104 protein-coding genes and 2 pseudogenes (1 of these 106 running past the window's edge) are annotated in these 107,812 nt (G+C 70.5%); 69 read left to right on the top strand and 37 right to left on the bottom strand.

Annotated elements, in window-relative coordinates:
• The 8 genes and pseudogenes from ACIQU4_RS28440 to ACIQU4_RS28405 form a co-directional block, all read left to right on the top strand.
• Positions 1-560: pseudogene (locus ACIQU4_RS28440) on the top strand (hypothetical protein); the annotation flags it as partial.
• 363 nt (positions 561-923) lie between these two features.
• A complete protein-coding gene (locus tag ACIQU4_RS28435) occupies positions 924-1,373 on the top strand; it encodes a hypothetical protein (protein WP_403736431.1) in 450 nt (149 codons plus the stop codon).
• 510 nt (positions 1,374-1,883) lie between these two features.
• On the top strand, positions 1,884-4,310 hold the full coding sequence (locus ACIQU4_RS28430) for a hypothetical protein (RefSeq protein ID WP_403736427.1): 2,427 nt from the start codon (positions 1,884-1,886) through the stop codon (positions 4,308-4,310).
• Complete coding sequence (locus ACIQU4_RS28425) at positions 4,307-5,644, top strand: hypothetical protein (RefSeq protein ID WP_403736424.1); 1,338 nt, start codon at positions 4,307-4,309, stop codon at positions 5,642-5,644. Before ACIQU4_RS28430 ends, ACIQU4_RS28425 begins: the two co-directional genes overlap by 4 nt.
• A 131-nt stretch (positions 5,645-5,775) precedes the next feature.
• Positions 5,776-6,888 carry a bifunctional DNA primase/polymerase gene (locus ACIQU4_RS28420; protein WP_403736421.1) on the top strand — a complete coding sequence of 371 codons (1,113 nt, stop codon included), beginning with the start codon at positions 5,776-5,778 and terminating at the stop codon, positions 6,886-6,888.
• Positions 6,885-8,414, top strand: a complete 1,530-nt coding sequence (locus ACIQU4_RS28415; RefSeq protein ID WP_403736419.1) for a phage/plasmid primase, P4 family — start codon at positions 6,885-6,887, stop codon at positions 8,412-8,414. Before ACIQU4_RS28420 ends, ACIQU4_RS28415 begins: the two co-directional genes overlap by 4 nt.
• Before the next feature lie 59 nt (positions 8,415-8,473).
• Entirely contained in the window at positions 8,474-9,079 is a 606-nt protein-coding gene (locus ACIQU4_RS28410; protein WP_403736416.1) for a DUF6009 family protein, read from the top strand.
• 352 nt (positions 9,080-9,431) lie between these two features.
• Positions 9,432-9,827 (top strand): hypothetical protein, encoded by a 396-nt coding sequence (locus ACIQU4_RS28405; protein ID WP_403736414.1) that lies wholly within the window; start codon positions 9,432-9,434, stop codon positions 9,825-9,827.
• Positions 9,828-9,898: 71 nt separating this feature from the next.
• Here ACIQU4_RS28405 and ACIQU4_RS28400 read toward each other — a convergent pair whose 3' ends face one another.
• Entirely contained in the window at positions 9,899-10,888 is a 990-nt protein-coding gene (locus ACIQU4_RS28400; protein WP_403736412.1) for an ATP-dependent DNA ligase, read from the bottom strand.
• 427 nt (positions 10,889-11,315) lie between these two features.
• Between ACIQU4_RS28400 and ACIQU4_RS28395 the strand changes: the two genes are divergently transcribed.
• Positions 11,316-11,861, top strand: a complete 546-nt coding sequence (locus ACIQU4_RS28395; RefSeq protein ID WP_403736409.1) for a hypothetical protein — start codon at positions 11,316-11,318, stop codon at positions 11,859-11,861.
• An 87-nt stretch (positions 11,862-11,948) separates the two neighbouring features.
• Here ACIQU4_RS28395 and ACIQU4_RS28390 read toward each other — a convergent pair whose 3' ends face one another.
• Together ACIQU4_RS28390 and ACIQU4_RS28385 are read right to left on the bottom strand one after the other, a co-directional pair.
• Positions 11,949-13,217, bottom strand: coding sequence for a hypothetical protein (locus ACIQU4_RS28390; RefSeq protein ID WP_403736407.1), 1,269 nt, complete (start codon positions 13,215-13,217; stop codon positions 11,949-11,951).
• 66 nt (positions 13,218-13,283) lie between these two features.
• On the bottom strand, positions 13,284-13,634 hold the full coding sequence (locus ACIQU4_RS28385) for a hypothetical protein (RefSeq protein ID WP_403736405.1): 351 nt from the start codon (positions 13,632-13,634) through the stop codon (positions 13,284-13,286).
• 105 nt (positions 13,635-13,739) lie between these two features.
• Between ACIQU4_RS28385 and ACIQU4_RS28380 the strand changes: the two genes are divergently transcribed.
• Positions 13,740-14,510: a hypothetical protein gene (locus ACIQU4_RS28380; protein ID WP_403736403.1), complete on the top strand. Its 771-nt coding sequence runs from the start codon at positions 13,740-13,742 to the stop codon at positions 14,508-14,510.
• A gap of 164 nt (positions 14,511-14,674) precedes the next feature.
• Positions 14,675-15,094 (top strand): type I-E CRISPR-associated protein Cse2/CasB, encoded by a 420-nt coding sequence (locus ACIQU4_RS28375; protein ID WP_403736400.1) that lies wholly within the window; start codon positions 14,675-14,677, stop codon positions 15,092-15,094.
• Between the two features lie 263 nt (positions 15,095-15,357).
• Here ACIQU4_RS28375 and ACIQU4_RS28370 read toward each other — a convergent pair whose 3' ends face one another.
• Entirely contained in the window at positions 15,358-16,134 is a 777-nt protein-coding gene (locus ACIQU4_RS28370) for a hypothetical protein (protein WP_403736397.1), read from the bottom strand.
• Between the two features lie 131 nt (positions 16,135-16,265).
• Here ACIQU4_RS28370 and ACIQU4_RS28365 point away from each other — a divergent pair, with 131 nt between their 5' ends.
• A complete protein-coding gene (locus tag ACIQU4_RS28365; protein WP_403736586.1) occupies positions 16,266-17,540 on the top strand; it encodes a DUF2637 domain-containing protein in 1,275 nt (424 codons plus the stop codon).
• A gap of 227 nt (positions 17,541-17,767) precedes the next feature.
• A complete protein-coding gene (locus ACIQU4_RS28360; protein WP_403736394.1) occupies positions 17,768-19,087 on the top strand; it encodes an ADP-ribosyltransferase in 1,320 nt (439 codons plus the stop codon).
• Positions 19,088-19,179: 92 nt separating this feature from the next.
• On the opposite strand, the gene ACIQU4_RS28355 is transcribed toward ACIQU4_RS28360, so the two are convergent.
• Positions 19,180-19,752, bottom strand: a complete 573-nt coding sequence (locus ACIQU4_RS28355; protein ID WP_403736391.1) for an AAA family ATPase — start codon at positions 19,750-19,752, stop codon at positions 19,180-19,182.
• Between the two features lie 281 nt (positions 19,753-20,033).
• Here ACIQU4_RS28355 and ACIQU4_RS28350 point away from each other — a divergent pair, with 281 nt between their 5' ends.
• From ACIQU4_RS28350 to ACIQU4_RS28290, 13 genes are all read left to right on the top strand, one after another.
• Entirely contained in the window at positions 20,034-21,950 is a 1,917-nt protein-coding gene (locus ACIQU4_RS28350; protein WP_403736388.1) for a hypothetical protein, read from the top strand.
• 229 nt (positions 21,951-22,179) lie between these two features.
• Positions 22,180-23,223 (top strand): conjugal transfer protein, encoded by a 1,044-nt coding sequence (locus ACIQU4_RS28345; RefSeq protein WP_403736386.1) that lies wholly within the window; start codon positions 22,180-22,182, stop codon positions 23,221-23,223.
• A gap of 95 nt (positions 23,224-23,318) precedes the next feature.
• Positions 23,319-23,546 carry a hypothetical protein gene (locus ACIQU4_RS28340; RefSeq protein ID WP_403736383.1) on the top strand — a complete coding sequence of 76 codons (228 nt, stop codon included), beginning with the start codon at positions 23,319-23,321 and terminating at the stop codon, positions 23,544-23,546.
• Positions 23,547-23,560: 14 nt separating this feature from the next.
• Complete coding sequence (locus tag ACIQU4_RS28335) at positions 23,561-24,142, top strand: hypothetical protein (protein WP_403736381.1); 582 nt, start codon at positions 23,561-23,563, stop codon at positions 24,140-24,142.
• Positions 24,139-24,954 carry a cell division protein FtsK gene (locus ACIQU4_RS28330; RefSeq protein WP_403736379.1) on the top strand — a complete coding sequence of 272 codons (816 nt, stop codon included), beginning with the start codon at positions 24,139-24,141 and terminating at the stop codon, positions 24,952-24,954. Before ACIQU4_RS28335 ends, ACIQU4_RS28330 begins: the two co-directional genes overlap by 4 nt.
• Positions 24,951-25,811, top strand: a complete 861-nt coding sequence (locus ACIQU4_RS28325; RefSeq protein WP_403736376.1) for a hypothetical protein — start codon at positions 24,951-24,953, stop codon at positions 25,809-25,811. The genes ACIQU4_RS28330 and ACIQU4_RS28325 overlap by 4 nt, the downstream gene beginning before the upstream one ends.
• Positions 25,808-28,438: an ATP-binding protein gene (locus ACIQU4_RS28320; RefSeq protein ID WP_403736373.1), complete on the top strand. Its 2,631-nt coding sequence runs from the start codon at positions 25,808-25,810 to the stop codon at positions 28,436-28,438. The genes ACIQU4_RS28325 and ACIQU4_RS28320 overlap by 4 nt, the downstream gene beginning before the upstream one ends.
• Positions 28,435-28,629 carry a hypothetical protein gene (locus ACIQU4_RS28315; protein ID WP_403736371.1) on the top strand — a complete coding sequence of 65 codons (195 nt, stop codon included), beginning with the start codon at positions 28,435-28,437 and terminating at the stop codon, positions 28,627-28,629. Before ACIQU4_RS28320 ends, ACIQU4_RS28315 begins: the two co-directional genes overlap by 4 nt.
• Positions 28,626-30,740, top strand: a complete 2,115-nt coding sequence (locus ACIQU4_RS28310) for a hypothetical protein (RefSeq protein ID WP_403736369.1) — start codon at positions 28,626-28,628, stop codon at positions 30,738-30,740. The genes ACIQU4_RS28315 and ACIQU4_RS28310 overlap by 4 nt, the downstream gene beginning before the upstream one ends.
• A 127-nt stretch (positions 30,741-30,867) precedes the next feature.
• Positions 30,868-31,704 carry a hypothetical protein gene (locus tag ACIQU4_RS28305; protein ID WP_403736366.1) on the top strand — a complete coding sequence of 279 codons (837 nt, stop codon included), beginning with the start codon at positions 30,868-30,870 and terminating at the stop codon, positions 31,702-31,704.
• Positions 31,705-31,707: 3 nt separating this feature from the next.
• Complete coding sequence (locus ACIQU4_RS28300) at positions 31,708-32,898, top strand: peptidase M23 (RefSeq protein WP_403736363.1); 1,191 nt, start codon at positions 31,708-31,710, stop codon at positions 32,896-32,898.
• A gap of 117 nt (positions 32,899-33,015) precedes the next feature.
• On the top strand, positions 33,016-34,299 hold the full coding sequence (locus ACIQU4_RS28295) for an MFS transporter (RefSeq protein ID WP_403736360.1): 1,284 nt from the start codon (positions 33,016-33,018) through the stop codon (positions 34,297-34,299).
• Positions 34,300-34,359: 60 nt separating this feature from the next.
• A complete protein-coding gene (locus ACIQU4_RS28290; protein ID WP_403736357.1) occupies positions 34,360-35,610 on the top strand; it encodes an MFS transporter in 1,251 nt (416 codons plus the stop codon).
• Between the two features lie 71 nt (positions 35,611-35,681).
• Here the strand turns inward: ACIQU4_RS28290 and ACIQU4_RS28285 are convergent, their stop codons facing one another.
• On the bottom strand, positions 35,682-36,257 hold the full coding sequence (locus tag ACIQU4_RS28285; protein ID WP_403736354.1) for a DUF6624 domain-containing protein: 576 nt from the start codon (positions 36,255-36,257) through the stop codon (positions 35,682-35,684).
• Positions 36,258-37,263: 1,006 nt separating this feature from the next.
• Here ACIQU4_RS28285 and ACIQU4_RS28280 point away from each other — a divergent pair.
• From ACIQU4_RS28280 to ACIQU4_RS28260, 5 genes and pseudogenes are all read left to right on the top strand, one after another.
• Positions 37,264-38,160: a hypothetical protein gene (locus ACIQU4_RS28280; protein ID WP_403736351.1), complete on the top strand. Its 897-nt coding sequence runs from the start codon at positions 37,264-37,266 to the stop codon at positions 38,158-38,160.
• A gap of 233 nt (positions 38,161-38,393) precedes the next feature.
• On the top strand, positions 38,394-38,591 hold the full coding sequence (locus ACIQU4_RS28275) for an SH3 domain-containing protein (RefSeq protein ID WP_403736583.1): 198 nt from the start codon (positions 38,394-38,396) through the stop codon (positions 38,589-38,591).
• Between the two features lie 213 nt (positions 38,592-38,804).
• Positions 38,805-39,521 (top strand): annotated as a pseudogene (gene trpA, locus ACIQU4_RS28270) (tryptophan synthase subunit alpha); the annotation flags it as partial.
• A 160-nt stretch (positions 39,522-39,681) separates the two neighbouring features.
• On the top strand, positions 39,682-40,410 hold the full coding sequence (locus ACIQU4_RS28265; protein WP_403736349.1) for an HNH endonuclease family protein: 729 nt from the start codon (positions 39,682-39,684) through the stop codon (positions 40,408-40,410).
• 13 nt (positions 40,411-40,423) lie between these two features.
• The gene (locus tag ACIQU4_RS28260; RefSeq protein WP_403736346.1) at positions 40,424-40,621 is read left to right on the top strand and encodes a hypothetical protein; all 198 of its coding nucleotides are present in this window, start codon (positions 40,424-40,426) and stop codon (positions 40,619-40,621) included.
• Between the two features lie 147 nt (positions 40,622-40,768).
• Here ACIQU4_RS28260 and ACIQU4_RS28255 read toward each other — a convergent pair whose 3' ends face one another.
• The 13 genes from ACIQU4_RS28255 to ACIQU4_RS28195 form a co-directional block, all read right to left on the bottom strand.
• Positions 40,769-41,680, bottom strand: coding sequence for a hypothetical protein (locus tag ACIQU4_RS28255; protein WP_403736344.1), 912 nt, complete (start codon positions 41,678-41,680; stop codon positions 40,769-40,771).
• Positions 41,681-41,735: 55 nt separating this feature from the next.
• On the bottom strand, positions 41,736-42,167 hold the full coding sequence (locus ACIQU4_RS28250) for a hypothetical protein (RefSeq protein ID WP_403736341.1): 432 nt from the start codon (positions 42,165-42,167) through the stop codon (positions 41,736-41,738).
• A 140-nt stretch (positions 42,168-42,307) separates the two neighbouring features.
• Positions 42,308-42,856 (bottom strand): hypothetical protein, encoded by a 549-nt coding sequence (locus ACIQU4_RS28245; protein WP_403736339.1) that lies wholly within the window; start codon positions 42,854-42,856, stop codon positions 42,308-42,310.
• Positions 42,856-43,782 (bottom strand): hypothetical protein, encoded by a 927-nt coding sequence (locus ACIQU4_RS28240; RefSeq protein ID WP_403736337.1) that lies wholly within the window; start codon positions 43,780-43,782, stop codon positions 42,856-42,858. Before ACIQU4_RS28240 ends, ACIQU4_RS28245 begins: the two co-directional genes overlap by 1 nt.
• 410 nt (positions 43,783-44,192) lie before the next feature.
• The gene (locus ACIQU4_RS28235) at positions 44,193-44,795 is read right to left on the bottom strand and encodes a helix-turn-helix domain-containing protein (RefSeq protein WP_403736334.1); all 603 of its coding nucleotides are present in this window, start codon (positions 44,793-44,795) and stop codon (positions 44,193-44,195) included.
• Positions 44,792-45,649 carry a GntR family transcriptional regulator gene (locus tag ACIQU4_RS28230; protein ID WP_403736331.1) on the bottom strand — a complete coding sequence of 286 codons (858 nt, stop codon included), beginning with the start codon at positions 45,647-45,649 and terminating at the stop codon, positions 44,792-44,794. The genes ACIQU4_RS28235 and ACIQU4_RS28230 overlap by 4 nt, the downstream gene beginning before the upstream one ends.
• A gap of 14 nt (positions 45,650-45,663) precedes the next feature.
• Positions 45,664-46,059 carry a hypothetical protein gene (locus ACIQU4_RS28225; protein ID WP_403736327.1) on the bottom strand — a complete coding sequence of 132 codons (396 nt, stop codon included), beginning with the start codon at positions 46,057-46,059 and terminating at the stop codon, positions 45,664-45,666.
• 54 nt (positions 46,060-46,113) lie between these two features.
• Positions 46,114-46,881 carry a VWA domain-containing protein gene (locus ACIQU4_RS28220; RefSeq protein WP_403736324.1) on the bottom strand — a complete coding sequence of 256 codons (768 nt, stop codon included), beginning with the start codon at positions 46,879-46,881 and terminating at the stop codon, positions 46,114-46,116.
• Between the two features lie 71 nt (positions 46,882-46,952).
• Positions 46,953-48,041, bottom strand: a complete 1,089-nt coding sequence (locus ACIQU4_RS28215) for a DUF6884 domain-containing protein (protein WP_403736322.1) — start codon at positions 48,039-48,041, stop codon at positions 46,953-46,955.
• A 138-nt stretch (positions 48,042-48,179) separates the two neighbouring features.
• On the bottom strand, positions 48,180-48,677 hold the full coding sequence (locus tag ACIQU4_RS28210; protein WP_403736319.1) for a hypothetical protein: 498 nt from the start codon (positions 48,675-48,677) through the stop codon (positions 48,180-48,182).
• Positions 48,678-48,708: 31 nt separating this feature from the next.
• Positions 48,709-49,215 (bottom strand): hypothetical protein, encoded by a 507-nt coding sequence (locus ACIQU4_RS28205; protein WP_403736317.1) that lies wholly within the window; start codon positions 49,213-49,215, stop codon positions 48,709-48,711.
• Positions 49,216-49,846: 631 nt separating this feature from the next.
• A complete protein-coding gene (locus ACIQU4_RS28200; protein WP_403736315.1) occupies positions 49,847-50,164 on the bottom strand; it encodes a hypothetical protein in 318 nt (105 codons plus the stop codon).
• A gap of 249 nt (positions 50,165-50,413) precedes the next feature.
• On the bottom strand, positions 50,414-50,629 hold the full coding sequence (locus ACIQU4_RS28195) for a hypothetical protein (protein WP_403736313.1): 216 nt from the start codon (positions 50,627-50,629) through the stop codon (positions 50,414-50,416).
• Positions 50,630-50,909: 280 nt separating this feature from the next.
• On the opposite strand from ACIQU4_RS28195, the gene ACIQU4_RS28190 reads away from it, so the two are divergent.
• From ACIQU4_RS28190 to ACIQU4_RS28175, 4 genes are all read left to right on the top strand, one after another.
• Complete coding sequence (locus ACIQU4_RS28190; RefSeq protein ID WP_403736311.1) at positions 50,910-51,230, top strand: hypothetical protein; 321 nt, start codon at positions 50,910-50,912, stop codon at positions 51,228-51,230.
• A 313-nt stretch (positions 51,231-51,543) separates the two neighbouring features.
• A complete protein-coding gene (locus ACIQU4_RS28185) occupies positions 51,544-51,939 on the top strand; it encodes a hypothetical protein (RefSeq protein ID WP_403736309.1) in 396 nt (131 codons plus the stop codon).
• Positions 51,940-52,101: 162 nt separating this feature from the next.
• Positions 52,102-52,995, top strand: a complete 894-nt coding sequence (locus ACIQU4_RS28180; protein WP_403736307.1) for a TcpD family membrane protein — start codon at positions 52,102-52,104, stop codon at positions 52,993-52,995.
• Positions 52,992-53,807 (top strand): hypothetical protein, encoded by an 816-nt coding sequence (locus ACIQU4_RS28175; RefSeq protein ID WP_403736304.1) that lies wholly within the window; start codon positions 52,992-52,994, stop codon positions 53,805-53,807. Before ACIQU4_RS28180 ends, ACIQU4_RS28175 begins: the two co-directional genes overlap by 4 nt.
• 259 nt (positions 53,808-54,066) lie before the next feature.
• Here ACIQU4_RS28175 and ACIQU4_RS28170 read toward each other — a convergent pair whose 3' ends face one another.
• The 12 genes from ACIQU4_RS28170 to ACIQU4_RS28115 all read right to left on the bottom strand — a co-directional run bounded on the left by ACIQU4_RS28170 (position 54,067) and on the right by ACIQU4_RS28115 (position 65,262).
• Positions 54,067-54,627 carry a hypothetical protein gene (locus tag ACIQU4_RS28170; RefSeq protein WP_403736301.1) on the bottom strand — a complete coding sequence of 187 codons (561 nt, stop codon included), beginning with the start codon at positions 54,625-54,627 and terminating at the stop codon, positions 54,067-54,069.
• A 90-nt stretch (positions 54,628-54,717) separates the two neighbouring features.
• On the bottom strand, positions 54,718-55,365 hold the full coding sequence (locus ACIQU4_RS28165) for a hypothetical protein (protein WP_403736298.1): 648 nt from the start codon (positions 55,363-55,365) through the stop codon (positions 54,718-54,720).
• 175 nt (positions 55,366-55,540) lie between these two features.
• Positions 55,541-56,158 (bottom strand): hypothetical protein, encoded by a 618-nt coding sequence (locus ACIQU4_RS28160; RefSeq protein ID WP_403736295.1) that lies wholly within the window; start codon positions 56,156-56,158, stop codon positions 55,541-55,543.
• A gap of 78 nt (positions 56,159-56,236) precedes the next feature.
• Entirely contained in the window at positions 56,237-56,545 is a 309-nt protein-coding gene (locus tag ACIQU4_RS28155) for a hypothetical protein (RefSeq protein WP_403736292.1), read from the bottom strand.
• Position 56,546: 1 nt separating this feature from the next.
• Positions 56,547-58,943 (bottom strand): DNA translocase FtsK, encoded by a 2,397-nt coding sequence (locus tag ACIQU4_RS28150; protein WP_403736289.1) that lies wholly within the window; start codon positions 58,941-58,943, stop codon positions 56,547-56,549.
• A gap of 88 nt (positions 58,944-59,031) precedes the next feature.
• Entirely contained in the window at positions 59,032-60,150 is a 1,119-nt protein-coding gene (locus tag ACIQU4_RS28145) for a hypothetical protein (RefSeq protein ID WP_403736285.1), read from the bottom strand.
• Between the two features lie 1,211 nt (positions 60,151-61,361).
• Positions 61,362-63,086, bottom strand: coding sequence for a DUF2637 domain-containing protein (locus tag ACIQU4_RS28140; protein WP_403736281.1), 1,725 nt, complete (start codon positions 63,084-63,086; stop codon positions 61,362-61,364).
• Positions 63,083-63,349 carry a hypothetical protein gene (locus tag ACIQU4_RS28135; RefSeq protein WP_403736278.1) on the bottom strand — a complete coding sequence of 89 codons (267 nt, stop codon included), beginning with the start codon at positions 63,347-63,349 and terminating at the stop codon, positions 63,083-63,085. Before ACIQU4_RS28135 ends, ACIQU4_RS28140 begins: the two co-directional genes overlap by 4 nt.
• A gap of 203 nt (positions 63,350-63,552) precedes the next feature.
• Entirely contained in the window at positions 63,553-63,753 is a 201-nt protein-coding gene (locus ACIQU4_RS28130) for a hypothetical protein (protein WP_403736275.1), read from the bottom strand.
• Positions 63,754-63,828: 75 nt separating this feature from the next.
• On the bottom strand, positions 63,829-64,200 hold the full coding sequence (locus ACIQU4_RS28125) for an ATP-binding protein (RefSeq protein ID WP_403736273.1): 372 nt from the start codon (positions 64,198-64,200) through the stop codon (positions 63,829-63,831).
• A 104-nt stretch (positions 64,201-64,304) separates the two neighbouring features.
• Positions 64,305-64,430, bottom strand: a complete 126-nt coding sequence (locus ACIQU4_RS28120) for a hypothetical protein (RefSeq protein WP_403736271.1) — start codon at positions 64,428-64,430, stop codon at positions 64,305-64,307.
• Positions 64,431-65,004: 574 nt separating this feature from the next.
• Positions 65,005-65,262 (bottom strand): WhiB family transcriptional regulator, encoded by a 258-nt coding sequence (locus tag ACIQU4_RS28115; protein WP_403736581.1) that lies wholly within the window; start codon positions 65,260-65,262, stop codon positions 65,005-65,007.
• Between the two features lie 366 nt (positions 65,263-65,628).
• Between ACIQU4_RS28115 and ACIQU4_RS28110 the strand changes: the two genes are divergently transcribed.
• Positions 65,629-66,384, top strand: a complete 756-nt coding sequence (locus ACIQU4_RS28110) for a GntR family transcriptional regulator (protein WP_403736268.1) — start codon at positions 65,629-65,631, stop codon at positions 66,382-66,384.
• 140 nt (positions 66,385-66,524) lie between these two features.
• Here the strand turns inward: ACIQU4_RS28110 and ACIQU4_RS28105 are convergent, their stop codons facing one another.
• The 4 genes from ACIQU4_RS28105 to ACIQU4_RS28090 all read right to left on the bottom strand — a co-directional run bounded on the left by ACIQU4_RS28105 (position 66,525) and on the right by ACIQU4_RS28090 (position 70,837).
• A complete protein-coding gene (locus ACIQU4_RS28105) occupies positions 66,525-67,430 on the bottom strand; it encodes a phosphotransferase (protein ID WP_403736265.1) in 906 nt (301 codons plus the stop codon).
• A 32-nt stretch (positions 67,431-67,462) separates the two neighbouring features.
• Entirely contained in the window at positions 67,463-68,863 is a 1,401-nt protein-coding gene (locus tag ACIQU4_RS28100) for a helix-turn-helix domain-containing protein (RefSeq protein ID WP_403736262.1), read from the bottom strand.
• Positions 68,864-69,211: 348 nt separating this feature from the next.
• A complete protein-coding gene (locus ACIQU4_RS28095) occupies positions 69,212-70,390 on the bottom strand; it encodes a helix-turn-helix domain-containing protein (protein WP_403736259.1) in 1,179 nt (392 codons plus the stop codon).
• A 6-nt stretch (positions 70,391-70,396) separates the two neighbouring features.
• Positions 70,397-70,837 (bottom strand): NUDIX domain-containing protein, encoded by a 441-nt coding sequence (locus ACIQU4_RS28090; RefSeq protein WP_403736256.1) that lies wholly within the window; start codon positions 70,835-70,837, stop codon positions 70,397-70,399.
• A gap of 170 nt (positions 70,838-71,007) precedes the next feature.
• Between ACIQU4_RS28090 and ACIQU4_RS28085 the strand changes: the two genes are divergently transcribed.
• From ACIQU4_RS28085 to ACIQU4_RS28065, 5 genes are all read left to right on the top strand, one after another.
• A complete protein-coding gene (locus ACIQU4_RS28085) occupies positions 71,008-71,865 on the top strand; it encodes a TauD/TfdA family dioxygenase (protein ID WP_403736253.1) in 858 nt (285 codons plus the stop codon).
• Entirely contained in the window at positions 71,862-72,374 is a 513-nt protein-coding gene (locus ACIQU4_RS28080) for a hypothetical protein (protein WP_403736251.1), read from the top strand. The genes ACIQU4_RS28085 and ACIQU4_RS28080 overlap by 4 nt, the downstream gene beginning before the upstream one ends.
• Positions 72,375-72,615: 241 nt before the next feature.
• The gene (locus ACIQU4_RS28075) at positions 72,616-73,275 is read left to right on the top strand and encodes a DUF6624 domain-containing protein (RefSeq protein ID WP_403736249.1); all 660 of its coding nucleotides are present in this window, start codon (positions 72,616-72,618) and stop codon (positions 73,273-73,275) included.
• A 581-nt stretch (positions 73,276-73,856) separates the two neighbouring features.
• Positions 73,857-75,062: an ATP-binding protein gene (locus ACIQU4_RS28070; protein ID WP_403736247.1), complete on the top strand. Its 1,206-nt coding sequence runs from the start codon at positions 73,857-73,859 to the stop codon at positions 75,060-75,062.
• Between the two features lie 20 nt (positions 75,063-75,082).
• Positions 75,083-75,568, top strand: coding sequence for a hypothetical protein (locus ACIQU4_RS28065; protein ID WP_403736245.1), 486 nt, complete (start codon positions 75,083-75,085; stop codon positions 75,566-75,568).
• A 53-nt stretch (positions 75,569-75,621) separates the two neighbouring features.
• Here ACIQU4_RS28065 and ACIQU4_RS28060 read toward each other — a convergent pair whose 3' ends face one another.
• The gene (locus tag ACIQU4_RS28060) at positions 75,622-76,485 is read right to left on the bottom strand and encodes a DUF1932 domain-containing protein (RefSeq protein ID WP_403736243.1); all 864 of its coding nucleotides are present in this window, start codon (positions 76,483-76,485) and stop codon (positions 75,622-75,624) included.
• Positions 76,482-77,843, bottom strand: a complete 1,362-nt coding sequence (locus tag ACIQU4_RS28055) for a hypothetical protein (protein ID WP_403736240.1) — start codon at positions 77,841-77,843, stop codon at positions 76,482-76,484. The genes ACIQU4_RS28060 and ACIQU4_RS28055 overlap by 4 nt, the downstream gene beginning before the upstream one ends.
• A 404-nt stretch (positions 77,844-78,247) precedes the next feature.
• On the opposite strand from ACIQU4_RS28055, the gene ACIQU4_RS28050 reads away from it, so the two are divergent.
• The 28 genes from ACIQU4_RS28050 to ACIQU4_RS27915 all read left to right on the top strand — a co-directional run.
• Positions 78,248-79,039: a hypothetical protein gene (locus ACIQU4_RS28050; protein WP_403736236.1), complete on the top strand. Its 792-nt coding sequence runs from the start codon at positions 78,248-78,250 to the stop codon at positions 79,037-79,039.
• A gap of 145 nt (positions 79,040-79,184) precedes the next feature.
• Entirely contained in the window at positions 79,185-79,781 is a 597-nt protein-coding gene (locus ACIQU4_RS28045) for a hypothetical protein (RefSeq protein ID WP_403736233.1), read from the top strand.
• 277 nt (positions 79,782-80,058) lie between these two features.
• Positions 80,059-81,267, top strand: a complete 1,209-nt coding sequence (locus ACIQU4_RS28040; protein WP_403736230.1) for a cytochrome P450 — start codon at positions 80,059-80,061, stop codon at positions 81,265-81,267.
• The gene (locus ACIQU4_RS28035) at positions 81,264-82,394 is read left to right on the top strand and encodes an HAD family hydrolase (RefSeq protein ID WP_403736227.1); all 1,131 of its coding nucleotides are present in this window, start codon (positions 81,264-81,266) and stop codon (positions 82,392-82,394) included. The genes ACIQU4_RS28040 and ACIQU4_RS28035 overlap by 4 nt, the downstream gene beginning before the upstream one ends.
• Positions 82,395-82,650: 256 nt before the next feature.
• The gene (locus tag ACIQU4_RS28030; RefSeq protein WP_403736224.1) at positions 82,651-84,471 is read left to right on the top strand and encodes a glycoside hydrolase family 15 protein; all 1,821 of its coding nucleotides are present in this window, start codon (positions 82,651-82,653) and stop codon (positions 84,469-84,471) included.
• Positions 84,471-84,662: a hypothetical protein gene (locus ACIQU4_RS28025; RefSeq protein WP_403736221.1), complete on the top strand. Its 192-nt coding sequence runs from the start codon at positions 84,471-84,473 to the stop codon at positions 84,660-84,662. Before ACIQU4_RS28030 ends, ACIQU4_RS28025 begins: the two co-directional genes overlap by 1 nt.
• Positions 84,659-85,120: a recombinase family protein gene (locus ACIQU4_RS28020; protein WP_403736219.1), complete on the top strand. Its 462-nt coding sequence runs from the start codon at positions 84,659-84,661 to the stop codon at positions 85,118-85,120. The genes ACIQU4_RS28025 and ACIQU4_RS28020 overlap by 4 nt, the downstream gene beginning before the upstream one ends.
• Positions 85,121-85,133: 13 nt before the next feature.
• Positions 85,134-85,436 carry a helix-turn-helix domain-containing protein gene (locus ACIQU4_RS28015; RefSeq protein ID WP_403736216.1) on the top strand — a complete coding sequence of 101 codons (303 nt, stop codon included), beginning with the start codon at positions 85,134-85,136 and terminating at the stop codon, positions 85,434-85,436.
• 14 nt (positions 85,437-85,450) lie between these two features.
• Entirely contained in the window at positions 85,451-86,776 is a 1,326-nt protein-coding gene (locus ACIQU4_RS28010) for an MFS transporter (protein WP_403736213.1), read from the top strand.
• A 62-nt stretch (positions 86,777-86,838) separates the two neighbouring features.
• Positions 86,839-88,086: a hypothetical protein gene (locus ACIQU4_RS28005; RefSeq protein ID WP_403736210.1), complete on the top strand. Its 1,248-nt coding sequence runs from the start codon at positions 86,839-86,841 to the stop codon at positions 88,084-88,086.
• A 96-nt stretch (positions 88,087-88,182) separates the two neighbouring features.
• Complete coding sequence (locus ACIQU4_RS28000; RefSeq protein WP_403736207.1) at positions 88,183-88,863, top strand: HAD family hydrolase; 681 nt, start codon at positions 88,183-88,185, stop codon at positions 88,861-88,863.
• Positions 88,864-89,161: 298 nt separating this feature from the next.
• Entirely contained in the window at positions 89,162-89,761 is a 600-nt protein-coding gene (locus ACIQU4_RS27995) for an HAD family hydrolase (RefSeq protein ID WP_403736205.1), read from the top strand.
• Positions 89,758-90,744, top strand: a complete 987-nt coding sequence (locus ACIQU4_RS27990; protein ID WP_403736202.1) for a glycosyltransferase family 2 protein — start codon at positions 89,758-89,760, stop codon at positions 90,742-90,744. Before ACIQU4_RS27995 ends, ACIQU4_RS27990 begins: the two co-directional genes overlap by 4 nt.
• Positions 90,635-91,972: a hypothetical protein gene (locus ACIQU4_RS27985; RefSeq protein ID WP_403736199.1), complete on the top strand. Its 1,338-nt coding sequence runs from the start codon at positions 90,635-90,637 to the stop codon at positions 91,970-91,972. Before ACIQU4_RS27990 ends, ACIQU4_RS27985 begins: the two co-directional genes overlap by 110 nt.
• Positions 91,973-91,994: 22 nt before the next feature.
• Positions 91,995-92,993, top strand: a complete 999-nt coding sequence (locus tag ACIQU4_RS27980; protein ID WP_403736197.1) for a phosphotransferase enzyme family protein — start codon at positions 91,995-91,997, stop codon at positions 92,991-92,993.
• A 118-nt stretch (positions 92,994-93,111) separates the two neighbouring features.
• Positions 93,112-94,104: a Gfo/Idh/MocA family protein gene (locus ACIQU4_RS27975; protein WP_403736193.1), complete on the top strand. Its 993-nt coding sequence runs from the start codon at positions 93,112-93,114 to the stop codon at positions 94,102-94,104.
• Positions 94,092-95,165, top strand: coding sequence for an aminotransferase class I/II-fold pyridoxal phosphate-dependent enzyme (locus ACIQU4_RS27970; RefSeq protein ID WP_403736190.1), 1,074 nt, complete (start codon positions 94,092-94,094; stop codon positions 95,163-95,165). Before ACIQU4_RS27975 ends, ACIQU4_RS27970 begins: the two co-directional genes overlap by 13 nt.
• A 1-nt stretch (position 95,166) precedes the next feature.
• A complete protein-coding gene (locus ACIQU4_RS27965; protein ID WP_403736188.1) occupies positions 95,167-95,949 on the top strand; it encodes a hypothetical protein in 783 nt (260 codons plus the stop codon).
• A gap of 58 nt (positions 95,950-96,007) precedes the next feature.
• On the top strand, positions 96,008-97,912 hold the full coding sequence (locus ACIQU4_RS27960; protein WP_403736185.1) for a polysaccharide deacetylase family protein: 1,905 nt from the start codon (positions 96,008-96,010) through the stop codon (positions 97,910-97,912).
• 14 nt (positions 97,913-97,926) lie between these two features.
• On the top strand, positions 97,927-99,447 hold the full coding sequence (locus ACIQU4_RS27955) for an AMP-binding protein (RefSeq protein WP_403736182.1): 1,521 nt from the start codon (positions 97,927-97,929) through the stop codon (positions 99,445-99,447).
• Positions 99,444-100,601, top strand: a complete 1,158-nt coding sequence (locus ACIQU4_RS27950) for an aminotransferase class I/II-fold pyridoxal phosphate-dependent enzyme (protein ID WP_403736179.1) — start codon at positions 99,444-99,446, stop codon at positions 100,599-100,601. The genes ACIQU4_RS27955 and ACIQU4_RS27950 overlap by 4 nt, the downstream gene beginning before the upstream one ends.
• Positions 100,594-101,859 carry an asparagine synthase-related protein gene (locus tag ACIQU4_RS27945; RefSeq protein ID WP_403736177.1) on the top strand — a complete coding sequence of 422 codons (1,266 nt, stop codon included), beginning with the start codon at positions 100,594-100,596 and terminating at the stop codon, positions 101,857-101,859. The genes ACIQU4_RS27950 and ACIQU4_RS27945 overlap by 8 nt, the downstream gene beginning before the upstream one ends.
• Positions 101,856-102,122, top strand: a complete 267-nt coding sequence (locus tag ACIQU4_RS27940) for an acyl carrier protein (RefSeq protein WP_403736175.1) — start codon at positions 101,856-101,858, stop codon at positions 102,120-102,122. Before ACIQU4_RS27945 ends, ACIQU4_RS27940 begins: the two co-directional genes overlap by 4 nt.
• A 384-nt stretch (positions 102,123-102,506) precedes the next feature.
• A complete protein-coding gene (locus ACIQU4_RS27935) occupies positions 102,507-103,937 on the top strand; it encodes an NUDIX hydrolase (RefSeq protein ID WP_403736172.1) in 1,431 nt (476 codons plus the stop codon).
• Between the two features lie 114 nt (positions 103,938-104,051).
• Positions 104,052-106,424 carry a methyltransferase, FxLD system gene (gene fxlM, locus ACIQU4_RS27930; RefSeq protein ID WP_403736169.1) on the top strand — a complete coding sequence of 791 codons (2,373 nt, stop codon included), beginning with the start codon at positions 104,052-104,054 and terminating at the stop codon, positions 106,422-106,424.
• Positions 106,421-106,723 carry a hypothetical protein gene (locus ACIQU4_RS27925; protein ID WP_403736166.1) on the top strand — a complete coding sequence of 101 codons (303 nt, stop codon included), beginning with the start codon at positions 106,421-106,423 and terminating at the stop codon, positions 106,721-106,723. The genes fxlM and ACIQU4_RS27925 overlap by 4 nt, the downstream gene beginning before the upstream one ends.
• Before the next feature lie 42 nt (positions 106,724-106,765).
• Positions 106,766-107,287, top strand: a complete 522-nt coding sequence (locus ACIQU4_RS27920; protein ID WP_403736163.1) for a hypothetical protein — start codon at positions 106,766-106,768, stop codon at positions 107,285-107,287.
• A 20-nt stretch (positions 107,288-107,307) separates the two neighbouring features.
• Positions 107,308-107,812, top strand: partial view of a PIG-L deacetylase family protein gene (locus ACIQU4_RS27915; RefSeq protein ID WP_403736579.1) — the 5' portion only. 275 nt of this gene lie beyond the right edge of the window; 505 of the gene's 780 nt are visible here — the first part of the coding sequence; the start codon lies at positions 107,308-107,310; its stop codon lies off the right edge, out of view.

Genomic DNA, 107,812 nt, shown 5'->3' with positions numbered 1-107,812 from the left:
CCCAGCCCCAGCCCGAGGTATCCAGCGAGGTCGAAGGTCAGGAGACCGGGAGCAGCTCCCCGGAAGACCTGCGGTCTCGACGGCAGCGTCCCAAGGCGTGGGCGCACAATGCCGTCAGAGACAGCTACGCAGAGGCCAAGCTCCGTGGTTCGACGTGGAACGGTTGGGGTTTCCGGATTGCCCCGCATGTCAAGTCGCGTCTCATGGAGCGCATCAAGGCAGACCGTAGGTCGCTGGGGCGTGGCGACCTCGCCATTGGGCACTACGTGGACGCAGCACTGCGCCACATCCCTGTCGACGTGGACGACCAAGTCGCGATGGCCGAGGCATTTGGTCTTGAACAGCTCTGGAATCCAGACAAGGACCGCTCCAAGCCGTCAACCTACCGTGTCGGACCCGAAGCCTATGAGCTCATGTCAAACCTGAACATGGTTCTCCAAGAAGCAGATAAGGGGCGACGCGGCGTCCTCGTTGTTTCTGCAGGGCTGGAGAGGCTGCTGGATGCGCTGGAGGCAGAGGGGGCGTTGACTCTCCCCAAGCCGAGGAAACCCGCTCGTTGACACCACGAAGAGGGGCTGGCCACGAACGTGGCCAGCCCCTCTCGCCTTTCCCGAACCCTCCATCAGTTCGACTGACTAGTTGCAACGATGCCTACAACCCGCACTGCAACGCCAGCACCAACGACCCAACCAACGCTGCAACATGCGGTCGCCGGTTCGGACGGCCCTTCAAGCCGAGCGACACTAGAGCCTAGGCTGGCGACGCCAGGCCCCTCAAGCGGCGGAGGGCTTTCAAAACCAGGACATTGCGCCCCAGTTGCGGTGAGACCGACACGCCATCTCTCTAGTGACGCCAGAATCTGCGCCGGGGATTGCGCTATCGTGTGCTCACGATCTTTTGGCGTCAGGGGTGTCGAAGTGGATGTGGCTCAGCACCAGCTCAAACTCAGCGCTGTGGCGGCTATTGCCGGCCTAAGCGAGTCATGGGCTTGGAAGGCCCGGGACCAGGGCGTGCTTCACGAGCCCTACTCGCCGGAGGACGTTGTCGCGTTGCGCGTGTATGCGTTCGTCTCCCAGATTGTTTGGCCGGGTGTGAGGCGACCTCGAAGCGAACGCCAGTCGCTCGAGTTGTGGCAGGAGGCCGCGGTCGAGAAGGCCCGCGAAGCCTTTAGCGACGCAGACACCACACCCGACACTGCGCTCTGGGTTCTCGAGGACAAGGTGGAGTTGGTGACGACCCCCTGGGAGCGAGCGGCTGTCGACCTCAGGCTCCTGGACGGGAAGGCTGCCTTTCGCATCCCAGTCGGACTGTGGATCGCCGAAGTACCCGACGCTCTCGATCGTCGGCGTCGGAGTTCCAAGCAAGCCGCCTGATCGCTGTGGCTCGCACGGTGATCATCCACAGGCTGTCTCGCCCAAAGTGGCGAGGTGCGACCTGGCCCGGGATCTGCGGTCCCGGGCCATCCGCGTTGTCGAGGAGGGGGTGAGGGCTACCCGCATCAATAGCTGAATACGTCGCGTCCGGCTGTCTCTGCTTCCCCAAGCGGGCCGGGTGGCGATACCGGTTTCCCTTTTTCTCCTCGACAGGAGCAGATCATAGCTACCCGTACGAGGGCTGGTTCAGTCATGCCTGAAGCAGGACCAGGGCGTGGCACGGGGTCGGCTCGTTCCAAGCGTTCCGCGGCTGATGCGGCACGCCGGTCGCCCCGCCGAGCTGGCGGGCGGAAGCGCTCTTCTGGTGAGCCTGTGCAGGCTGGCCCGGTCCCGGCGTCTGGCCCGGGTCACCCTCTCGTGCTGAACCGTGGGATGCGCACGAGGTTGTTCGCGGCGGTCCGGACTCTGTTGGCGGATTCGCGGGTCAAGGGTTGCCGGGATGCTGTCCGGTTGGCGGCAATCGTGGTGTTGGCGAAGGCGCCGGCCGCGTCTCTTCGTGTGCCGTTCCGTACGCGGGAGTTGGCGCGGTGGCTGGGGTGCACGGAGTCCTACGTCGCCCACACCGTGCTGCCCGAGCTGCGCGCGCGCGGGATCCTGACCTCCCAGGTGGAGACCGCCGATTCCGGTGAGGTGACCGGCCTGGCCCTGCGCCTGGAGCCGTTGCGTGAAGCGCGAGCCGACGGCGGTGGACACCCGTTGGCACTGACCCGCCAGGATTTGGCGACGCTGCTGCGGTTGTGTGAGGCCGTGGTCGGGCCGGGCTGGGAGCCGAAAGACGGGCCGGTGACGCCGCCGGGGCTGCTGGCGGAGCAGACGGGGAAGGGCGCGGCCACGGATCGGCTGGCGCTGCTGATGCTCGTCCTGCAGTCACGTCCGGACGGCCGTGCGCGACTGGTCGGCGGGAGCGTGGCCGCGGGCCGTGGGCGTGCTGATGCGACGGTGGCGAAGTTGCTGGGCTGCTCGGTGTCGGGGGGCGGCAAGGTCGTGGACCGGCTCGGCGCCCTGGGGCTTGTTGAAGTCCCGCGGGTTGCGGCGAGGTCGGGGTGCTTCGGGCGCAGCCAGCTGGTAGTGCCTGACGTCCGCGCTGCTTGGGCGGGCAACGAGGGTGCTGCGGCTGGCGCTGCGCCGGTCGAGGCCCCGGTCGACACGGCGTGTTCGCAGTGCTCGGCGCTGGCGGATGGCGGTGAGGGTGAGGGTGCGCTCCCTTTGTCCGGGGACGGCTGGGAGCAGACGTCCTTCGACGCCCTGTGGGACGAGGCAGACGACGCGGGGGAGGGGTCCGGCGGCCAGCGCCCCGGTACTGAAGTCGGCGATCTTGATCCGGGTGAGGTGGCTGAATCCCGTGTGATTCCTGGGGCTCAGGGACTTTCGCGGGCTGCGGAGACCGGTGTTGTGGACCGCCCTGCTGCTGCAGACCTCCACACCACCCACACGCCGGTGGTTGAGGTATCAGGTTCTTCTGCTGGTGACTTGTTGGGCTTTTCCGGCTCTGCCGCCGGTGGTGACCACCGTCTTCCGGAGCGCGCACACAGGCGTGAGGACGAGCGGGACGACCAGGCGGTCGGGGCCGCTTCGGCCGGTGGGCGGCTGGGCGGCCCGCTGCGCGGGGAACAGCGGATTTCTGGTTCGGGGACACGGCTCGGCAGGAGCGGTCGGGACTCGGTGTTCGTTCACGGAGCCGGGCTCCCGCAGGACCTGGCTGACGTGTTGGGCCCGGTGGCCTGGCTGTGGCCGGGGGTCGGGCGGACGAGTACCAGCCGGTGGCTGGCGGGCGCGGTGCGCACTGAGTTGGCGCGGCTGCGCGGCCTGATGGGGGAGGAGGACGCTCGGCGCGCGGTGGCGGAGCGGCTGGAGCGCAGGGTGCGGGATCAGGCGGGCCGGCCGGTGCAGGATCTGGTCGGCTGGGTGCTGACCCGGGGGTTGCCGCAGCGGCCGGGGTGCTGGTCGGCAGTGTGCGACGACCGCGTGCGGATGGACACCGGCGGGCCTTGCGCGAGTTGCGACACCGTGCTAGGCGACCGGCGGGCGGTGCGGCAGGCGGTGGCGGCCGAGATCGCTGCGGAGCTGCCGCGGCTGTCCGGGGATGTGCGGCGCGGGGAGGTCGAGCGGCGGCTGAACCACCGCGTGCAGGTGCAGGCGGCGACCGACAGCGTGCGTCGCGAGCGGGAGTTGGCCGAGCGGGCCGAGCGGGAGGCGGCCTGGGAGCGACGGCGGGAGGAGCTCGCGGCCCAGGAGGCTGCGCGGGCCCAGGTCGCGTGCGTGGACTGCGGGGTGCCGCGGGCCTCGGGGCTGTGCCCGACGTGCACCTTCCGGGGCCGGGTCGAGGTGCTGGTGGGCGAGGCGGTCGACCTGGTGGTGGCGCTGCACGGTGAGGTGACCTCGAGCCAGCAGGCTCGGGAGCTGTCAGAACGGGTGGAGGCCGACACCCGCGCGCTGATCGAACGGGGCTGCACCGGGGCGGAGTCGGGCGAGCCGGCCGTGCTGGCGTTCACCGCCGCGACGGTGGCCCAACAGATCGCGGACGGACGACGCCGGTCGGTGCTGGCGAGGCTGGAGCGGTGCGAGGAGGCCGATGCGGAGGCGGAACGCGCCTTCGAGGCGACGATGCGTCGCCGACAACGGTTCCTGACCGTGGCGGTGGCCCGGGAGGCAGCCGAGGAGGCCGCGGCTACCGCGCGGCAGCGGGCGGCCCAGTCGCTGCTGGCGGAGTTCCTCGACCGCCTGCAGCAGGTGCGCGGCGCGGCCGGTGGGGGAGAGGCTCGGGCCGGCTGGCGGAGCCGGTGTGCGGACCTCGCGGGCCGGGCGCTGCCGGGGGAGACCCAGGACCTGCCGGTGCTGCGGCAGCTGGAGGCGGCGGGGGCGGTGAGCGCGGCATGACGGGTACGGTGCGCGCCACGGGATTCGGCCGGGCGGTCGCGGTCTGGGAGCGGCGGGGGCTGTCGGGGCGGATGCGGCGGCTGCTGCTGGAGGGCGATGTCGAGGGCCGGTACGCCGGGCACAACGAGTCCGACGCCGGGTTCCGGATGACCATGGCGCTGGCGGTGGGGTGTTCGCAGCCCGGCCGGGCGTGGTCGCCGGCCGACTTCTTCGAGGCGCTGATCTACACGCCGACGCCCGGCGGGGTGTGGGCGCGGCGGTTGCGGGAGCGCAAGGGCTCCTCGTACGCCGAGGCGAAGTTGACCGCAATGCTGGAGAAGGCCCGGGACGTGGTCGCAGGGTCGCCTCGGATCCGCTGCCGCGAGGATGCGCTGGAGGCGGTGGGTGCCGTGCGCCGGCGGGTGGAGTCGGTGTGCTGGCGGGCCCGCGGTGGTGGGGACACCGACTGCAAGAACCTCGTGGCACGCCTGGAGCTGTGCGAGCGGGAGGGCGGGCTGGACCACACGGTCTCGGTGCGGCGGCTGGCGGAGTTGATGGGCTGTGCGAAGGCCACTGCCGAGGCCAGCAACGCGCGGCTGCTGAAGGCCGGATGGCTGGTGGTGCGAGTGTCCGGGTCGGGCAAGGAGCACGGCACACGGTGGCTTCTGAAGGTCCCCGACGACCTCGGTGACGGGTGGAGGAGTGGAGGTGCGCGCCCGGGACAGTGGCCAGCTTCGGGTGGGCGGGGGGAAGATACTGTCCCGGACGCGCACACCTCCGGCTCGGCGTGTACGGACAGCCGGGACCTGGCGGCGGTGATGGGCCACGACGCCTTCCACCGCTTCGGCCACGGCACCAGCGGGGCCCGGCTGCTGGCCTGCCTCGATCCGGTCGACGGCACGAGTGCCGTGCAACTGCGCGCCGCGACCGGCCTGCACCGCACCACGGTGAGCCGGCGGATGAACGCGCTGGTCGCCGACGGCCTCGTCGTCGAGCTCGACGGCCTGTACTACCTGGCCACGGCCCTCGCCGTCCCTGGCCGGCTCCACCCCGACCCGGAAGTCCTCGCGCACAGCGCCGAGCAGCGCGGCACCGGCGGGCTGGCCGCCCGTCGGCGCGAGCGGCATGCCCGCGACCGGACCAACTACCGGCGCTGGCTCCAGGAACACACCGGGCAACGGCAGCCTGCAAGGCCGCGGCTCGCGCTCGTCCCCGAAGGCGTCGTCGACCCCACTACCGGGGAACTCCTCGATCCCCGGTGGGCGGGATGGAACGTCACCGACCGGCACCGACCCGTCTGGTTCGACGACCCGCCCCCGTCCGCCGCGCAGGAGGGGGGTGCCGCATGCGCGTGAAAGCAACGCCACCCAGGTGCGCCGCGGGGCGTGGGCACGACCGCGGGGCGGTCGTTGTACCGGTAGCCAGCAGCAGGACAGCCGCAGGACGCAGACGGACACGAGAACGGACAGGACCGGAGGGCGCACCGATGACCACACCGCGCCTGGATCCCGTGCACGTGGCCCGCTGGTGCGCGGCCCAGGGCTGGCCGGTCTTCCCGCTCGCCCCCGGTGGCAAGGTCCCCATGCCTGGATGCCAGCGCTGTCGGCACAGCAGCAGCGCCCACGAAGCCCACCCCGCCGTCGGCTGCCCGTGCCTAGAGGCGGGCCGGTGGTGCCACGGCTTCTACGCCGCCACCCTCGACGCCGCGCTCATCACCCGCTGGTGGGCCGACCGGCGGCGCGGCGTCGGCGTGTCCACGGGGCCAGCGCGCCTGGTGGTCATCGACGCCGACCGGCACACCACCACGCCCCCCGCCCACACCCTGCTCCTGCCCGGCGTCGCCCTCTCGCTCCAGGAGACGGGCTCGGTACGCGACGGCGTCGACGTACTGCGGCTGCTCGCCCGGCGCAGCGGACAACCAGACCCGGCCACCGGCGCGTTGACGCTGACCGTGGCCACCCCCTCGGGCGGGTTGCACCTGTGGTTCCGGGCCCCGGCCCGCACCCGCTGGTGCTCCTCCAACGGCGGCGACCACCGCGGCCGGCGCCTGGGCTGGCAGCTCGACGTCCGCGCCACCGGCGGCCTCGTCGTCGCGCCCGGCACCACGACCGCGGCCGGCGCCTACCGGATTGTCGGGCCCGCGCGCAGCCCGGCGCTGCTGCCGACCTGGCTGGCCGGCCAGCTCACCGCCACCGGCCACCTCCTCGACGAACGGGCACCCGACGCTGGCGAGACGAAGGTACCCAACCGCGCACGGGCCGCCGCAGCCCGCGCCGCCGGCCACCACCAAGCCGGCCGGGGAGGGGGCGGTGGCGGTCAGCGGTGGGCGCAGCAGACCGCCGAGACCGTGCTGGCGGCGGTCGTCGACTGCGGCTGGCTGCCCGAGGGCGCGGGCTGGTCGGCCGCGGTCAACCGGGCCGCGTACACGCTCGGGGGACTCATCGCCGGCGGCCACATAACCGAACCGGCAGCGTACGCCGCGCTGCTGGAGGCCGCCCTGACCGCCCGCCCCGCCAAACGAGCCGCGGCGCTGGGCATCATCCGATCCGGCTTGGCCGCAGGAGCGCGGCGGGCCTTGCACCCGAGAGACCAACGATGACCACCACCAACGCGGCCGCCACCACCACAGCGGGCGGCGTCCCGGCCAGCCGCGGGCCCGCCCTCGACACCCAGGCCGCACCCTGCGCCCCACCGGAATCAGCTCCCGCACCGCAGGCGACCGAGCCTGAGCACGAGCCGCTGGTCCCGAAGTCGTTGACCGACCGAGGCAATGCCGTCCTCTTCCAGCGCCTGTACGGCGAGGACTTCCGATACGTGCCCGGCATCGGCTGGTACCGGTGGGCCGGCTCCCGCTGGGCGATCGACCTGGAGGCCCGCGCCGTCTCCGAGGCGGCCTTCGAGCTCGGCGAGGCCCTGGCCCCCCGCGACCCCCGGCAGCGGTTCACCAGTGCCCAGCTGCGCCGGCACATCGACCGCACCCTCAACGACCAGGGAAACCAGGCCCTGATCCGGGTCGCCCGGAAAATGCCCGCCTTCCACCTGCCGGCCGACAGACTCGACGCCGACCCCTACGCCCTGTGCACCCCCGACGGCGTCGTCGACCTGCGCACCGGCGCCCTGCGCCCGCCCCACCCCAGCCAGTTCCACACCCGCTCCGCACTGTGCGCACCGCAGCCGATGCCCACCCCGCTGTGGGACCAGTACCTCTTCGACACATTCGGCGGCGGTCCTCAGGGCGCGGCGCTGACCGCCTACATGCAGCGCGTCATGGGCTACACCGCCTCCGGTTTGACCAGCGCCCAGATCGTGCCGTTCCTCTTCGGCCAGGGCGGCAACGGCAAGAGCGTCCTGGCTGGCGTGCTCCAGCGGCTCCTCGGCGACTACGCCGACACCGCCCCGCACGACTTCCTGATGGCCAAGCCCTACTCCGACCACCCCACCGAGCTGGCTGACCTCCAGGGCCGGCGTTTCATCGTGTGCAGCGAGCTCAACCCCGGCGCCCGCTTCGACCAGGCCCGCATGACCCTGCTCTCCGGCAGCGACCGCATCAAGGCCCGCAAGGTCCGCCAGGACTTCTTCAGCTTCTGGCCCACCCACACCATGTGGCTGATCGGCAACCACCGCCCCGCCGTACCCGCCGGCGGCCGCGGGTTCTGGAGGCGCCTGCGCCTGATCCCCTTCGAGCGCACCGTCAGCCGCGTCATCACCGACCTCGACGTCCACCTCGTCGAAGCCGAAGGCCCCGGCATCCTCCACTGGGTCATCGAAGGCGCCCTGAACTACCTCAACGGCGACGACCCGCACCTGAAGAACTCCCAGGCCGTCGAAGCCGCGACCCGCGACTACGCCCAGGCCGAGGACACCTTCGGCCGCTTCCTCACCGACTGCTGCAAGCTCGGCGACCCCGAAGCACTTCGCTGCGAGCAGACCCTGCTGCGCCTGGCGTACGAGGCATGGTGCGCGGAAGAGGGCCTCGACCCGATCAAGCCCCGCCACCTGGGGGAGAAGGTCCGCCTGGTCATCAAGCACCCGCCCGGCACGAACCTGCCCAAGCTCAACGGCCGCAAGTACTACATGGGCATCGAGCTCACGAACCCGCCCGCCGGCCTCCAGGGACCCACGTGATGGGACCCACCGACCCCGCCCAGAACAGTCCCCGCAACCGAAAGACCAGGTCACAGCCCATGAACCCGCCCGTCCAGGGACCGCCAGGGACCGAAAACCGCAACGTATCGCCGACGCACAACGACCTCACCGCTGCAGCACCACACACTTCCGGAGAACAGTCCCTGACTGTCCCTGGCCCCTGCCCCACGACCCGGCTGACCTGGGAAGACACGTCCGGGACCGATGCGGGGACCGACCAGGGACCGAACGTCGTCCCCGGCGCCGCCAGCAGCGCCCGCCTGCGCCCCGAGCAGCTGACGGCCGAGACCGAGATCGTCTGGCTGGTCCCCACCGACGGTCTCGACTACGTCCGCGAGAGCCTGGACATCACCAAGCGCCGCTCCGGCCAACCGCCGTACCACAGCCGCGGCCGCCTGGTCGGGTACGCCGACCTCGGCCCCCGGACCACCGCCACCCGGGACTCCGGCCGCTACGACCGGCGCACCTTCTGGCTCCTGCCGACCGACCGCAGCGAATCCAACGACTCCCCCTACACCGCCTACGCCCCCCTGGAGGCGGTCGATCCGCGCACCGTCGCCCCCGGCCGTCCCGGTCGGCTCACCGAGCGGGCCTGGGGCAGTCCCCTGCCTCCCGCAGGTCAGCACCCCGCCCCGCCGCAGTAACGAAGCTCCCGCCCGCACCTCCGCTGGGATGCCGCTGCCGCTACGTGCTGGGACGAACTGGTATGCAGCGTCAGGTACTTGCGAAACTCAGTCCCTGCCAGTCCCTGCCCGGCAGGTGGCACCGGCCGTGAGCTGCGGGAACGGCGGCCGGACCGGCAGTGGCGCGGCCGGTCCATGCCCGCGGCGAACTACCGCTCGCCGCAGGTCCCGGCAAGGAAAGCATCAGCACGCCTGCCTGTCCGCTCCGGCCGACCACCCGCTGATCCGCCCGGGGGTATCCGGACCTCCAACGGGCTAACCTGCAAACCAGGACGTGCTGGCCTTGTCAGACTCCGGTGCCACAGTGAAGGGCATGGCCACCACCTCAACGGTCCTGGTGACGGGCTCCGCAGCCGACCTGGCGGCGGAGCTGCGCATTCCCGTGTGGAACGCGCTCGCCGCACGGGCCGAAACCCTGCGCCGAGTCCTTCCAGCACGCCCGGAGTCCGGCCTCGGCCGCTACCAGTGGCTGCGCTCTCTGACCCCGGAGCAAGCCCGCAACGCTGCACTGCTGGACCGTCTCGAGGCGCTGCGCGGTCACCTCACCGGCGGCCCCGCGCCGGGCTTCGCGGCCGACGACCCGCTGCCGGAAGCCGCATTGCAGGAGGCAGACGGCTTCACCACCGCCGAAGTTGCCGAGCTCATCGCCGCGCTCCGGGCCGTGCGCTGCCGTGGCGACATCGACTGCAGCCGTCCGCCAGGCTCCTGAACTGCCAGCGCGGGCCGGACCGGTGACCCGCGGCCGCCCGCGGACGGTGCCGGGCAACGCGGTGGGATGGCCTAGTCCTCCGCCGGATCCGGTCCGCCGGCGAAGAGGGGGACGTCGTCGACGGTGGCGTCCAGGCGGAAACGAACGAAGCGGACCGGGTGACGCCAGGATCCCCGTTCGAAGGCGGTGTCCGCACTGAACTCGGCCACAACGTCGGGGACCACGGTCTGGGCATCCAGGGTCTCCGGGCTGCTCCACGCAGAGGAGAACCGCAGACCCGACCAAGGGTGCCCGGCGCCAGCGGGCCGCAGGTGCGCGGACAGGTCTCCGGCGGCTTCGGGGCGCAGCGGAGTGGTGCGGCCGACCAGCCGGAGGCGACCGTCGTGGTCGAAGCGGCCCAGGAGCAGGACCTGCGGCCGGGACAGAGAGCCGGTCACGGCACCGATGACGGCCTCGGCGGTGTTGCGCCGTTTCACCTTGAACCACCCGCGAGCGCCGCCGGTGTAGCGCTGGCCCAAGCCTTTGATCATCACACCTTCGATGCCGCGGATCTCGGTCCACTCCTCCAGCCACTGCTGCGCGACGGCGGGGTCGGTCGTCATCGGGCACAGGGTCCAGGGCGGGCTCAAGGAGTGCTCGGCGAACAGCGTTTCGAGGATCGTGCGGCGCCGTGCGTACGGCTCGCGCACCAGCTCCTGGCCGTCCTTCTGCAGGACATCGAAGGCGATGAAGTGGGCCGGCATCGTCCGTGCGAGAGCGTGGGCGGTGCGGACGCCCGATGCGGCCCGTCGCTGCAACGCCTCGAACGACAGGCGCTCCTCGTGCCAGACGACGACCTCGCCGTCGAGGACCAGGGCCTCGGGAAGCTGCGCCGCCCCGGCGACCAGGTCGGGGAAGTGCCGCTGGATCAGGGACCCACGCCGAGTCTGGAGCAGCACCGCGCCGCCAGCCTCCGACGGCGTGAACAGCAACGCCCGATACCCATCGAACTTGGGTTCTAGGGCGAGTCCGCCGGGCAGCGCGCCGGGGGAGGGGATGCCTTCGCGGGCCTGAGCGAGCATCGGATCGACGGGAGGGCGCAGCATCAACGCCCCGCAGCCCCGCCGTGCAGTGACGCCGTCACGCTGCCGCAGGCCCGCCCAGCGGGACAGCCCTCGGCGGGACAGCGCGCCCGATACCCCTCGCGTCCCTCCATGGACTTCTCCCGCCGACGGTGCTGGGAAGCCGCGCCCGCCCGAGGGCCCGCAGCTCCCGATGGAAAGGGGCGCAGCCGTCTGTCCGTCCTGTCATCGGACCGGGACTGCGCGTCCTGTCTATGCCCCCAAACGGTGATCCGCGAGCCGGACGGCTCCATCCGGCGGCGGCCGGCGCACACGAATCCCCCCGGAAGACGGCGCGCTGCCTCGCGCAGGTGGACGGCTGGACGCCCCCGGCGACGGGGGGCCGTCATACCGGCATGGCAGGCTCTGCAGGACGGAAGGGAAGAGCATGACGACGCAGACCCAAGACCGCAGGACCGCGACCGGCCTTGTGGGCGGTGCCGCGGTGTGCACGGTCCTGACCCTGGCCACCGGCACCCTCCTCCCCGCGGTCACGGCCGGCGGGCTGCTCGTCTGCGCGCTGATGACCTACCGCCGCACTCTCGAGCCGCGTCCTTACTGGTACTGGCCCGCGTGGCTGGTCGGAGCGGCAGTGGCTCTCCTCCTTGCCACGGCTGCAGGCGACGCGGCCCGCCTCACGCTCGTGCCGCTGGCGCTCGCCGAGAGCATCGTCGGCGTCGCCCTCTTCGGGCTGTGGCATCGCCGGCGGCACGGCCGCGGCGACTGGATCGTCTGGATCCCGGACACCGGTGTCGTGCTGCGCCGTGAGTGGAGCCGCCAGGCCGCGGTCCACTGGGCGACGACGGAGCGGCACGGCACGCGATGTGTGATCAGCCCCCTCGACGAGTTCCCCGAGGCCGCCGACGCCGTGCCCGTGTACCCGTTCCGGGACCGGCCGGGCATCGCAGGCCCCCGTCCTGCCGATCAGGGCTAGGGCGTTCACTCGGATCATCCGATCGGCCCCTGCACGGCGACCGGACGTCGAGGGAGCGGACGTGTCGAGGCTCTGCTGGCCCGGCTGCTACCCCCGCCCAACGGCGGGGCGGATGTGGCGCCGGTACGCCGCGCGGGCGGCTTGGGGGTGCCAGTGGGTTGTGACCTCCTGCGTCGTCCACTCGGTCACGGCGGAGGTCACCTCGTCCTCATGGGCCAGGAGGTGCAGGCGGACCCCGGAAGCGAGGTTTCGGCCGGCGAGGAGGTTGACCTTGTCCTCCACCAGCGGCAGGCCGTGTCCTCGCGCCTTCTCCAGGGCGCGCCAGAACCGAGTGTCGGCTTGCTCGTCCCGGCGCTGCTCGGCGGTCGTTGTCGGCCGTGGGGTTGTGGAGGAACGGGCGTGACCGCGGTAGACGTCGCGCGCGGTGCGGAGGTCGGGGTGGGTCGTTACCTGCTCCGTAGTCCACCGGACGGTCGTCGTGCCGTCGGCCAGCGTATCCACGTGCTCCAGGAGGTGAAGCCGAACCCTGGAAGCGAGACGCCGGCTGGCAAGCCGGACAGTGACGCGCTCGACCACAGCGAGGTCCTGGACCCGAGCCCTCTCCGCCGCGTGCCAAAACTCCGCGTACGCCTCCTCGGTCCGCCTTCGCTCGCACGCTTCCCGCTTGATCCGCTCCGCTGCCGCGGTCCGCTCCTCAGCCTTCCGCGCGGTGGCGGCCTTCCGCGCGGTGGCCGCCGCGGCCCGTTCCGCGGCCCTCTCCTGGGCAGCGGCCTGCCGTTTGGCTGCCGCCAGGCGCCGCCGGTTGTTCTCCGCGAGCCACCTGTTGCTGGCCTTCAGCTCGCTGTGCAACCGTCGTTGGTTCTTCCGCCTCGCTGATTCTGCGGACTTCTGGCGGGCGATTCGCGCCCGCTCGACGCGGCGGTCGTTGGCTTCGCGTGCAGCTACGCGGTCCCTCTCAGCGCGCTCGGGGTTCCTGGCGTTTCGCTCCTCCTGCGCTCGCAGCAGCGTCGTGAGCCGGGTGATGGCTCTGGAGGGAAGCCAGGCGGACTGGTAGGCACGTGACCAGATCTCGACCAGCCCACGGGTTCGGGCCTTCAAGATGCGCACGGTCGCAGACTCCACAAACCGTCCGGCGCCCAGGCGTAGGCCCCCGGCGCGTTCGAGGACCGTCTTGTCGACGGCCAGCACGAGGGTGCCCAGGGGGACGGTCATGCGCTCACCGGGCCGGGCAATGGGGCCTTGGACGGCATAGCCGCCGCGCTGCGCGGGGTCGATGCCGGTCACCAGCCGGCGCCAGTGTCCCTTCGAGCTGGTGTCGGGCGGGAAGGCGGGGATGGTGATGGTGACGACTGACACGCTCGACTGCTCCAGCCTGACGGACGGAAGGAAGGGGAGACATGCTGTGCCGTGCTGACGCGGGAGTCAGTGCACCGACTCCCGCAGGAGCGACGTCAACTCCTCGACAGCGCCGAAGAGATCGTCCTCACCATGGGGAACGTGGTCCCACCGGTCCTGGCCGTGGAGGTAGGTCCAGACGGCGCGGTCGATGATCGCCATGCCGGGGAAGTCCGCGACGACCCGCCTGATCTTGTGGATCTGGCGCCGGGTGAGCGGCTGTCGGCCAACCGCGATCGTGATCGTTTCCGGGTCGGCGAGCCCTTGCGGGTGCCAGTCCAGCCGACTCTTGCAGGTGCCCGGAAACAGGGACAAGGCGATGCGCCAGTCGCCGCCGCCGTACGGGCTGGTGACGGAGGCGTCCACGACAACGTGCACGGCAGTTCGCTCCTCGCGTTGGGGGAGGGGTGGGAGCCAGCAAATAGAAACTATCACTTGTTTCAAACAGATGATGTCATCTCTTCTGTTGGGTAGGGTGGGGCTATGCAGAAAGACGACCCGGCCCCGGTCTTCACCGGTCCCGACGACGCACTCGACCGGCTGGCGGAATGGGGAAGACAGAGCCGCCGGCTCGCGCGGCAGCGCGACCCCCTGGTCAAGGCCGCTCTGCTTGGGCCGCTCGCCCACCACGGGGGTCTGCTCAAGGGACAGGAGACAACTGGGCTGACCGCACAGACCATGCGACGCATCAAGGGCCGCGAGGACATTCCCGTCGCGCCCGTCGACACCAGTGCCGAGGTCGACTGGGACGGATATGCGGACTACCTGGCCACCGAGTCCGCCATGATCCGGGAAGCCCTGGGCGCCCTGCCCTCCACCGCCGACAGGTCACCTACTCCCGACGACCTGCGCGCCCGCCTCCTCGAGGACCTCTCCGAGCGCGTCCGGAACACCGAGATCAGCGACGTGGGCTACTGGCAGCTCACCATGGAGCTGCGGGGCGAGGCGCAGGACGCCCAGACACCCACGCTCGTGCTGCAGGACGACTGGGACGAGACGCCGGAGTCGGAGCAAGCCCGGGCGCAGTACGCCCGGATCCTCAACGAGGTCGCCGACCAGATCACGGGTTTCCGCACGCAGGGCGAGGCCGCCTTCCAGAACCTGAACCCCGCCGTCCTCGAGCGCGCCCGTGCCGAACTCGCACCGCCGTCGTCCACGTACCTGCTGGACCAAGAAGCCGCAGAGCAGCCGACGCCTGACACCGAGTCCCACGGCGACGGCAGGTCAGACCAGAACCGGAGGGACCGGCGTTGACACCGGAAGCAGGTACCGAAGGGGAGAATGCATCCCCCGCACAGGCGGCCGCGGCGCAGGCCCTTGTGAACTGGCTCGCCCTGAGCGTCCGCGACCGCCACACCAACATCACGGCACCTCTGCGTCGCAGTGGGCGAGGCCGGCCACCCCAGGCGCTGCCGGGCATGCCCACCGGCGTCCCGCCGGAAATCGCGATCCGCGTCGCCCGGATGTTCGCCCGCTACCACCTTCCCGGCGACTTCCTGCACTCCCTCCGCTTGACCGGCCAGGGCGACATCGGCCAGGCCCTGCGACGGCTCTCCCGCACCGACCCGCCAGGACACCCCTGGCGAGAAACCGCGAGCCGGTCCATGGAGAACCTCCTGCGCCCCAGGCATCAACTTCCTCTTCGGGAGCTGGAACACGCTCTCGACACCATGCACCGGGCACGCCTGACCCCGCCGTCCTGGCCACTCCTGATCGACGACCTCACGAACTGGAACGTGCGCAGCGACAGTCATCCCCGCAGCCCCAGGGAACGGTGGGGGTGGTCCTTCTACGGCAGCCCCTCGGCTCCCACACCAGGGCCGCGTTTCCACTCATGAGTAGCAAGGTGCCCGAAAGTAGACTCCCGGCCGCGGCCCGTTGGCCGGTTTGAGGGTTCAGTCAGCCCGCAGCGCCTGTCCGTCATACCCTCGCAGCAGAGCCGTCCCGGTGGTCCCCCCGTGCCGCCGGGGCGGCACTCGACAGCCCCGGCGTGCTGCAGCCGAGCCGACAGCTGGGCAACCGTCCACCGCCGCGGCTCGTTCACCAACCGTGAGCATGGCCCCTTCACGACGCGAAGCCCCGTTGACGAACGACGCGGTGCTCAGCCCTGCTGAGCCGACCGCCAGTTCGCGCTGAGCTCGCGAGTCGCCTTACGCAGGGCGTACTGCTTGGTCTCGGGGTCGGCCCAAGAGGTCGCGAAGATCATGTAGGGAGTGTCGCCGTAGGGGACGAATCCGAGCGTCGCCCACATCTCGCGGAGCCGATCACGGCCGCGGGCCCACTCGTCCTGACTCATCCCCGTTGAGTCGATGGGGGCTGGGTGCACCATCACCGCGCAGCAGCCAGGCGCGAGGCGGCGGAACGCGTCCGCGGCGATCATCGGCCCCAGCCCGAAGCCCCGCCACGCTTCGACGACCTCGGCCTTGTCGAGCACAAGCACGTCGCTGCCGCCCCAGTCGGCGAGCTCCTCGAACTCTTCGGTGAAGCCGGTGTGTTCTTCGTTGAAGATGGCCTCGGCGATCTCGGCGAGGTTCTGGGACTCCTCTTCCATCGCCCAGTAGGGGTTCTGTGAGCCGCCCCAGCGGATCTTGACCAGATCGAGTACGCCGACGTGGAGGCGATGCAGGCATTCCTCGTCCTCGTCGACGAACCCGCCTTCCTCCTCGAGCCGGTTCCATCGTGCGGCGCACTGGTCACACGGCGGGAGGTTGTCCAGGCCGAAGCCTTCGCCCAGGTGCGCTACCACCTGCCACTTCTCCAGGGTGTCCTCGTGGTCGTGGTTGCCCAGTGACGCATCCAGCTCGTAGGCCAACTGGATGCGGGACGGGTCGCTGGGCATCTCGCTGAACGGGCGCTTGAGGGCTGCGGCTGAAGTCACCGGGCCAGCGTAGCGACGCCCGCATGCCGTCGAGGCCGGACTCTGTCCACAGGCTCCGCTCCCCACACTCCAGCCACGGAGTGATCAAAGGAGTAGTCGCCGTGGTGACCAGCAAGAACCGCAGCTTCAGCATGACCAGAACGCAGGGTGCCCTGATCACGGTGGTGGTGCTCGGCGCGGTCGTCATCGCCAGCATCGGGTTCGCCGGCTCCTACACCGCCGTACGTGAGCTGGCCGAGAAGAAAGGATTCGGGGAGTTCTCTCGGTACTTCCCGATCGGTGTGGACGCGGGCATCGGTGTACTCCTCGCTCTCGACCTGCTGCTGACGTGGCTGCGCATACCACTGCCGATGCTGCGCCAGAGTGCCTGGCTGCTGACCGCCGCCACCATCGCCTTCAACGCTGCCGCAGCGTGGCCCGACCCCATTGGGGTGGGCATGCACGCCGTCATCCCGATTCTGTTCGTCGTCACCGTCGAGGCAGCCCGTCACGCCATCGGTAAGCTCGCCGAGATCACCGAGGACCGGCACATAGAGGGTGTCCGACTCGCCCGCTGGATCCTCGCACCCCTGGCCACCTTCCTGCTGTGGCGCAAGATGCGCCTCTGGGAGCTCACCCGCTACCTCGACGCCGTCCGCGCAGAGCAAGGCCGTCTCGTCTACCAGGCCAAGCTCCGCGCACGCTACGGCCGGAACTGGCGGCGCAAGGCCACGGTCGAGGAACTGCTGCCCCTACGGCTCGCCCGCTATGGCGTACCCCTGCCTGCCGGTCCTATGCCTCACCTCGACGCGCTGGCGTTCGCGGTGGCCCCCGCCAGCGACGGAGTCCCTGACCAGGACGTCGTCCTCAGCACCACAATCTCCGGCCTGCCGTCGTCCGCAGGACCGGAACAGCCCGCGTGTGACCGGGTACCCGCCACAACCGTTCCGCCGGAGCAGCCGGAGCAGCCGGAGCAGCCGGAGCAGCCGGAGCAGCCGGAGCAGCCGGAGCAGCCGGAGCAGCCGGAGCAGCCGGAGCAGCCGGAGCAGCCCGAGCAGCCCGAGCAGCCCGAGGGTGGAAAGAAGCCGCAGGGATCCGATACGGCGGCGAACGGCGAGGGGTTGCCGGCGGCTGTGGGGGCGGATGGTTCCGGAGCGCCGCAGCCCCCGTCGCCCGGTGATCCGGACGAGGCGGAGACGGAAGACGTCCTCGTCGACCCGGCTCACCAGGAGGCGGTGGCCGCGGCGAAGACCAACGCGGATGCCATCCGGTACGCGCTCAAGACCAACGGCGCAGCCGAGGACAGCGAGATCGTCACCTGGCTCAAGCAGTTCGGGCGCGAGGTCAACCGCGGCCAGGTCTACCGGGTCAAGCAGCAGCGCGACAGGAAACGCCAGGCAGCTGCTGCAGCCCAGGCAGGCGCATAGCCCAACCCCGTCCGCAACCACCCACGTTGGCCAGCTCACTCGGATCGCCCGATAGCCGCAGTCCAGCGCCTCCGGCGCGATCCGAATCGGGGCCGGGGCGGACTGTATCCACAGGCTCCACTTCCCATGATCACAACTCGTCCGAAAGTGATCATGAAGGAGAGGGGGCCACGGTGTGCAGGTCCATAGCCAAGGGCGGCCGAAGGTGTACCTCGTCGCACCCGGCCATGCGGTCGGCACGGCGCGCGGCATCACCCCAGCTGGGGCAACGGGTCGCGGAGGCGCACGACGCGGATGCCCAGGCGGCGTACGCGAACGCGCAGGCGTGGGCGGCGCGCACGAAGGAGGCGGTCGAGGCCGGCGACGACGCCAAGGCGCGGATGTACGCGGACAACGCCAAACAGTGCGCGGCCGCCGCCCGCGCCTACGCGCGGGGCAGGAAGCCCGAGGGCCCGTACCCTGACGCGACCGATCCGGCCGCGCTGAACGCAACGCCGCCCCCGCCGCCTCCCGAGGAGGCCCGCACGGCCGCAGCGCTGGCGGGGGCCGCGGGCATCGGCGCCCGCGCGCGGGTGATGCCGCCGCGCGCCGACGGCGGGCAGACGGCCGCGTGGAACGACAAGGACTTCGGCGGCGCGGCCACGGTGTACCCGGGGACCGGTGACGAGCCGCCGCACGCCCGGGTGGCCTTCACCCGTCTCGACCGCGACCGCTACCAGGCGCTCGCCGACTCGCCCTGGCCCTACCGGGTCGAGAACGGGACGGTCATCTACGACCGGGTGCCGGTCGATCACGCCGAACAGATCATCCACGCGGCTGCATCCCGCCGTGCGGCCCGCCCGTGGGAGCGGCACGGGCTCACCGACGCCGACCACCGCGACCGGCTCGACAGCCAGGCAGCAGGACAGCTGCACGCCGAGTCCCGGGCCTGGGCGGAGAACCTCAACGGCGGCCAGCGCAAATGGGTCAAGAAGTACTCCGGGTCCAGCTACGCGACGATCAACCGGCACCTGTACCAAGGCGGCAGCATGGACGAGCCCGCTCCCGGGCTCAAGGTCAAGATGCGCACCGTCACCAAGAACCTGGACACCGCCATCGCGGCCGCCGGCACCGCCGAAACCGCACACCGCACCTATCGCGGGTTCACCCCGCCGATGGACGTCCGCAGCGACAACCGGGTGTCGTCATGGGTACGGGAGAACTTCGCCGTGGGCAGCCGGTACCGGGACGACTCCTACATGTCGGTGTCGCACTGTCCCTCGGTCGCCGCCGGGTTCACCGACACGTCCTGGAAGCAGACGGCGACGTCCGCGCAGAGCAGCTACGTGAAGCACGGGCACGCGGACTACGGCGTGGTCTTCGAGACGGTCAGCCGCCGCGGTGCGGCGCTGGCAGACATCTCCATCTTCGGCAACGCCGAGCGGGAGAGGCTGATGCCCCGCGGCGCCGAATGGGTCGTCGTCGGCATTCAGGAGGGTGTGACCATCAACGGCCGTAAGCACATGGTCGTCCAGATGTGCGACGCCAAGGACAGCCACCGATACTGACGTATCGCGAAGCGAGGCCGGCACGCAGCCGCCCCATACGGCACCAGGCTCAAGCTGTGCCGTTCGTGGGGGCTGCGTGCCTATGCGTCCCTTCAGGCCCTGCGCACACGCTCGGTTTTCCGGATGAAGGCGGCGATCTGCGGCGTCCCGGGCCTGTAGCCGTCAGCGGTGTCGACGACCAGGGTGGGCGCGTCGAGGGAGATGCCGACGAACCCCTCGGGGCTGTAGGCCCCGGTGGCGATGTCGGCCAGGAGCTCGCGGTCGCCGTGGGCGGCGCGGTGCGGGTCCGAGTCAGCGCGTGCGGTCATGCGCTCGATGATGGTCGGCGCCGGAGTCGTGCAGCGGATGATCCGCAGGTCGGCGATTTTCGTGAGGGGTTCGAGGCCGGGGCGCCAGAGCCGGTCCTGGTAGGCGGCCTCGGCGACGAGGGTGACGCCGGCCTGGAGGAGCACGCTCAGGGTGTCGAAGAAGGCGTGCATGGCGGGGATGTTGAGGGGGTCGTCGCCGCCGGGCTGGTGGGCTGCGGCGCTCATGACCATGCCCTGCTTGATCTCGTCACGGATGATCGCGGGGCAGCCGAGTTCGTGGGCGAGGCTGTGCGCGAGGGTGGTCTTGCCGGTAGCGGGCGGTCCGCTGACCACCCCGAGGATCGGCCGTGCTGGCATTCGCTGAGCTCCCGAGGGGTGCGCTGGTAGGCCGGCGCCTGGTCAGGCGCGAGACCGGGCCGGGCTCTTGACGAGCTGGAGGGCTACGTATCCGGGTACCGACTCAGTTTCTCGTACGCGGCCGGTGCATCGTGCGGCCCGCTGAGCCAACCGCGCGGCCGCCGTCATGCATCCCTTGTGGCTTTGGGAGTGGCCGGACTCTGTCCACAGGCCCGCGTCCTTAGCGTCCCCGTGTCCTCCCGCAGGTAGGAGGGCGTACACGACGCACTGGAGGCACGGGGATGGCGCAGAGCCAGCTGGACAAGCAGATCGAGGAGGGAGTGGAGACCGCCGTGATGGTCGTCGGACGGTTCCTGAGCGGGGCGCCGCTGACGGACCAGCCCCGGGCGCCGGGTGGACTGCCGCGGTGGCAGCACGTGCTGCTGCGGCTCGTGCTGCTGGCGTGGGCCGGCTGGGCCGCGTGGATGTGGTGGGGTGTCGGCCACCACGACAAGGTGATCTGGGTGTCGGCCGGCGCCGCCGGAGTGCTGATACCGGTCATGATCGTCCTGCACATCCGCGGCGGGGCGCGCCGGCGGCACATGCAGACCCTGGTCGTGCCGATGTCGCTCGCGCTGAAGGAGGTGATCCCGGCGTGGGACGACGCCCAGCGGCTGAAGGCGGTGACCGTTCCGCTCGACCGGTCCTTCGTGAAGATCGCGCTTCCGGACGGATGGCACGGCCAGGACGGCCACAAGGAGATGCTGCGCGACCTGGTCGCCGCTCGGCTGGGCGGCCGGTGGCAGGGGGAGTGGAACCTCAAGCGGTACCCCTTCCACGTGCTGTTCCAGCCAGCCAAGGAGAAGGTGGTTCTCGAAGTCCCCGACAAGGTGGACTTCTTCGCTCCCGAGGTGCAGGAGGCCATCGCCCGGTGCGTGCCTGGTGAGTTGGTTCTCGGCTTCGACGAGCGAAAGCAGGCCCTGACCAAGCACATGACCGGCGAGACGCCGATGTGGGGTCTGTCGGTGGGATCCGGTGGTGGTAAGTCGTCGTTCCTCCAGATGATCATCACGCAGCTCGTGGCGCAGGGCGCGACGGTCGTCGGCATCGACGTGAAGCAGTCCTCGATCAGCTGCTTCGAGGGCGTGCAGGGCGTCCACCTCTACACCGACCCGGGCAACATCGGGGACATGCGCGCGGCCATCGCCTGGGTCGCCCGTGAGGTCGAGGCCCGCAACTACATGAAGAAGAAGGACCCCACCAAGGAGTTCGACCGGCTCACCCTCGTCCTGGAGGAGGGAAACGAGTTCGGCGACGCCTCGAAGGAATGGTGGAACGAGAACAAGGAAAAGGGAGAACCGGCCGCCGACCCCATGTGGGGCGATATTGCGTCCATCATGCGCATGGGCCGCCATGTCAATGCGACGATCATCGGTGTATTCCAGGACCTTCGCGAATCCGCAGTCGGAAACCGTGGCCTTCGAAACATGTTCCGCCTTATCCTGCTGGGAAATTTCAACGCGAACCAGTGGAAAATGATCGTGAACACCTCACCGGTTCCGGAATCCGTCGACAAGCCCGGCCGGATGCTCGTCATCGAAGGAAACCGTCGCGTGTGGATCCAGGTCCCCTACGCCTCACCGGAGGCGTTCCGCGACCACGCCATGAAGCTGCGCCGTGAACGCGGCTACACCACCAGGGACCTCTACGGCGGCGCGCCGTCCAAGAGCAAGGAGCGTCTGCCGTCCCTGCTGCAGGTCTCCACTCCGCTGTTCACCAAGGACCCCGCGCCCGTGGAGGGTCAGGCGCGCCCGGCGCTGGAGAGCGCGGCCGACGACGCCGACGGCGTCGAGCAGGAACGTTTCACCATCGGGGCCGGCGCGCACGAAGACAGCGGAGCCGCCGCCGACAGCGGGCCCGCGACGCTGCAGGAGAAGAACGTCGAGCCCGCCGCGCCGGCGGAGGAACTGCTCACGCTGGCGGAGATCGCCCGGCGCTTCCAGGAAGAGGGCGTGGAGATGAACGCCAACACCCTGCGCTCCCACAAGTCGCGCAAGGAGGACTTCCCCGTCGGGCAGATGCAGGACGACGGCAAGGAGCGGTTCACCATGGCCGCCATCGCCGCCTACTACGACATCCCCCTGGACGAGGAGAAGGCCGAGCCGGATCCGGAGCCCGCGCGCGGCGCCGAGGACCAGGCGGAGGAGACCGCCGCCTAAGGCGGTCCTGGAAAGAATGCGCGCGAGGTGGCCGCGACGGGATATTCCCGTCGCGGCCACCGGCATGTCCGGGACCGTGCGAGGAAGCCGCAGATCCGCCGGACTTTATCCACAGGCTCGCGCTTTTAGGTTCCTCATGTGAGCTTCCCGCCACACAAAACGGGGCGTCATCTCGACAACCCCGAACGGGCTGGGAGCGCTTTATCTGGAATGGGCCGAGGAGCAATTCATGAGCGCACTGCGGAAGATGCTGAATCTTCCCGAGAAAGAACCCAAGGGTGGTGAGCAGGATCCCGCCGCAGCGGAGGAGCACGCCCCCTCCCCGTCGCCGAAGGGCGGCCCGGACCGCGCAGGGGCGGACTGGAACGCGGTGGGGTGGGCCGAGGAGAACGAGTCCTCGGGCGCGTCCTTCGCCCGCCGTGCCGGCCGAGTCACCATCTGGGCGGTGATCGGGCTCGCCGCGTTCACCGGGATCAAAACCTGGGTGTTCCCGCCGAAACCGCAGGCCCCGCCGCAGCAGGTGGACCAGCAGGCCGAGGCCCGCAAACACGACGTCCCCGTCGAGGAAGCCCAGCAGGTCGCCGCCCGCTTCGCCCGCGCGTACATGTCCTGGGACTCCCGGGCACCGGAACTGCGAGCCCGGGATCTGAAGATGGACCTCGCCCGAGACGCCGACACGAAGATGGGCTGGGACGGGCAGGGCCTCCAACTGGTCTCACAGACCATCCCCGGCAAGGTCACCCAGGGTGAAGGCAAACGGGCCCGGGTCCTGGTCGACGTCCGGGTCAGCTACACCGTCAAGACCAAGGTCAACGGCAAGGACGAGGACGAAACGGTCTCGCGGTGGCGGGGCCTGGAAGTGCCCGTCGCCGAGGAAGGCGGCCGCGTCCTGGTGACCGGGCAGCCGGCCCTGGTCGGCCTGCCCACCGCGGTCGACTACAAGCTCCCCGAACGGCCGACCGCCGACACGGCGCTGTCCGCCTCCACCACCCAGACGGTCAAGGACTTCCTGACCGCGTGGGCCGCGGGCAGCGAGGACCAGGCCGCCGCCCCCGGATCGACCATCCCGCCGCTGGGCGTGGGCATGCACCTGGACTCCCTCGACGGCTGGTCCGTCGACGCCGGCAGCGGCGACAAGCGCGTAGGCACCGCCACCGTGCGGTGGCGACTGGCCGGCGGCCAGCTCCAGCAGACCTACCGCATCACCCTCTCCCAGGTCTCCTCCTCCGGCGGCAGCCGCTGGCAGGTCGCCCAGGCGACCGCCGCCTCCTGACGGCGCACACCCTCCCGCCCGCCCCGCACGAGGCCGGCAGCGCCCTGTTCCCCCCTTCGCACTTCGTTTTCCGTCTCCACCAAGGGAGTTGCTCGATGGGTCAGAACCCCCTCGTCTCCTGGATCCTGACGATCGTCGGGTCCTTGTTCGTCGCCGTCCTCGCGGTGCGCGCCTTCGGCCACTGGGCCAAAAAAGAGTGGGGCGCGCTGATCACCCACACCATCGGCGGCGCCGTCGTCGCCTTCTTCGTCTTCAACTCCGACAAGGCCGTCCAGATCCTGAAGATGGTGGGCGAGAAGATCGCCTCCGTCTTCACCGCCTGAGGCCGGGCCGGACGATGCGTACGTCGCACACGTACTCCCGGCACTGGGACATCGAAACCCGCCAGCACGAGCTGCTCGGGCTCGACCTCGGCGAGGGCTTGCCGCGCACCACCCTGCGCTACGGCGCGGTGATCTTCCCCGTCTACTGGGGCCTGTGGCTGGCCCTGTTCGGGCTCCCGCCGCAGCCGGCCGCGCCGCTGTTCCTGCTGCCCCCGCTGTTCCTCACCTACTTCGGGGCGAAACGTTCCCTCTCCTACTGGCGGCGGACCAACCTCAAGCTCTGGGCGATCCGCCTGAACTACCTCCACACCGGGGTGCGGCCGGTCCTTGGCCGCGGCCGCATCCCCGCCCCCAAGCCGGGGCTGCGGCTGCGCGCCCGCCGCTTCGGAGAGCGGGTCCCCCAGCTCGCCGAACACCCCGCCTTCTCCACCCTGATGGCCGCGGACAACGACGCCGAGCACGCCGACCGGGCCGAGTCCTACGGACGCCCCGCCCGGATCCGGCCCCGGCTGCGGGCCTACGGCCCCGACGCCGTCGCCAAGGCCCGCGCCAAGTCCCGCAAGAAGCAGCGAACCGCCAAGGGCGCTGAGAAATGAGCCAGTTCCCCATGCACCGCACCCCCCTGCGCGACTCCGTCCGCCTCCACACCGCCCTGCCCACCGCCGGGCCCGACCCGCTGATCGGTCTTGCTGTCGACGACCGGCCCCTCACCCTCGATCCGGACCAGGGACACCTCTTGGTCGCCACCGGCGCCGGCGGCGGCACGACCACCGTGCTGCGCTCCCTGGCCGCACAGGCCCTCGCCCGCGGCGCCCGCGCCGACTTCCTCGACCTGCGGCACGCCGAGCACGCCTGGGCCCACGGCCTGCCCGACAGCCGTCACCTGACGAACGTCGCCGCGATCCACGACCACCTGCTGCTGACCGCGAACGCGCTGCGCGAGCAGACCCCCGTCCTCGGCGCCGGATGGGCAAGCCGACACGTCCTGGTCATCGAGGAACTCTCCACGCTGGTCGCCGAGCTGCGCCAGTACTGGACGCGCACCCGGCCCGAGACCCAGCTCGAAGAGGCACCCGGCGTCGAAGCACTGGAGCTGCTGCTGCAGGCCGGCCGCGCCTACGGCGTCACCGTCCTGGCCGGCGACGCGGGCGGCACCATCCCCGGCAGCGGCGCCCACGGCCCCGCCGCCTTCGCCACCCGCATCCTCGGCCACGTCAGCTGGACGACCTGGCGCCGGGCCGCCGCTGACGCCCCGGCCCCGCCCTACTCGGAAATCCCCGGCCGCCTCCACCTGGTCACCCGGGACACCAAGCCCACCAGCTTCCAGGCCCTGCACCTCACCTCCGGTGAGGCCCGAGCCCTGGCGGCACCGGAATCGGCCGGCCGTGCGCGCCGGGAATGCGCATGAGCCGGACCCGCATACCGGCCGGCCGAGTGGACCTGACCACCCTCGCGCCGGCCACCCTCGAAGAGGCGCCGGGCCCGGTGATCGGACTCACCGACACCGGCACCGCAGCCTCCCTCGGTCCCGGCCGCGGCCACACCCTGATGGTGGCCTGGCCGGGCCTGGGCACCACCACCACGCTGCGGACGCTGGCGGCCCAGTACGCCCGGCGCGGCACCCACGTCGACCTGATGGACGTCTCCGGCCAGCACGCCTGGGCCCGCGGGCAAGAACGCGTCCACCTCCACGAGGACTCAGGCTCCATCCACCGCCGCCTGCACCAGCTGGCGGACCAGGTGCGCGCCGAACGCAAAGGCCAGCCGCGGGCGCTCCTGGTCGAGAGCGACCAGACCATCAACACCCTGCTGCGCTTTCGCCACCACCCCGTCCCCGGCGGGACCGGGCTGGACGCGTTGACGACCGTCCTTGCCGGCGGCCTGCTGTGCGGGATCCGCGTGGTGATGGCCTGCCGGGCCGTCCCCGTCCCGATCGCCCACGTCGCCCGGGACCTGTTCGCCACCCGGTTGCTGGCCGCGCCCACCCCCCGCACCTGGCACCTGGTGGGCGCCCAGGGCGCCCCGGTTCCGGACGAGCCCTACCGCGCCGGCCGGATGCACCTGGTCCACGGCGGCGGCAACCAGCGGATCCAGCTGCTGCAGCTGACCGGGCTCCAGGCCGCCCACCTGGCCACCACCTGCGGCCCGACGGCCCAGCCGACCCGGCGGCGGCGCCCGCGGCTGCGTGCCTGCGCCCTGCCGCAGGTCACCGCGCCGGCCGCCTCCACCTTCCAAATCCCCCGCATGCAAGGAGACTTCCGTTGAGCACCACCACCAAGGCCGCCAAGAAGGGCGTCTCCCGCTTCGGCCGGATGCTCGGCCTCGGTGCCGAGCGGATGATGCGCGAACCGCAGCTGGTCGCGCTCGCCGACGGCCTCGTCGTTACCGACACCGCCGCGGAAGCCTGGTACGTCCTGTCTGCCTCCAACACCGACCTCATGCCCGAGGAGCGCCAGGACGCCGAGCACGACGCCGCCGCGCTCGCCCTCGCCAAGGTCCTGCCGGGCTACGACTGCCACCTGAAGATCATCTGGGCCAAGCTCGAGGGCGACCTGTACCGCGAGGAGGCGAAAAGGATCTTCACCGCTGGCGACGTCGACGCCGTCGCCGACATGTGGGCCCAGCGCCTGGACACCCTCGACCTGCCCCAGCGCTACATCCTCCTCGGCGTACGCCTCGCCGAGCGGGACTCCGCCACCAACGCCACCGTCAAGAACGCGACCACCGCAGCCCTCGGCATCGGCCACAAGGGCATCGACGACGCCGAGCTCGCCCAGCTCGACGCGCTCGCCCGTCGCCTGGAGCGCCGCCTGGAGGCCACCCCCTGGCGCGCGCGGATCGCGCCGGTCGAACTGCTGGCCTGGGCCGTCAGCCGGGAGTCCTACCGGCCCCAGCCCGCCCCGCCGCGCCTGCCCACCGTCACCGGCGCCTCCCTGGTCCGCCTCACGCAGAGCAAGGCGATCCCGCACGCCGACCACATGCGCCTGCTCGACGCCCGCGGCGAGACCTGCGCCTGGGTGTCGGTCCTGGCCATGCCGGAATTCCCCGAGCAGCTCATCACCCCCGGCGAACAGGAGTGGCTGCGCTGCCTGTCGGAGATCACCTACACCCGCCCCGACAACGGCTTCGACGCCCTGGTCTGCCCCGAAGCCAGCGTGCGCTTCAACGTGTGGAGCCGCGGCAAGGCCATCAAGGCCGTCGACAAGGTCCGCCAGTCCGCCAAGGAACAGCGCCGCTCGGCAGCCGAGTCCAGCGCGGGCGAGACCTTCATCGAAACCGAGGAAACCGAGATGGTCATGGAGGGCCTGCGCAAGGGCATGGCCCGCGACAGCCGCACCCTCCTGGAAGACCACCCCCGGCTGATCGTGGTCTCCACCGAGTCGCTCGAGGACCTGCGCGCCCGCACCGACGCGGTCATCGGCCACTACGCCGGCCTGTCCATAGACGTGGTCGTCGCTTCCGAGGAGCAGCGCGAGCTGTGGCTGGAGTCGCAGATCGGCGACATGCTCCGCGTCGACGACCTCGGCCACATCCGCTCCACCGACGCCCTCGCCGCCTCGATGTTCTGGGGCGGGTCGGAAGCTGGCGACGACGAGGGGCCGATCATGGGCTTGCTCACCGGAACCACCCCCGGCGTGTGCCGGATCGACATCACCGCGGGCTCCGCGCGTGGTGACGCGACGACCACGGCGTTCGTCGGCCGCTCGGGCCGTGGCAAAACCACGTCGATGATGCTCGCCACCCTGATCGCCGCCCTCAAGGGCAGCTTCGCGTTGATGCTCGGATTCAAGGGCGACGAGGGAGGGCTGATCAAGGCTGGCGAGTACCTCGGCCTGGACTCCCACCACGTCACCTGCGGCCTGGAAACCCCGGCCGTCGCCGACCTGTTCCGGCTGCTGAACAAGGGCGACGCAGTCCTGCAGGTCGTCTCCCAGCTGCTGATCATCCTCCCCGACCGGATGCGCGAATCCGGCGTGGAGACCCACCTGCTGCGGGCCTGCAACGAGATCGCCGGCCACGAGGACCCGGCGACCTGGCGCGTAGTCGAGCTGCTGAAGAACAGCGACGACGCCCTCGCGATCGAGGCCGGCGAGGCCCTCGAAGAGCTCTCCCGCACCCAGCTCGGCGCCCCGCTGCTTGGCAAGCCCAAGGCCGGCGCCTCCCCGCTGCGTCCCGAGCCGGGCCTGTGGCTGGTCCAGGTCCCGGGTCTGACGATGCCTCAAATGGGCACCGCACCTCGGGACATGACGATGACCGAGCGCGCCTCGCTGGCCCTGATGCGCGGTCTGATCGCGTACGCCCTCAACACCTCCGCCCGCCCTGACCTGCGCGACCTGCCGAAGGTGATCTCGATCCCCGAGGTCCACGTGCTGACCGGCACGGACGACGGCAGGCGCTTCATCGACTACATCGCCCGGACCGGCCGAGCCCTCGACACCTCCCTGGCGATCGATACCCAGGACCCCAAGAGCCTCCTCGGCCTCGACGGCGTCCTGGAGGCGATCACCACGGTGTTCGCTTTCGAGCAGTCCACCCGGGTCCAGCAGGACGCCATGGCCGAGCTGCTGCGCCTGCCGGTTGGCGAGTCCTCCCGCGCCCTGATCCACGGCGTCGGCAAGACCGCCCACGGCGAAATCCGGCACGGCCACTGCATCGTGCGCGACCGCCGGGACCGGGTCGCCACCATGCAGGTCGACTCGCCCAGCGCAGAGCTCCTGCGCGCGCTGTCCACCAACCCGAAGGACCAGGTCCAGGACCGGGAGGCCGCCAAGGGCAAGGACGCGGGAGACATTGCCGACCCGTTGCACGAGGAGACGGATCCGGAGCAGGACGGCGCCGAGAGCGCGGGCTCTGTCCACAGGCCCTCGCCCGCAGCATCGGAAGCCGCATGACACCGCAGCCCCGCACCCAGGAGGCAGCCTCCATGACGCTCCACCACCGCGGCTGTGCCGCGGCCGCCCTCGCGGCGGCCGCGGCCCCGCGGGCCCGCACCCCGGCGGCCGACGGCGCACCGCGCCGTCCCGGCCCCAACCCGACACGTCCCGCCGCACCGTACGCGGCCCCACTCCAGGAAAGGGGGTGACCACCGTGCTGAAACGATTCCGCGCCGTGCTTCTGCGCCTGTGGGTACACCTGCCGCGGTTGCGTGCGCTGCTCACGCCGACCGCCGCCATCGCGGCAACTTGCGCGGTGTTCGCCCCCGCCGCGGTCGCCGACGGCCCCGACGACTACAAGCCCGGCGGCATCGGCGACATGATGCCCTCGCCCGCGCGGCCGGAGGGCCAGGGAACGCTCTACGAGAGCTACTCGCCCGACGTCTATCAGCTCGACAAGCAGCTGAGCGACGACCTCACGGGCGGCGACCTGATCGACGGCTGGCTCCATGGTCTCGGCAATATCCTGCTGACGGTCTTGACGATGATTGGCCGGGCCGCTGTCGTGGTGACCGGCTGGTGTTTCAACGTGGTCTCGTTGCCCGAGGTCGAAGGCGCCATCGCCGGCGCGATCGGGGCTGCGGCCGGCCCGATGATGACGGTCTTCATGCCCACCGCTGTCGCCGTCGGAATGTTCATCGCCTGGGCCCGCCGCGCGGACAACTCCATGTTCGGCCAGATGGCCTGGGTGTTCGCCTCGGCTGCCATCGCCACCACCTTCCTGGTTGCCCCGCAGACCTGGGTCAAGGGAGTTGACAACGGCCGCCAGCTCGGCGCCGACGTCGCGATGACCACGATCGGCTCCGCCCTGGGCAGTCAGGGAGAGGCGGCGATGCCGTTCAAGACACCCGAACCGGCCTGGACGGCGGGCGCGAACGGGAACAAGGACAACACCGTTCGCCGCGCGCAGGACGCTGTTTGGCGCACCTACGTTGCCGTGCCCTGGTGCGTTGCAGATCTTGGTTCGATCAATGCGTGCAAGCGGTGGGGCCCCGAAGTCGTCAAGCGCGGCACCGACATGAAGGAGCGGGAAAGCTACCTCTCCAGCAACATGAACGACGAGAAGGCCGGCAAGGAGGCCGTCCAGTGGCGCCAGGGACACACCCCCGGTCCCCGGATCGGCGTGCTGATCGCCGGCATCGTCTCCGCCGTCATCTTCGCCGGCCTGGTGATCACGCTGGCGTTCGCGACCCTGGCCTCGCTGCTCGGTGCATTGATGCTGCTGGTGTGTGGCGTGGCATTCGCGACGCTGTGGTGCATTCCCGGCAAACCCAGGCAATGGGGGGTGCAATGGTTTGAAATGCTGATCGGCCTGGTGGTCGTGTCGTTCACGGCAACGATGCTGCTGGGCACCGTCATGGTCGTCTCCGTGGCGCTGATGACCCTACTGCCCACCTACGGCTGGCTGATGACCTCGGCGCTGAACATCGTCTGCGCAGTGATGGCATTCCGCGTCAAGGGCCGCCTCGACGGCATCGTCAATGCCGGCGGCGCGCAGATGGCCGGCCGCGGCATCCTCAGCACCGTCGGCCGCATGGCCCAGATGCGCAAGATGGGCAAGATGCTCGGCGGCAAGCGCGAGCGCGGCGGCATGGGTGACATGGACCGCCACCCCCCGACGAGCACCCGCGGCCCTGACCGGCCCGTGGGCGACGGTGACGGGTCCTCCATCGGAAACGCCGGCTCCGCCACCCGCACGCACCAGACCCGCAACTTCCCGCCGCCGCCCAGCCGTCCCGGCGCCGGAGGCGACTACGCGGCCGAGCGGGGCACCATCGAACGCCTCGACTGGCAGGGCCCCGGGCCGCAGATCGACAGGCCCGAACTGCCCGGCTCCGGCCACGACCCCACGGCAGCGCGACGGGCGAAGGCCGAGATCGCCGGCCGCAAGGCCGGCAGCACCGGACCCGCCGCGATCAGCGGACCACGCACCGGCGGCCCCGCAGGACCCGGTGGGTCTGGCGGTCCGGGTCCGGGCCGTCCCGGCGCAGGCAACGGCCAGAGCGGCGGGTACGCGGTAAGGCCGGGGGCTCCGCGCCGCACCGGGATCCCGGACCAGCAGCCGCAGTCCAGTAGCCGTGTCATCCAAGGCACGGTCGTCAAGAAGGGCGAGGCCCCGGCCAACCCGGTCGGCGCCAAGTTCCGCCAGTACCCGCCCCCGTCGTCCACGCCGGCAACCTCCGCCCGCACCAACACGCCGAGGTCGCTGCCACCCGGCAACTCCGCCAGCTCCGGCAAGTCCGGAAGCACGGGTACCTAACCCAATTCCGGCCGCTCCGGCGGCCACCCCCTCCTGTCCGCGACGACCCCGCGGTCCGGCCCCCCGGCGGCCGGACCGCCCCGGGGCCCCCTCGCCATGCCCTCATGCCCTCATACGGAGCCCTGCTGTGACGCACGACCAGCACGACGACCAATACGACGACAAGCCAACCACTGCCAGCAAACCCCACGGCCGCCGCCCGGCCGCCACTCCCACGTCAGCGGACGAGTGGCGCGAGCTGCTGCGCAAGGAGGACCTGCCCGACGACATCGCCGAACTTCCGCGCCGCAAGCGCCGCCGCGCAGCCAAGCACTGGCGCTCGGCCCGCCGCCTGGAACGTGAGCAGGCCGTACGGGCAGCCCGCGGGAAGGCACCGGTCACCCTGGCCGTGCCCGCCCTCGCACTCCTACTCGCCGGCGCGGTCGCCGCGGGCACCTGGCTATGGCCCGACCACGAAGAGCGAAAGCCCCACGCCGCGCCGCCGCCGACGGCGAGCGCAGCGGCTCCGGGCGCACCCGAAACCACCACACCGCCGTCGCCCGCCGCCAGCGCCAGCGCCAACATCACCGACCCCGACAAGGCGGCGGAAGGCTTCGCCACCGCGTACAGCACCCGGCTGCTGATGCAGGACGCCACGCACGCTGCAGCCGTCCAGCGCGCAGCCCCGTACGCCTCGGACGCACTGGTCGCCAACCTCAAGAACCACGACGACCGCGACTGGAACAAGCTCGTCGCCGCGCAGGCCCGCGAGGCCAAACCCACCAAGACGGTCATCGCCAAACCCACCGACAAGCAGCGGCCAGCACCCGACACCGACATCCGCATCTGGAGGCAGGCCACCGTCACCGTCGCGGTCACCGGCACCGACGGCTACTCGTACACGCGCGAAATGACCATCGAGGTCTCGCGCGCCGACATCGGCACGCCGTGGATGGTCACTCGTGTCCTGGGCCTCGAGGAGTAGGCCGTGGACGAGAGGGACATCGCGCGCGCCGCACTCCAGGCAACTGGCATCGTCAAGAAGGGTGCCCAGGCGAAGTTTGCCGTCATCGCCATCATCGTCTTCGTCATCGCGCTCCTGGCGATGGGCCTGTTGTTCCCCGCGGGCAAAGCCGGCGCGAACACCTGCGTGGACACCGGCCCCGGTACCGGCGACTCCTCCGTGAATGGAACCGACACCAACCAGACCTCCGGTACGGTCCGCCAGCGCCAGATCGGCTACGCCAAGACCATCGACTCCGTCGCCGAGAAACTCGGCCTGCCAGGCCGGGCCACCCTCATCGCCCTGATGGTCGCGATGCAGGAATCCGGCGTGGACAACTTGGATCATGGCGATCGCGACTCGGTCGGCCTTTTCCAGCAGCGGCCCTCCGCCGACTGGGGCACCGTCGCGCAGATCCGGACTCCCGCGTTCGCTGCCGAGTCCTTCTTCGTAGGCCGCGGTACCAATCCGGGCCTGGTCGATATGAAGGGCTGGGAAAGCAAGCCCATGGGCGAGGTCGCCGCCGATATTCAAAAGCCCGACGAGCGCTACCGCCACCTGTACGCCGGCCACGAGACCGCGATGCGCAACCTCGCCAAGGACGCGGGCATCAACCTCGAACGCGGCGGGAGCGCCACCGGCAACCGCGGCACCGCCTCACCGTCTACGGACGCACCCATCGACACCCGGAACAGCAACTGTGGAAACGGCACGGGCAACGGCGGTGGCAAGGGCAGCGGCGGAGGCACGTTCAGCGACGGCAAGCAGACCTGGACCCTGAACAACCCACGCTCGGTTGCCGAGGCGATCCAGTGGGCTAAGGACCACGCAGGCTCCCGCTCCACCAACGAGTGGTACCAGCGCTGTCTGGCCTACACCTCCATCGTCTACGGCTGGTCGTTCTCCGGCGTCGACTACGCCATCGACCATTACAGCGTCGTGCCCAAGAACATGCAGCACGACGGCGACCGCAACCCGCCGCCGGGTGCCCTCCTGTACTGGGACACCGGACACCGAGCCGGCCACATCGCGGTCTACCTCGGCAACAACCAGGTCGCCTCGAACGACATTTTACGCAAGGGCTACATCGACATCGTCCCCGCAGAGATGTTCGAGACCAAGTGGGGTGCCAAGTACATCGGCTGGACCCCGCCGGTCTTCCCCAAGGCCGGATAACGCGGCGCGTCTGCCCGGCCGCCCGCACCGCGGCCGGGCACCAGTCGCTCTTCACCCCCACCCCCACCCCTCACCGCCGTTGCCGTGCAGCGGCACGTACCGAAGCAAGGACCGGCCATGACCACCAGCGCCGCCCCGGCCACCCGCACCCCGGACACCAGAACCACCACCTACGGCGACGTCCTGCGCACGGCGTACGTGCTCCGGCTCTTGACCGGCGCCGTCGTCGGCCACCTCCCGGTCGCCATGGCCCCCCTGGCCATCCTGCTCGCCGTCCGGGCGGCCGGCGGCACGATGCACCAAGCTGGTCTCCTGGCCGCCGCGTACGGCCTGACCGCGGCCATCGGCCAGCCCCTGTGGGGCCGGATGCTCGACCGCCGCGGCCACGTCCTGACCCTCACCCTCACCGCCACCGTCTCCACGGCCGCCTTCTCCGCGCTGTCCGGCATGAACCCGGTGACCTCCTCGGCTGCCGTTGCCGCCATCACCGCGCTGGCCGGCCTGTTCACCCCGCCGCTGGAAGCCGCCCTGCGCGTGCTGTGGCCAGCCGTCGTCCCTCGGCCCGGGCAGCAGCGCGCCGCCCTTGCCCTCGACGCCTGCGCGCAAGAGGTGGTCTTCATCGCTGGACCGCTGCTGGTTCTCGCCCTCGACGCCGCCGGCGGATCCGGACTCGTCCTGGGCGCCACGACGTTCCTCGGCCTGTTCGGAACCCTGTTGTTCGCCACCGCCCGCCCCTCCCGGGAGCACCAGCCCGCACCCACCACGCGCCCCGACTGGCTCGGGCCGCTGCGCGCCCCCGGGCCGCGCATCCTGGCCGCCGCGCTCCTGGGCGCCGGCGTCGCCCTCGGTGCCCTCAACGTCACGGCCCTGGCCCTGGCCGAACGACACCACACCCCCGCGCTGTCCACCCTCATCCCCGCCGCGCTCGCCGTCGGCAGCCTCACCGGCGGCCTCCTCTACGGCCGCCGCGCCTGGCCCGGCTCCCCTGCCGGCCAGCTTCTCGGTGCCGCCACGGGCCTGTTCATCGGACTGCTGCCCACCCTCACCGTTTCCGGCCCGATCGGCGCCGTGACCAGCGCGCTGCTGCCCGGGGTGTTCCTGGCCCCGCTGCTCGTCGCCTGCTTCGCCAGCCTCGACCACCTCGCCCCCCGAGGCACCCTCGGTGAAGCCTCCGCATGGCTGATCGCCTGTCTCGGCCTCGGACAGGCCGCCGGAACCGCGCTGGCCGGAGCCGCCGGAGATGACGGCCCGCTGGGCCCGGCCGCCGTCGCAGTAACCGGCGCCGCGTTCGCGGCCCTCGTCCTTGCCGCCACCCGCCGCCGCCTCGCCCAGCACGCCCACACCCCCGCCCTGGCCACCACCGCCGAGGACACCGACCGGGAGTGCGTGCGTGCCCGCTGATCGCAGTCCCGCCCGTCCCGACGTACAGCCCCTCACCGAAAGACCGAGCACGAGGTGACCGTGACCGACCGCACCCCCACGACCTACAGCGACGTCCTGGGCACCCGACACGTCGCCCGCCTTCTGATCGGCACCCTCGTGGGCCGACTCCCCAACGCCATGGCCCCGATCGCCATCGTGCTCCTCGTCACCACCGCAGCGCACGGGTCTCTGGCCTTCGCCGGAGCCCTGAGCGCGCTGTACGTCCTGAACTCGGCGCTCTCCCAGCCGGTCAAGGCCAGCCTTCTGGCCCGCTACGGCCAAACCCGCATCTCCAGCCCCGCCGCCTGCATCAACGCCGCCTGCCTGCTCGCCCTAGCCGCCACCGGCTCCGGCGCGCACCCCGCCCTCGTGACGGCCCTCGTCGCCGTGGCCGGACTGTGCACCCCGCCGCTCGAAGCCGGCCTGCGCGCCCTATGGCCAGCCATCTTGCGCACCCCCGACCAGCGGCGAGCAGCCCTCGCCCTCGACACCGGCGCCCAGGGCAGCCTCTTCGTCACCGGCCCGCTGATCGCCGCATGCCTCGCCAGCGCGTACGGACCGCCCACCGCCCTCATAGCCACCGCAGCCCTGGGACTCGCCGGCTCGGCGGTCGTCCTGACCGCTGCCCCCTCCCGCACCTGGCGGGCAGAGCCGCCGAACGGGACCTCCGGCACCCGCAGCCCTCTGCGCAACGGGGGCCTGCGCCTGCTCTTCCTCGGCTTGGCCGGCATCGGCTTCGGCGTGGGCGCCATGAACGTGTGGGCCGTCACGATGGCCGACACCCACCACATGGATCTGCTCACCGGCTTGATCCCCGGCGCCTTCTTCGCCGGCTCCTTCCTCGGCGGGCTCGCCTACGGGCGCCGCACCTGGCCCGGCTCAACTACAGCCCAACTCCTCGCCGGAGCCGCCGCCTTCACCACCGCATGGCTGCCGATCCTGACGCTGCCCGGGCCATACGCGGCGAGCGCCCTGGCCGTGCTGCCCGGCCTGTTCCTCCCCGTTGTCATCGCCTCGTCCTACCTGACCGCGGACACCCTCGTCCCGGCCGGCGCCCGCCCGGGCACCTACGCCTGGCTCATCCTCAGCTACGGCGTAGGGACCTCCGCCGGTACCGCGACCGCGGGACTTCTCGCCGGCCAGCCCCTTGCCGGGGCTGCACTGCCCGCCATCGCATCGGCAGCCGCAGTCGTGGTCCTGGCCGCCGCACGATCGCGCCTCCGCCCCGGCGCACCGGCCATCCACGGGCAAACGACGTCGCGGTACGGCCCCGTGCCCAGCGAGCGATGACCACACCCGGCGGGCGCGGTCCGACTGCGCAGGGCCCGTCATGCAGGAGCGTGTGGCGGGGACAACCCGCGTTACGGCAGCCGGGCGAGCCGCTCGGCGTAGTCCTCCAGGGAGTCCAGTCCCACCCAGGAGCGGAACTCGTCGACCCGGGCCAGCTCCTGCAACGGGGCCGACTCGAGGGCGCCGCCAGGCTGGCGGTGGAACTGGGAGCCGAACCACTGCGGCTGGCCCGCGGCGCACGCGAGCTGGTCCTCCAGCAGGGCCAGGTGCTGAGGGTCGGCTTCGCCAGCCGTGACCGCCCGTCCCAGCAGGTCAGCACACCGCGCCTGAAGCTCTCGGTCATGGTCGGCGTGCTGGACCAGCAACCACAGAGCCTGGACGCCGTCCGCGCCGGTCAAAGACCGACCGGGGAAGCCACGGCCGTCTGCCAGGAGATCCTTCACCCACGCGGTGTTGGCCGCGTCGATAGCCCGCCACTGCGCACGGTGCTCGGGTGTAACCCGCACGTCCGCAGCAACCGTCCGCACGGCCTGGTCCCGCTCCATCCGTTCCAGCAACGCGAGGCGAAGTCCGGGCTCACCCGCCCGGGCAGGCTGGAAGGCCGTCGCGAGCTCCGGTACGAGGGAGAAGAGGTAGGCGGCCAACACCTGCGTGTCCCTTGGCAGGTCCAGGCCCGTGAGGTCGTCCCGGGTGACCCACCGGAAGGGGGTTCGGGTGGAGTGCGGACCTGGAACGGCCGCAGGGCAAACCCGACATACAGGTGGTTGGAGTGCACATGGTTCCGCGCACCGGCCATCGGACGAAGCCGGGAGTGACACGGCCCACCACGGAGCTGGCCCGTCACCAGAAGCAGGGATCTCCGGATGCGGGTAGTCCGGCGGCAGGATCGCCTGCGGAAGGCGGGACACCAGATGACCGGACCGTCCCGACCCCGCGGCGACCTCGCGCAACGCCGCCTCGGCGACATTCTCACCCCGCTCGACATGCCCGCCGAGGACCACGTGTCCTTCCAGACGCGGATGAGCGATCACACTCAGCCGCCAGCCGTCGGCGAACCGCGCGTACATGTACGTACTGGACGTGTTGTGTGCCCTCGCGGTCTCAACTCCTGTTCTGTAAAGGGGATCTGGGCCTCTGAGTGCCGATGTTCCCGTGCGGAAGGAGCCGACCGCCAGGGCGCCCGCAGCCGCAGGAGCCCGATGGGCGGTGCTGGCACCCCTGATCCCCGGCGGATTTGTGCTGTGGGATCGCCGCCGAGCGACGAGGCCGAGCAGGCAGTCGGCGAGTGTGACCAGGCCGTGTAGTTGGCACCGCTGCACGATCCTGACCAGCGGCAATGCCAACTGGATCGCCGAGCCGGAGCTCCGAATAAGCAGTCTTGTTGGCACTTACGTACATATCCCGGTCCGCCCGTAGGGGCCTCAGGCGCTTGACCTGGGCCTTGGCCGGATGTCCGTGACCTTGATGCCAACAAGCCTGCCCATGTGCCAGCAAGAACGTCTTGTCGCAACGAGGCGCTGGAGGGGCGCCGTGAGTCGGCGGACTTTATCCACAGGCCCGCGCTCAGAGGATGAACGAGCACCGCGCACCTGGGCCGTCCGCCCAAGTTCCGCAGGTGTGACCTGCATTCCCTTTTGGAGGCTGAACCCTTTCATGCGCAAGACCAGACTCAGCGTTCTGCGCCGTGTTGCTGCGACGGCGGTCGTCGTCGCAGCGACGGGCGCGATCGCGTCCCCGAGCGCCTTCGCTGCTGGCACCGAGCCGAATCCCAAGCCGACCGTGTCCGCGCCGGACATCCCGTCCAAGGGCACGGTCACGGACCCGGCGAAGGACGGCGACAAGCCCCCGGTCACCGAGCCCGGTCCCAACCCACCGGACCCGCAGAAGCCCGACCCGGGCACCGATCCGGGGACGGACCCCGGTACGGATCCGGGCACCGATCCCGGCAAGCCGGACCCGGGCAAGCCGGACCCGGGCAAGCCGGACCCGGAGAAGCCGGACCCGGGCAAGCCGGACCCGGAGAAGCCGGACCCGGGCAAGCCGGACCCGGGCAAGCCCGATCCGGGGAAGCCGGACCCGGAGAAGCCGGACCCGGGCAAGCCCGACCCGGGCAAGCCGGACCCGGGCAAGCCGGACCCGGGGAAGCCGGACCCGGGGAAGCCGGACCCGGGGAAGCCGGACCCGGGGAAGCCGGACCCGGGGAAGCCCGATCCGGGCAAGCCCGATCCGGAGAAGCCGGAGGACCCGGGTGCGGATCCCAGCCCGACGCCGACCCCCAACCCGGGCAAGGACACGGGTAGCGGTTCGGGCGGCAACTCCTCGGACAAGGGCTCGTCCAACGGATCCGGATCGTCGAACCAGGCCAGCGAAAAGGGGGCCGTGAGCGTCACCCCGGTGGCCTCGGGAAGCCTGGCGCACACCGGCGCCGACGGCAACACCGTCATGGGCTTCGCGGCCGGCGGGCTCGTCGCAGCGGGCCTGGGCGCCCTGGGCATCGCGGGCTACGGCAAGCACCGCACGGCGCGCAAGTCCCGCCCTGACGCGGCCTGATCTCGCACTGCATCACCCCGGGCTGGGGCCAGCTGGCGCCGGCCCGGGGAGGTGCCGACCACCACGCGAAACCCTCAGGAGGCATGTCGATGCGTCTACGACGCGCAGCGGTCCCCGCGGTGGTAGCCGTTGCCCTCGCCGTCCCGGTCCTGACAGCGCCCGCTGCCAGCGCCGCTCCGGCGACGACTTCGGCCGCCTCCATCCGTCCGTGAGACCGCCCCGGGCCGTGGGAAATCCATGCCAACGCGGTCAACCTGCGGAGCAAGCCGACCACCAGCTCCAAGGCCGTGGGTGTCCTCTACAAATCCCACAAGTTCAAGGTGCACTCCACCTCCGGAAACTGGGTGAACCTCACGGACACCACGACCAGTGTCCCCGGCTGGGCCAGCCAGACCTACGTCTACCGGGACGTCTACATGTGCCTCGACTGACTCGCCCCGTCATCGGCGCGATTCAGATCGCGGCCAGCCCGTCCAGCGCGCCGCACCGAGCCATCGGCCCGGTGCGGCACCGGCTGGGCCGATCACGCCTCCATGCCACGACGGTGCGGGCTGTACCCGCGCCCGCTCAGTACTGCTCCAGCGCAGGCCGCCCAACGGCACCCAGGCCGCTGTTGAGCCTTCGCTCGGTGAAAGGGGGGCACCGTGCCCCAGCCCACTTACGCCGCCACCCAACTCACCCGGCGACTGGAAGGCAACACCCCGGCCCTCGGAGCGTTCCTACCGGCCGGCTTTCCCGACCGCTCCTCATGCGTCGACCTCCTGCACGCCCTGGTCCAGTACGGCGCGGACATCCTCGAGATCGGGGTCCCGGTCGCCGCCCCTTCCCTGGACGGTCCCTCGATCACGGCCGCCTACCGGCAGTCCCTCGCCCAGGGCACCCACATGATCGATGTGCTCGCCACCATCCGCCAAGCCGCTGAAGCGGGCGCCCCGGTGGTGGTCATGAGCTACTGGCAGGCCGTTGTCGACCACGGCATCGAGCGCTTCGCCTACGAACTGGCCGAGGCAGGAGCCGCTGGCGCGATGGTCCCCGACCTGCCCGTGAACAAGGCGAAGCCGCCCTGGCTGGAGGCGGCCGGCTGGGCGGGCATCCACGTCCCGCAGTTCGCACCGCGCACCGCCGACGACGCACAGCTGAACCGCATCGTGGGCGCAGCCTCGGGCTGGATCTACGCGCCCGCCGTCCACGCGGCCACCGGGTACGAGGGGACCCTTGACGTAAGGGCGTTCGACCGGTTCACCGAACGGCTGCGCGCCGTCACCCAGCAGCCCGTCGTCGCCGGGATCGGCATCTCCACCCCCGCGCACGCACGCCAGGTCGCCCCCTACGCCGACGGCGTCGTGGTGGGAACACCCCTCATCCGCCCCCTGCTCACCCGAAGGGATCCGCCCAGACCACGGCCCTCGTCGGAGCGTTCGCCGAGGCGCTGCGTACTCCCACGGCACCCTGCGCCGCGTAGATGCCGCCACCGGGGCGCCCGTGCGCGCCGCTCGCACCGAGAAGAGAGACACCGCTCTGTTGAACTCCAGCCCTCGCTCCGCCGCAGCCGTGTTGCTCCTGGCGGCGGCGCTCACCAGCTGCTCCACTGGACCCGATTCCAGCGCCTCCCCGGCCGACAACGCCCCAGCCGCCGCGACCACCGACGCCGGCAGCGCGCTGGCCGCCCTCCCGGTCAAGGCCCAGAAGAACGGATACGACCGGACGGCCAAGTTCGGGACCGCCTGGTCGGACGACAGCACGGCCCCAGGGGCGAAGAATTCGTGTGACACCCGCAACGACGTCCTTCGACGCGACCTGACCACGGCCACCTTCAAGGACTCCTCGAAGTGCGTCGTCGCCACGGGAACCCTGACCGATCCCTACACCGCGACGACGATCCGCTTCGAACGCGGACCACGCTCCGCCGAGGTCCAGATCGACCACGTCGTCGCCCTCTCGGCCAGCTGGACCTCGGGCGCCGCCCAACTGCCTCAGACACAACGTGAAGCTCTAGCCAACGACCCCTTGAACCTCCTGGCGGTCTCGGGCGCAGCCAACCAGCAGAAGTCGGACAGCGACGCCGCCGCCTGGCTCCCGGCTAACACGGGCTTCCGGTGTGCGTACGTGGCCCGGCAGATCGCGGTGAAGGCCAAGTACAACCTGTGGGTCACGCCCGACGAACGCGACGCCATGACCCGGGTGCTCTCCACCTGCCCCGCCCAGCAGCTGCCCACCGACGCCTCCCGCGGCGTCGCCCTGTCGACGTAACGAAGGACCACCGATGGCCCTGCCCCCGCGCCAGATCGACCCCCGGCGCCGCCTGGCCCCGCCGCGGCAGCGCCGCGCGCCCCAGTCCCCGCAGCCGCCGACGGCACGGGAGGACATCTTCCTCGAGCCCCGGTACGCACCCGACATCCAGCACCTCATCGACGAGGAACAGGACACCGAACCAGCGCCCCGCCGATCCGTCCGGCGCTGACCGGCGCCTCGATGCCCGGTCCGGCCGCCCGTGGCAGCCTGCCTCCCGCTCGCCCGGGCCCTGCGCGACAGCACGGCAGCCACGTCCGCTTCCGCCGCCTGATCGGCTCGGGCCGCCGGCTACCCGGCGGCCCGAGCCACTGCCTGCCTACAGCGGGGCGACCGAGAATCCAGGGGACCCGGGGCGGGGGTGGACCGAGTGCGTCGCCGTGAAGGGGCGCGGGCACACCGCGCAGGTGGTGAATGCGTGCGAGTCCGGGTGACGGCAGTCGGCTTCGTGGCACACGGCGCACCGGGTGACGGCGGCCGTCACGCCGGGGACGTCGATGATGAGGAGGTCGCCGTCGTCCGGCGGCAGGAGGTCGGCCAGCGCCATCTCGACCTGACCCGAGGTGTCGTCGAGATCGACGCCCTCGGTCACCGTCCCGTCCACGTGGTGGACGTCGGCGAAGGAACTCCAGTAATCGCCGTTCTCATGGTCCCAGCTGGCCTTGAACACGACGCGCGAGACGGGGGACGCGCTGTCGAACGGCTCCTCCTCCCGCAGCGCGGGCAGCGCCGCGACAGCGAATTCCGACAGGCGCTTCCAGGCCCGTTCGTGACAGATAGCCCGCACGACGAACTGGATGCCGAGCAGCAACTTGTCGTCGAGTCCGAGCAGGAACGGGCGCGGGCTGTGCGGATCGAACACCGGGCCGGGCGCCTCCTGGGCGTTCTCCTTTTCGTCCTCGGCGGACGAAGGCGGGGCGCAGCCCGGGCTGAGCGCCACGACGAGGGTGTCACCAAACTTCGGCGCGATGAAGTCGGTCAGATCATCCAGTTCGTCGCCCACGGCCCCGGTGAGGTCGTCGGCCAGCTCGGTCCGGTCCCCGGTGCGCAGCAGGGCGCCGTCGGCGGCCCAGGCGAGACCTTCGATGTGCTCGTGCTCTTCGGTGATGCGGAAGTCCACCGCGTCGGGGACGGCCCCGCTGGGCGTGAAGTGCTGGATGAGGGCGGTGCGCAGGTCCCCGAGCATGTTCGGCGGGTACACGGACTGCTCGGCGGTGACGGTGTGGGTCAAGTGGGCGGCTCCTTCGAGGAGGGAACGGGGGACGGGCGGCCAGGCGTGGCGGCGGTCAGCGGGGGAGGGCGATGGTCAGCTCGTCGCACCAGTGGGGGGTCTCCCACTCGCTGAGCTCGGTGAGGGCCTCGGCGACGTCGCTGCCGTCGAAGTCGCAGTACGGCTCGGTGCGGCCGCCGAAGTGGAGGACGCCCCAGTCGCTCCACTCGTGGGCCTCGTTCTGGTTGGTGTAGGTGAAGGTCACGGCGTCGGGCCGGGGCCGGCCGTTCTCGGTGAACCACTCGGCCAGCGCCGTGCGCAGCGTGGTGAGGAGCGCGTCGGGGATCGGCCCGTACGTACCGGGCACGCGGTCGCCGATAGGGCGGCCGTCGCGGTCATAGCCGCAGTCGGTGCAGCGCTGCTGGTTGCGCGGCATGGCGAGGTGGCAGTCGGTGTTGCGGCACTTCCACAGCACCTTGGCCCGGTAGGCGACGTCGCGGATGATCACGTCCTCCTCGTCGGTGGCCGCGTTCAGCAGTTCGGAGAGGTCGAGGTCAAGCAGGGGGTTCTCCTCGGGTCCGGAGGCAGGGCGGCGCGGCGCCGGGGCCTGACGGCCCCGGTGCGAGGTGAAGGGGGAGAGAGCGGCTGTCAGCCGGTTTCGAGGACTTCGCCGGGGCGCAGGTAGCGTCCGGTGTCGATGCGGTGCTGGCGGGAGACGGAGGACTCGGTGTCGTAGTCGCCGTAGGACCCGGTGGAGGTGTCGCAGCCGCAGATGCACGGCGGCATCGGCTCGCCCTGCCCGGCCTGGGTCAGGTGGCAGCCGCCGCACTGGTCGCTGTCACCGGAGTTGGTGAAGGCACAAGCACAGACCCAGGTGTCGCAGGAGGCGCACAGCGCGGTGAACTCGGCCTCGTCCTGGGTCAGCGGCGCGTTGCACGTCTCGCACTGGCCGGGGGGCCAGGTGAAGCCCAGCTTCTCCAGCTGCCACTGAACGGTGTCGAGGAAGTCGCCGCCGGACAGGTCCGGATGGGCCAGCTCCTCCAGGACGACGCGCGTGGCCGCCATCGGGTTGGGGACGCGGGAGCGGGAGGCCACGGCGTCGGCGGCATCGATCAGGAGGCGGGCCGCGTGGTCGCCGAGAGCGAGCAGTGCGCGGACGGCGCGGTCGCGTACGGGCCCGAGACGGAAAGTGCGCATCAGACGGACACCTCCGCTGCGTCGGCGGCGAGGCTGTCCAGGAGCGGCTGAACGAAGGTCCGGGCGACGGCCACGTCCCGGTCGCGCCAGGTGGGGGCGTTGTCGATCAACTTCCACAGCGCGTCGGTCATGGGAACGAGGTCGTGCTCGGGGCTGTCGTCGATGTCCGTGGGGTCGTTGACGCCGTCGATGTCGATCAGGGCGCCGTCGGGACGTACGGCAACGACGTGGCCGATCTGGCAGATGCACACATCGTCCGCGACCTGGTTACCCATGCCGCAGTTGTCGTAGGTGTCGTCGCACTCGGGGTGGATGACCGCTGCCGTCGGCCAGCCGGTGGCCCCGGCGAGGGCGGTGGCGAAGGCGTGGCACTGACCGTTGTTGAACAGCGCGCGGGCGGCGTCATCGAGACGGCTGGGCGTCACCTCGTACGTCGTGCTGTTGGCGCCGAGCACGGTGACGGTGCGGTCCGTGGGAAGTCCGAATGCCTCGGTCAGGCGCTTCATGAAGTCCTGCAGGTGCTCGTCGGCCTCCAGCGCCTGTTCCTTCTCCCGCTCCTCGTATTCGTCGAGGTAGCCCTCGGTGATGCCTTCGATGTCGCAGAACTCCTTCAGCCCGTTGTGGTGGCGGGCGGTGAGCGTGCGGTGTTCGGCGAGGATCTCGTGGACGACGGTGCGCGGTGCGCGGGTGGATGCGGCCGCCGGGCCGCAGAGGTTGACCAGGCTGGCCATGACGGTGGAGAGCATCTCGGCGGCTTCGACGCTCTGGTCGAAGCGGGCTTCGTCGTAGTCGCGCAGGTGCTCGTAGGAGACGTCGCCGTCGGGGCTGAAGAAGGGGGCGAGGCGGTCCTCGTGGCGGCGGGCCATAGTGTGGAACTCGGCGATGAGGGGGTGCAGTTCGCTGGTGAGGACGATGGTTTCGGTCAAGCGGGTGTCCTTCCTGACGGGGACAGGGCAGCGGCGCGCTCGGCAGCCTTGGGTGAAGGGCTGGCGTGGCCGGGTAGGCGGCGCCGGGCAGCCGTGGGGTACGGCTGCAGCGACGGATCGTCGCGGTGCGGGGGGAGTGGAACCTCACCCCTTTTGACAATTATAAGTATACATCATTTGGGCGTATTTTACCAGGTCAGATGGGGTCTGGTGGGGTGTCGTGATGAGGAGCTCGGACGGCGCCGGATGTCAGAAAGTCCGGCACCGCCGGATAGCTGGCGCGTTGAGGGCGGGCGCACGACAAGGGCCCGCGGCGAACGCAAATGCGTTCGCCGCGGGCCCTGGAAGTGGTCGCGGAGGAGACACCCGCTGGTGAGCCGCCGGCAGCGGCTCGAGCCGGGCCTGTGTCGTCAGCCGTTGTCGGCGGGCGCCTCGGCCTCGGCGGACTCGTTCGCGCCCTCGGCCGGCTGCATGCGCGCCTGGCGTTGGGCCAGGGTGCGGTAGGGCGCAAATGTCTCCGCGAAGTAGTACGGGCGGGACATCTCGTCGTGGCCGTCCGGCAGCGGGAAGGAGAACTGGCCGGGGCTCGCGTTCATGTACGTCTTGATCGTGTTCTCCGCGAGGCCCGTGCTCTCGGCCACGTGGTTCTTGTAGTAGCGCCGGCGCCGGCCTGGACCGGGGTCGAGGGTCGGCTTGGCCGGCACCCAGGGTCCGCGCTTGCGCTCTTCGAAGCGCTCCTTGATCTCGGGGACCAGGTTGCCGTACTCGTCCATGATGCCGACTGCCTGGCAGTAGGCGACGTAGACGCTCCTCGGATAACGCGGCGTCCTCTCCTCCGCCTCCGGCACGTCGACGTTCATGGCCTTGGCCACGGCCTTGAGCGGGGAGAGCGGGGTGTACGCCTTCTTGAGGTCCTCCCCTGCTGGTGCGCGGTGCCATCGCTGGACGGTCTGGCGCGGCACGCCGATTTCGGCCGCCCAATCGCTCAGGGACATGAGGTTGCTGGAGGTCACGGATTAGTTCCTGTCTTCTTCGAGCTCGGGGTTGAGGTTACGGCAGTGGTGTCCCCCTCAAGGGACGCGTCGGTGCGCCCGGCGGCGGCCAGGGCGTGAGGGACCATGGTTTCGCCGCCAGGGCCTTCGACGAGCAGTCCGCGGTCCTTGAGGCTGCGGACAGCCTGCTGGGCACTGGCGAGGGTGTACCCGTGCTGCTTGGCCAGCGCGCGGGCGGAGGGAAAGCGGGTTCCGGGCGGGTAAGCGCTCTCCTCGAGCAGCTCGGCCAGCCGCTGCGCCAGGCGCCGGTAGGCGGCCGTGCCGGCATGTGACGTCGCGCAGGCGGCCAGCCCGGGGGCAGCTGTGGTCGCAGGGAGGTCCAGGCCCGGGAGCTGCTGCTCCTCCACCGGCGGGAGGGATGCGACGGCGAAGCCGCGCCCGGTCTTGACGATGAGCCCGTCACGGATCAGTTCGGCCTGGGCGAGTTCGACGGTCTTGAGCCCGACGGTGTAGTCCGCGGCGAGCTTGCGCTGGGTGGGGAGCATCTGGCCGGGCCGGAGGTAGTTGGCACGGATCTGCTCGCGGAGCAGCTCGGCCAGCCGGACGTGGACCTTGCGGGTATCGGGCGAGACCCGGGCCGAGACCCGTGTCTCCTCCTCACGCCACTCCTGCCCGTGGTGGAGGACCACCGCGTACTGCGCGGTCGGCGAAGGGCCGCCGGCCTGGGTGCGGGCGTAGGCGTTGTTGCGCGCGGCCGCGGTGACCAGGGCAGCGTCACGGCTGGGTCGTTCGAGGACCTCTCCGGAGCCGGAGAGCCACACCGCCCAGGGTTGCTCGGCGGGTCCCAGCAGGAGGGTGTCGGCGAGATGGTGCATAGAGGTCGTCCCGTTCAGCGGAGCACGAAGGCGAGGTCGTGGCAGAGGCAGTCCGGGTGGTTGCACGGTAGCCGGTCGTCCTCGGTCATGTGGCGCGTGTGGAGTGTGTCGGAGTGCCCGCACGTACAGGCCGCCCCGTGTAGGTGGCCGGCTTCCTGGCGCCGTGCGTCGCGTTCGGCGAGTGCTGCGCAGCGGTCGTGCTCGGCCTCGGCTTCGTGGAGCAACAGCTGAAGGCCCGCTTCATCAAGCGGGCCCCCTAGTTCGCTGGTATCGATCAGGGCTAGTGCCTGGCCGACGGCCGGTTCGCTCTGGATGTACTGCAGAAGGTGGCGCAGGCCCGCGGCGGTCGTGCCGGCGCGCAGCTGCTGCTGGGCGTAGGTCGGTGCGGGGTCGGGGCGGCCGCTCGTCATGGACGTGTCCTCGAAGCCGGGGGCCGGCCGCCGAGCGGCCGGCCCGAGTACAGGTCAGTGCTGCTGCGTGCTGGCGCCGCGGGTTGCCTGGAGCCAGCTCTTGAACTGGCCCGTGATGCCGTCGTACAGGGCCTCGTCGGCCACGGTGCGCGGGTCCAGGGCGTGGAAGTGGCTCGCGTTGTCGACCCGCCGGCCCTCGAGTCTGTCGAGCTTGGTCAGGAAGCTGACGTTGGTGCCGTATCCGACGAACGCCCAGAAGATGTCCTCCTCTTCCGAGGCGGTGCGCAGGATGTTCTCGGTGAGGGTGCGGTTGTCGGGGTTGCCGTCGGACTGGAAGACCACCAGGGCCGGGATGCCCTTGGCGGCGGCGTCTGAGGCGTGGTGGAGCTTGATCACGTAGTCCATCGCCCGGTCGTAGTACGTCCGGCCCATGTGGCCGAGCGCCTTGTGCTTCGCCTGGATGCGGCCGGCGTAGTCGCTCACGCTGACCTCGGTGGTGCCGTCGATGTCGGTGGAGAAGAACACCACCGGCACCGTGCCGTCGTCGTCCAGGTTCCGGGACAGGCCCAGGACCTGCTCGGCGAGGTACTGGACGGTGCCGTCCTCGTAGAACTGGCGCATGGAGCCGGACCGGTCCAGGACCAGGTAGACGGCGGCCTGCTGGTCTTCGAGCCCGTGCTTGGTCAGGCTGATGGCGGCCTTCTTGGTCAGGTCCGCCACGGAGGAACGCATGGCCGGGGCCGCGGCCGCCGGCGCGAGGCCGGCCGGGGCCGGCAGGGCAACGGTCTGGGTCTGGGCGCGGGAGAAGATCTTCGTGAGCATGTGTCTCGCTTGCTGTCGGCGGGCCCGTGCAAGGGCCCGGTGAGGGAAGGAGTCGAAGGTCGGCGCCTGGCTCAGGCTGCTTCGGCGGGCCAGCTGACCTGCACGGTGGCCTGGTGGAGGGCGTCGTCGACGGCGCGCTGCAGGGCCTCGAAGCCCTCGTCGTCGAGACCGGCGGTGTCGGGCGTGCCCGAGATGGCTTCGCCGATGGACATGAAGTCGATGTCGCGGGTGTGGTCGAGGAGGATCTGGGTGGCCAGGCGCCGCACGGCTACGGTGTCGGGGGCGTACGTCACGGTTCCTCCAGAGGGTTGGTCCGCCGCTGCGGTGCCTGTGTCGAGGGTGGTCGGCCGGGCCTGTGGACAAAGTCCGGGACCGCTGCCGGCCGTCCTCGGGCCCGCGCCGTACCGGACGGCGAAGTAGGAGAGGTGGTCGCCGATGCCGCGGGCACCGGCGAGGGGGTGGTGAAGGTCGGGCCAGACATGGCGGGCGATCTCGGCGTACTGCTTGCCGGCCAGGACGGTGGTCCGGCAGCCGCTGACCGCCAGGTGATGCGCCTGCCGACGCAGGCCCGCGGCAGTGACCGTGCCGGCCTGTCCAGCCTTCAGGTCGTAGTCGAGGATCCGGTCCTCCAGCCGCAGCAACCCGTACTTCGCCGAGAGGATCAGCGGACGGCTCTCCTCGCCGCACAGGGCGAAGGCGGCCTTGCGGGCGGCGAGGTGATAGCTGCCTGTGTACATCTCGCCCGCCGGCGCCACGGCTTGGCCGCTCTTGCGCATCGAACAGGGCACGACGATCAGCCGCGGACGCGGAGTCGCCGCCGCCCGGATCCTGCCGGCGGCGCTCAGCACCCACCGCGCAGCCAGTGCGAGGCCGGGGTCGTACGTCCCGTCCGGGGCGATCGGCTCGATCAGTCCGAGGTGCTCGAGGATTTGCAGGTCCTCTTCGACGGCCGCGGCCGGGACGTGCCCGGCCGGGTGGACCAGGGCGGTGCGCAGCGCGGCCCGCTGTCCCCAGCTCAGGTCCGCGCTAGGCCCGGGCCGGAAGAGCTGGTGCCGGCCGAGCGCCTTCCCCGGGGCGCATGTGCCCTGTTCCGGTTCAACCGGCCCGTAGGACGGGGTGGCGGAGGCGCCGGGGGAGCGCCGCTGCGGTGTATGGGGCATGGCTGTGCTCCTTACGGGCGCGCGAGGAAGGAGTGCCGGGCCGGTGGGATGACGGCGGGGCGCAGGATGCGGAAGGAGGCGCCGATCCCAACCGTCGACACATATAAGTATATGGCTGGGCGTTCGGGTCGGCAACCTTCATCCGGCGGGCAGGTCGCCGAGGGCGGCTTCCCGGCTCCGCGTCGTGCTCGCGCAGCGCAGGATGAGCGCCGTGGCCGGGTCCGGTATGCCGGGCTGCCCCTGGCCAAACCGCTCGTCCATCTCGGAGAGCAGAGCGCGTACTTCATGGCTCGACTCCAGCCGAATGGCGCCGTAGGAAGGGACCTGGAAGTACTCCCCGCTCTCGGCGCGGACGGCCCACGCCGCGGGGCTGGAGCCGATAGGCAGCTCCGCGTGTGAAATGGGCCAGCGCAGGGTCTCGGTCACGTACTCCGTGATCACGACCCGGCAGGTCCCGGTGCGCTGGCTCTCCAGGGCGAACGCCTCCCGGACCAGGTCCGGGCGGTCCATGCGGTGCGTCGTGTGCAGATGGACTTCGCGGTCGCCGACCTGCTGGAACACCGAGAGCGACCACCGGACCTGACGGGAGGCCAGAACTGTGTCGACGGTGCGGTCCTCAGGGGCGGACAGGCTCACGGAACTCCTTCCAGCAGGGGCAGGACGGCGATCAGCGGGCTACGGACATGGCGGCCAGGTGCCGATCGGCCCAGCGGGTGCAGGGGACACAGGACGAGCCGGCGAACCCGGCGGGACGCGGCCGGGGCGAGGAACCCCGAGGGCAGCTACGCACCACGGCATCCAGCGCCCGGTAGAACTCCTCGACGCTGGCGTCCAGGTCGCGGTCGGCCGGGAAGTGCACTGCGGCGACGCACGCCTCGACGCCGTCGTCCACGCCGTGCTGCCTGATCTTCAACGGGTGTGGAGCGAGCACCCAGCCCTCCGACATCGACGGCACTTCGTCGATCGCGAGGACGCCGGCGATCGCGCACACCCGCACCTGGCGTGCGAGTTCGCGGTGCTGACCGGCCAGGAGCTTGCGGCCCTCGGGGGTGGAGAGGGCCTGGCCCTGTCCGCCTTCGGCCTCTCGTGCCAGCTGGTCGAGTTCGGCGGCCACTGGCCACAGGGCGACAGGCGTTTGCAGGAAGTCCGGGGGCAACTGGGCGTAGCGGTACACGGAGCTCCTCAAGGTGGGACGACGAAGGGAGTGGGGCGCGGCCCGGGCGATCGATGACGCCCGGGTGCGCGGCCCGAGTGGATGACGTCGCCGAGCGGCGAGCTCGACGGGCCGTCGAGGTTCAGGGCTCGCCGTGCGGGGCCGAGCGGGCTGGGACGTCTGCCCGTTCGTCACGGCCTACCAGCACGGGGAACGGGGGAGAGGGCCAAGGTGCGCTCCGCAGCAACGTCCCTGAACAACAGGTCCTGGCAGGAGCGGCTGACCTTGAGGTGACCGGCCCTGACACGCGGACCTGGGCGGAGACCCTGACATGCACCCGCGCAGTGTTCACACAGGCCGACGGTTGTCTTCCCGTAGCAGTCCGAGCAGCGCACGTCCCGGTCCAGACCCAGGAAATGCCCGCGATGCGGGAGCGTGGTCAGGCGGTGGCAGGTGCGGCAGCTGTACCAGCCGAGGTGGTTCAGCCCCCCTTCGGTGATCGTGTACCGCCTGCTGGCGCTGGTCCTGGTGGCCATGTGCCGCTCGACGAGGGTGTCGAGGATCCGCTCGGTCTCGCAGGGAGATCCGATCTGCCAGTCGCAGCCGCGTTCCCAGGTTCCGCAGTTGCGGCTGGCGAGGTTGTTCAGGGCGATCATCTGGTTTCGGCCGAGGGGGCGCTGGGGCAACTGGCCTCCGGGGACGAGGGGGCGGCGGTGCAGGCCGGGCAGTGCTGGGCGACGGCGGGGACCGGGCCCGAGCACACCGGGCAGAAGGTGCCGTCGTCCTCGGTGGCGTAGCGCTCGGCGCGCTCGAGCCCGTACTCCCAGTCGATGTTTTCCAGGGCTGCCCAGATGATCAGGTCGGCGATGAGGTCGGCGAAGCTGGTCTCGTGGTCCTCCGCAGCAGGGTGCCCTTCGGCGATGTACTGCTCGATGGCCAGGCGGCCGCGGGTGGCTGAGGCGTAGTCCATGCAGCTCCGGGGAACGGGCGGCATCAGCCGCAGCGGTTGGGGTGTATGGCGGGGTGCAGGAGGGGGTGGCGGCTCGATCGGGCCGGTCCACCGGTCCACGCAGGGCCGTCTGGTCGGCTCCGAGTTGGAAGGGGCGCTGGCCGTTCCGTCGGCCCTGCGGCGGGACGCGGCGTCAGAGGTGCAGTTCTTGGGTGCCCGTCGGATCGGCGGTGAGGGTGCCGGGCCATGATGCCCGGCACCCGGCCGGGATCAGGGGCAGGTCGCGCAGCAACGGTCGTCACCGTAGTCGGGAGTGGGGCGCAGGTTCCGCAGGCGCTGGCCGAGGTTGGCCAGCTCGCCGTCCAGGGCGAACTCCGCGCGGGTGTCGCCCTTGGCGCGCGCCCGGGAGCTCTCGTCGCGGATCTCGGCCATGCGGGCCTTGATGGCGTCGATGGTCTCGGTTGCCTTGTTGGTGGTCTGGTTCATCGTCAGGCCCTCCCGCCGTCTTGATGACACATATAAGTATATATGAATGCCTGGTGGCGGTCAATGGGGGTCGAGTTGCTGGGTCGATCAACTGCGCTGTACGTGCTGCCGCTTGATCGGCGCCGATCAAGGTTATACACTTCTAATTGTCAACGGGGTTGAGTTCCGGCGGTCTATCTGGGCGCCCATCTCCCCCAGCGCGGCCCCTGCCGGCCGCGCCCCCATGCCTTGTGACGCGCGCAGCCTCGCGCCGTCCCGCTGACCTCGCCCCAGGAGCACGATGACCAGCAAGACCAGCAAGACCAACAGGAACGCCCGGCAGTCCGTGTGGATCGTCGGCGTGCACGCCGACGGCACCGAATGCCCGCTGTCCGGGTCCCCGCACGGACAGGCCCGATGCTGCGAGCAGGGCGGCCCGCGAGTCCGCGTGCGGTGCGACCTGTGCCGCAAGTCCATTCCCGCCGTCAACCGCCTGGACGCCGTGGAGACCAAGGCGATCCACGCCGCGCTCCACGAACGCACCCTGACCTTCCGCTACATCGTCGACGACGGCGACGGCCCGAAGGTGATCCGCCAGACCCGCACCCTCGTCGCCGCCTGAGCAGAACGCCTCGGGTTCGCCCTCGCCCGGCCGAGCTTGGCCACCGGCGCCACCGTGCCCAGACAACGGCTGTGCAATGCGCGGCCTCTGTCCACAGCGCACGGGCCACACGGTGGTCACACACCCAGCACCGCCTGCACAAGGAACCCATCACGGCCGGTCCGCGCCGATCCTCGGCCCCTGGCCTCCCCCGAACTGAGAAGAGTCACCCATGCAGCCTGCCGCTGACCGGATCGTGCTCGCGAGTGTGGCTGTCGCCGCATCGGTAGTCCTGACGGCCTGCGGTGGTCCTGGCGCTCTTGAGCACGGAGTCGTGAAGGACAAGCGGGGACACGCTGAGTACACCACCACGGAGTACCGGGATGTCTACCGCGAGACCAACTGCCGCAACGTCACCACCAGTGCCTTCACGCTGTCGTCCGTGAGCAAGCCCGGGCCGAGCGGAAGCCGCAGCGGCAGCGGCAGCAGCCGGGGAGGCGGCGGCAGCAAGGGGAGCCAGCCCAAGGCCCCGGACCTGAAGAAGAGCGACGGCAAGACCAGCAAGGGCGGCACTCGCCGGGTCTGCGACCGCACGCTCGAACGCCGTGAGCCGTACCCCCACAACCACCCAGCGGTGTGGGAGCTGGAGTTGGAGGACGGAGGGCGAACCGCCTGGATCCCCGTCTCCAAGGAGACCTGGGACGAGACCAAGATCGGCGACCGGATCTGATCCGGACCCCGGCGTTCACACACCGACCCTGACCGGTACGGCGGGAGGACTGCCTCCCGCCGTACGGGCCAGATCGCCGAACTCTGTCCACAGGCCCGCAGCGCCAATGTCGTCCTGAGCGTCCGGGCATGGCGCTGACGACACCTGCGAAGGGCAGCACCCGTGTACGACGAGATCCACTACCTCCTCACCGTCCTGAGCTCCATCGCCCTGCTCTGGATCGTGTGGCGCGCCTTCGCCTTCGTGATGAGGGATGAATGGGGCTCCGCGGTCTCGATGCTGATCGGCGGCGCCGTCGTGTCCGTGTTCGTGTACGCGCCGGAGCAGATCACCACCTGGCTGAGAGCAGCTGCCGATGTCATGACAGACACGGAGACCGCCCGACCCACCCAGGGCACCCCCCCACCGGCCCCTCGCCCCGAAGCCAACGACGACGGACTGAACGTCCCCTGGGACACCGTCGTGATCGCGGCCCTCGTCGCGGCCGCCGTCGTCGGACTCACGGCCGGCGGCCGGTACCTGCACCGCCGCCGGACCACCCTGCGTAAGCGCCGCTCCGACCTGGAACAGCGCCACGACGTCGTTCTCGACTTGTACGCCGACTTCGCCACGGACATCCTGGCGGTCCTCGACCGCCCCGCCCTGGCGGATGTCACCGTGCCGGAGACCGAGCGCCTCATCCATGCCCTCGACGCCGCCCGCGACACCCGCACCTACGCCGACTCCGAGTCCGACTATCGTGCTGCGGTGGGGAAGCTGGAGATCGCCTGGGAGTCAGCCGACCGTCGCGCCCGAAAGCAGGGGACCACCCTGCTGCCGGTCCCGGAGCAGCGTGCCGTGCAGCAAGCTCGCCTGCTGCTCGCCACTGCCCTCGACGAGCACGGAAACAGCCACGAGCGCCAGCTCGCCTACCGGCGCGCCATGCAGCTGATCGAAGGCATCATCGACGTGCCCAGGGAAGCCGCCGCGGAACTGGCCTGCATCACTCGGCTCAGCCTGCCGCCCCAGGAAAGCCCCCAGACCGTGACCCTGACGAAGACGAAGGACCGCACGTGAGCTTCATCCAGTTCCAAGACCAGCACGGCACCGCCCGGCTCCGGGGGCCCGAGCGGCACCAACTGCTCAACCTCGTCCACGACACCACCGCCACCCTGCTCCTGGGCAGCGGTGCAGCGGAACGCGCTCACGCCCTCTACGACTTGCTGCCCAGCGACCACGAACTCCGCGAGCTCCCCGCGCCGAACGGTCGGCATACCGCGGCCTGGCAGCGGCAGTACGTCCAGGATGTACGGAGCATCTTCAACGACCCCCTGGTGACCTACCGGGGAGAGGACCTCGCTCTGTCGTCGATGCTGCTCAACACGGCCATGGCCCTCGGAGGTGACGCGGTCAGGCTCGCCGCGCGCCTGCACGGGCAGTGCGAGATCAACTGCTGGATCGACGGTCCGAACCGGGCCTGGCTCGCCGACGTCGTCCAAGGAGGTCTGGACGACGGATCGTTCCGTTCCGGGGTCGGCTGGGACGGCGTGGCCGACCTGCTGCGCGAGCGCGACGACCATCCGGTCGTCATGTCCTTCGCCGACACCTTCCCCAACGTCTGGAGCGCCCGCGGCGCGGAAATCGGCGCTTCGGACGCCGACGAACTCGTCGAGGTGTGGGAGGCTCTCCCCGCGTCGGAGCAGTGGCGACTCGCCCTCCAGGCGCTGAAGGCCCGGCCCGACGACGGGCTGGAGATCCGACCCAACTGGACCTCGTACCGCTTCGGCCACGAGGTGTCATTCCTCGACATCCTCGCCGAGGACCGCACCGAACGCCTCGACCGCGCACTCGGCCTTGCCCCGCACGCCAACGAGACCGCCCGGGGCTGACACCAGCTGTACCGGTTCACCACGCAAAAATGGGGCCGACCCGCAGATGCGGGCCGGCCCCTTCATCATTGCTCGCCACACCGCAGCGCGGCCGCATCAACCTGGCAGGTGCAACACGGAAACCACGCTGGAGACACGAGGCGCTGGCCCCGTCGAGGCCGGCCCGCGGATACGGACCGGCCCCCCATGTCTTCCCCCCACCCGAACTCCGTCTACGCGATGGGCCGTACGCCGTGCGAAACCTGCCCGGGCGCAGGGCTCACTGCCCAGTCCCGCGGCCGGCCGACGAGGTGTCCTTCGCCCCAGCAGCGGCCCGGCGGTACGAGCCCGCCTCCAGCGCAGCCACCTGCTGGGCCACGACAATCGCCCCTTCCCGGGTCCATCGGAATGCGGCGGCCCGTCCGATATCGCTCACGTAGCTCCACCCGCCGTCCACCCAGGCCCGCAGCCCGGTCAGGGCACCATCCGTGACCGCCCACAGCTCGCCCTGATCATCACGGCGGACCACGACCTCCGCATAGCCCCCTGCCGAGCCCACGGGCACCGGTACCCGGAACTCCGTGGCGAGGTCGATCCGCGCGCCCGCCAGCAAGCCCCAGGCCGTGCGGAGCTCGTTCGCCAGCCACCGGACATCCACGGGAGCCTGGGCAAGGAACTCCCCCAGAGGCAGACGCGCCTCACCGCTCGTGCCCAGGATCGCGACCGGATGGCCCTCGGCGTCCTCGATGATCCCCGTGTCGGTGGAACGCTGGCGCCACGCACCGGAGGGCAGGCACTGTGCGCGGTCCTCAATGTCGGTGAGACGGTCGAAATCAGTCAACGTCAACTCCTCGCAAGCGGTGGGAAGGGGCGAGAGGGCTCCACCTGAGGGCGGCCGCCGGGTGGGTAGCCGCCCTCAGGTGGGGGCCCGTCAGACCATGTCGACCTCGGTCCGCGGGATGCGGATGTCGGTGGCGACCGGCAGGCCCGCCGCGCGCGCGGCGAGCCTGTGGTGGATCTCCTCCATCCTGGTGACGGTCACCGGGTCGTCGCCGTCGCCGGTGACCAGGGAGAAGCGCGACTGCTGTCGGCCCCGAGCCTCGACGGATTCGTGGTGCAGGTACACGCCGGGCGCGAGGTAGAACACTGCCTCGGCGTTCGCGAATCCCTGCCAGCGGTTCTTGTCCGCCAGGAAGTTGGTGCTCCGGTCGATGTGCCAGGCCGCCTCGGCGGCACGGTGTGCGGCGTCCTCAGCGGTCGCGGCGGCGACCTGGGCGAGGCCCTCCTCCAGGGAGGCAGCGGCGGCGCGGACGATGGCCTTGGGGACGGCTCGCCGCGTATTGATCGTGCGGCGCACAGGGTTGATGACGATGCCGGCCAGGCTGTTCAGTGCCAGGGCGGTGATGAGCGCGATGGTGCCCGTGGCAGCGAGGTGCCCGTCCTCGGACCAGCTCGGGGGGTAGTACGTGTATCCGAGCCAGGCTCCCGCGGCCCCGCCGATCAGGGCGGTCGTCAGATCGGCGGCGTCGGTGACGGCGTCGGCGACGGTGATGAGGGCGCGGCGCAGCGATGCGTTCATGATGGTGGCGTTCCTTCTTCTGTCAGTTGCGCTCTGGGAGCGGGAGGGGCGTGGTCCGGGGCGGCTGGGGTCCGATATCCCAGCCGCCCCGGGCATGTGCGCGAGCGTTCAGCCCGTGGCGCGGTCAGCGCCGCGAGGCGGCCGGGGTGCCCTGGTCACTGGCGGGCGGCCTTGATCAGCCGTGGAAGCGGTTGCGCTTGAAGATCGCCTTGCGGATCTGTACGACGGTCCCGCCAGCGGCCTGCTTGCCGCGGGCGGCGCCCAGGAGGGCGCCGATCACGAGGATGAGGACCGCGACACCCAGCACGGCCTGTCCCGCCGCTGCGAGCAGGTCGTCGAGGACAGCTAGGCCGGGGGCCGCGGCGCCGAGGCCAACGCCGGCGAGCGCGATCCCGCCGCCGGTCGACAGGACGATCACGCTGTACTTCCACGCGTGGGTGGGCACCGGCTGGGCCGACGGGCGGTGGCCGGATTCGGGAACGGGCACTCGCGGCGCGTGCGCGCTGCTGAGCAGGGCGCGCGCGGCCGAGATCTGCTCGTCCCGGCGGACGAGGTCGTGGACACGTGCCAGATATGCCTCGTCGGCCAGGAGCCGGGCGGCTTCCGAAGTCAGCTGTGGGTGCGGGGCCTGGGCCAGGGACGCGGCGCGGGGATGGGAGTCGGGGAAGAGGCGCCAGATCTGCTCCAAGCCGGGGGCGACCACGGCGCCGGTGGGCATGAGGGCGGGCGGGTTTTCGGCGCCCGGAGCGTGTGCGGGTTCGTCGACGGCGGGTATGAGGTCGCGGGTGTTCACGGTGCTCCTGCTGTTGTGGTGCGGGGGAGTCGGGCGACCCCGCCCGGCCGCAGCGGCTGGGCGGGGTCGGCGTGGGGACTATCCGAGGCTGTAGAAGGCGAGGCCCGCAGCGAGGAGACCGAGACCGGTCCGGATCCACCAGGGGCCGAACTCGACGGCGCCCCACGCTGCGGCGAGGGCTCCGCTTCGCAGGAACCAGCGGGTGAGAAAGCCCAGGGGGCGCTGTTCCTGCAGTTCCCGGATCCTGGCCGTACGGCGGTCCATCTCCTGCTGGAGGTGAGCTCGTGTGACGGTGTCGGAGGGGGAGGTGTTGGCGAAGGTCGCGCTGTGGAGGTGCCGCTCGGTCTCCAGGCGAGCGATCTCCTCGTCGACGGTCTCCCAGGGCATGTCACTCCTTGGTCTGTGCGGAGGCGCTCGTCAGACCCATCGCGCCGAGGTCGGCTTCGGGGACACCGAGCTCGGTAGAGATGCGGGCGATGGCCGCGGGGAGGTCGTTCGCGGCGATGAGGACGTCGCGGGCCTTGCCGCCGGCCGCGGGGCCGACGATGCGCTGCTGGTGGAGGTAGTCCATCAGCAGCTCGGCGGCAGAGTGGCCGATGCGCAGCTTGCGCTGGAGCATGGATGCGGAGCCGAACTGGGTGGCTCCGACGAGCTCTACCGCGGTGAGGACCAGGTCCGCGTCGAGACCCTCCGGGAGCTGCTGCGCGGCGGCTGTGGTGGCGTCACCGGCTGGTGAGTTCGTCGACAGCGCGATGTAGCGCGGGTACTGGCCGGACTTGTCTTTCACGGCCTTGCCGTCCTCGGCCCACCGGATGAGCCAGCCGCCGACGGTGCGCGGCTCGGGGGTGTTCGTGCCTTCCGGGAGGGCTTGGCTCAGCGCGGTGTGCAGTTCCTTCGGCGCGTAGCCGGCGGCGCCGGCATTGAGCAGGAGCTGCCAGCCGAGCTCGCGGGGCTCGATGGGCCGTGCCGGCCGGGGAAGTACGGCGACGGCGGCCGCGGCCGAGTCGGACGCCTTCTCGTGGACGTCCTGCGGCGGAGTGCCGGGGTTGATGAACGCTTCGACGGACGCGAACACTTCGGCGGCGCCGCCGAACCCTTCAAAGCCGCCCGGGGCGGTGCTGGCGCCGGCTTGAGTCGGCTGCGCGACGAGGAGGTCGGCGGCGGCCAGGGTCTCGCCGGCGTTGTCGACGGCCTGCTGCGCGGACGCGGTGAGCGTCTGCCCCTGGTACAGCTCGGGCAGGGTCCGGGCCCAGCGCTGTGGGTAGAAGGCCCCGCTGGGAACGTCGGCGGACAGCCGGTCGAGCTTGGGCCGGCGTCCCGCGGTGGCCGCGCAGATCTTGTCGATCACCGCGTCGACGATGTACCACGCCTTGAACGCGGTCGGCCGCTTGGGCCCGAGCCTGGTGTGCACGTTCCAGCCGGCGCCGGCGACGGGCGCGTCCTTCGGGTCGACCTTGACGTAGCCGGGGAACAGGTACGCGACCTCCTCCGCGTCGGAGACGGTCATGGCCACGCGCCACTTCGCCATGATCTTCATCATGGCGGTGATCGCGTCCTGGGTGGCGCGCAGGGCGCAGATCAGGGCCCGCACTCGCATGGCGCGGCCCTCTTCGATGACCTTGTCGAGCATCTCCTTGACGTCGTGGGGAAGGCTCGCCGTTTCGTCGACCACGATGACGATCCCGGGGATCTTGTTGTCGATCGGCAGCTTGTTGTCGGATTTCCGTTGCCGCATCAGCTGCTGGTAGCCGGCCTTGCGGGCCGCGATGATCTCCCCCGCCATGGTCAGCATGAGCCGGGCTTCGTCCGCCGTGTGCGCGACCCAGTCCACGATCGGGGCGGACGCGAGGCCCTCGGTGGCCCACGGAGTAATCCACGGGAGCGCGACGCCGCCGCCGGTGATGTCGATCGCCCAGATCAGGGCGTCCGGCATACGCGCGAGCTGCGCAGTGACGACCTTCACGGTGTTGGTCTTGCCGGCGTCGGTCTCGCCGACCAGGATCCCGCAGTCGTTGCACAGGCTTCCCAAGGCCGGGCTGCCGTTGCGGTGCAGTCCGAAGGGGAACCGTTCGGTGAGCGTGAGTTCGCTGAAGTCCTCGGGGTAGGGCAGGTCCTGGGTCACGATGTCCTTCAGCGTGACCTCGATCAGGATGGTGCCCCGGTTGGCGCCGGCGAACGTCTCGACGCCGCACCCGTCGCCGAGACGGAGGTCGGCGGCGAACTTCGGGCCGTAGCCGTTGAGGTCCTCGATGGTCGTGCCGCCCGCCGGCAAGTTGATCTCGACGGTGTAGCCGACCTTCTCGGGCCACCACTGGACGTCGACGCCGGTGCACCCCTCGATCCGTGCGACCCGGGCGAGGCGGTCCTCCCAGTCACGCAGCACGCCGACCGACTCGCGGCGCAGCTTGAGGAGGCTCTTGCGTTCCCGACGGGACGCCTCCGATGTGGTGGCACCGGCGTTCAGGGCGATTCCCACGGCGGCGAGGCCGAGCCCGGACGCCCATCCAGTGGCGGTCAGCGGGGCGCTCGCCAGGGCCCAGGACGCCCACGTGGCCGAGGTGACCCAGGACAGGGCGCGGACGGAAATGGTGCCGGTCGTGGTGCCGCGTCGGATGTCGTGGGCGATGCCGCCGACGGCCGCGCCCGTCAGGGTCAGGGCGGCGGCCTGCCAGGGCAGCCCGGTGATCGGCGCGAGCATCACCATGGATGCCGCGGTCTCGGTGGCGTATCCGAGGTAGGTGGGGTGGCCGCTGGGCAGGGACCAATCCCAGTGACGCATGGACATCGAGTCTCTCCATCTGCGTGGGCGTGGGGGCGTACACGGAGGGTCAGGGCCGCCCAGGAGGCGGGCGGCCCCGACCGCGTGCGTCAGATCACCGCGGGGTGTTCCACATGGATTCCGCGGCCGGGCCCTTGCGGGGGTTGGTGTTGTGGCTGATCTCCCGCGCGTGGTCCTCGACGAACAGCTGCGCGGCCATCTCGGCGTAGTCGGAGGCCGCGCGGACGGTCTGCGCGAGGGTGCCGAGGTCGTCCAGGACCCTGTCGTCGACGGGATACTCGACGCGCGTGCGCTGGCGCAGGGTGTCGACGGCCTCGGCGAGGGCGGTGAGCCCGTAGGACATGCCCTGGAACTCGCTGCCGACCTGCAGCATGTGCACGGGGTCGAAGGTCTTGTAGAGCACGGACATCAGCACGCACCCGGACTCGATCTGCCCGGGCGCCATCATCGCGTCGGCGGGCGCGTCACTGCCGGTGCCGGCGACGTTCCACATCCACTCGTTCGTCCGCGGGTTGGTGATCCGCTCGATGTCGAACTTGTGGACGTCGCGGAAGAGAGTGTTCATGGCCTCTGCACGGCTCGCGCCGGTCATCAGCACGCGGAAGGCTTCGCCCAACTTGGCGAGGGCGCGCTTGGAGCAGGGGTACTTCTGGTCGCCGTTGACGGCCATCTGCTGGATCGCCTCCGCGGTCGAGCGGAAGGCGTTCGGCAGACCGGCGTACTCGGCCGCGACCTCCATCATGCTGAGGGGCTTGGCCGCGATGTAGGTGTCGCGGGCCGCCCGCAGGGCGAGCGCGAACTTGCTGGAGTTGCCGTCAAGCACGTGGGTGCCGGAAACGAGCGGTCCGCTCACGAGGTCAGGGTCCTTTCGGGGGTCATCGACGGAGAGGTTGAGCTGGTCGGCCTGGGCTTCCCGGTCGTGGCGCGCCTTGGACCTGCGGTAGAAGTGGCGCCAGATCCGGGCGGCGGTGCGGACGGGCAGAGCGAAGGCGTGAAGGGGATCGCGGTGGCCGGTGGCCGAGCGCAGGACGCCCCACAGCACGCCGAGGGGAAGGGCGAGCAGCCCGGCGAGGCCGGCGAGCATGCCGCCGCCGGCACACGAGGCCCAGTGGACGATCTTGCGCACGGCGAGCCGGCGCATGCGGTGGAGGCGGCCCTGGTGGGGCTGGGCCCGGGACATCCCGCCGGCGCCCGCCCCCGGGGCGCGGCGCACGATCCTGCGAGCGCCGGCGCGGAGCTTGCGCCACAGGCGGCCCCGGGCGGTCCGGGCCGCCGGAGTGCTGCCCGCAGGTGTGGCGCCGCCCGTACCGGCCGCACCCCCGGACGAGGCGGCTCCGGAGCTGCTGTTCCGACGGGCTCTCGCGGCCCATCCCTTGACGGTCTGCCAGGCCCTGCCGATGCGACCCGGCGTACCGGCGGCCTGCTTGGCGCCGTTCCGGCCGTTCGCCGGGTTTCGGGGTGCAGTGCCGCCAGCGCCCCCGGCGCGCTCGGCTTTCAGGCGCGGAAGACGCCTTTTCAGCCCGGTACCGGCTCCCTTCAGACCCGCGCGGGGGCCGTTCAGCCCCCCGCGGTTTCGGCGGCTCTTCGAACCGGCACCGCCCGGGGACCGGTTCCCCGCAGGCCCGCCGGAGCGATGACGGCCCAAGGACCCCATCTGACCAGGCAGTTTCCTGCTCCGTCCGGCGCGCGATCCGCTGCGCCGGACGGAGCCGCTGCCCGCGCCCGTACGAGCGGCAGCACGATGCGCGGAGGCCCGGGATGTAGGAACCTTTCCGCGCTTTCGGCCTCTCAGGGCGGCCACCCCGAGTGCCGCGCCCGCCACGCTCGCGGCGAGGAGGCCGGGCAGGCCGGCGGCCGCGTAGGCACCTCCCATGGCGATTCCGGTTGCGTTCGTTGCGTGGATGGCCAGAGGGACCGCACGAGGTCGCGCACGGGGCCGTTCGCGGTCGGCCGCAGGTGCTTCGGACGGCTGCTCGGGGATGGTCTGCACGATGTACTCGCCGGTGTCGAGCCCCTCGCTCGGCGCGGTGTTGGGCTCGGGGGCGAGTGCGACGGTCGCGGTGTCTGCCACGACGGATCTCCTCACATTGAGTATCGGAGAGGAGAGGCGAGGAGAGGCGAGGTGGGGTACCCGTGCCCCAGAAACCCGATGAACGGGCCTCTGTGGCGGGAGGAGGGGGGCTTCTCCCATGGGTTTTCCTCACCTCGCCTCACCTCGCCGCTACTTTCCGTAGTGAACGGGTGGGGGTTCGGCCGTCTTTGGTCCCGGCCGGGGCGCTGCCGGAAGAGCTGGGACCGGCGATGCCGAGCCGGCGTGCACCGCGGGGGTGGCACCGGCTCTGTGTCGTCGTCCCGGCCAGGTTGGACGAAGGACGGGACACAGAGCCGGGACGGCGGATCTACGCACGACGAGATGGGTTCCGCTTAGCCGAGCATCGGCTGAACCGGGCGGCTCCCGGAGGACTTGAGGAGCTCCAGGGCACGGTCCTTGCGGTTGTGCGCGGTGCCGACGGAGACGCCGAGCTCGTCCGCGATCACCTGCATGGTGACCTCGCTCTCGCCGCGGGCCTCGATCATCGCCTTGACCCGGTGGGCGTCCCAGTCGGCCTGGGACATACGGGTCCGGGCCGCGTCTTCAAGCGCCCGCGCCTCGTATTCAGCGGCCCGGGCCCGGCTTTCAGCAGCGGCTTCGAGAGCGGCGGCCTCACGAGCCTTCGAGGCTGCCGCCTCCTCACTGGACTTATGAGCCTCCTCGTTGGCTTTCACCTCGGCAGCGGCGTGTTCAGCGGCCCGTGCCCGGCTTTCAGCCGCGACTTCCTCGGCCTTCAGGCGCTCTGCCTCCTGCTCGGCGACGACCCGGGCCTGCCGGGCGGCCGTCTCCTTCAGGTCGGCCTCCTCCTGGGCCGCGCGCTGTGCCAATTCAAGATCCAGGCGCCGCTCCTCGTCGGCTGCCTCACGAGCCATCTGCTGCTGCTCCACGCGCCACATGGCCTGCGCCTTCTCCGTCTCGATGCGAGCCTGGAGCTGGCGGCGCTCCGTCTCGCCGGCGAGTTCACGGGCTCGGGCCTGTGCCTGGTCCTGAACGAGGGCGAGGTCGGCCTGACGCTCGGCTTCGGCCAGCTGAAAAGCGGCCTCGGCCTTCTGAATCTCCGCGCGGGCCGCCCGCTCGGCGCCGGCCTTGGCAACCTCGAGCTCGCCCTCTGCCTGAATGCGGGCGACCTCGGCCTGAATCTGCGCGGTCCGGATCTGAACGTCAGCATCGACCTTCTGAATCTCTGCCGCGGCCCGCTGCAGCGCCGCGTCCGCCAGACGCTGCTGCTCGCGCACCTCTTCGAGGAGGGGCTGAACGAGAGCTTCCTCGACTGAAAGCCCCACCCTCGCCAGTTGAAAGGGAGCGAGCTCCTCCTGGGTGGCCTTACCCCGCCAGCGCTGCGTCTGGTATTTCGCGGCGAGGCGCTGGCGGTAGACCATCCAGCTCTTGTGGTGGGCGAGCGCGGCCTCGTAGGAGGTGATCTCGTCCCGGCGCATCAGCATCCAGATCCGCAGTGTCGTCAGCGGGTTGCTGAACCAGCGCGACAGGCGGATCTTGCCCATACGCCGGACGCCTTGGGACTCACCGATGTGCGCGGCGTACAGGTGTGCGGCGATCTCGCTGAAGACGACCCACAGGGAGGCGAGTGCGGCGTGGCCGATCTGGGCCGGGACCGTCGCGGCGGCCTCCCAGTTCAGGTAGATCGTGACCACGGTGCCGCCGCGGGGGACCCACTTGACCCACCACAACTGCCGGCGGGTCCTGATGAGCAGGAGGTTCACGATGCCGAACGCGAGGATGGACGTGTCGACGCCGACCGGCAGCAGCCACGGGTCGGTCCATCCCCAGCCGCCCTTCTCCGCCGGCAGGGCGGCCTTGGTGTACAGGGCGCCGAAGCTGGAGTACAGACCGATGGTCGCAACTGCCGTGCCGAGGAGTGCGCCGAAGGCCGCAAGGGCGATCTCCCACCTGGCGTACGCGGAGGGCGATTCCTGGGAGGACGTCAGCGCCTCCTCCAGCCGCTGCTCCGGGGCCTGTTCGTGGGGCTCCGGCAGCTCCGCGTACTCGAGCTGGCCGGCGGAGGAGTCCGGATTGCGGGTATCAACAAGGGTGCTCATGGACTGCTCTCTGGATGGTCAGGCTCAGTCGGGCGGAAGGGATCGAGGGCAACCCCGATGCATAGGCGGACCGCGCCGAACACCCCCAGGCCGACGGCCAGGTGGACGAGCGTCGGCACCATCCCGTTGGCGAAGAGGTCAACCAGGGCAAGGGCAGCGGCGATGAGCGCGATGAACGTGGCCAGGATCGCCACCATCGGCGGGCTCGCCGCGTACGTCTCGGGCACAGGCTTGAGGCCCGAGGGTGCGATGGCGGTGCTCACAGGGCACCTCCGCAGATGGCGTCGAACATGTGCATCTCTCCTTCGCAGCGGGGTCGCGAGAACCAGGCCGAGGCCCAGCGGGCAGCGGGCCTCGGCCTCACGAACGGGTGATGTGCTCGTCGCACCCGCCGAGCGGGGGAGGTACCGAGCGTCGAAGCGGCTCGATGTCGACTCGGCCACGGCGCGCGGAGCTCGTGCTCCGGCTACGAGTCGCGGTGCTCGCGGAGGTAGCGCGCAAGCTCGATCTTGGCGGCGGCCTGGCTACTGAGGGCCGTGATCGCCGTCCAGACGCCGCCGTTCTGATCGGCCTGCTTCAGCAGTTCGTGTGCTTCACAGACCAGAACGTCAGGGTCCGCGTCGATGCGGCGGAGGGGGTTGAACATGCGGGCGAGCATCCTGGCCATGAGGATTCTTTCTTGCGGGGGCCGTCAGTCGGGCCGGAAGAGGGCCGGCGCGGCGCGTGTCGGACGTGGCGGGGGCTATGCGGGTGCGAGCAGGCAGCGGACCTGCTTGCCGATGGCGGAAGGGATCACGCTCACCTCGTGGCACAGAACGTTGAGCAGGACCAGCCCGCGGCCGGACTCAGCCTCCGGGTCGTCCATCGCCGCCTTCCCCGGCTGCGGGAGGAGTTCGGGTTCGGGGTCGTGCACACTCACCGCCACCAGGGAGTCCGCCACGTAGACCTCGATGACCAGCGGGACCGCGTCGCCGCAGGCGCGGACGGCGTTGCCGACCAGTTCGGAGAGCACCAGCTGCGTGGTCGACGCGACCTTGGCGGCGGCGCCGTAGGCCAGCAGGATCTCTTCCGAGAGGTCCCGCATACGGCTGAGGGCGGCTTTGCTGGCGGTCATGTGCGCGATGAAGCCGCGGTCCCGGCGCCGGAGGTACAGCCCGGGTTCGGAGGGCGGTAAGGCGGGGGGCGTGCTGGTCGTGGCCTCAGTACGGCTACGGCCACTCATCGCGGTCCGCCCTGCGCGCCGCCCTGGCGGACCCGGCGCAGTGCCTCCTCGATGATGGTGTCGGTGGGGTCGCCGTCCTGGTGCGGGGTGGGCGCGTTCAGGAACTTCGGGATCAAGAGCATGGTCGTCGTCCTCTCTCGGATGGCAGGGCGGCCGGTGGCCCAGCAAGTTCAGGGGCGCTGTCGCCTGGTGGCTGATCTGGGATTCGGTTCGCGACACGAGTTGCCGCGGCCGCCGGCGCTCGGTGGTGCGTGGGCGCCGACGACTGCGGTTACTGGTGATCGGTGCGCGTTTCCAGCGCGCTTGACCTCAATCGGTGCGGACTGCTCGCGCCTGGGGAGGCCAGTCCCTGGCGGTCGTCGCAGCGTCAATGTCGCCGCACCGTTCTCTGAAGCCGGTTGCGCGGTATGTCGTGGGCGAAGGCCCTTTCTCGGCCGGCTGGTCTCCACCGCGCGCCCCTGCGTTGCAGGGCTCGATATCGGTGGATCACGCTGTGGAGTTATAGACGTCTCGCCGCCTTCGGCTGCCTCCGTTGAGCGAGGAGGTCCGGCGTTGGGGCGGCATCCCTCGAGTCGTCCGGCCGCCTCAGATGGGCGGCGGCTCGACGTAAGGGGGAGTCGGACTGGCCGCTCCCCGGCTATCGCGTCCGCCTGACGTGCAAGCGGACGCGATAGCCGGGCAAATGCCGTCCCTGGATCAAGCCGTCTGGGTGCGGGCCCGGTTGCGGGCCGCGCGGCGCTTCATGGCGCGGCGTTCGTCCTCGCTGAGGCCACCCCAGACGCCGGCGTCCTGACCGGACTCGAGCGCCCACTGCAGGCACTGCTCCATGACGGGGCAACGACGGCAGACGCCCTTGGCCTCCTCGATCTGCAGCAGCGCAGGACCGGTGTTGCCGATCGGGAAAAAGAGCTCCGGGTCGTCCTCACGGCACGATGCGTTATGGCGCCAATCCATCTGTTCCTCCGCTTTCATCCGAATCAAGGTGAGGTTCGACCCTGTGTCTCCCGGCCGGAGCGGCACAGGGGTGGGGCGCGGTGCGACCTCGACAGCAACGCCGAATGGACTCCGGCGAGTTGAACCCGGGTCGCTGTCGAGATCAGTGAACCATGATCTCCTTAGGGAGATCAAGAAGTTCCCTAAGGGGATTTTGGGATGGGGGCGTCAATGAGGGACGGGCGCGCCGACGGCCGGGCTGCCAGTCGGTCGCGGCGCGCGGAGTCCACACCCCGCCGGCACCTGCACCGCATGGGCATCCGCGTCTTCGGCAGGGCAGGGCCGCACGTACGATCAGGGCCTGAAAGAGATCGCCAGAGGAGAGGCATGACAGACGCGCCGGGCAGCCGCGTGCCCAAGTACCTGCGGACCGCTGACCTGCTCAAGGCAGCTATCAGCGATGGAAGGTATCGACCGGGCGATCGGCTGCCAGGAGAGGACGCTCTGGCCGCAGAGTTCGGCGTGTCTGCAGGTACAGCACTTCGGGCGCTGGAACTGCTCAAGCAGGACGGCACGGTCGAAGGCCGACGAGGCTCCGGCGTCTACGTTCAGACGCTCACACCGCTCAGGCGCTTTGGGACGTCTCACGTCCTGGAGGCACAGTGGGGGAGTGCAGTGAGGGTCTGGCCCTCGGACAACGCGCCGAGCCTCGATGTTGACCAGGTATCCACGACCAGGACATCCCCGCCGCCCGCTGTCGCCAGCCTTCTGGGGCTCGCACCTGGCGAGACGGTCCTACGTAGCGACTCCCGCTTCCTCGTGAGAGGCAGGCCAGTCAAGCTCGTGTCCGTCTTCCTGCCACAGGAAGTCGCAGCGGGCACCTCCATCGAACGCTCCGATGCGGGACCGGCCGATATTCGGGCTGTCCTGGTCGAGGCGGGCCGGCCTGCCGTACACGTCCGCCAAGAGGTTCGCGTCCGCGCGCCGGACAGCACCGACGCCGACCGACTCGCCATCCCCGTCGGCCGATTCGTCCTCGACGAACACCGCGTCTACTTCGACGCCGGCCGACAGATCATCGGCGTCGAGCAGACGATCATGGACAGTGCATCGCACGTTCTCGAGAACGAATTCGATCTCTAATATCGCACTGGTCAGGGCGCGGCCGAACCTGCGGCCGACCGGCTGACCTCCAGGGACGGGCCCCGCACTCTCGGAGTTGCGGGGCCCTCCACGCGGCCGCGCGGATCAAGGCCCGAGGCCGGGTCCCTCAAGGTTCGACGTCAGAGGATGCTCCACTGCAGGCCGGGCTCATCACGGCGGAGCCCTTCCACACGCCGCTTCACCTCGTGCAGGCTGGCCGGGGCGTGGTGGACCTTCCTCGCGTTCGTTGTGATCATGCGCAGCTCACGGATCGCGGCCAGGGTCTGGTAGCCGGACCACCGTGTGACGTCCCAGCCGTACGCCTCCGCGAAGGCTGCGTAGTGCCGTGCCCCGTGGCCGAAGCGCCGACAGTGGACTTCGACGGTGACGAGATCCCACTCTGGCTGTCCGAGCGCCACGGTGTCCCAGTCGCACAGGACGGCTTCGCCGTCGCCGGTGTGGAGGGCGTTTCGGTGCTGGGGATCTCCCTGGATCACTCCCTGCGGAAGGTCAAACTCCACAGTGCTGAGAGCTGACTCGAGCTGCTCGGAGTATTCGTTCAGGAACGACAGCGCTTCGTCGGAAAGGCACGTGATCGACTTGAGCGACCGGCGGATCGCGGCGAGGTTGTCGTGGATCGGCAGAGCCTCGGGCACAGCCGTCAGGGTGTGCAACGCGTGCAGCGGCTTGGCCAGCTGGGCCGCGGCGACCGGATGGGGTGGCTGGGGCAGGTACTGCCAGAACGTGAGGGCGTGCTGGTCGATGACGACTGGCTGGTCGACCGAGTGCAGGGGGACGGTGGGGAAGCCAGCGTTCATCAGCCAGCGAACGAACCGGACAGTACGAGCCACATCGTCGATGCGTGTTCCCTTGCGGGCGATCTTGACGACGATCCCTTCCCTTTCAAGGTGGATGACCGCGTTGGTGTGGCCGCGGAGCAGGCGGCCGTTGGAGGAATCGAGGTCTACGGCCGCACATCCTCGCTTCAGGACCTGATGCATCTCGGACTCGTCGAACCCGCCGGGGGCCGGCGCAGCTTGTGTCATGGGTTCAGGCTCGCCGACGATCCCGGCTGCTGTCACATCTGTCCGGGCGGAAGCGCAAGGATCTCGCGCAGCTCGCGCGCTGCACGGCTGGCCTCCGCGCCCGGAGGAAGTGCCCCAATCACTTCGCGAGCCCGCTCTTCCACGATCGGTGTGCGGTGTTCGGGAGCAATCCGAAGGAGAGTGACGCCAGCCAACTGGCAGGCTTCCGAAGGGCTGCGCTCGTGGGCCAGACAGAGGGCCGACTCGAGGCTGAGCAGTGCAGGGTCGATTCCGGTCCTTGAGGGGTAGAGGCGAACGGCCGCCTCCTGGACGCGACGTGCTTTGCTCGTGTGCCCGAGGGCGGTCAGGGTTCCGCTCTCGTAGAGCCTGAATCGTCGTTCGGGGAAGCCGAAGGCGTCGTTGTCGGCCGGGCCTCCGGCGCCGCTTTGCTCGAACGCGGTGGCGGCGTATCGGAGTGCGGCCTCGGCTCCTTCTGTATCGCCCAGCTTGGCCAGAGCGCGCGCTTCGGCGGCCGAGGCGAAGGCCGCCGTGGCGCTAGGGCGTCCGCGGCTGATGATCCGAGCTTCCCGTGCGAGGGCGACCGCCGCCTCCAGTGGGCCGTAGTAGAAGGGAAGCATGGCGGCTTGTGCCCTCACTCGGGCGCGGAGCTCCGTGTTGCCGCTGTCGTCCGCAGCGTTCCTCGCGGTGGCGTACCAGGACCGAGACCGGGGGAGGTGCCCGAGCTTCATCAGCGCATCCGCGACGAGGGTGGCCAGCATGGCTGTCAGCTCGGACAGGCGGACCTGGACGGCGGCTGGCTGCCTTTGGCCAGCGAGGTCCTCAACTTCGGCGAGTTGGTCCAGGAGCACCTTGATCATGGGCTCTGGTGCTGTGTAGACGTACTGCTCTCGTGCCCATAGGACCTGCTCATCGAGCATGTCGAGCTGGTTCGAACTTACGGTTCCGGCCGCAAGCGTACGGTCCACCGAGCGTCGCGCCGCATCGACCTGCTGTTCCAGGGAGTCGGCGGCGAACTCCGTACGCGAGGCAGTAGGCGAGGGCAGAGTCCGTCCTACCAGGACCACCGGGGAGGCTCCGGGGGTGGGTACGGCCGCCCCTGCGTTCTCAAATCCCAGGTCCTCGGGCGTGCAGCCTCCGTAGTACTCGCACAGCAGAGCGAGCGTCGCCGGCCGCGGCTCGTGGCGGCCGTTTTCCCAATGCCCCAGTTGGTCGCCATCCGCCCGGAGCGTGCTCCGGTGCCCCGCGCTGAGCGAGTTCAGCCCCTCGGCGGCTTCCTTCAGTGTCAGTCCACGGGCGAGGCGTTGAGCGCGCAGGAGGGAAACGGCGCAGTGGCTGTGGATCGTGTGAGCGATCTGGCCGCAGGACTCGCCGCGCGTGGTCGCCTCTTGGCGTAACCGCTTCGCGCAGGACGGGCCGTGTGGTGTGCGGTTCATCAGCACCTCCTCAGGCCGGATCGGGCATCGAAATCGTAGTGACGATCCATCGACTCTGCGTCAAAAACAGTGACTTCTTAACTGATCAGTGTCCTGATCAGTGACCTTGGGGGTGCGAAGTCACTGATCAGTGAACCGTCACTGTTGCTCGGCACCGGGTCTGGGCGAATCCTGCTGTCCTGGAAGCCCGACAAGTTGCCCGATGGCCGGCGGAACTCACGCCCGGCTGGAGGCCCGCGGCTGGCGCCATCCCACCATTCGGCCTCCAGTGCCCATGGGGGCGACGCCCGCTGCTACCCAGACGGGGAGGTGGATGTGGTGCTGGAGCTTCCAGCCAGGGTGAAGGCGCTACGCAGCCATCTCGGAGCGGAGCTGGGACAGGGCCTGGTTGGCGGCGTCCCTGACAGCGGGCAGGGTCTCTCCGGTAGCCCGGAGCACTCGCTGGAGCTGGTGCGGAAGCCGTTGGGCTCGGGCCTCACGGACCGCCCCGTCAAGCAGTTCTCCGGCGCCCTTTCTGTCTCCAGCGAGGAGTCGGACGCGTCCAGTCGTGATGAGCTCGATGACGCGCCACTGGGGTGCGACGGTGGTGGTCGCGGCAGGAGCTGCTTGTTCGGCGCGCAGTATGGCCGCGCGGGTGCGGCCGGTGCCGATCAGACCGCGAAGCTCGATCTCGTACAGGGCTACCGGGTTGACGAGACTCGTGTGATCGACCTCGTCGAGCAGCGCCCTGGTCTCCGTGACCGCGCGGTCGAAGAGCGGCGCGTTTCCCAGTACGCCAGCAGCCCGGGCAAGGAGTGGGAGGACGGCTGCGCGGCTCGGTGGGTCGGGGGCGAGGGATGCTGCTCGAATGAGCCGGTTGACCGCGGCTCCGACGAGTCCTGCCTTGCGCAGTTCGTTGCCGTGCATGCGCAGCGCGGTGGTGGTCAGCGCAGGTTCGTTGAAGAAGGTGACGACGTTGAGGCTCTTGCCGGTCCAGTGCGCGGCGGTGGCGAGGCGCTCCTCGGGGAGGACGTTTCCGAGCGCTGTGCCGAGACCGAGCCGTGCGGAGGCCAGGAGGCGGAGGGCTTCGCGCTCGGTGTGTCCGTCTCGCGCGCGGGCCTCCAGTCGGGCTACGAGCGGCCAGAGTTCGGCGACCGCCTCCGAGGCATGTCCTGCCTGTCGCGCGATCTCGGCGAGACGCACGGTGGAGAGACCGAACTGGATGAGTGCCCGGAAGTCGGTGTCTGCGGGATCCGTGACGCCCAGGACATGCGGCGGGAGGGCGAGCTGGTCGGCGATGTGCCGCAGGGCCGTCACGTCGGTGAGCCGGCGCTTTCCCAGCTCGATTGCGGAGACGTACGTCTTGTCGTAGCCGATGAGCTCGCCGGTCTCCGTTTGGCTCTGGCCATGCACGCGGCGGTGGAAGCGAAGGATCGGCGCGAGGTCGCGGGTAGCGAGAACGTCCTGGGCTTCGGGGGTGGCCCAGTGCCAGGCGGCGTGCCGGGCCGATGGGCGCACAGTGGCGCTGTCGACGCCGGGTTGCGTCATCGCCGTCTACTTCGCGGCCCGCGCCGCGTACACGGTGGCGATGGACCGCTTGTACCCGTCAGGCATGGTCAGGCCAGCTACCTCATGCTCGGCGAAGAGACCGATGCGGGAGTGCTCGTCGCTCACGATCGGGGCGGCCTCCGGGGTGAGGACCGTGCAGTTGTAGGTGATGATCAGGACGCGGCGGCCGGGGATCGGTTCGTAGACCCAGGTGTCGAGAAGTGTTCCGGCTTTGACGGTCCAGCCGGTCTCCTCCTGCAGCTCCCGCTCCACCGTCTCTTCGGGGCTGAGATCCGCGGGGTTCGAGCTGGTAGGGGGCCCGATCTCCAGTCGGCCGCCGGGCAGTTCCCACTCCTGGCGCTCGTTATGCACCAGGACAACTTGTCCTTGGTGGTCGAGAGCGACGGCCTTGACCGAGACCGGCCACAGCGACGGTTGGTTTGGCATGAGGCTTCCCGGGATGCGGTGGGTGGATCGGCTCTTCGGAACGTAGCAGGCGGCCGCCGATCAACGGAGCAGTTGCCCGGATTGTCCGGGTCGACAATCTGTCGCTTTACGGCGATGCCGAGGTGTTCGGACCCTGGACGGATCGTGGCCATTCGCAGAGGAGCACAGCAATGCTGACGCGTGCACGTACGGCAAGGTTCGGGTCCCACTACGTCGATCAGGAGGAAGAGGGAGCCGACCGCGTGATCGCCGGGCAGGTAGCTGCCCGCGGTGTCGTCATGGTGGACGGGCTCACTTCCCGTCAGGCCGTTCTCGACTTCGCCCAGCGGATCATGACGCTGGTGCCACACCCCGACAGCGACCCAGACGGCCTCACCACGATCCAGAACATCGGACTGGCCTCGCGGCAGCCGGGTCTCGCCGGCCTGGGCAGCGGCGAGCTGCTCGCCCACACGGAGCGCTCCAGCGTCCCCAGCCCGCCGCGGCTCATGCTCCTGGTGTGCCTGCGGCCGGCGGCGTCGGGTGGCGAGGTGCTCTTAACTGACGGGCGCGCCGTACTTGAGGACTTGGCCGCGACCACCCCGTCGGCGATAGAGGCCATGAGCCTTCGTGGCACCGCCTTCTACGGAGACGGCGGCGGACACCCGTCCAGGATCTTCACTCCGCATGGCGGTGGCCGGATCTCCATCCGGTTCCGACAGGACGAACTCGGCCAGTTCAGTCCGCTCGTGAGCCGCTTTCTACCGGACCTCCGCAAGGCCATCGCAGCCAACGAGCACGCCTTCGCCTTGCAGCCTGGGCAGGGCTACCTCATCGACAACGCGCGCCACCTTCATGCCCGTGCCGCGTTCCTCGGTCCCCGTCTTTGCGTACGCGCTCTGGGTGCGCCCTCGTTCCCGCTCCGAGAAGGCTTCTCTCGCGGCGGTGCGGCGGCGAAGAGTCGGGCGGGCGCCGCTTCGGGGCGGCACGGAGCGCGTGGGAAGTCCGCTCCCGGCGCGGGCTCCGACGAAAGCTGGGAAGTCCGGTGAGCGCGGTGACGCAGTGGCCGCCGAAGACGCGGGACGCGGGTGCCGTCATCGCGGCGTACGAACGGGTACTGGGCTGGCCCCTGATCGTCGACGCCACCTTGGTCTCCGCGGAGCGAGCAACGGCCGAACTGCGGGACAACGCCAGCGCGGAGCTGAGCACCACGTGCTCCGCCTTCGACGCCGTCACCGTCTCGCATCCGGTCGGCGTGGACATGCTGGTGCTGCTCGGCCGCCAGGACCTCGATCTGGTGCCGTGCCTGACCGACGGACATGACCAGGCCGTCTTCCTCGTCCGGGCCGGAACCGGTGGCGCGCTTGCCGCGATGGCTGGCGTCTCAGTCGAGTCCGGCCCCGGTGGACGACTCGTCCTGCCGCCCTCCCCTCGCAGGCGGTGGGACACGCCTCCATGGAGCGCCCGGGCCCAGGAGCCGTCTGCTCTTCCTCCCGGCTCCGAAATCGAACCCTGCCTGCGCGCCGCCTTGCGGCTGTTCGGCGGATCGTCTCCCTGAGCCAGATGCATCTCTGCGTCCCACGCCAGCCAAGCCACCTACGGAGAGCCATGTCCTGTCCTTCGACGTCGCCTGTCAGCCGTGCCCGCTCTGTTCATGGCAAGGGGCCCACCCCGCCGCGTGTAGACAGTCTCACGCGGGCAATTCCCGGTACCCCCTCCGGCCAGCAGCCAGGCCGCTGTCACGCACGACCGCCTGCCTATGCCCCTTCGGGGATCCGTGACCGCGCTGGGGATGTCCGATGACCTCCACGACGCGGACCCCGACCGAGAAACCGGACCTGTCGTGCTTGAACGAGCGCCTTCAGCAGCGGTTGATGGAGATGGCCGCTGCAGAGGCGGCTGCTCGACAGCACGCGCTCGCCCTGTTGCCGGCCGGGAACCGGCGGGCGGCACTGCGTAAGCTCCAGCTCCGGCACACCCGTGAGCTCGAGGCCATCGTCGCCGACCATGGATGGCCCACCGGGCCCGTGGTCGGCGAGGAGTCCTCGGCGTACTGCCTGCAACTCCTCCTGGTCTGCGGAGATCTTGCATTCCAGATTCGCTGTAAGGCTCTGATCGAGCGGGCGGTAGCGGCGGGGGAGTGCCACGCCGTCCACTACGCCTTCATCTCGGACCGGACCGCCGTCGCCTTGGGCGCCCGCCAACAGTTCGGCACCCAGATCGACCCGGTGACCACCCGGCCGTATCCGATCGAGGACAGCGAGAGCGTCGACCAGCGACGGCGTTCGGTAGGGCTGGCACCGCTCGTTGAGGTGCTGGAGGGATACCGGGCGCGGCGGCTACAAGCCGACGCTCCCACAAGGAACGACATGGACCCGAAGCCGCTGGACAGGCAGGCCATTGCGCCACACCGTCCCGTCGTCGGCCGTACCGCACCCGGAAGCGGTGCTCGCGGATGACCGCCCGTTTAGCTCCCGGCGCACGCTGGCTGGCACAGCAGGCCGGCTGCACACGGCCGACCGCTACTCGTCATCCGTGGTCGCGGGGGCCGCTCGCAAGTATCCCGATCGGGATCGACTTCGCGGTGGTGCGCGTGCCTGAGGCTGCCGCATCCCGGGCGGTCGACCACTTGGCCCAGCAGGGCGCCCTGGGACCCGTATTGAACCTGGGACATGTCCGCGCGTTCCTCGTGGATCCGACCCTGCGTGACGGTCGCCAGATTCCTGGCGGTGTGCTCCTGACCGGGGCTCTGGGGGAGGTACTGCGCTGCCCCATGCCCGGCCTACCGGCGAAACTGACCCGCTTCTGGTCGGTGGCCCCGGACGGGTCCGGCGACCTGCTCGACCCGCACCGACTCGCCCAGGCCCTGCGCATCACCTGGATGCCCCTACCGGGACCACTAGCCCAAGCCACTGCGGACACTGAGGACGAAGGGCCCCCGGTGGATGCCAGCGCGGTCTCATAACCAGGCCCTCCCCCGCCTGACAACCGGATGCGGCTTCCCAGTTCTCCCTTCCCCTTCTCTTCCATGAGGAATGACATGGCTCTCCTGCAGGAAGCGTCGCTGGTCCTGGCGCCGACCGGCCTGGCGGCCGCGGGCGCCGCATCAGCTGCAGCCTGGTACTTCCGGCGGGCTGCCCTCCGAGGCAACCACGCCCTCCAGGAGGGACTGGCCCGGGTCAAGAGCCGCGACGATGAAGTCCTGCATCTGGCTACGGTGCGCCTGCCCGCCCTCGCAGCCTCCCCCGCCCCGGCTGACCCGACGCACGCCGGCCCGCTGTTGCACCCGCAGCTGGGCGCCACCCCGTTCGGCATGGCCCTGCAGGGCTTGATGAAGCAGACAGCCACTCTCGTCGGCGATGTTCAACACCGCGCGGAGGCAGCGGCCCACGATCAGATCCGAGACCTCCTGCAGCCGCTTGTGGCGATGGTGAACCGGCAGCAGAGCGCGATGGTCCAGGTGCTGGGGACGATCGCGGACGAAGGAGTGCTCGCTCACGCCTTCGCAGTCGATCACATGGGCACCCTGCTCGCGCAGCGGATGGACATCATCCGCGTCCTGCTCGGTGAGGACGTCGCCAGTGAGCATCCCGACCTCCCGCTGATGTCCGTGTTGGCCGGAGCACAGTCCCGTGTAAAGGACTACCTCCGCGTACAGATCCCCACCGGCAGGCAGGACATCGTTAGAGGGCGGGTGGCCGGACCTGTTGCCGTGGCCCTGGGAGAGCTCGCGGAGAACGGTGCCCGCCACTCCACTCCGAAGACGCCGGTCGCGGTACAGGTCATGGAGGTGGAGGGCGGCCTCTGTGTTGTGATCGACAGCATCGGCCCCATGCTGCGCAAGGACGAGTACCAGCGGGCGGCTGCTCTGCTTCCCGGGCAGTCCCGGCCTCGGCTTACCGGGCTCGGCGGACGGCTGGGCTTTGCTGCGGTCGGCGTTCTGGCCCGCCAGCACGGATTCCAGGTGTGGCTGGATCCGAACTGGGGCGGCGGCGTCCGCGCGGTGCTTCACCTCCCGGGGCACCTTCTCGTCCGCCCGCCCGTCGCGGACGAACCGGAGCAGCACGGATCCGCCGTTGACGGGGTGGGGGCCGGTGCGGTTCGGGCGGAGGCCGGACAGCGGCTGGCGGATTTCAGTCGCGCTGTCCGCGCCGCCGGCCACGCCCCGCACCAGCCCGGCAGCCCAGCGGCACGGCCGGGGGCACAGGGTGGCGGATGGGCTCCAGCTGGTCGGGAGGTCCGATGAGGACGATTCGGGGCCAGGGGATGACATCGGGTGACCACCTGCCGGCGCTCGCCGCTTCGCGCTACCGCCAGCAGGAATCGGTGGTGTTGGCCGTGCGCCGTCGCGGTCACCCGCCGCGGGTGGTCAGATACATCTGCTCGCCGCCCGAGCGGGTAGATGGCCACGTCGCGCTGTCCCGGTGGGCGGCGGGACGGGGCTGGCTCGTGGACCCCCAGACCTACACCGATCGGTGCGAGCCCGGCCCCGTTGGGGAGCGTACTGAGCTGCGGATCGCTCTGGACCGGGTGATGGCAGGTCATGCGGACGGACTGCTCGCTCCGGCGTTCGAGCACATCAGCCCGGACCTGGGGGAGTACGGAGATCAGCTCCATCAGGTTCGGGCTCACGACAGGTTCATCGCTCTGGTCCTGCCGGAAATCCCGAGAGGCGCACCCCAGGGCATGCACGGCTGGAAGGCGCCGCAAGAGGTGTTCGGTACGGAACCAAGGTCCGCAGGTGCCCGATGAACATCGCGGGTACGGGTGAGACCGCAGCCCACCGCCCGGCCGGGCCGGAGCGCCTAACCGGGGTGAAGGGTCGGGGCGGTGGCGGTGGCGGTGTCGTGGAGGTGGGCGAGCGCCTCGCCCGGCGTGAGGTCGCTGCGGTCCTTGTCCGCGTCCCAGAGGCGCATGGTCTCGGCTGCGGCGTGGGCGAGGTGCGATGGCAGGCGGGCTGTTTCCAGGGTGTCTGCGACTTCACGCATTTCCGGGGCCCAGCGCCAGGCCCGGGCGGCCACGCTGGGAATGTATTCACGGTCGGCGAGGATGGCTGCGGGCATGGCGCGGGCCTCTTCGGCGAGCAGGTCGCCGACTCCGTGGTCGTCCGCCAGGGCGTGGGCGACGGCCGCGAGGGTGCGGGCCGCCTTCTGGTAGCCGCCGAAGGCCATCTTCAGGGCCGAGGCGGCCCCCGCCCGGAGCCCCGCGTCGCGGACCTTCACGGCGGTGCCCCCGAAGATGCCGCGCGTGAGCGCCTGGTGTTCTTCGGCGCCGGCCAGGTAGAGCCGGGCCTCTTTGCCGTTGGCAGGGGGCGGGCCGATGATCGCGCCGTCCAGGACGACAGCGGGGCCAAGGAGCGAGCTGATGGCGTCCAGGCGGGCGGGGCTGATGGCGTTGGCCTCGATGTAGAGGCCGGTGTATCCGTGCTCGGCGACGGAGCGGGCCACGTCCTCGGCGGCGTGCGGCGGGCAGACCGACAGGACGACCTCGCTCTCACGCAGCGCGCCTGCGAGGTCAGGGCGTTCGGACAGTCCGGCCTTGTCGGCACGGTCGCGGGTCGCCGGGCTGCGGCCTTCGGACACCCACAAGACCGTGTGGCCGTTGGCGACGGCCCAGGAGGCGAGCGGTGCGCCCATCGCCCCTGGGTGCAGCAGCGTGATGGTGGTCAACGGGTTCCTCCGGGCGGCAGGGACAGGGGGTCGTGCTGATGGTGGTCGGCGAGGGCTTCGCGCAGGCCGATGGCTGTGGGGCTCGTGGCTGCCGGGTGTGCGCTGAGTGTGCGCTGCAGGTGGCCCAGGCGCTTGCGGACGCTCTCCGTGCCGCGCCGGGCGTGGACTTGGAGCACGTCGTGGACCTGGTGGGCGGCTCCCTCCACGTCTCCGCGGCCGAGGCGGGCCAGCGACAGGTCGAGGCGGGCAAGGGACATCTCGCCGAGGCGGCGCTGCTCGGGGGGCGCGCTCGCGAACAGTTCGACGGCTTCGTCGGCTTCGGCTTCGGCGTCGCTGAGGTGTTCGTTGCCTCCGAGCCACAGGTGGGTGCTGCTGGCGTAGAAGAGCTGCTTCTCCCGGGGGAAGGCCATCATGCCGCCGGGGAGATCATCCGCGTCGCCGAGCCGCTCGCGCATGGCGTCGGCCTCCAGCAGAGCGGCCAGTGCCGCGGTGGGCTGGTTGAGCTGGCCGAGCGCGCGGGCCCTGATGCTGGCGAGACGGATGTGGGCCGTCCCTTCCTCCGGGACCAGCCCGCGGCCGGCCTCCGCCAGGCGGACCGCGTCTGCGGGCCGGCCGTCCCAATAGGCGATCAGGGCCTGCAGGCCACGGACCCAGACGCGCAGGCCGTTGTGACCGGCGAGTTCGCCGCACATGTGGGCGGTGCGGGCCTGGGTCTCCGCGGCCGAGTACCTGCCCAGATCGAAGGAGGCGTTGGCCAGGACCCCGCAGAAGACACCCGCCGCCATGTACAAGTCGCGGGTCTGGCTGGGGGTCTGGCGGCCCTCCAGCTTCTCGAAGACCCGGTCACGCAAGGCCCGCACCTCTTCGAACAGGGGGCCCACGGGCCTGTTGGGGTAGGTGGTGACGATCCGCCGGAGGTCGGCCTCGAGCTGTTCCATGGTGTGCGGTCCGACGTTGCTGGCCTCGACGCGGGCCGCGAAGCCGGCGGATTCCTCGGCTGCTGCCGTCACGGCGTCCTCCATCGCGGCCGGGTGTTCCGTTCCGCATTGTCCAGCACGGACCGCTGCGGGAACGTCCTCGGCCGCTCTGGCCGGAGCGAAGAGCATCTCCACGGCGAAGGGACGGAAGAGGTGGGCCAGTACTCGCCGCGCCTCGCGACGGGGCAGGGTCCGCACGTCGTTGTGGGCCCACCGCAGGAACTGGCGCTTCTCGATGGTGACCGTGGCCAGGGCGGCCGGCCCCTCCAGGTCGGCAAGGTCTCTCGCTGCCTGTTCGAAGCGGGGCAGGAACCGCTCGTAGTCCTGCCAACCGCGTTCGGCGATCAGCTGTTGGAACAGCGTCCGCTCGGAATCTTCCATTCCCGCTCACCTCTCCCGCACGGACCGGCACCTGCCGGACATCATCACGCTAGATCAGCAACTCGGCTTTCAGACAGTCCCTTTGGCCTCAGATCCGGCCCGGCGGGCCACATGACACGGCTGTGTCCGAACACGACCCGACATGACATGGATAGGGCACTCGTTACGTCACACCGCGGACGCCAGACTTCGGGCCCAGCACTTCTCCGGCTCCGCAGCCCGCCTGCCCGACGTGGCATGCCGACCGGGACGCCGCCCCGGCTTTCTCAAGCCTCCGCCTACAACATGTCCGTGGGAGCCCACGTCATGGCAGCATCCCCGCACCACCCGGCACCTCGCGGAAGCGACCCGCGCGGGCTGTGCCCCCTGCCGTACGCGGGCACCTCGTCCTTAGCAGGTGCGGCATGACGACGATCCTCTCCTCCGTCCCGCCGGTGACCGCGGACCAGGAAGACGACGAGGCATGGCGCCGGACCCTGCACGCTCGGGTCAGGGCCTACCTGGAGCCGATTCCGGTCAGGCTGGGACAGCCGGACACCTTCGATTTGGTAGTCACGCCCTGGGTGCCCGAATCGGAGCTGCTGCGTCAGGCGGTGCACGCGATGCAGCAACCGCACGGGTGCGGCCCCGTCCTCGCCGACCCCGACCACGCCCAGCTGTACTGGGCCGTCCCGCCCGGCACTGCCGCAACCTGGGCGTACCCGTTCACGGCCTGCCACGGAAGAGGCACCGTGCACCTGCCGGCGCCCTCATGCCACCAGGGTCCGGGCCTTCACTGGCTCTCGCCATGGAAGCGCACCCACCTGGTGGCACCCCGCGTACTGATGGCAGCCCTCGCCGACCTGCCCCGCGCCGTCGCCGTGCACGCCGCCGAGGCCGCTCAGGCCGCCGCCCGAGCTGCTTCCGCCCCCGCACCAGGCCCGCGCGGCGACTTCGCCGCCTTCTTCCGGCCCGCCCCCCACACCGCGGCCGACGGTCCGGCCGATCCCCCGGGGGACACGGGAGGTGCGCCGGACCGATCCCCGCTCCGCCCGCCCGCCTCACCGCAACGGGATCACGGAGCACCGGCGGGGCCCTCCGCACCGACCCCCAGCCGTCCCCCGGGTGTGGAAGCCCCCGCCGCCCAGCACACGGTGGAACCCACGCCACGCGCCACCCACGCGGAAGCCCTTGCCCCGAAGGCGGCCCGCTCCTGAAAGCCACCGCCCCGGCGCCACTGCAGCGAGCGTGGCGCCGAGGCGGTCACCACTTCCCGGCCCAACAGCCCATCAGGCGGGACCGGTGGGCCCGAACCCACACGGTGCGAACCGGTGCGGCCCCGACTTCGGAGAGGACCACAACATGTTCGATCGACCGGAAGCGCGTACGAGGCACGACGCCGGTCCGAGCGCCCGGCACGGGCGCCCCGCACCCGCTGAAAAGAACTCCCCTGCCCGCACCCGACAGCTCGCCATCGCTGTCGTCGCGCTGCGCCGTCACGTCCACCCCGGGAACGGCACGGAGCGGGTGCGCTCCCGTTCGCGGTCGCAGATCGCACGGGAACTGGGCTCCGCGCTGGGCTTTTCGGAGTCGTTGACCGCCGCCGCGCTCGCCGTCCTCGAACACCGCGGCGACATCGCAGTCATCGAAGAAGGTGCGATCTACCTCGGGCCGGGACAGGCACACCCTGACGACGCTGAGATTACCGCCCACATTCGGGCGCGGATCACGGCCGATGGCTACCGTCCCGGCCAGGCTCTGCCGCTGGGCCTGATCGCCCACGACTGCCAGGTCCCCGTCGCCCAGGTGCGCCGCGCCTGCCGATCCCTGATCAGCACCCGGCACCTGCAAAGCCTGCCCAACGGCCCGCACGGCCGCGGCATCTACGTCCGCGAAGCACCCTCCGAAGCACCCGAGCCCCCGGCGGCAGGCGGCAGGCGGCAAGGCGGCAAGACGTGAACTACGCGACAACATCCTCCACACACAGCGGAGTGCGGATGCTCGCCACGAATGCGCCTTCGCCTCCCCTCCAGATCGCTCCGCCGGCACTCATCCCTTAGAGCCGCCGGTCCCGTACGGCCGACCTGACGCCGCCGTACGGGACCGGCACCGCTACACCGCCCCGGAGCTGGGGTCGTCCGACCCGCTACCGGGTCACCCCGGGACCCGACCTGATGGCGGAACCCGCCTCTGCAGTCAGCCCTACGCCTGTTGACCGACGCCACCGGAGATCTCGATGCCCGCGACAGCCCCCATTTCCTCCCTCGACCTGCTCGACGAACGGGCGCTCGAGAACCCGTATCCGGTGTACGAGGCGATGCGCAGCATGGGGCCAGCGGTCTACCTGGAACGCCACGGCGTGTGGGCGATCCCCCGCTACGACGAGGTCCGCTCGGTCCTGGCCGCCGCCGACATCTTCCGCGCGGAAGGCGAGCGAGTCCTCACCCCGCTGGCGGGGGCGATCCTGCCGTTCGACGGTGAGCAGCACGCGCGGATGCGCCAGGTCCTGGCACATCGGCTTCGTCCCAGCGCCGTAGCCCGCCTGCAAAGACAGCTTGCGGACCGGGCACGGCGGCTGGTCTTGGAGCACTGCGTCGACGGCGGCTTCGACGCTGTCGCGCTGTCCCGCGCAATGGCCGCCGGCGCGGTAATGGACCTGATGGGCCTGGCCGAGAACCTTCGCGTGCCGGTGCTGGAGGCGATAACGACTGCTTGCGCCGCCACCGACGTGCTGGGCCCGCCCGCCGAGAGGGCGATGCTGGCGGTCCTCAACGGTGCCGTTACCCGCGGCAGCGTGCGGCGCGGGTCATGGATGGAGACCATCTTCCAGGCCGTCGATGCGGGGAAGATCTGTGACGATGAGGCCATACCGCTCGCCGTCGCGTACGCGACCGCCGGTATCGAGTCGACGGTCCTCGGGCTGGCCGGTGCGATCGTCCAGCTCGCCCGTCACCCGGAGCATTGGTGCCGCCTCCGGGTGGAACCGGCGTGTGCGGAGGCGGCCTTCCATGAGGCCGTTCGGCGCGACGCCCCGATCCAGGGGCTCGGCCGACTCGTGACGGAGTCGGTCACTCTCGACGGCGTCCAGCTGAGGGCCAGCGAGCGGGTGTGGCTGCTGATCGGCTCCGCCGGCCGTGACCCCCGCAAGTGGGGGCTGACCGCCGACACCTTCGACATGCGGCGGCCCGGAGCCGACAAGCACCTCTCGCTCGGCGCCGGATCCCACGCGTGCCCGGGCGGCCACCTCACGCTCATGCAGGCCCGCACTCTGCTGCGAGCACTTGCCGACCACTGCACCACCCTGTCCCCGGCCAGCACGCCCTCCCGCAGCCAGACACACGTTCTGCGCGGCTTCACGACAGCACTCATCACCATCACCACCCCCCGGTGGCGTGCCCAGGCACACCGGGCGTCGCCCACATCCCCATCGGAGAGTCCTCGATGAACGTCCCCGACGATCACGCAGCGAAGGGCGGGGCCGACCTCCTGGCGGACACGCTCACCCTGGCCGGGCCCGGTCCGGTGCTGCTGGACGGGTTCGACGTCGTACTCGTCGACCCGAGCCACGCTCGCGAAGCCGTCGCCCGCCTGGACAACCTGGTCGGTCTGGCTGCGGTCGGAACGGTTTTCACCCACGACGACTCCTGGGGATTTTTCCTCCCCGAGCAGTCTGGCAAGCCGACATGGCCCGCGCCGGTCCGCTACTTCGGCACCGGAGCCACGCTCACCCTGCCCCCCGCCCCGCAGCCTCAGACCGCTGAGGGATGGATCCGCTGGAGCGACGGCCCGATCTACACCGCTCCGCTCCTTCTTCACGCCGTCCTCGCCGACATCGCCGCCCGGCACCGCCCGGACGACGCCCCTGCCTCTCCGCCTGCCCATGTCCGCCTCCTGGAGCCGCCCGCCATGCCAGCACCCAAGATCGCCTTCTTCGACCTGGACGACACCCTCACCGACCACGCCACCAGCTTCCGCCGGTGGGCCGAGGAGTTCGCAGCCCGCTATGGCATCCCCCAGCACGAGGTCGAGGACGCCGAGGTCCGCTGTGCTGGCCAGCGGGACGCGTTCTTCGCAGACCTGAAGACCCGCCACAACATCACGACCTCCATCGCTGCCCTCCACGCCCAGTACCGACAGCGGTCCGCCCAACTCGTCCCCCACCGCCCGCAGGTCTGCACCGCGATCCGGTCGCTGCGCAACGGCGGATGGCGTCTGGGCGTGATCACCAACGGTGACCCGTCGACGCAGCGCCTCAAGCTGCGCACCGCGCGCCTCGACGACCTCTTCGAAGCCGTCGTGATCTCCGGGGAGTACGGGATCCGCAAGCCGGACCACAACCTGTACCGCATCGCCCTGGACGCCCTGGACACCAGCGCTGGCTTCATGGTCGGCGACGACCTTGACGCGGACGTGTCGGGTGGCAGCCAGGCCGGGCTTCGCACGGTGTGGATCTCCGGAGGCCGAGAGCGGCCGTCCACCTCACCCGAGCCCGACCACACCGTCGACACCGTTCTCGAAGCGGTTGAACTCCTCCGCGGGCACGCCCATGCCGCGCTCCCTGCCGTTGCTTAACGCGCAGCGGCCGCCGCGCGCTCGTCAGCGCACACGGCGCATCTCGACGCTCAACCGGTACCGGATCGCGGTGTTCTTGGTGTTTCTCGTGGTCTTCGTTACCGCCTCCGAGATGCCCCGCTGACCGCCCCCGGCCAGCAAGGCCCGCGGCTGGCCGCCGGAACCTACCGAACCAGCACAGCACTACCGCCCGCACGTTCATCGCGTCGACCCCCTTCTCCAAGGGCTGGTCGGTGCTCCGCAGAAGGACTGCCCTATGCCCGCGCCCATCGAGGACTACGCACTGATCGGCGACATGCAGACAGCAGCGCTGGTCAGCCGTGACGGGTCCATCGACTCAATGTGCCTGCCCCGATTCGACTCCAGCGCGGTCTTCACACACCTCCTCGGAACTGAGGATCACGGCTTCTGGCGCATCGGCCCCGCCCACCCGAACAACAGGCCCGCGCCGTCGGCAGCCCGGCGCCGCTACCTGCCCGGCACCCTGATCCTCGAATCCGAATGGGACACCCCCACCGGCCAGGTCCGCGTCACGGACTTCATGCCGCCCCGCGACGGCACCCCTCAGACGGTTCGCATTATCGAGGGCATCGCCGGCGCGGTCACGATGCGCAGCGCCCTGCGGATGCGGTTCGACTACGGACGCATCGTGCCCTGGGTGACCACCACCAACGAGGGCCGCCTCCACGCTGTCGCGGGACCCGACTCTCTGTGGCTGGACACCACGGCCACCACATACGGCCAGGACGCCACAACGTACGCCGACTTCACCGTCCGCGCGGGCGAGAGCGTCTCCTTCGTCCTCAGCTGGCAGCCCTCCCACCAGGCGCCGCCCCCGATGCTCGACGTCAGCGAGGCCCTGGAGGCGACGGAGAAGTTCTGGTCGCAGTGGAGCTCGCACTGCACCTACGACGGCCCCTACCGCGACGAACTCCTGCGATCCCTGATCACCCTCAAGGCCCTCACCTACGCCCCCACCGGCGGGATCGTCGCCGCGCCGACCACCTCGTTGCCGGAGGAGATCGGCGGGGTCCGGAACTGGGACTACCGCTACACCTGGCTCCGTGACGCCGCCATTACCCTCTCCTCCCTGCTGCGCACCGGGTACCGCGATGAGGCCCGCGCTTGGTGCGCCTGGCTGGTGCGCGCGGTGGCTGGCGACCCGGAGAACCTGCAGATCATGTACGGCATCGCCGGTGAGAGGTCCCTCGGCGAGATCGAACTGGACTGGCTGCCCGGCTACGAGGGCTCGCGTCCCGTCCGGGTCGGTAACGGGGCCGCCCATCAGCTGCAGCTCGACGTGTACGGCGAGGTCGCCATGACCCTGCATGCCGCCCGGCAAGCTGGCCTCGGCCCGAGCGAGACCGCGGCACACATCCAGGTGAAGCTGGTCGAGTACCTGGAGTCGGCCTGGAAGGAGCCGGACGAGGGCATCTGGGAGGTCCGGGGCCCGCGTCGGCACTTCGTGCACTCCAAGGTCATGGCCTGGGCCGCCGTGGACCGCACCATCACACTCGTCGAGTCTGGCGGCGCGAGCGTAGACGCCGGAGTCCTGGAGCGGTGGCGGGAGCTGCGCAGCACGATCCACGCCGAAGTCTGCGACCGCGGTTACGACCCCCGGCGCAACACCTTCACCCAGTCTTACGGGTCCCAGGAGTTGGACGCGTCGCTGCTGCTCATCCCGAAGACGGGCTTCCTACCCGCGACCGATCCGCGGGTTAAAGGCACGATCGAGGCGGTACAGCGCGAGCTGTCCACCCCCGACGGGTTCCTCCTGCGCTACCCCACCATCGGCGCTGAGCCCGGGCTGGATGGCCTGGAGGGCGACGAGGGCGCGTTCTTGGCCTGCTCGTTCTGGCTCGTGGACGCGCTCGTGATGAGTGGCCGCGTCGACGAGGCTCGCACGCTCCTGGAGCGGCTGCTGGAGCTCCGCAGCGACCTGGGGCTGCTCGCCGAGGAGTGGGACCCCGTCCAGCAGCGCCAAGTCGGCAATTTCCCACAGGCGTTCAGCCACGTCGCAATGTGCGACTCGATCCTTGATCTTGCTACCCACGACCAGGCCGGGAGCTCACGCTGATGACCACTCGCCTGACCGAGTTCCTCTTCGCCCTCTACGTGATCCCCTCCGGCCTGCCCCTGCTCACGGCAGCGGCGCACGGCGAGCGCACCGCGGCCGCAGCCGTGGTGCCGTTCCGCACCGCCGAGAGCCTGCGCATACCAACATCGATCGGCCTGGGCGGCCCCGCCGGATACCGGAGCGGGTCGTGACAGCCGAGACGCTTCCCCGGCGCGGCTGTCTGACCGGCCAGGTACGGGATCCGGCCGCCGGCGCGCGAGCCCTGTTGGAGCGGCGTACGGCGCAGCTCGCCCCTTTCGCGGCGGCAGTCCTGGAGGCTCGGAGCCGGCCGTGCGTAGACGTCTATGTCCTGCTCTCTCCAGGACAGGAGCCTGGTGTCCGGGCGGCCTTCGCGGAGCAGACCGCTCGCGCTCGCGGATGGAACGTCGCCCGCGTCATCTGCGACACCACAGGCTCCGGCACCGACCCCGCACTACGCCCGGCCTTGGCCACGGCCCTCGACCGGATCGCCCGCGGTAAGAGCGCCGGTCTCGTCGCCGTGTCGCGCGCCGACATCAGTGGTTTCGACGACGAGTACGCAGCGGTACTCGACCGCCTGCGCGACGTGGGGGGCTTCCTCGACCTCGCGCACCCCGAGACAGCCCTCTGATCAGGAGCCGACCATGTCCGTCACCCGTTCCCCCCGACCGGCGAGAGCAAGCCGGGCCGCCGCGAAGCCATCACACACCGAGCCGAAGCTCAGCCTGCCCCGCATCCCGAAGGGCAAGCGCCTGACCGGCGACGCGCGGACGGCATTCGTACGAGCTGTTGTCGCCGCCTACATGGACGAGCGCCAGGGTTCCATCAGGCAGATCACGCAGGAAACGGGCCGTGCCTACGGGACGATCCACCGGCTCCTCACCGATGCGAATGTCCCTCTGCGCGGCCGTGGCGGTGCACACACCCGTGGCCGGGCACAGGCGTGAGAGGGAGAATCCGGATGCCACCCCTTCCCCGCCCCGACGGGCGGCGCTTGGTTACTGATTCGCCCACCAAGTTCGCAGGCCCTGGGGGGCCGGTCCCGCGTTCATCGCTGCGCGGGGACTGGACGTTCGGCATCTACCTGGTGGGCGATGCCGCGAGTCTGATCGGGACCAGCGTGCATGCGGTCGCCTTGCCTGTGCTCGCGGTCCTCCACCTCCAAGCCACCCCGGCGCAGGTCGCACACCTGTATCTACTGATCCAGGCCCCCAATTTCGTGATGGCCTTGCCCGCCGGAGCGCTCGCCGACCGCTACGCGCCCAAGACCCTCCTGATCGCCACCGACCTGGCGGCGGCCGGCCTCGTCGCGGCCGTCCCAGCCGCCGCGCTGGCCGGGACGCTGTCCATGCCGCTCCTGTACGTCGTCGCGGTCTTCCTGGGGGCCGTCACCGTGCTCCACCATGCCGCGGCAAGCGCGATCCTGCCGAAGCTCGTGGCTCCGGCCCTGCTCCATCAGGCAATCTCACGTCAGGAAGCGATACTCGGTGCCGCCTCGACCGCGGGGACGTACCTGGGCACCGCTGTCGTAGCCCTCACCGGAGCCGCCTGGGCGTTCGCGCTGGACAGCATCTCCTACCTGGTCTCCGCTTGGTGCACGAGCCGGATACCCGGCCACCCCTCACCTTCAGCACGGGAGCGGCCTACGAGGCTGACCACCGAGGTGTGGGAAGGGATTCTCTACGTCGCCCGGGACCCCCTGCTGCGGCCTCTGGCTCTGTGTATGGCCGGGACCGGCGTCGGCGCTGGTGTGATCGCAGTCTTCTCGGGCTGGTACCTGCTGACCGTCCTTCAGACCGGCCCCACCGGCCTCGGCCTGATCATGGGCATGTCCGGGGCCGGATACCTCGTCGGAGCGCTCGTATCACCCCGCCTTGTCGGCCGGTTCGGGCCCGGGACGGTCCTGATCGCCAGCGTCGCTGTCTACCCCCTGATGGAGGTACCCCTCCTCCTGGCAGACCCGGGTCCGCTATGGCTGGTCATCCTGTCTCTGGCCGGGGCGCTCCAGCTCGCAGCAGCCGCCTGCGCGACCGCTACCGTGCGGACCGTACGCCAGCAGATGTGCCCTCCGTCCTTCCAGGCCCGCGTTCAGCAGACCTCCGTCTGGTTCGTCGGTGGGAGCCGGCCCCTGGCCGCCCTGGCCGCGGGTGCTCTCGCCGCCGCGGTCGGGGTATGGGCCACCCTGCTCACCGGCGCGCTCGTCCTTGTGGCGACCGCCCTGGCCCTGTGGGCCTCCCCTGTCCGTCACCGGGCCGACATGCCTACCGCCGTCGGTAGAGGCCAGTGAAGCCGCATGCCGCGATTCAAGCCGTCCAGATGCGTGGCCCTCTCCCGAGAGATTTGGACCTGATGAGTACGCAGATTCCGGCACAGCGCCGAAACGAAAAGTTGGGATGGTGGGTCCAACAAACCGGCCTCAGCTATGCAAAGTTCGCGCGGGAACTGTGGACGACTGCACGGGCAAACGGACGGCCCGACCTTCGGCCGGATCGCACGCGAATCGGCCACTGGATCAACGACGGGCAGGTGCCGCAGCACCCTCTGCCGGCCTTTCTCGCCCAGACGGTTGCCAGGCTTCGTGGATGTGCGGTCGAGCCTGCTGACCTGGGACTGCCGCGCGCTCTGGCCGCGCCAGTCGGGCTCGGTGCAGTTGATGTCGCCAATGCCTTCGCACGGCAGGTCACCTCCTCGGAACTGGCCGCGTCCGATGTCGCCGATCTTGACCTGGCCGTCCATGAACTTACTGCGGTCTATCCCAACCGCGCACCGAGAGACTTGTGGGAGTCGGCCATGAGGCATCGGCATACAGCCCATGAACTGCTGCACCACCGGCGCCACACGCTCCGCGAGGGCCGTGAGATCGCGCGCCACGCCGGGATGCTGTCGGTCGTCCTGGCCTGGATCGCACACGACACGGGTGATCACAGCGCTGTGACGGCCTTCGCCGCCGACGCGAGTGCACACGGGCAGCAGGCCGACGCACCGGAAGTGACCGCATGGGCGGAAGACGTCCTCGCGACCGATGCCCTCTACAACGGGAAGCCGTTGGACGCGCTCGCCGCCGCAACTCGCGGGCTGGCCGTTGCCCCCCGCAAGAGCGAAGCCGTGTACCGGCTTACGGCCCAACTGGCCCGAGTCCACGCCCGTCTGGGCAATGAGGACGGCTATCACGAGGCTGCGCGGCGGATCGACGAGTACCGTCCGGAACTCCCCCGGTGCCGTAGTGGGCTCTTCGGGTTCGACAGCGCGGCAGTCGACTCGTTTCACGCCTCGTCGTTTCTGTGGCTGAGACATCCGCAGGAGGCTCACAAGTCGGCGACGGCCGCGATCGGCTTCTACCGCTCGATGGTCGCGCCGGCTGCTGCACCCACACGCCTGGCCCTTACTGAACTTGATCTCGCTCTGGCCCACGCTGCTCTGGGTGATCCGGACGAGGCTGTCCGCGCAGGCCAGGAAGCCCTGTCGGGCGTCAGGGTTGTCGAGTCCATCCTCGACCGTGCTCATCAGGTCGATCTCGACCTGCGTCGGCGTTTCCCGGGCCACCCAGGCACCGACGAATTCCGAGACCGGATCCGGTCCATGCGACCCGCCGCCTAGTGGTCCGGTCATCCGCGGTATCGAATCCGGCGGGCACATGCTCGTCGTCGGCCACGGGGGCGTCATGCGCTCCCGCCACCAGAGGATGGATAACGGATGCAGCACTCCGCTCTCAGCCGTGTCGCCCCCGGTCCCCGATCCGCAGTGGTCTTCGACTGTGATGGTCTTCTGATCACCACGGAGAGGGCCTGGGACTTGGCGTACGACGCGCTCTTTGCTCGATTCGGTGCCGAGCTCGGCCCAGGTGGCCGCGACCGCCTCAGGGGCCTCGGCCTCGATGCGGTCGGGCAGGTTCTTGCCGAACTGCTGCACCAACCCGGGTCCGGACCCGTCTTGGCACATCAGGCTCTCGAGCTGATGCAGAGCCACCTCGAAGAGGTCATCGCTCCTATGCCCGGCGCGGTCACGCTGGTTGCCGAACTGGCCGGCACCCGTCCACTGGCTGTCGCGTCCAACGCCCCCACCAGCGTCGTGCGGGCCCACTTGCAGAGGTTCTTCGACCTGACCAGCATCGCCATCATCGGCGGCGACATGGTCCACAAACCGAAGCCTCAGCCGGACGTCTACCTCGCCGCCTGCAAGGCACTCGGCTCAGACCCGGTGCAGACATGGGCCTTCGAAGACTCCGTTACCGGCGCCACCGCGGCGCATGTGGCCGGCCTGTACGTCGTGGGTGTCCCTCACGGCACCACCTCCACGATTGCCTGCCACCTCGCCGCCGACTCATTGGACGATCCGCGGCTGCGCCGCGCCCTTTTCCACAGCCCGGCCGGATAGAGCTCCCCGCAGGTTCGTCCTCCCCGCGCAAAAGCCTGCGAGGTGGTCCTGTGCCGGTGATGACGTGCGTCCGGGCGGAGCGCCACAGCCCGCCACGGGATGCCACACATCTTCGTCCGATCCGCCACAGTGCGCGCCCTATCCGTGCCACAGGTCTATGGGGTGTCCTGTGGAGGTGAACAGCCCGTGCGGCACACGCCGCAAGGTTCTTCAGACCGGTGCAAGCAGGGCTTCAGTGCGGTCGGATCACCCCGGCCACGGGGGCCCGGCGGCTCGGTCGAAGGGAGGGTTCGGCTCCGTGGCGCAGAAGGTTTTGACCACCGTGCTCTGCGACGTGGGCGATGTGCTGATCAGGTTCGACCGGGGCGTCGCCGAGGCAATCGAGCGCCGGCACGGCCTGGCTGAAGGATCGCTCCTGCCTGCCGTCTTGAAGTCCCAGCCCGGCCGCCTGGCCATGGCAGGGGCCATCGACCACGACACCTGGCGAAAGGAGGTGGGCGCGCTGGTGGGGCCCGGGGCGGTCGAGGAATGGCTCCAGTACCACGGCGAGCTCGACTCGGAGGTCGTCGCTGACCTCGAGGAGGTCAGGGACCGGGGGGTGCGTGTCGTCCTTCTGTCCAACGCCAACGGCCGACTGCGTGCTGATCTCGCCTTCCACGGCGTTGCGGACGTGGCGGACCTGGTGCTCGGCTCCGCCGAGATGGGGCTGCTCAAGCCCGACCCCTACTGCTACCAGGAAGCGGCGCGGCTGGGCGGCTTCAACTTCCCCGATGCGCTGTACGTCGATGACACCCCCTCCTGGGTGGCTGCTGGCGAGACCCTCGGAATGACCGGACACACCTTCACATCCGCGCGGGCACTGAATGAGTGCCTCATCTCGAAAGGACTGCTGTCGTGAGCACCGCTGAGAGCGGGCCACGCGCTCCCGCCGTGAGCATCATCGTCGCCACGGCCAGGGACAGCGGCTGCCAGCGGCTGGTCCAGGCCGTACGGGCACAGTTCGCCGCCTCTCCGGAGACGTCGTACGAGATCGTGCTCGTACTGGACGGATGCCCCCGCTACCCGTGGCTGACCGGCGTCGAGGACGACATGCGCGTCATCGTCCTGTCGCAGCGCCTGGGCATCGCCCGCGCCCGGAACACGGGGATCAACGCGAGCCGGGGAGGTCTGCTGGCCTTCCTCGATGATGACTGCGTGCCGGCGGACACCTGGCTCCCCGAGCTCCTGCGCATGAGCGCCGAGTACCGCAGCTCCACCGCGTTCGGCGGACGTGTGATCGCCACCGCCCCCTCGAACCTCTACAGCCAGCTGCGCGACGGGGTCTACTACTACGAGACCTTTGGCGCCTGGTACACCGACGGCTCCTCCTCCGAGGACGTCCTCGGGGCCCCGTACGTGAACGGGGGCAACTGCGCCTACCGACGCGAGGCGCTCCTCGGCAGCGGCGGATTCGATGCCCTGCTGCCCGCATACAGCGACGTGGAGCTCGGCCGGCGCCTGGCCCTGGCCAAACGGGCTGTGCTCAGCCCGCGGATGGCCATCCACCACGATCATCCCAGCGCGTTCCGGCAGTACATGATCCGCTGCTGGCGCAGCGGCCGGGCCCGCGCCGTCCTGTGGTGGCACCGGGGCTACCGGCAGGACTCACCCCTTGCAGTCGGCCGTACCGTCGCGGCCAACCTCGTGTGGCACAACGCCGTTCACCGGCGGCGCCGGATCACCGCGTCCCCCGTCCGGGTGGTGGCGGTACTGACCTGTCAGGAGATCATTCATGGCATCGGATACGCGTACGCGCTCCTCGGGAGCCTCGTTGGCCGTCGGCGTGCTGGCGACTGCTCTGGTGGCGCGCCGGGCGCGGGAGTGGCGGCAGGTACGGCGTAGCCGCGCCCGGCACGCGCTGCCCGTGGCCTCGGCCGGGGCTGCTGCCGACGATGCCCGGGTGGTGTGCGTCGTGCCGATGTTCCAGGAGACCGACCTCGCCGCGGACACCGTCCGCTTCTGGCGCCGCCTCGTGCTGGACAAGACGGTGGACGCGGTGGTCCTGGTGACGACCGTCAAGGAGTCGGATCAGGCCGGGCAGACCACCCACGCCCTGCTGGAGAAGGCGCTCGCCGCCGACGGAGCCGGGACGGACCCTCTCGTGCTGCTCCACTGCCAGGAGGTGTGCCCCTACCGTGCGGCCCAGCTCGATCTGGCGGTCGAGTGGGCGCGGGAGCGGTTCACCGCGGCCGCGGAGATGGAGTCGCTGTGGATCGGGGTTTACAACGCCGACTCGCGGCCGCAGCCGGAGACATTCGACGAACTGCGGAAGCAGATCGCCGCCACGCCGGACGTGCGCCTGTTCCAGCAGCTCGTCGACTACGTGGTCCCCGACCGCGAGGGCAGCGGGAAGGTGGCTGCGGGGAACGCCGTGCTGCAGACCTGGTGGACCCTGTCGCACTACGCATCCCGCAACACACGGGGACTGCCCGGTGACACGGTGTGGTCGAGAACCTCGCCGTACTCGACATTCGGACACGGCGAGTTCATTCGCAGCGACTTCCTCAAGTTCATCGGCGGGTTCCCGCGCTACGCCTACGCCGACGGGCTCCTGCTGGGCTGGGTGGCCCGCCTCGCGGGCGAGCCGATCGGCCTGCTGATGAGCCGAGACATCGCCGAGGTCCCCCGTACCGCCCGCGATCTCGTGCTGCAGCAGACCGCCTGGTTGCGCGGCCTGCTCAATTTCGGCATCACGGTCGAGTGGTGCCGCACCCAGGGCCTGCTGAACCTCTCGGACCGGGAGGTCCGGCTGCTGCGGGCTCGCCACCTGGCGATTCCCGTGGCCTGGGGACTGAGCACCGCGGTGGTCGCGGCGGGAATCGCGGCTGAATCCCACCGGGTGATTCGCGGGCGAAGCTCTGCGGTCGGCCTCGCGACGGTGGCAGCATTGGCTGCCTACCCCATCCTTCCCGGGCTGGTGGCCACGACGCGTCAGCAGCGCGCCATGGGACTGGGCCGGAGGGTCGCCGGGGTACTGGCATCCTGGCCAGTGGAGGGTCTGGCTTTCTGGCCGGCCTTGCACGGGCACCTGCGGCACGGCCAGCAGGCTCCGGCCAAGACGCCGCGCTAGGCGGTAGGAAAGGTGAACGGGAATGTCGGCCGACGACAGCGCCAGCGAGCAGCTGCTCAGCGACGCCCTGGCCTGCGTGAGCAGCACGTGGCACGCGGCGGACTACCGGTTCGAGCCGGTGGCTGGCGGCACCATGGCCGCGGTCTGGCGTGGCGTCTCGGCGTCCTCGCAGGCCCCGGAGGTGGCCGTGCGGCTGACGCCCAAGCCGGCTGCTCTGATCGGCCGGATCGCCGGGTTGGTCGACGGTGTCGACGGTGTCGAGTGTCCGCAGACGCTGGCCGTCGCCACGGTGGAGACCAGGGGTGGTCCGCAGACCGTTCACGTGTGCACCTGGATCGGCAAGGGGGGCGCCGACCGGAGCGACCCGTACGGCCTGGGCCAGGACCTTGCTCGGCTCCACGCGGAGCTGGCCCGGCCGGACGCCGGCGACTTCACCGACCGCCGCCTGACCTTCGAACGCGGCCCGGTTCCTTCCCCGGACCAGGAGCTTCCGCACTGGTATGTGGCCCGGCATCTGTGGCGGGACCGGATCCTGCCCCGCCTGGCCCAGGACCTGGCGTCCCTGCGGCCCCAGCCCATCCACGGCGACCTGCACTGGGACAACGTCGTTGCCGGCAGCGGTGGCGGCCGGTTCGGGTTCATCGACTTCGACAAGGTCATGCACGCGCCACCGGTCTTCGACCTCGCCAAGCTCCTCGCCACCGGGTTCTTCGTCCTCCAGGGCGAACGGGCCCGCTATCAGCAGGCCCGGGCCGCAGACCTCCTGGCGGGCTACCGCAGCATCCGGCCACTGGAGGAGGCCGAGGTAGCCGCGATCGAAGGCTTCGTGGTGATCCTCAACGGCGAGATCGCCCGCCTCGGGTACGCATACGACGTCCCCGCTTACCAGGCCCAGGCCAACGCGGTCGGAGCCTGGTGGACGACCAGGCGCCGCCAGCGCCCCCAGGACCCGCTCGGCTTGCGCGAGCGGAGAGACCCGCCTGCACCCCAGCAGCTTCGCCTGCCTGACCACGACAGCTAGGCCCTCCCTCACCTCCCGCGCCTTCTGACAAGACCCGTGTGCCCGAGTACGGCCGGGCGCCTGCCTGCACACGAGGTGATCTGTCATGCCCATGCTCAGAATCTGAATGGAGTGACGTATGCGTTCCCTGCTCATCGGCGCCGGCGGTCACGGCGGCGACACCCTGCTGCCGGCAGCCTGCTCCGCTGGCCTGCCCCTGTCCGCCCTGGTCGACCAGGACACCGAGCGCGCCAAGCAGCTCGCCGCCCAGTGGATGATTCCCCAGACCTACGCCTCGGTCGGCGAGGTGGACCCGGCGGTCTTCGACGCCGCGCTCATCGCCCTGCCCGTCACCGAGCAGGCCGACCACGCCGCCTGGGCGATCAAGTCCGGACTGCACACCTTCGTGGAGAAGCCCCCGGCCCCGGACCTGGAGGGCCTGCACTCCCTCATCGCGCTGGCCCGGCAGGCCGAGGTGACCTGCTGCGTCGGCATGAACTTCCGGTGGGCAGAGGGCGTGCGCCAGCTGGTCAAGGCCCTGGAGTCTGGCCGGTACGGGACGGCCCGCTGCGTGCGGGTCGAACACGTGGCCCGCAAACCCGTGGAGACCTTCGGTCCGCACATGTCCCTGGAGGCGAGCCTCTTCGCCGCGCAGGGAATCCACGCCATCGACCTGGCCGAGATGCTTCTGCCGGGCACGTCGTCCCCGACCGGCCAGATGATCTCGGTGGACCGGGGGCGCCTGTGCTCCATGGTCTCCAGCGAGTCCAAGGCTGGGACCCGGGTGGAAGTGCAGTTCGGCAGCTGCGCGGCTGGCTTCTACCACTCCGTCCACGTGACCACCTCGCGCGGTGATGTGCTGTACCTGCGCGACCTGTCCGAGCTGCAGCTCCGGCCCAGCGGCAGCGACCAGCACGTCGCGGAGTACCCCGGTGCCCGGGTGCTGTGGCGCCGCTCCCCGGCCTCCGGCGGCTACACCCACGCCGGATACGGCCCCGAGCTGGCCGCCTTCCGGGACGCCCTCCAGAGCGGCGCTGCCCCCCGCCACCTCGCCCGGCTCGAGGACCTGCTCCCCGTGTACGAGGCGTTCGACGTGCTGCTGAAGAAGGAGGGCCTGTCATGGACCGCGTGACCAACCAGCTGATCGACCTCGCCATCGCCGACGGCGGCACCGGCAACGCCGAGGTGGTCCGCACCCTGGAGAAGCACCTGGCCTCCCTCCTCGACGCCCCATACGCCCTGTGCGTCTCCTCGGGCACCGCCGCTCTGGTCTGCGCGCTGCATGCGGTCGGCGTGCAGCCGGGGGATCGTGTCGCGGTTTCGGCGCTGGGGCCGTCGATGACCGGGCTGGCGGTCGCCACGGTGGGCGCCGAACCCGTGTTCGTCGACTGCCGCCCCGGCTCCTTCGCGCTGGATGCGGATTCCCTGAACGCGGCGGCGAAGGCCGGTCCGCTGGCAGCGGTGATCCCGGTCCCGATGTGGGGCTACTGGGACGAGGACCCCCAGGTTCTCGCCGACCTCCGCCAGCGCGGTATCCCGGTGATCGTCGATGCCGCCCAGGCCCCCCTTCTGCGGCTGGGCCCGCAGACGCTGGCGGAGAGCGCCGACGTGATCTGCCTGAGCCTGCACGGCCGCAAGCCCCTCAAGGCCGGTGAAGGCGGGGCCTGCTTGACCCGGAACCCCAAGCTCGCCGAGCGGGTCCTGGCCGTGCGCAACTTCGGGCAGCAGACGAAGTTCACCGGCACCCGGCTGGATCCCACCGGCCCGTTCGGTGGCCAGTTCGGCAGCAACTTCAAGATCAACGCGCTGGGCGCGGCCTGGGCCCTGGCCCAGAGCACAGACGTCGGCGCGCTGCGCTCCCGCTTCGCCACACTGCGCAAGACGGCGCAGGCGGCGTTCGAGGCGACCGGCATCGACTGGCAGGAGGCGCCACAGGCCGGCGGCGTCTTGGAGCACGGCGGGTACGGACTGGTCGCCGTGTGCGCCGCCGCCGGCGATGCCGCGTTCATGGCCCACCAGCTGGCCGACAGCGGCATCGAGGTCGACACCCTGCGCTACTCCTACGCTCCCATGCATCACAGTCCGTACTTCGCCGTCCACCGGACGAGCACCCTGGCCGCCAGCGACCTCGCGGCTCGCGCGGTGGCCTGCCGTCTCGAAGCGTTCCCCTCACCCCTGCCCTTCGGAGGCTGACATGAAGATAGGCATCATCGGCATGGGCCACGTCGGGCACTCGATGCGTGACCTGTTCCACGACCGCGCCGAGCTGGTCACCTACGACCAGGCGCACGACAGCTCGTACCCGCAGAAGGCCCTGGAGGCGTGCAACTTCGCGGTGGTGTGCGTGAACACGCCTTCCGGGTCCGACGGGGAGTGCGACGTGACCCACGTCGTCGACGCCATCAAGCGGGTCCCCACGCAGCGGATCCTGCTGAAGTCCACGGTGCCGCCCGGCACCACCGCCCAGCTGGCCGCCGCGACCGGCAAGGAGATCTGCTTCAGCCCCGAGTACGTCGGGGAGAGCACTTACTTCAACCCCGTGTGCGACGACCCGAGGACGATGTCGTTCGTCATCCTCGGCGGCGAGAAGTCGATCCGCGGCTACTTCCTCGACGCCCTGCTGCCGATTCTGGGACCCCACAAGACGTACTTCCAGTGCACGGCGGCCGAGGCCGAGGTCGTCAAGTACATGGAGAACGCGTTCTTCGCGACGAAGGTGACCTTCGTCAACGAGTTCCGGGAGATCGCCGAAGCGATGGGCGCCGACTGGCACACCGTCCGCGAGGGCTGGCTCCTCGACCCGCGCGTCGAGCCCTCGCACACCGCCGTCTTCGCCGACAACCCCGGCTTCGCCGGCAAGTGCCTGCCCAAGGACCTGTCCGCCATCATCGCCGCGGCGCGCACGGCCGGCGCCCGCCCGGACCTCCTGACCGCGGTCGCCCACAGCAACGAGCAGCGCCGAGCCGCGCTGCGCTGACCGCCCTGCCGCCCGGCGCGAGCGCAGCCGGGCGGCAGCCGTCCCCGGGAGGACCCGCATGCCCGTACCCACCGTCATCGGCGTCAACTATCACCGCATCGGCGACGTGGATCCCGCCAACCCCTACCACCGGCTCCACACCGTGTCCGAGGAGACCTTCGCCCGTCAGCTCGACATGATGCTGGACCTGGGCCAGGTCGTCTCCCTGGACCAGGTCCGCGCCGGCGAGGGCCTGGCCGAGGTCAACTTCGTCCTGTGCTTCGACGACGTCCCCGTCTCCGCGCTGACCGCCATCAACACCGTGCGCTCCTTCGGCCTTCCGCTGACGCTCTCCCCGGCGGGCCTGCTCACTGACACCGGGCTGGGCAACCGCGACAAGGTCTACGCCGTCGAGAAGTACGCCGACCCTCGGGCGATCGCCGAGCACATCGACACCCACCTTCCCGAGGCCGCGGGCCTGGGCACCTTCTACCAGCTCACCAAGAGCGCCGGCCTCGACCCCGAGGTGGTGGCCACGCAGCTGATCGACCCCCTGTACGCGACCGTCGAGGCGGCGGCAGCGCCGTATTTTGCGGAGCGCGGCTACCTGCCCTGGTCGAAGCTGCGGGAGCTGGCCGTGGACCCGATGGTCACCGTGGCCAACCACAGCTACGGCCACGACAACCTCGCGGCCCTCGGCGCCGACGCCGTGCGACAGGAGGTCGACCGCTCCCACGCACACTTCCAACGGCGTATGGGCACCGGCGCCCGGTACTTCACCGTGCCGTTCGGGCGCCTCACGCAGCAGCTCGCGCTGGATCTCCAAGATCCGCTCATCGATCGGGGGTACGCCGGAATCCTCTGGGTCGGCGCCGTCGGCGTGAGCATCCAGGCCCCCTACGAGCACCAAATCCTCCACCTGATGCGGCTGCACACCGCCGATAGTGTCGACGGCTTCGCCGCCCAGGTCCGCGCCGCCACCCGCGGGGCCACCCGCGCGGCAATCTGGCAGGTCCCCGCAACCACGCATGGGCGACCGGTCCAGGTCGTCCACGGCAGCGGGACCCGCCGCGCCGGGCAGCTGGAGATGCTGCTGCGCCAGGGCAAGGACTACGCCAGCGACCCGCAGTACTACCAGCACCAGTTCACCGACAACCCGCAGCGCGGCACGCGGCCCGACTACTGCACCGTCGAGGCCGACGGCCGCCCCGAGGCGATTGCCTACAGCTTCCACACGCGCTTCGCCCTGGACGGACACGCGGTGCCCGGCATCTACCTGTCCGGTTGGCGCAAGCTCCCGCACGCCCATGCCGCAGCCGCCGGCCAACTGCTCCGCGTCCACCTCTACCGTGAACCCATCGTCGGGGTATACCGGCCCAACCCGGACATCCACGCGGCCTTCCGCGGATGGCACCGAGCACGCGTCCACCAGCTCGACCTCCCCGTCACCGCCGAGCCCTCGCAGGCACACCAGGCCACCAGCGACGTGGAGGAGAGCGCCACGTTCCCCATGGACTTCGAGGCCCTGTGCGCCGCCTCGGCCAGGAACGCGGGATTCACCGTGATCCGCGACCCCGCCTACCACCAGTGGCGGCACAGCGCCTACCCCGTGGCCCCCGCCACATATCTGGCCGTACGCCGTGACGGCGAGCCCACGGCGCTGGCCGTCACGCTCCACCTCCATGGCGTCACGCACGTCATCGACTTCCACCTGGTCGCCGAAGAGGAAGCCGTGCCCCTGGCCAGCGCCGTCCTCGCGCACGCTGACGACCACGGGTCCACCACCGTCAGGTGGGAGACCAGCAGTCTTCACCTGGCCCGGGCCGCCGCCGAGCAGTTCGCGGCCACGGCCACGCCCTACGACAACTTCTACCGCTTCAACCCCGCTCTCCTGGCCAACCACGGAATCGCACCCCGGGCAGAGCGCTGGCCCGACTTCCTTCTGCACGAGACCGCCACCACCAGCGACGTCCTGCCGCGATGATCCGAAGGAGCCCCATGTACACGGTCGCGGACCTCCTCCTGAGCAACGCCCGGACGCGGGCGGGCGCGCCGGCCGTCATCGACGGCCCGAATGTCCTCACGTACAACCAGCTCGCCGACCGTGCGCACCACGCCGCTGGCCATCTGGCGTCACGCCTGACCTCCGGGGCCCGCATTGCCCTGCTCCTGCCTCGATCGGCGGACGCTGTTACCGCCTACTTCGCCGCGCACCTGGCGGGCCTCGTCCCCGTCTTCATCCACGACCAGCTGCGCCCCCGGCAGGTCGCACACATCATCGACCACAGCGAGGCCGGCCTCGCGCTCACCAGCCGCCGCCTCGCCGCGCGCCTGCACGAAGCACTGCCGCCGGAGCGCATCCTCACACCAGAGGACCTCACCCAGACCACCGACGGCACCCGCACCACCGTGCCCACCATCAGCCGGGACCTGGCCGGGCTGATCTACACCTCTGGGTCCACCGGCAGGGCCAAGGGCGTCATGCTCAGCCACGACAACCTGCTCAGCGGCGCCCGGATCGTGGCGGACTACCTGGGGTTGACGCAAGCAGACCGCACCCTCGCCCTGATGCCGTTCAGCTTCGACTACGGGCTGAACCAGGTCCTGGCCACCTTCCACGCCGGCGGCGCTGTCATCATCCAGCGTTCCGCCTTCGCACCCGACATCTGCCGCAGCCTGCTGGACCACGGTGTTACCGGCCTGGCCGGGGTTCCCAGCCTCTGGAGCGACCTCCTCCACCCCAGCTCTCCCTTCACCACAACCCGGTACCCCTCACTTCGCTACCTGACCAACACAGGCGGAGCCCTCACCCCCACGACCATCCAGGCGATCCGCTCCGCCCATCCCCAGTTGGACGTCTTCGCGATGTACGGGCTCACCGAGGCGTTTCGCAGCACGTATCTCGACCCTGCCCTGCTCGACAGCAAACCGACGTCGGTGGGAAGAGCCATACCCAACTGCCACGTCGACGTCCTCGACGAGGAGGGCAGGACGTGTCCCCCCGGCGTGGTGGGCGAGATCGTGCACCGCGGCCCCACTGTCACCATGGGCTACTGGCGCGATCCGGACACCACCACGCTCGTCTTCCGTCCGCGCGCGCGGCTGCGCCCGCCCTGGTCCGAGACCGTCGTCCATTCCGGTGACCTCGGCTACACGGACGCAGACGGCGACTTGTACATCGCCGGCCGGCGTGACGAGCTGACCAAGATCCAGGGCATCCGCGTGACGCCCAGCGAGATCGAGGCCGACATATCCGCCGCCGGCATGACTGCGGGCGTCGTCGCCCTCATCGTCCCGGACCCCGACGGCAGGCCGGATCCGTCCGTCCTCGTCGCCGTCGAGCCCCGGGATGCCTACTTCAACCTCGATGCCCTGCGCGCCTACTGCTCGGCCGAACTCCCGCCGCATATGCGCCCCCGCCGCATCGAGATCCTCGACAGCTTGCCCCGCACTCCGCACGGCAAGCCCGACCGCAAGCGTGTCCTGTCCCTCCTCACGAACACCTCGGAGGAGCAATGAACGCGGTCGCCCACGAGGAGCTGCTGCGGCCCTTGGAGGAGTTCACCCGCCTGCACCTCGACACGCTGCGCCGCTTCGGCGGCCGAGCCCTGGACTTGTCCTTCCCCAATCCCCAGTTCCTGAGCGATCCCCGGCCCTACGACGTCCTGGCCTCACTCGCCGCGCAGGCACGCCCCCTTGATCTGCGCTACAGCCCCTTCGGCGGATTTACTTCCGTGCGCCGGCGCGTCGCCGCTGCTCTCTCCAAACAGCACGGTCTGCCGTACTCGTGGAACGACATAGTCATGACCCCGGGCGCGACTGCCGCCCTCCGCGTCGTCTTGAACACCCTGTTCACCCCGCCCGACCGGATCATCCTGGTCACACCCTGTTGGATGGACTACCCCCTATACCTCCAGGACCTCGGCATCTCCTTCGACCTGGTCCCCACCACCGACGACAAGCACCTCGATGTGCAGGCGATCGCGAGTGCCTGGACCCCCCAGACCCGCGGCATCCTCATCGCCCAACCTGGCAGCCCCACCGGGGTCATCCACGACGACCGCGAACTCAAGCAACTGGCCTCGCTGATGCAGCGGCACTCGACGCCCACTCCGCCGCTGCTCATCGCCGACGAGGCGCACACACAGCAGGTCTGGGACAAAACCGCCTGCCCCGCGCCCGCCGCCCACTGGGCCGACACCCTCACGGTGCGCTCCTTCGGCAAGGCGTGGGACATGCAGGGACAGCGGACCGGATGCCTGGCCGTCTCCCCGCACTTGGGTATCCGCGACCAGGCCGTCGAGCAGCTCGTCCGGACCATGCGTGTCACCGGTCACTGCGCCCCTACAGCCCTCACCCAGCAGCTCGCCGCAACCCTGAGCGACACCGCGCCCGATCTGGGAGGGCTCTCCGGCCTCCAGCGCCACGCCCGTCAGCGGCTTCTCCGCCATGGCGTGATGACCCTCGACACGCACGCCACCCGATTTCTGTATGCCCGCTGCCCCGCACCGGACGACTGGGCCTTCGTTTCCCATCTGGCCCAACGGGGGGTCCTGGTGATGCCTTCTTCACTGTTCCACGAGACGGGCTGGTTCAGGATCGCCCTCAACTTCGGGACACCCGAGCTGGACCGGGCTCTCGACATCATCGGCGAGGAGTACAACCGTGCTTGAGTCTCATCTTCCCGTGGGCAACCTTTACTGGCACCCGGACGGGAGCACCCCCGTCGACGGTGTCACGCCGCACACGGCTGGCGGCCTCGCGGGGCGATTCGCCACTGTCCAGCACGACGGCAGACGCGTCACCGCCATCCGAGACCGGCTCGGTCTCAACAAGCTCTACGTCGGCTTCCACTCCGACCGAGGAGTCATCGCCGCGAACTACCTCCGCGATCTGGTCAAGGAAGGAATCGCCTTCACCGACACCTACGCGATCCCCGCCAGCAGCGTCGTCACCCTGGACCCGGACAAACGCGCGGGAACTGTCCGACACTTCGCGACACTCCCCGCCCGCGCCGGATCCACCCACAGCTCGTCCAGCCTCGCAGGCAAGGTCAGTGAGCTCATCGATCAGGGGATGAGCGACCTGAAGGCGGCACAGCCCAGCACTCCTGTCGCCGTCTGCCTGTCCGGCGGCGCCGACAGCTCCGTGGTCGCCGCCTACACCCGTCAGCACTTCCCCCATGCCGTCGCCTACTCCTACTCCTTCGGTAGCGACCGCCTCAGCCAGGACGCGGCAGCCGCCCAGCAGGTAGCCGACCACCTCGACATGCCCTTCAGGCTGGTTCAAGCTGACCAGCAGGACCTCCTCGACACGCTCTCTTCCGCGATCCTGAACGGCCAGGACTGGCGCGACTTCAACGTCCACGCCGCCATCGTCAACGAGCTGCTTGCCGCCGCCATCGCCGCAGACCACCCCCACGGCGCGCTCGTGTTCACCGGCGACCTCATGAACGAATTCCTCGCCGACTACACCCCGGTCACGTACTCGGACACCCTCTACTACCGTCTGCCGAACCTCCCCCGGGACCGGCTACGAGTCCACCTCACCCGCGGAATCCAGAACGGTGACCGCGAAGTCGGCGTATTCGCCGCGCACGGACTGACGGTCGTACAGCCTTACTGCTGGGCCGCAACCGAGCTGCTGGCCCTGCCCGAACCGGTCTCCAAGCCCCAGCTGATGGCTCATCTCGGGCGCCACAAGCTCCCCACCGGAACGCTCCGGCGGCCCAAGGTCCGGGCCCAGATCGGCGACCTCCACGCCGATACCGGCGTACTGCCCCAGCTACTGCAAGCCGGGATCACTCAGGACTACCTACAAGACCGTTTCAGGGACGCGCTGGGCATCTCCGACCCGGCGGACCTACACCGCACCGTTCGCGGCGGCATTCACCAGCCCGTGCCGCACACCCCTTCGGAAGGCAACTCATGACCTTCACCCTGGCCGACACGGCCACCCGCATCGAAGCATTCATCCGGCGCGAAGCCGCCGTCGCCGACGACGACCCGGGCTTCACTCGGCAGGCGAACCTCTTCGATACCGGCTACCTCGACTCCCTCACCGTCGTGGCCCTCACGGTGCACATCGAGGAGACCCTCGGCGTCCCCCTCAGCGACACCGACCTCTTCGACCCCCGATTCGCCACGATCAACGGCATGGCCGAACTGATCACTCAGCACGTCCGCCCCGCATAGCCGAACCGGCCCTCAGAACCTCATCCGTCACACGCGTATCGACACCGGCGATTCGGCCACCCGGCCCCGAAGCCGAAGCCGCGCCCCTCAAGGGTGGATGCACCCTGCACGAGACGCCTTCCGCGCCCCCGTACGGAATCCGCTTCGTCTCAAACACGTGTGTTCGACCACACACGCGTCCTCGTTGATCCCGGCAGCTCCACCCGACCGCAACACCCCAACGACCGACAAGGAGTTCACCTGAGCGGGCATCACGGAGCAGTCCTTAGCCGGCACCGGTCTGCCCTCCAATCGCCTGCAGCCGAAGTGGCCGGTTCCACAGTCCCCGTTCCAACGTCGAGAGGTACAGCCATGCCGCCCGCCCGCTCCGAGATCCGCAACCTCGTGGACACCTACCTGGAACGGCATCCGGCCGAGCACGGGCGCCTGGAGCCCCTGTTGAAAACCCTCGCCGAGCCCGACGAGCCGACGAGCCGTACGACACTACCTGGGCACATCACGTGCAGCGCCGTCGTAATCGACCGCAGCCAGCGTGTGCTGCACATTCAGCACAGGGCCAGTGGTCTGGCCCTCCCCCCTGGCGGCCACATCGACGCAGGCGACCGTACGCTCCTCGCCGCAGCGCTGCGCGAGGTCCACGAAGAGGCAGGAATCGCGCCCGGCGACCTGTGCCTCACCCCCCAGCTCCTCGAAGATCCGATCGACATCGACATCCACGACATCGCAGCGCGGCCGGACAAGGGCGAACCGGAGCATCAGCACTACGATGTCCGATTCGTCTTCTACCTCGCCCACGACGTTCCCCCACTCCTCTTGCAGGACGAAGAGGTCTCTGGTGCGGAATGGCTTCCGTTCGACCGGGTTACCTCGCCCCCGTTGCGCGCCAAGCTGGGCAACGCCGCGCTCGACGGCCGACCCGAGCCGGTGAATGCCTCGGCTCTGATCTTCAACGGGGCAGGCCGCTACTTGCTCCATCTGCGCGACCACAAGCCGGGCGTCATCTGGGAGTCAGGCGCGTTCGCCCTTCTCGGCGGTGGCCGCACGCACGGCGACCGGAGTCTTGAAGGCACCTTGCTGCGTGAGCTGTCCGAGGAGGTCCCTGGCCTACGTCTAGAGGACCTGGAACCGTATGCAGTGGAACAGGCCACCAGCATCGACGGCCTCAGCGTCCCGGTCCAGGTCTTCGCCGGCCGGTGGGGCGGCAACCCCGACCGGCTCCGGCTGCACGAGGGCGTGCTGGTGCGTTGGTTCACGCCCGACGAACTGGACCGGCTGCGCCTGAGCCCCGCCACCCGGGACCTGATTCGCCGACACGCGGCCGAGAACCCCCCGGACACCGGGTCGGCCGTGGCTCCTGCCGTGTGGGACGGGGGCAGCCGGACTGTGCTCAACGGTGTCGGGGTTCACCTCCACCTCGAAGACGCCGAGGGCCGGGTACTTCTCGGACTGCGTCACCCCAAGTCGAAGTACGCGGGCGACACCTGGCACTACCTCGCCGGGCGGTGCGAGCAGGAATCCGCCCTCTCATGCCTGGTCCGCGAGGCGTGGGAGGAAGCGGGGCTGGTCATCGACCCCGCGGACGTAGAGCTGGCGCACGTCGTCCACGTCGTCGATGCTCCGGGCAGCCTGCCCCTGATGCAGCTCGTCTTCCGAGCACGCCGGTGGGAGGGCACCCCCGAGGTTCGCGAGACCGACAAGTGTCTGGACTGGCAGTGGTGGCCGCGGCACGAGCTTCCGGACCGCCTCGTGTCCTACACCCGCACGGCCATCACCGCGATCTCCGAAGGCCGCGCCTATTCTCAGCTGGGCTGGTGAGCAGGGTGAGCACACCCGCTGGTAGCGGACCCGGCAGACGGGCCCAGCCCGAGCCCGCCTGCGCACCGAACAGCGCCCCTGACCCCCATCCCGCCCACCACGAGGAGCAGCACGTTGACGTACACAGCCCGCGACGTGTGGGAGCAGCACTACGGCGAGGGGAAGGAGTGGCGCCGGCTCGGTGAGCGCGAACAGCAACTCCTTGCCGAGCACGCCCCGGTCCCCGAGGGCGGGGGCCGGGCCCTGGATGTGGGCTGCGGGACCGGGGAGCTGGCCGCCCACCTGGCCAGGGCGGGCTACACCGTGGACGCCGTCGACCTCACGGACAGCGCGATCGCCCGGGCCCGCGAGGAGCACGCCGACGTCGAGGGCGTGCGCTGGCTGCAGCTGGACATCGAGCGCGACGACCCGGCCCCGCTGCACGAGGAGGGGTACGACCTGATCACGCTGCGGCTGGTGTACCCGTTCGTGAGGGACCGCAGTCGGACCGTTCACGGGCTGGACGAGCGGCTGCGCGACGGCGGCGCGCTCGTCGTCATCACCCCGATCGTCGAGAGCACGCCTGCGGAGCGGCGCGGGATCGCCCTGGACGAGGACGAGATCACGCTGCTCGGTGCGGGCTGGGAAACGGTGGAGCGGCTGGACGCGGACGGTCTGGCCTTCCTGGTCCTGTGCGGGCCGTGCCACCTCGACACCCGGGCCGTCGAGAAGCGGCCGACCACCGGCCACGCTCTGACCGGCGCCCTCGCCGTCGTCACCGACGACGCCGGCCGGGTCCTGCTGGGCCGCTCCCGGCGCGGCATGCTCGAGCTGCCCGGCGGCAAGACCACCGGCCCGGAGGACTTCGCCGCCGCCGCGGTGCGCGAACTCACTGAGGAGACCGGGCTGGTCGCCGATCCGGCCGACGCGCACGTGGTGACGATGCTGGTCGACGACAGCCACGGGGTCCCGCGGCTCACGGCCGTCGTCCGGATCACCGCCTGGACGGGCACTCTGGCCAACCCTGAGCCGGACAAGTTCGACCGGTGGGAGTTCTTCGACCTCCACGCCCTCGCCTGCGTCGGGGACGTGTTCGCCCCGGCCGCTCTCGCGCTCGACGCCGTGTGGCCCGGCATCCTTCCCGGCCTGCCGCCGGCGACCGCCTACCCCATCGCCGCCGACCAGCCGCCCGTGCCGGGGGAACCGGCCGAGGCCGCCAGACTGCGCGCGGCAATGACCCAGATGGTCGTCGACGGCGGCTGGGCCCCCTCCGCGCCGGTCCAGGAGGCGCTGCGGACCGTGCCCCGCCACCGCTTCGCCCCGGAGGCGAACCTCGTCGCCGCGTACGACGGCGGCGACCGGGCCGTCATCACCCGGTACGACGAGGCCGGGACGGCGATCAGCTCCGTGTCCGCGGCCTGGCTTCAGGCCGACATGATCGAGCACCTGGGCCTGAAGCCGGGCGCGGTCGTGTTCGAGGCGGGATCCGGCGGCTACAACGCCGAGCTGATCGCCCACGTCACCGGACCCGGCGGCCGCGTGGTCACCGTCGACATCGACCCGTGGGTCGTGCGCCGCACCCGCCGGTTCCTCACGGAGGCCGGCAGCGGACGCGTCACAGCCGTCGAAGCCGACGCCGCCCTCGGCGCCCCCGCCCCTCTCGTGCCGCGCCGCGGCTTCGACGCCAGCATGATCACCTACAACTGCTGGGACATCGCCCCGGCCTGGCGAGAGCAACTGACCGAGGGCGGCCGCCTGGTCCTACCGCTGGAGCTGGGCGGCTACACCCGAGCGGTCACCTTCGAACGCCGCGGCGAGGTGCTGCGCGCCCGCCACCTCACGTACTGCGGCTTCGTCCGCGACCAAGGGCAACAGGCCCGCACCGTCCCAGTCCTCTCCCTCCTCGACGGCGGTCTGACGCTCCGCTTCGAGCACGGCACCGCCGCCGATACGACGGGCTTGGAGGAGGCACTGCGCGGGCCGCGGCACGATGTCCCCACGGGCGTGACGATGGGCGCGAGCGCCTACTTTGGTTCCCTGCAGCTGTACGCGGCCACCACCCTGGCCGGCTTCTGCCGCCTGGCCGCCCACCAGGAACCGGATGTGGGTGTGACCGGCATCGCGAAGGACCGCGACGCCCCCGCGATCGTCGGCGACGCCTCGCTCGCCTACCTGATCCACGTCAAGACCAAGGACGGCGACCACCCGCAGGACAAGGAGTGGGAGTGGACCGTCCACGCCTTCGGCGAGCAGGGACCCGCGCTCGCCGAGCGGCTGGCGGACACGGTGCGGGCCTGGGACCGCCACGTCCGCGCCGACGACAACGACCAGCACGCCGATCCCGTCCTGACGGTCCACCCGGCCGGCACGCCCGACGACGCGCTGCCCGCCGGCGACGTCCTGGACAAGGAGTACTGCCGCCTGGTGTTCCGCTGGCCCGGGCGTGACGTGCCGCAGCCCCAGCCTGTTGAGCACTCCGGGGCCGGCGTCGTCACGGAGGGGGTGTGACGGTGGAACGGGCAGCACCCGAGGCGGTGTTCGTCGCACCGACGGAGCTTGGTGATCGAGAACGGATGCGGCGCGCGCACGCGGCCGCCGCCCAGCAGTTCCAGGTGGCCGCGTCGGGGCCGGAGGTGTGGGGGTGGCAGGGCCGCACCCTGGGGCGCCAAACCGGACACTGTTGGCTGCGTATCGTCTCTGCCGAAGTGGACAAGGCGGGCGGACGGCTGTGGGAGGGGACGGCGGCCGCGGACACGCACGTGCCCCGGTCGGTACCGCGGCCGCGGCTTCGCGGCGTCCTCGACTAGACCTCACGGGACGTCGCCTACCGGGCCGAGCTCACCGAGTACGTGTCCGTCCCGCCGGTCACCCGGGGCACTCCCGCCCTCGACCAGGACGTCGATCTGCCCGACTCGTGGTGGGCGGAGCTGAAGGCCGCGCTCGGCACGCTCGCGACGGTGCCCACCGACCGGGAGTCCGTACGGCAGAACTGGGTCGACCGGAACTTCCGCCACTTCCTCGGCATCGACCCCGTCCGGATCCGTGAGACGACGACCGGGCACGCCGACCTGCACTGGGCGAACCTCACCCGCGCGCCCCTGGTCCTGCTCGACTGGGAGAACTGGGGCCGCGTGCCCGCCGGCTACGACCTGGGTCTGCTCCACGCGTACTCGCTCGCCGCACCGGCGACCGCCGCCCGGATCCGGAGCGAGTTCGCCCACGTCCTGGACACGGACGCCGGTCGGACCGGCGAACTTGTCGCGCTCGCCCAGCTCCTCCAGGCATGCTCCCGCGGCGTCCACTCCGCCCTCGCCCCGCTCATCGCCCGCCGGGCCCAAGAGCTCACCGACACCCCCGTCCCCATGCACTGACCGGCCCGGAGGCCCCCGTGATGCAGCCGACCGCCGTTCCCTCCCTGCTCGGAGTCTTCGCCCACCCGGACGACGAATCCCTCCTCGCCGGCGGTGTGCTCGCCCAGCACGCCGCCGCAGGCGCCCGCACCGCGGTCGTCACCGCCACCTGGACGGCCGACAGCCACCGAGCGGCCGAACTTGCCGAGGCCCTGGACGTCTTGGGCGCCGGGGCCCCGCGGCTGCTCGGCTACGCCGATGCCCGCAACCCCGCCTCGGCGCCCAGCGGCGGCGCAGTACGGCTTGTCGACGCGGCCCTCGACGAGGCTGTCGGCCGCCTCGTCGGACACATCCGGGAGGTCCGGCCCGACGTCGTCGTCGGCCACGACGCCTTGGGCCAGCTCACGGGGCACCCGGACCATCGGCGTGCCCACCAGGTCACCCTCCGGGCCGTCGAGGCTGCCGGGCTGCCGCACCTGTATCCCGATGCCGGCGAGCCTTGGCGGCCGACCGCCCTGTACGCGGCCACGCACTCGGAATCCGGTG

Origin of the sequence: Streptomyces sp. NPDC090741, assembly GCF_044769045.1 — a bacterium.
In the GTDB taxonomy this organism is placed as follows: domain Bacteria; phylum Actinomycetota; class Actinomycetes; order Streptomycetales; family Streptomycetaceae; genus Streptomyces.
The sequence above is the reverse complement of the archived record's forward strand: the minus strand, read 5'-3'. Positions and strand labels throughout refer to the sequence as shown.

Bases quoted from the DNA above. Each gene is read 5' to 3' on its own strand.
- ACIQU4_RS28225 (WP_403736327.1), bottom strand. From the start codon at position 46,059: ATGACGAGCGGCCGCCCCGACCCCGCACCGACCTACGCCCAGCAGCAG.
- ACIQU4_RS28025 (WP_403736221.1), top strand. From the start codon at position 84,471: ATGACCACTCGCCTGACCGAGTTCCTCTTCGCCCTCTACGTGATCCCC.
- ACIQU4_RS28395 (WP_403736409.1), top strand. From the start codon at position 11,316: ATGACGACGCAGACCCAAGACCGCAGGACCGCGACCGGCCTTGTGGGC.
- ACIQU4_RS28410 (WP_403736416.1), top strand. From the start codon at position 8,474: ATGAACCCGCCCGTCCAGGGACCGCCAGGGACCGAAAACCGCAACGTA.
- ACIQU4_RS28115 (WP_403736581.1), bottom strand. From the start codon at position 65,262: ATGGATTGGCGCCATAACGCATCGTGCCGTGAGGACGACCCGGAGCTC.
- ACIQU4_RS28425 (WP_403736424.1), top strand. From the start codon at position 4,307: ATGACGGGTACGGTGCGCGCCACGGGATTCGGCCGGGCGGTCGCGGTC.
- ACIQU4_RS28215 (WP_403736322.1), bottom strand. From the start codon at position 48,041: ATGCCCCATACACCGCAGCGGCGCTCCCCCGGCGCCTCCGCCACCCCG.
- ACIQU4_RS28325 (WP_403736376.1), top strand. From the start codon at position 24,951: ATGAGCCGGACCCGCATACCGGCCGGCCGAGTGGACCTGACCACCCTC.
- ACIQU4_RS28100 (WP_403736262.1), bottom strand. From the start codon at position 68,863: ATGAACCGCACACCACACGGCCCGTCCTGCGCGAAGCGGTTACGCCAA.
- ACIQU4_RS28365 (WP_403736586.1), top strand. From the start codon at position 16,266: ATGACCAGAACGCAGGGTGCCCTGATCACGGTGGTGGTGCTCGGCGCG.
- ACIQU4_RS28330 (WP_403736379.1), top strand. From the start codon at position 24,139: ATGAGCCAGTTCCCCATGCACCGCACCCCCCTGCGCGACTCCGTCCGC.
- ACIQU4_RS28010 (WP_403736213.1), top strand. From the start codon at position 85,451: ATGCCACCCCTTCCCCGCCCCGACGGGCGGCGCTTGGTTACTGATTCG.
- ACIQU4_RS27955 (WP_403736182.1), top strand. From the start codon at position 97,927: ATGTACACGGTCGCGGACCTCCTCCTGAGCAACGCCCGGACGCGGGCG.
- ACIQU4_RS28405 (WP_403736414.1), top strand. From the start codon at position 9,432: ATGGCCACCACCTCAACGGTCCTGGTGACGGGCTCCGCAGCCGACCTG.
- ACIQU4_RS28375 (WP_403736400.1), top strand. From the start codon at position 14,675: ATGCCCACCGGCGTCCCGCCGGAAATCGCGATCCGCGTCGCCCGGATG.
- ACIQU4_RS28005 (WP_403736210.1), top strand. From the start codon at position 86,839: ATGAGTACGCAGATTCCGGCACAGCGCCGAAACGAAAAGTTGGGATGG.
- ACIQU4_RS27970 (WP_403736190.1), top strand. From the start codon at position 94,092: ATGGACCGCGTGACCAACCAGCTGATCGACCTCGCCATCGCCGACGGC.
- ACIQU4_RS28035 (WP_403736227.1), top strand. From the start codon at position 81,264: ATGAACGTCCCCGACGATCACGCAGCGAAGGGCGGGGCCGACCTCCTG.
- ACIQU4_RS28030 (WP_403736224.1), top strand. From the start codon at position 82,651: ATGCCCGCGCCCATCGAGGACTACGCACTGATCGGCGACATGCAGACA.
- ACIQU4_RS28295 (WP_403736360.1), top strand. From the start codon at position 33,016: ATGACCACCAGCGCCGCCCCGGCCACCCGCACCCCGGACACCAGAACC.
- ACIQU4_RS27950 (WP_403736179.1), top strand. From the start codon at position 99,444: ATGAACGCGGTCGCCCACGAGGAGCTGCTGCGGCCCTTGGAGGAGTTC.
- ACIQU4_RS28400 (WP_403736412.1), bottom strand. From the start codon at position 10,888: ATGCTCGCTCAGGCCCGCGAAGGCATCCCCTCCCCCGGCGCGCTGCCC.
- ACIQU4_RS28350 (WP_403736388.1), top strand. From the start codon at position 20,034: ATGGCGCAGAGCCAGCTGGACAAGCAGATCGAGGAGGGAGTGGAGACC.
- ACIQU4_RS28105 (WP_403736265.1), bottom strand. From the start codon at position 67,430: ATGACACAAGCTGCGCCGGCCCCCGGCGGGTTCGACGAGTCCGAGATG.
- ACIQU4_RS28095 (WP_403736259.1), bottom strand. From the start codon at position 70,390: ATGACGCAACCCGGCGTCGACAGCGCCACTGTGCGCCCATCGGCCCGG.
- ACIQU4_RS27940 (WP_403736175.1), top strand. From the start codon at position 101,856: ATGACCTTCACCCTGGCCGACACGGCCACCCGCATCGAAGCATTCATC.
- ACIQU4_RS28045 (WP_403736233.1), top strand. From the start codon at position 79,185: ATGTTCGATCGACCGGAAGCGCGTACGAGGCACGACGCCGGTCCGAGC.
- ACIQU4_RS28230 (WP_403736331.1), bottom strand. From the start codon at position 45,649: ATGCACCATCTCGCCGACACCCTCCTGCTGGGACCCGCCGAGCAACCC.
- ACIQU4_RS28260 (WP_403736346.1), top strand. From the start codon at position 40,424: ATGGCCCTGCCCCCGCGCCAGATCGACCCCCGGCGCCGCCTGGCCCCG.
- ACIQU4_RS28335 (WP_403736381.1), top strand. From the start codon at position 23,561: ATGCGTACGTCGCACACGTACTCCCGGCACTGGGACATCGAAACCCGC.
- ACIQU4_RS28155 (WP_403736292.1), bottom strand. From the start codon at position 56,545: ATGCCCTGGGAGACCGTCGACGAGGAGATCGCTCGCCTGGAGACCGAG.
- ACIQU4_RS28055 (WP_403736240.1), bottom strand. From the start codon at position 77,843: ATGGAAGATTCCGAGCGGACGCTGTTCCAACAGCTGATCGCCGAACGC.
- ACIQU4_RS28015 (WP_403736216.1), top strand. From the start codon at position 85,134: ATGTCCGTCACCCGTTCCCCCCGACCGGCGAGAGCAAGCCGGGCCGCC.
- ACIQU4_RS28075 (WP_403736249.1), top strand. From the start codon at position 72,616: ATGACCTCCACGACGCGGACCCCGACCGAGAAACCGGACCTGTCGTGC.
- ACIQU4_RS27985 (WP_403736199.1), top strand. From the start codon at position 90,635: ATGGCATCGGATACGCGTACGCGCTCCTCGGGAGCCTCGTTGGCCGTC.
- ACIQU4_RS27960 (WP_403736185.1), top strand. From the start codon at position 96,008: ATGCCCGTACCCACCGTCATCGGCGTCAACTATCACCGCATCGGCGAC.
- ACIQU4_RS28040 (WP_403736230.1), top strand. From the start codon at position 80,059: ATGCCCGCGACAGCCCCCATTTCCTCCCTCGACCTGCTCGACGAACGG.
- ACIQU4_RS28340 (WP_403736383.1), top strand. From the start codon at position 23,319: ATGGGTCAGAACCCCCTCGTCTCCTGGATCCTGACGATCGTCGGGTCC.
- ACIQU4_RS28000 (WP_403736207.1), top strand. From the start codon at position 88,183: ATGCAGCACTCCGCTCTCAGCCGTGTCGCCCCCGGTCCCCGATCCGCA.
- ACIQU4_RS28090 (WP_403736256.1), bottom strand. From the start codon at position 70,837: ATGCCAAACCAACCGTCGCTGTGGCCGGTCTCGGTCAAGGCCGTCGCT.
- ACIQU4_RS28070 (WP_403736247.1), top strand. From the start codon at position 73,857: ATGGCTCTCCTGCAGGAAGCGTCGCTGGTCCTGGCGCCGACCGGCCTG.
- ACIQU4_RS28380 (WP_403736403.1), top strand. From the start codon at position 13,740: ATGCAGAAAGACGACCCGGCCCCGGTCTTCACCGGTCCCGACGACGCA.
- ACIQU4_RS27965 (WP_403736188.1), top strand. From the start codon at position 95,167: ATGAAGATAGGCATCATCGGCATGGGCCACGTCGGGCACTCGATGCGT.
- ACIQU4_RS28165 (WP_403736298.1), bottom strand. From the start codon at position 55,365: ATGAACGCATCGCTGCGCCGCGCCCTCATCACCGTCGCCGACGCCGTC.
- ACIQU4_RS28200 (WP_403736315.1), bottom strand. From the start codon at position 50,164: ATGGACTACGCCTCAGCCACCCGCGGCCGCCTGGCCATCGAGCAGTAC.
- ACIQU4_RS28110 (WP_403736268.1), top strand. From the start codon at position 65,629: ATGACAGACGCGCCGGGCAGCCGCGTGCCCAAGTACCTGCGGACCGCT.
- ACIQU4_RS28195 (WP_403736313.1), bottom strand. From the start codon at position 50,629: ATGAACCAGACCACCAACAAGGCAACCGAGACCATCGACGCCATCAAG.
- ACIQU4_RS28345 (WP_403736386.1), top strand. From the start codon at position 22,180: ATGAGCGCACTGCGGAAGATGCTGAATCTTCCCGAGAAAGAACCCAAG.
- ACIQU4_RS28050 (WP_403736236.1), top strand. From the start codon at position 78,248: ATGACGACGATCCTCTCCTCCGTCCCGCCGGTGACCGCGGACCAGGAA.
- ACIQU4_RS28140 (WP_403736281.1), bottom strand. From the start codon at position 63,086: ATGAGCACCCTTGTTGATACCCGCAATCCGGACTCCTCCGCCGGCCAG.
- ACIQU4_RS28125 (WP_403736273.1), bottom strand. From the start codon at position 64,200: ATGACCGCCAGCAAAGCCGCCCTCAGCCGTATGCGGGACCTCTCGGAA.
- ACIQU4_RS28280 (WP_403736351.1), top strand. From the start codon at position 37,264: ATGCGCAAGACCAGACTCAGCGTTCTGCGCCGTGTTGCTGCGACGGCG.
- ACIQU4_RS28120 (WP_403736271.1), bottom strand. From the start codon at position 64,430: ATGCTCTTGATCCCGAAGTTCCTGAACGCGCCCACCCCGCACCAGGAC.
- ACIQU4_RS28355 (WP_403736391.1), bottom strand. From the start codon at position 19,752: ATGCCAGCACGGCCGATCCTCGGGGTGGTCAGCGGACCGCCCGCTACC.
- ACIQU4_RS28315 (WP_403736371.1), top strand. From the start codon at position 28,435: ATGACACCGCAGCCCCGCACCCAGGAGGCAGCCTCCATGACGCTCCAC.
- ACIQU4_RS28220 (WP_403736324.1), bottom strand. From the start codon at position 46,881: ATGCTCACGAAGATCTTCTCCCGCGCCCAGACCCAGACCGTTGCCCTG.
- ACIQU4_RS27980 (WP_403736197.1), top strand. From the start codon at position 91,995: ATGTCGGCCGACGACAGCGCCAGCGAGCAGCTGCTCAGCGACGCCCTG.
- ACIQU4_RS28085 (WP_403736253.1), top strand. From the start codon at position 71,008: ATGCTGACGCGTGCACGTACGGCAAGGTTCGGGTCCCACTACGTCGAT.
- ACIQU4_RS28150 (WP_403736289.1), bottom strand. From the start codon at position 58,943: ATGTCCATGCGTCACTGGGATTGGTCCCTGCCCAGCGGCCACCCCACC.
- ACIQU4_RS28245 (WP_403736339.1), bottom strand. From the start codon at position 42,856: ATGCGCACTTTCCGTCTCGGGCCCGTACGCGACCGCGCCGTCCGCGCA.
- ACIQU4_RS28415 (WP_403736419.1), top strand. From the start codon at position 6,885: ATGACCACCACCAACGCGGCCGCCACCACCACAGCGGGCGGCGTCCCG.
- ACIQU4_RS28360 (WP_403736394.1), top strand. From the start codon at position 17,768: ATGCGGTCGGCACGGCGCGCGGCATCACCCCAGCTGGGGCAACGGGTC.
- ACIQU4_RS28190 (WP_403736311.1), top strand. From the start codon at position 50,910: ATGACCAGCAAGACCAGCAAGACCAACAGGAACGCCCGGCAGTCCGTG.
- ACIQU4_RS28130 (WP_403736275.1), bottom strand. From the start codon at position 63,753: ATGGCCAGGATGCTCGCCCGCATGTTCAACCCCCTCCGCCGCATCGAC.
- ACIQU4_RS28420 (WP_403736421.1), top strand. From the start codon at position 5,776: ATGACCACACCGCGCCTGGATCCCGTGCACGTGGCCCGCTGGTGCGCG.
- ACIQU4_RS28065 (WP_403736245.1), top strand. From the start codon at position 75,083: ATGACATCGGGTGACCACCTGCCGGCGCTCGCCGCTTCGCGCTACCGC.
- ACIQU4_RS27975 (WP_403736193.1), top strand. From the start codon at position 93,112: ATGCGTTCCCTGCTCATCGGCGCCGGCGGTCACGGCGGCGACACCCTG.